Source organism: Psychrobacter sp. LFX-11D (assembly GCF_904846475.1).
Lineage (GTDB): Bacteria > Pseudomonadota > Gammaproteobacteria > Pseudomonadales > Moraxellaceae > Psychrobacter > Psychrobacter cryohalolentis.
Genome location: NZ_CAJHAV010000003.1, coordinates 115,343 through 230,685 on the forward strand (window position 1 = coordinate 115,343; position 115,343 = coordinate 230,685).

104 protein-coding genes and 1 tRNA gene (1 of these 105 cut by a window edge) are annotated in these 115,343 nt (G+C 42.2%); 41 read left to right on the forward strand and 64 right to left on the reverse strand.

Annotated elements, in window-relative coordinates:
• Nucleotides 1–545 carry the 5' portion of a hypothetical protein gene (locus JMX75_RS03440; RefSeq protein ID WP_201531036.1) on the reverse strand. It extends 388 nt beyond the left edge of the window, so the window shows 545 of its 933 coding nt (coding positions 1–545); its start codon is at nt 543–545; its stop codon lies beyond the left edge, outside the window.
• Between the two features lie 99 nt (nt 546–644).
• Here JMX75_RS03440 and JMX75_RS03445 point away from each other — a divergent pair, with 99 nt between their 5' ends.
• A complete protein-coding gene (locus tag JMX75_RS03445) occupies nt 645–1,937 on the forward strand; it encodes a PD-(D/E)XK nuclease family protein (protein ID WP_201531038.1) in 1,293 nt (430 codons plus the stop codon).
• A gap of 232 nt (nt 1,938–2,169) precedes the next feature.
• On the opposite strand, the gene JMX75_RS03450 is transcribed toward JMX75_RS03445, so the two are convergent.
• A complete protein-coding gene (locus tag JMX75_RS03450) occupies nt 2,170–2,451 on the reverse strand; it encodes a DUF503 domain-containing protein (RefSeq protein ID WP_201531040.1) in 282 nt (93 codons plus the stop codon).
• Between the two features lie 163 nt (nt 2,452–2,614).
• On the opposite strand from JMX75_RS03450, the gene JMX75_RS03455 reads away from it, so the two are divergent.
• The 3 genes from JMX75_RS03455 to gorA all read left to right on the forward strand — a co-directional run bounded on the left by JMX75_RS03455 (nt 2,615) and on the right by gorA (nt 5,313).
• The gene (locus tag JMX75_RS03455; protein WP_201531042.1) at nt 2,615–3,421 is read left to right on the forward strand and encodes a threonine/serine ThrE exporter family protein; all 807 of its coding nucleotides are present in this window, start codon (nt 2,615–2,617) and stop codon (nt 3,419–3,421) included.
• A 1-nt stretch (nt 3,422) separates the two neighbouring features.
• Nucleotides 3,423–3,875: a threonine/serine exporter family protein gene (locus tag JMX75_RS03460; RefSeq protein WP_201531044.1), complete on the forward strand. Its 453-nt coding sequence runs from the start codon at nt 3,423–3,425 to the stop codon at nt 3,873–3,875.
• Between the two features lie 82 nt (nt 3,876–3,957).
• Nucleotides 3,958–5,313 carry a glutathione-disulfide reductase gene (gene gorA / locus JMX75_RS03465; RefSeq protein ID WP_201531046.1) on the forward strand — a complete coding sequence of 452 codons (1,356 nt, stop codon included), beginning with the start codon at nt 3,958–3,960 and terminating at the stop codon, nt 5,311–5,313.
• 135 nt (nt 5,314–5,448) lie between these two features.
• Here the strand turns inward: gorA and JMX75_RS03470 are convergent, their stop codons facing one another.
• Nucleotides 5,449–5,817, reverse strand: coding sequence for a hypothetical protein (locus JMX75_RS03470; protein ID WP_227673078.1), 369 nt, complete (start codon nt 5,815–5,817; stop codon nt 5,449–5,451).
• Nucleotides 5,818–5,921: 104 nt separating this feature from the next.
• Between JMX75_RS03470 and JMX75_RS03475 the strand changes: the two genes are divergently transcribed.
• Nucleotides 5,922–6,131, forward strand: a complete 210-nt coding sequence (locus JMX75_RS03475) for a hypothetical protein (RefSeq protein WP_149409416.1) — start codon at nt 5,922–5,924, stop codon at nt 6,129–6,131.
• 20 nt (nt 6,132–6,151) lie between these two features.
• Here the strand turns inward: JMX75_RS03475 and JMX75_RS03480 are convergent, their stop codons facing one another.
• A complete protein-coding gene (locus tag JMX75_RS03480; RefSeq protein ID WP_201531048.1) occupies nt 6,152–6,790 on the reverse strand; it encodes a GNAT family N-acetyltransferase in 639 nt (212 codons plus the stop codon).
• A 233-nt stretch (nt 6,791–7,023) separates the two neighbouring features.
• Nucleotides 7,024–8,664 (reverse strand): FAD-dependent oxidoreductase, encoded by a 1,641-nt coding sequence (locus JMX75_RS03485; protein ID WP_201531050.1) that lies wholly within the window; start codon nt 8,662–8,664, stop codon nt 7,024–7,026.
• A 171-nt stretch (nt 8,665–8,835) separates the two neighbouring features.
• Between JMX75_RS03485 and truD the strand changes: the two genes are divergently transcribed.
• Entirely contained in the window at nt 8,836–10,005 is a 1,170-nt protein-coding gene (truD, locus tag JMX75_RS03490; RefSeq protein ID WP_201531052.1) for a tRNA pseudouridine(13) synthase TruD, read from the forward strand.
• A 51-nt stretch (nt 10,006–10,056) separates the two neighbouring features.
• Here truD and JMX75_RS03495 read toward each other — a convergent pair whose 3' ends face one another.
• A complete protein-coding gene (locus JMX75_RS03495; protein ID WP_181209734.1) occupies nt 10,057–11,577 on the reverse strand; it encodes a sensor domain-containing diguanylate cyclase in 1,521 nt (506 codons plus the stop codon).
• Nucleotides 11,578–11,743: 166 nt separating this feature from the next.
• A complete protein-coding gene (locus JMX75_RS03500; protein ID WP_049751816.1) occupies nt 11,744–12,625 on the reverse strand; it encodes a PHP domain-containing protein in 882 nt (293 codons plus the stop codon).
• 154 nt (nt 12,626–12,779) lie between these two features.
• Between JMX75_RS03500 and ispZ the strand changes: the two genes are divergently transcribed.
• From ispZ to JMX75_RS03525, 5 genes are all read left to right on the forward strand, one after another.
• Nucleotides 12,780–13,331: a septation protein IspZ gene (gene ispZ, locus JMX75_RS03505; RefSeq protein WP_011514294.1), complete on the forward strand. Its 552-nt coding sequence runs from the start codon at nt 12,780–12,782 to the stop codon at nt 13,329–13,331.
• 156 nt (nt 13,332–13,487) lie between these two features.
• Entirely contained in the window at nt 13,488–13,817 is a 330-nt protein-coding gene (locus JMX75_RS03510; RefSeq protein ID WP_201531054.1) for a YciI family protein, read from the forward strand.
• Complete coding sequence (locus tag JMX75_RS03515; protein ID WP_201531055.1) at nt 13,814–14,308, forward strand: hypothetical protein; 495 nt, start codon at nt 13,814–13,816, stop codon at nt 14,306–14,308. The genes JMX75_RS03510 and JMX75_RS03515 overlap by 4 nt, the downstream gene beginning before the upstream one ends.
• 99 nt (nt 14,309–14,407) lie before the next feature.
• On the forward strand, nt 14,408–16,501 hold the full coding sequence (mnmC, locus tag JMX75_RS03520; protein WP_201531057.1) for an FAD-dependent 5-carboxymethylaminomethyl-2-thiouridine(34) oxidoreductase MnmC: 2,094 nt from the start codon (nt 14,408–14,410) through the stop codon (nt 16,499–16,501).
• A gap of 59 nt (nt 16,502–16,560) precedes the next feature.
• A complete protein-coding gene (locus tag JMX75_RS03525; RefSeq protein WP_227673080.1) occupies nt 16,561–17,181 on the forward strand; it encodes a hypothetical protein in 621 nt (206 codons plus the stop codon).
• A 116-nt stretch (nt 17,182–17,297) separates the two neighbouring features.
• Here JMX75_RS03525 and JMX75_RS03530 read toward each other — a convergent pair whose 3' ends face one another.
• The 7 genes from JMX75_RS03530 to ffh all read right to left on the reverse strand — a co-directional run bounded on the left by JMX75_RS03530 (nt 17,298) and on the right by ffh (nt 23,776).
• Nucleotides 17,298–17,915 (reverse strand): DUF4112 domain-containing protein, encoded by a 618-nt coding sequence (locus tag JMX75_RS03530; RefSeq protein WP_227673081.1) that lies wholly within the window; start codon nt 17,913–17,915, stop codon nt 17,298–17,300.
• Between the two features lie 49 nt (nt 17,916–17,964).
• Complete coding sequence (ubiA, locus tag JMX75_RS03535) at nt 17,965–18,888, reverse strand: 4-hydroxybenzoate octaprenyltransferase (protein ID WP_201531062.1); 924 nt, start codon at nt 18,886–18,888, stop codon at nt 17,965–17,967.
• A 253-nt stretch (nt 18,889–19,141) separates the two neighbouring features.
• A complete protein-coding gene (locus JMX75_RS03540) occupies nt 19,142–19,381 on the reverse strand; it encodes a hypothetical protein (RefSeq protein ID WP_011514301.1) in 240 nt (79 codons plus the stop codon).
• A gap of 40 nt (nt 19,382–19,421) precedes the next feature.
• Entirely contained in the window at nt 19,422–20,312 is an 891-nt protein-coding gene (locus tag JMX75_RS03545) for a class I SAM-dependent methyltransferase (RefSeq protein ID WP_201531064.1), read from the reverse strand.
• A 65-nt stretch (nt 20,313–20,377) separates the two neighbouring features.
• Nucleotides 20,378–21,220 carry an undecaprenyl-diphosphate phosphatase gene (locus JMX75_RS03550; RefSeq protein ID WP_133105143.1) on the reverse strand — a complete coding sequence of 281 codons (843 nt, stop codon included), beginning with the start codon at nt 21,218–21,220 and terminating at the stop codon, nt 20,378–20,380.
• A gap of 126 nt (nt 21,221–21,346) precedes the next feature.
• Nucleotides 21,347–22,030 carry a tRNA (adenosine(37)-N6)-threonylcarbamoyltransferase complex dimerization subunit type 1 TsaB gene (tsaB, locus tag JMX75_RS03555; protein ID WP_133105159.1) on the reverse strand — a complete coding sequence of 228 codons (684 nt, stop codon included), beginning with the start codon at nt 22,028–22,030 and terminating at the stop codon, nt 21,347–21,349.
• Nucleotides 22,031–22,228: 198 nt separating this feature from the next.
• Nucleotides 22,229–23,776, reverse strand: coding sequence for a signal recognition particle protein (ffh, locus tag JMX75_RS03560; RefSeq protein ID WP_011514305.1), 1,548 nt, complete (start codon nt 23,774–23,776; stop codon nt 22,229–22,231).
• A 233-nt stretch (nt 23,777–24,009) separates the two neighbouring features.
• Here ffh and JMX75_RS03565 point away from each other — a divergent pair, with 233 nt between their 5' ends.
• On the forward strand, nt 24,010–24,816 hold the full coding sequence (locus JMX75_RS03565) for an inner membrane protein YpjD (RefSeq protein WP_201531066.1): 807 nt from the start codon (nt 24,010–24,012) through the stop codon (nt 24,814–24,816).
• A gap of 122 nt (nt 24,817–24,938) precedes the next feature.
• Here JMX75_RS03565 and purU read toward each other — a convergent pair whose 3' ends face one another.
• Together purU and JMX75_RS03575 are read right to left on the reverse strand one after the other, a co-directional pair.
• Nucleotides 24,939–25,817: a formyltetrahydrofolate deformylase gene (gene purU, locus JMX75_RS03570; RefSeq protein WP_413786623.1), complete on the reverse strand. Its 879-nt coding sequence runs from the start codon at nt 25,815–25,817 to the stop codon at nt 24,939–24,941.
• Nucleotides 25,818–26,060: 243 nt separating this feature from the next.
• On the reverse strand, nt 26,061–31,784 hold the full coding sequence (locus JMX75_RS03575) for an Ig-like domain-containing protein (protein WP_201531068.1): 5,724 nt from the start codon (nt 31,782–31,784) through the stop codon (nt 26,061–26,063).
• Nucleotides 31,785–32,268: 484 nt separating this feature from the next.
• Between JMX75_RS03575 and rpmB the strand changes: the two genes are divergently transcribed.
• Nucleotides 32,269–32,505 carry a 50S ribosomal protein L28 gene (gene rpmB / locus JMX75_RS03580; protein ID WP_011280972.1) on the forward strand — a complete coding sequence of 79 codons (237 nt, stop codon included), beginning with the start codon at nt 32,269–32,271 and terminating at the stop codon, nt 32,503–32,505.
• A 165-nt stretch (nt 32,506–32,670) separates the two neighbouring features.
• Nucleotides 32,671–32,826, forward strand: coding sequence for a 50S ribosomal protein L33 (gene rpmG / locus JMX75_RS03585; RefSeq protein ID WP_010201403.1), 156 nt, complete (start codon nt 32,671–32,673; stop codon nt 32,824–32,826).
• A 122-nt stretch (nt 32,827–32,948) separates the two neighbouring features.
• Here the strand turns inward: rpmG and JMX75_RS03590 are convergent, their stop codons facing one another.
• The 12 genes from JMX75_RS03590 to ispH all read right to left on the reverse strand — a co-directional run bounded on the left by JMX75_RS03590 (nt 32,949) and on the right by ispH (nt 44,794).
• Nucleotides 32,949–33,260, reverse strand: a complete 312-nt coding sequence (locus JMX75_RS03590; RefSeq protein ID WP_011514309.1) for a hypothetical protein — start codon at nt 33,258–33,260, stop codon at nt 32,949–32,951.
• A 201-nt stretch (nt 33,261–33,461) separates the two neighbouring features.
• Nucleotides 33,462–33,773 carry a hypothetical protein gene (locus tag JMX75_RS03595; RefSeq protein WP_201531070.1) on the reverse strand — a complete coding sequence of 104 codons (312 nt, stop codon included), beginning with the start codon at nt 33,771–33,773 and terminating at the stop codon, nt 33,462–33,464.
• Nucleotides 33,774–33,894: 121 nt separating this feature from the next.
• Nucleotides 33,895–34,239, reverse strand: coding sequence for a hypothetical protein (locus JMX75_RS03600; protein ID WP_011514311.1), 345 nt, complete (start codon nt 34,237–34,239; stop codon nt 33,895–33,897).
• Between the two features lie 105 nt (nt 34,240–34,344).
• On the reverse strand, nt 34,345–35,034 hold the full coding sequence (gene rpe, locus JMX75_RS03605) for a ribulose-phosphate 3-epimerase (RefSeq protein ID WP_011514312.1): 690 nt from the start codon (nt 35,032–35,034) through the stop codon (nt 34,345–34,347).
• A gap of 162 nt (nt 35,035–35,196) precedes the next feature.
• Nucleotides 35,197–35,457 (reverse strand): TIGR03643 family protein, encoded by a 261-nt coding sequence (locus JMX75_RS13005; RefSeq protein ID WP_201531179.1) that lies wholly within the window; start codon nt 35,455–35,457, stop codon nt 35,197–35,199.
• Between the two features lie 275 nt (nt 35,458–35,732).
• Complete coding sequence (fghA, locus tag JMX75_RS03615; protein ID WP_201531071.1) at nt 35,733–36,623, reverse strand: S-formylglutathione hydrolase; 891 nt, start codon at nt 36,621–36,623, stop codon at nt 35,733–35,735.
• Nucleotides 36,624–36,707: 84 nt separating this feature from the next.
• Nucleotides 36,708–38,189, reverse strand: a complete 1,482-nt coding sequence (locus JMX75_RS03620) for a C13 family peptidase (protein ID WP_201531073.1) — start codon at nt 38,187–38,189, stop codon at nt 36,708–36,710.
• A 335-nt stretch (nt 38,190–38,524) separates the two neighbouring features.
• Nucleotides 38,525–40,567: a molecular chaperone HtpG gene (gene htpG / locus JMX75_RS03625; RefSeq protein WP_227673133.1), complete on the reverse strand. Its 2,043-nt coding sequence runs from the start codon at nt 40,565–40,567 to the stop codon at nt 38,525–38,527.
• 245 nt (nt 40,568–40,812) lie between these two features.
• Nucleotides 40,813–42,357, reverse strand: a complete 1,545-nt coding sequence (locus JMX75_RS03630) for a catalase (RefSeq protein WP_201531075.1) — start codon at nt 42,355–42,357, stop codon at nt 40,813–40,815.
• A 311-nt stretch (nt 42,358–42,668) separates the two neighbouring features.
• Nucleotides 42,669–43,484 (reverse strand): thioesterase family protein, encoded by an 816-nt coding sequence (locus tag JMX75_RS03635; protein WP_201531077.1) that lies wholly within the window; start codon nt 43,482–43,484, stop codon nt 42,669–42,671.
• 65 nt (nt 43,485–43,549) lie between these two features.
• Entirely contained in the window at nt 43,550–43,795 is a 246-nt protein-coding gene (locus JMX75_RS03640) for a hypothetical protein (protein ID WP_201531079.1), read from the reverse strand.
• A gap of 42 nt (nt 43,796–43,837) precedes the next feature.
• Nucleotides 43,838–44,794: a 4-hydroxy-3-methylbut-2-enyl diphosphate reductase gene (gene ispH / locus JMX75_RS03645; RefSeq protein ID WP_201531081.1), complete on the reverse strand. Its 957-nt coding sequence runs from the start codon at nt 44,792–44,794 to the stop codon at nt 43,838–43,840.
• 254 nt (nt 44,795–45,048) lie between these two features.
• Here ispH and gmk point away from each other — a divergent pair, with 254 nt between their 5' ends.
• The 6 genes from gmk to JMX75_RS03675 all read left to right on the forward strand — a co-directional run bounded on the left by gmk (nt 45,049) and on the right by JMX75_RS03675 (nt 53,033).
• On the forward strand, nt 45,049–45,675 hold the full coding sequence (gene gmk, locus JMX75_RS03650) for a guanylate kinase (protein WP_201531083.1): 627 nt from the start codon (nt 45,049–45,051) through the stop codon (nt 45,673–45,675).
• 186 nt (nt 45,676–45,861) lie between these two features.
• Nucleotides 45,862–46,122: a DNA-directed RNA polymerase subunit omega gene (rpoZ, locus tag JMX75_RS03655; RefSeq protein ID WP_011280985.1), complete on the forward strand. Its 261-nt coding sequence runs from the start codon at nt 45,862–45,864 to the stop codon at nt 46,120–46,122.
• Nucleotides 46,123–46,467: 345 nt separating this feature from the next.
• A complete protein-coding gene (locus JMX75_RS03660; protein ID WP_011514322.1) occupies nt 46,468–48,654 on the forward strand; it encodes a RelA/SpoT family protein in 2,187 nt (728 codons plus the stop codon).
• A 166-nt stretch (nt 48,655–48,820) separates the two neighbouring features.
• A complete protein-coding gene (locus JMX75_RS03665; RefSeq protein ID WP_011514323.1) occupies nt 48,821–49,201 on the forward strand; it encodes a RidA family protein in 381 nt (126 codons plus the stop codon).
• Between the two features lie 135 nt (nt 49,202–49,336).
• The gene (locus tag JMX75_RS03670; RefSeq protein WP_227673134.1) at nt 49,337–51,646 is read left to right on the forward strand and encodes a primosomal protein N'; all 2,310 of its coding nucleotides are present in this window, start codon (nt 49,337–49,339) and stop codon (nt 51,644–51,646) included.
• Nucleotides 51,647–51,842: 196 nt separating this feature from the next.
• Nucleotides 51,843–53,033, forward strand: coding sequence for a cation diffusion facilitator family transporter (locus JMX75_RS03675; RefSeq protein ID WP_133104703.1), 1,191 nt, complete (start codon nt 51,843–51,845; stop codon nt 53,031–53,033).
• A gap of 83 nt (nt 53,034–53,116) precedes the next feature.
• On the opposite strand, the gene JMX75_RS03680 is transcribed toward JMX75_RS03675, so the two are convergent.
• Nucleotides 53,117–53,413 (reverse strand): hypothetical protein, encoded by a 297-nt coding sequence (locus JMX75_RS03680; protein ID WP_149492070.1) that lies wholly within the window; start codon nt 53,411–53,413, stop codon nt 53,117–53,119.
• Between the two features lie 245 nt (nt 53,414–53,658).
• Between JMX75_RS03680 and JMX75_RS03685 the strand changes: the two genes are divergently transcribed.
• Together JMX75_RS03685 and JMX75_RS03690 are read left to right on the forward strand one after the other, a co-directional pair.
• A complete protein-coding gene (locus tag JMX75_RS03685) occupies nt 53,659–54,363 on the forward strand; it encodes a hypothetical protein (protein WP_133104705.1) in 705 nt (234 codons plus the stop codon).
• Between the two features lie 74 nt (nt 54,364–54,437).
• Nucleotides 54,438–56,324 (forward strand): monovalent cation:proton antiporter-2 (CPA2) family protein, encoded by a 1,887-nt coding sequence (locus JMX75_RS03690; protein ID WP_201531085.1) that lies wholly within the window; start codon nt 54,438–54,440, stop codon nt 56,322–56,324.
• Between the two features lie 54 nt (nt 56,325–56,378).
• Here the strand turns inward: JMX75_RS03690 and JMX75_RS03695 are convergent, their stop codons facing one another.
• Complete coding sequence (locus JMX75_RS03695; protein WP_201531087.1) at nt 56,379–57,308, reverse strand: DUF2628 domain-containing protein; 930 nt, start codon at nt 57,306–57,308, stop codon at nt 56,379–56,381.
• Nucleotides 57,309–57,527: 219 nt separating this feature from the next.
• On the opposite strand from JMX75_RS03695, the gene trmB reads away from it, so the two are divergent.
• The 3 genes from trmB (at nt 57,528) to JMX75_RS03710 (ending at nt 61,591) form a co-directional block, all read left to right on the forward strand.
• Entirely contained in the window at nt 57,528–58,349 is an 822-nt protein-coding gene (trmB, locus tag JMX75_RS03700) for a tRNA (guanosine(46)-N7)-methyltransferase TrmB (protein ID WP_201531089.1), read from the forward strand.
• A 1,021-nt stretch (nt 58,350–59,370) separates the two neighbouring features.
• The gene (recA, locus tag JMX75_RS03705; protein WP_201531091.1) at nt 59,371–60,429 is read left to right on the forward strand and encodes a recombinase RecA; all 1,059 of its coding nucleotides are present in this window, start codon (nt 59,371–59,373) and stop codon (nt 60,427–60,429) included.
• A gap of 40 nt (nt 60,430–60,469) precedes the next feature.
• Complete coding sequence (locus tag JMX75_RS03710; protein WP_201531092.1) at nt 60,470–61,591, forward strand: regulatory protein RecX; 1,122 nt, start codon at nt 60,470–60,472, stop codon at nt 61,589–61,591.
• 118 nt (nt 61,592–61,709) lie between these two features.
• Here JMX75_RS03710 and JMX75_RS03715 read toward each other — a convergent pair whose 3' ends face one another.
• The 6 genes from JMX75_RS03715 to JMX75_RS03740 form a co-directional block, all read right to left on the reverse strand.
• Entirely contained in the window at nt 61,710–62,426 is a 717-nt protein-coding gene (locus JMX75_RS03715) for a YidB family protein (RefSeq protein WP_201531094.1), read from the reverse strand.
• Nucleotides 62,427–62,649: 223 nt separating this feature from the next.
• Nucleotides 62,650–63,108, reverse strand: a complete 459-nt coding sequence (locus JMX75_RS03720; protein ID WP_201531095.1) for a hypothetical protein — start codon at nt 63,106–63,108, stop codon at nt 62,650–62,652.
• 87 nt (nt 63,109–63,195) lie between these two features.
• Nucleotides 63,196–63,477, reverse strand: a complete 282-nt coding sequence (locus tag JMX75_RS03725) for a succinate dehydrogenase assembly factor 2 (RefSeq protein ID WP_201531096.1) — start codon at nt 63,475–63,477, stop codon at nt 63,196–63,198.
• 107 nt (nt 63,478–63,584) lie between these two features.
• Nucleotides 63,585–64,508 (reverse strand): dihydropteroate synthase, encoded by a 924-nt coding sequence (gene folP, locus JMX75_RS03730; protein ID WP_201531097.1) that lies wholly within the window; start codon nt 64,506–64,508, stop codon nt 63,585–63,587.
• 154 nt (nt 64,509–64,662) lie between these two features.
• On the reverse strand, nt 64,663–66,558 hold the full coding sequence (ftsH, locus tag JMX75_RS03735; RefSeq protein WP_020444182.1) for an ATP-dependent zinc metalloprotease FtsH: 1,896 nt from the start codon (nt 66,556–66,558) through the stop codon (nt 64,663–64,665).
• Nucleotides 66,559–66,960: 402 nt separating this feature from the next.
• Nucleotides 66,961–67,593 carry an RlmE family RNA methyltransferase gene (locus JMX75_RS03740; protein ID WP_201531098.1) on the reverse strand — a complete coding sequence of 211 codons (633 nt, stop codon included), beginning with the start codon at nt 67,591–67,593 and terminating at the stop codon, nt 66,961–66,963.
• Between the two features lie 370 nt (nt 67,594–67,963).
• Between JMX75_RS03740 and JMX75_RS03745 the strand changes: the two genes are divergently transcribed.
• Nucleotides 67,964–68,272, forward strand: a complete 309-nt coding sequence (locus JMX75_RS03745) for a YhbY family RNA-binding protein (RefSeq protein ID WP_011514339.1) — start codon at nt 67,964–67,966, stop codon at nt 68,270–68,272.
• Nucleotides 68,273–68,494: 222 nt separating this feature from the next.
• Nucleotides 68,495–69,247, forward strand: a complete 753-nt coding sequence (locus tag JMX75_RS03750; RefSeq protein WP_201531099.1) for a DOMON-like domain-containing protein — start codon at nt 68,495–68,497, stop codon at nt 69,245–69,247.
• A 98-nt stretch (nt 69,248–69,345) separates the two neighbouring features.
• Here JMX75_RS03750 and JMX75_RS03755 read toward each other — a convergent pair whose 3' ends face one another.
• On the reverse strand, nt 69,346–70,074 hold the full coding sequence (locus tag JMX75_RS03755; protein WP_011514341.1) for a CHAP domain-containing protein: 729 nt from the start codon (nt 70,072–70,074) through the stop codon (nt 69,346–69,348).
• 267 nt (nt 70,075–70,341) lie between these two features.
• Between JMX75_RS03755 and JMX75_RS03760 the strand changes: the two genes are divergently transcribed.
• Nucleotides 70,342–70,857: a DciA family protein gene (locus JMX75_RS03760; RefSeq protein WP_201531100.1), complete on the forward strand. Its 516-nt coding sequence runs from the start codon at nt 70,342–70,344 to the stop codon at nt 70,855–70,857.
• 298 nt (nt 70,858–71,155) lie between these two features.
• Here the strand turns inward: JMX75_RS03760 and lpxC are convergent, their stop codons facing one another.
• From lpxC to JMX75_RS03820, 12 genes are all read right to left on the reverse strand, one after another.
• Nucleotides 71,156–72,073, reverse strand: coding sequence for a UDP-3-O-acyl-N-acetylglucosamine deacetylase (lpxC, locus tag JMX75_RS03765; protein WP_181209702.1), 918 nt, complete (start codon nt 72,071–72,073; stop codon nt 71,156–71,158).
• Nucleotides 72,074–72,431: 358 nt separating this feature from the next.
• Nucleotides 72,432–73,628, reverse strand: coding sequence for a cell division protein FtsZ (gene ftsZ / locus JMX75_RS03770; protein WP_011514344.1), 1,197 nt, complete (start codon nt 73,626–73,628; stop codon nt 72,432–72,434).
• 244 nt (nt 73,629–73,872) lie between these two features.
• Nucleotides 73,873–75,165, reverse strand: coding sequence for a cell division protein FtsA (gene ftsA, locus JMX75_RS03775; protein WP_201531102.1), 1,293 nt, complete (start codon nt 75,163–75,165; stop codon nt 73,873–73,875).
• A 152-nt stretch (nt 75,166–75,317) separates the two neighbouring features.
• Nucleotides 75,318–76,145: a cell division protein FtsQ/DivIB gene (locus tag JMX75_RS03780; RefSeq protein WP_133104713.1), complete on the reverse strand. Its 828-nt coding sequence runs from the start codon at nt 76,143–76,145 to the stop codon at nt 75,318–75,320.
• 508 nt (nt 76,146–76,653) lie between these two features.
• The gene (locus JMX75_RS03785) at nt 76,654–77,799 is read right to left on the reverse strand and encodes a D-alanine--D-alanine ligase (protein WP_320157700.1); all 1,146 of its coding nucleotides are present in this window, start codon (nt 77,797–77,799) and stop codon (nt 76,654–76,656) included.
• Nucleotides 77,800–77,849: 50 nt separating this feature from the next.
• On the reverse strand, nt 77,850–79,289 hold the full coding sequence (gene murC, locus JMX75_RS03790; protein ID WP_011514348.1) for a UDP-N-acetylmuramate--L-alanine ligase: 1,440 nt from the start codon (nt 79,287–79,289) through the stop codon (nt 77,850–77,852).
• Between the two features lie 69 nt (nt 79,290–79,358).
• Nucleotides 79,359–80,444, reverse strand: coding sequence for an undecaprenyldiphospho-muramoylpentapeptide beta-N-acetylglucosaminyltransferase (gene murG, locus JMX75_RS03795; RefSeq protein ID WP_201531104.1), 1,086 nt, complete (start codon nt 80,442–80,444; stop codon nt 79,359–79,361).
• A gap of 338 nt (nt 80,445–80,782) precedes the next feature.
• Nucleotides 80,783–81,754, reverse strand: coding sequence for a glutathione synthase (gshB, locus tag JMX75_RS03800; protein ID WP_201531106.1), 972 nt, complete (start codon nt 81,752–81,754; stop codon nt 80,783–80,785).
• A gap of 102 nt (nt 81,755–81,856) precedes the next feature.
• Entirely contained in the window at nt 81,857–82,561 is a 705-nt protein-coding gene (pyrE, locus tag JMX75_RS03805; protein ID WP_201531108.1) for an orotate phosphoribosyltransferase, read from the reverse strand.
• A gap of 71 nt (nt 82,562–82,632) precedes the next feature.
• Nucleotides 82,633–83,628 (reverse strand): hypothetical protein, encoded by a 996-nt coding sequence (locus tag JMX75_RS03810; protein WP_201531110.1) that lies wholly within the window; start codon nt 83,626–83,628, stop codon nt 82,633–82,635.
• 81 nt (nt 83,629–83,709) lie between these two features.
• On the reverse strand, nt 83,710–84,552 hold the full coding sequence (locus JMX75_RS03815) for an SDR family oxidoreductase (RefSeq protein ID WP_201531112.1): 843 nt from the start codon (nt 84,550–84,552) through the stop codon (nt 83,710–83,712).
• Between the two features lie 49 nt (nt 84,553–84,601).
• Nucleotides 84,602–86,701, reverse strand: a complete 2,100-nt coding sequence (locus tag JMX75_RS03820; RefSeq protein WP_227673135.1) for a DUF4105 domain-containing protein — start codon at nt 86,699–86,701, stop codon at nt 84,602–84,604.
• 209 nt (nt 86,702–86,910) lie between these two features.
• Between JMX75_RS03820 and ampD the strand changes: the two genes are divergently transcribed.
• The 3 genes from ampD to JMX75_RS03835 all read left to right on the forward strand — a co-directional run bounded on the left by ampD (nt 86,911) and on the right by JMX75_RS03835 (nt 89,950).
• Nucleotides 86,911–87,501 carry a 1,6-anhydro-N-acetylmuramyl-L-alanine amidase AmpD gene (ampD, locus tag JMX75_RS03825; protein WP_201531116.1) on the forward strand — a complete coding sequence of 197 codons (591 nt, stop codon included), beginning with the start codon at nt 86,911–86,913 and terminating at the stop codon, nt 87,499–87,501.
• 161 nt (nt 87,502–87,662) lie between these two features.
• Complete coding sequence (murJ, locus tag JMX75_RS03830) at nt 87,663–89,213, forward strand: murein biosynthesis integral membrane protein MurJ (RefSeq protein ID WP_201531118.1); 1,551 nt, start codon at nt 87,663–87,665, stop codon at nt 89,211–89,213.
• A gap of 122 nt (nt 89,214–89,335) precedes the next feature.
• Entirely contained in the window at nt 89,336–89,950 is a 615-nt protein-coding gene (locus JMX75_RS03835) for a hypothetical protein (RefSeq protein ID WP_133104722.1), read from the forward strand.
• 39 nt (nt 89,951–89,989) lie between these two features.
• Here JMX75_RS03835 and JMX75_RS03840 read toward each other — a convergent pair whose 3' ends face one another.
• Nucleotides 89,990–90,625 carry a GNAT family N-acetyltransferase gene (locus JMX75_RS03840; protein ID WP_133104723.1) on the reverse strand — a complete coding sequence of 212 codons (636 nt, stop codon included), beginning with the start codon at nt 90,623–90,625 and terminating at the stop codon, nt 89,990–89,992.
• 255 nt (nt 90,626–90,880) lie between these two features.
• Here JMX75_RS03840 and ribF point away from each other — a divergent pair, with 255 nt between their 5' ends.
• Entirely contained in the window at nt 90,881–91,924 is a 1,044-nt protein-coding gene (ribF, locus tag JMX75_RS03845) for a bifunctional riboflavin kinase/FAD synthetase (RefSeq protein ID WP_227673040.1), read from the forward strand.
• Nucleotides 91,925–92,038: 114 nt separating this feature from the next.
• On the opposite strand, the gene JMX75_RS03850 is transcribed toward ribF, so the two are convergent.
• The 4 genes from JMX75_RS03850 to JMX75_RS03865 form a co-directional block, all read right to left on the reverse strand.
• Entirely contained in the window at nt 92,039–92,278 is a 240-nt protein-coding gene (locus tag JMX75_RS03850) for a DUF2789 domain-containing protein (protein ID WP_201531119.1), read from the reverse strand.
• 293 nt (nt 92,279–92,571) lie between these two features.
• A complete protein-coding gene (locus JMX75_RS03855) occupies nt 92,572–93,555 on the reverse strand; it encodes a malate dehydrogenase (RefSeq protein WP_041753599.1) in 984 nt (327 codons plus the stop codon).
• A 297-nt stretch (nt 93,556–93,852) separates the two neighbouring features.
• Nucleotides 93,853–94,512, reverse strand: coding sequence for a ribonuclease T2 (locus JMX75_RS03860; RefSeq protein WP_133104726.1), 660 nt, complete (start codon nt 94,510–94,512; stop codon nt 93,853–93,855).
• A gap of 458 nt (nt 94,513–94,970) precedes the next feature.
• Nucleotides 94,971–97,193 (reverse strand): lytic transglycosylase domain-containing protein, encoded by a 2,223-nt coding sequence (locus JMX75_RS03865; RefSeq protein ID WP_201531121.1) that lies wholly within the window; start codon nt 97,191–97,193, stop codon nt 94,971–94,973.
• A gap of 475 nt (nt 97,194–97,668) precedes the next feature.
• On the opposite strand from JMX75_RS03865, the gene miaB reads away from it, so the two are divergent.
• On the forward strand, nt 97,669–99,162 hold the full coding sequence (gene miaB, locus JMX75_RS03870) for a tRNA (N6-isopentenyl adenosine(37)-C2)-methylthiotransferase MiaB (RefSeq protein ID WP_201531122.1): 1,494 nt from the start codon (nt 97,669–97,671) through the stop codon (nt 99,160–99,162).
• 248 nt (nt 99,163–99,410) lie between these two features.
• On the opposite strand, the gene JMX75_RS03875 is transcribed toward miaB, so the two are convergent.
• From JMX75_RS03875 to JMX75_RS03890, 4 genes are all read right to left on the reverse strand, one after another.
• Nucleotides 99,411–100,160 (reverse strand): LysE family translocator, encoded by a 750-nt coding sequence (locus JMX75_RS03875; RefSeq protein WP_201531123.1) that lies wholly within the window; start codon nt 100,158–100,160, stop codon nt 99,411–99,413.
• Nucleotides 100,161–100,262: 102 nt separating this feature from the next.
• The gene (argE, locus tag JMX75_RS03880; protein ID WP_201531124.1) at nt 100,263–101,513 is read right to left on the reverse strand and encodes an acetylornithine deacetylase; all 1,251 of its coding nucleotides are present in this window, start codon (nt 101,511–101,513) and stop codon (nt 100,263–100,265) included.
• Nucleotides 101,514–101,547: 34 nt separating this feature from the next.
• Nucleotides 101,548–102,045, reverse strand: coding sequence for a nucleoside deaminase (locus tag JMX75_RS03885; protein ID WP_201531125.1), 498 nt, complete (start codon nt 102,043–102,045; stop codon nt 101,548–101,550).
• A 96-nt stretch (nt 102,046–102,141) separates the two neighbouring features.
• A complete protein-coding gene (locus JMX75_RS03890) occupies nt 102,142–102,807 on the reverse strand; it encodes a UPF0149 family protein (protein ID WP_133104731.1) in 666 nt (221 codons plus the stop codon).
• 214 nt (nt 102,808–103,021) lie between these two features.
• On the opposite strand from JMX75_RS03890, the gene JMX75_RS03895 reads away from it, so the two are divergent.
• Nucleotides 103,022–103,465, forward strand: coding sequence for a hypothetical protein (locus JMX75_RS03895; RefSeq protein ID WP_011514369.1), 444 nt, complete (start codon nt 103,022–103,024; stop codon nt 103,463–103,465).
• Between the two features lie 107 nt (nt 103,466–103,572).
• Nucleotides 103,573–104,031 (forward strand): cell division protein ZapA, encoded by a 459-nt coding sequence (locus JMX75_RS03900; protein WP_201531126.1) that lies wholly within the window; start codon nt 103,573–103,575, stop codon nt 104,029–104,031.
• A 94-nt stretch (nt 104,032–104,125) separates the two neighbouring features.
• On the opposite strand, the gene JMX75_RS03905 is transcribed toward JMX75_RS03900, so the two are convergent.
• The 4 genes from JMX75_RS03905 to JMX75_RS03920 all read right to left on the reverse strand — a co-directional run bounded on the left by JMX75_RS03905 (nt 104,126) and on the right by JMX75_RS03920 (nt 108,342).
• Complete coding sequence (locus JMX75_RS03905; RefSeq protein ID WP_413786622.1) at nt 104,126–104,452, reverse strand: hypothetical protein; 327 nt, start codon at nt 104,450–104,452, stop codon at nt 104,126–104,128.
• 146 nt (nt 104,453–104,598) lie between these two features.
• Nucleotides 104,599–106,692, reverse strand: a complete 2,094-nt coding sequence (gene glyS, locus JMX75_RS03910) for a glycine--tRNA ligase subunit beta (protein WP_201531127.1) — start codon at nt 106,690–106,692, stop codon at nt 104,599–104,601.
• Nucleotides 106,693–106,701: 9 nt separating this feature from the next.
• The gene (gene glyQ / locus JMX75_RS03915) at nt 106,702–107,676 is read right to left on the reverse strand and encodes a glycine--tRNA ligase subunit alpha (RefSeq protein ID WP_201531186.1); all 975 of its coding nucleotides are present in this window, start codon (nt 107,674–107,676) and stop codon (nt 106,702–106,704) included.
• 453 nt (nt 107,677–108,129) lie between these two features.
• Nucleotides 108,130–108,342: a PspC domain-containing protein gene (locus JMX75_RS03920; protein WP_133104735.1), complete on the reverse strand. Its 213-nt coding sequence runs from the start codon at nt 108,340–108,342 to the stop codon at nt 108,130–108,132.
• Between the two features lie 556 nt (nt 108,343–108,898).
• On the opposite strand from JMX75_RS03920, the gene nadR reads away from it, so the two are divergent.
• From nadR to JMX75_RS03935, 3 genes are all read left to right on the forward strand, one after another.
• Nucleotides 108,899–109,945: a multifunctional transcriptional regulator/nicotinamide-nucleotide adenylyltransferase/ribosylnicotinamide kinase NadR gene (gene nadR / locus JMX75_RS03925; RefSeq protein WP_201531129.1), complete on the forward strand. Its 1,047-nt coding sequence runs from the start codon at nt 108,899–108,901 to the stop codon at nt 109,943–109,945.
• Nucleotides 109,946–110,006: 61 nt separating this feature from the next.
• Nucleotides 110,007–110,768 carry a nicotinamide riboside transporter PnuC gene (gene pnuC / locus JMX75_RS03930; RefSeq protein ID WP_201531131.1) on the forward strand — a complete coding sequence of 254 codons (762 nt, stop codon included), beginning with the start codon at nt 110,007–110,009 and terminating at the stop codon, nt 110,766–110,768.
• A gap of 194 nt (nt 110,769–110,962) precedes the next feature.
• A complete protein-coding gene (locus JMX75_RS03935; RefSeq protein WP_201531133.1) occupies nt 110,963–111,418 on the forward strand; it encodes a DUF962 domain-containing protein in 456 nt (151 codons plus the stop codon).
• A gap of 254 nt (nt 111,419–111,672) precedes the next feature.
• On the opposite strand, the gene JMX75_RS03940 is transcribed toward JMX75_RS03935, so the two are convergent.
• Both JMX75_RS03940 and JMX75_RS03945 read right to left on the reverse strand, forming a co-directional pair.
• Nucleotides 111,673–112,464, reverse strand: a complete 792-nt coding sequence (locus tag JMX75_RS03940) for an SDR family oxidoreductase (RefSeq protein ID WP_201531135.1) — start codon at nt 112,462–112,464, stop codon at nt 111,673–111,675.
• A gap of 375 nt (nt 112,465–112,839) precedes the next feature.
• Nucleotides 112,840–112,914: transfer RNA gene (locus JMX75_RS03945), tRNA-Gly, on the reverse strand.
• Between the two features lie 564 nt (nt 112,915–113,478).
• On the opposite strand from JMX75_RS03945, the gene JMX75_RS03950 reads away from it, so the two are divergent.
• The 3 genes from JMX75_RS03950 to JMX75_RS03960 all read left to right on the forward strand — a co-directional run bounded on the left by JMX75_RS03950 (nt 113,479) and on the right by JMX75_RS03960 (nt 115,278).
• Nucleotides 113,479–114,291, forward strand: a complete 813-nt coding sequence (locus JMX75_RS03950) for a M48 family metallopeptidase (RefSeq protein ID WP_011514379.1) — start codon at nt 113,479–113,481, stop codon at nt 114,289–114,291.
• Nucleotides 114,292–114,499: 208 nt separating this feature from the next.
• Nucleotides 114,500–114,844: a BolA family protein gene (locus tag JMX75_RS03955; RefSeq protein ID WP_011514380.1), complete on the forward strand. Its 345-nt coding sequence runs from the start codon at nt 114,500–114,502 to the stop codon at nt 114,842–114,844.
• Nucleotides 114,845–114,918: 74 nt separating this feature from the next.
• Nucleotides 114,919–115,278 (forward strand): SirB2 family protein, encoded by a 360-nt coding sequence (locus JMX75_RS03960; protein ID WP_011514381.1) that lies wholly within the window; start codon nt 114,919–114,921, stop codon nt 115,276–115,278.
• Nucleotides 115,279–115,343: the final 65 nt, after the last annotated feature.

A 115,343-nucleotide genomic window follows, 5' to 3' on the forward strand; every position in this document is an offset into this window, starting at 1 on the left:
GTAGTTACAATTGAATCTATAAAGGAATAATAAAAGTTATAACTCTCAATGCTCATATCGTTTACAAAATCATTTTTTGCTTGTGATGTGATGAAAGGTATAGCAAAAGTAGGAATAGATGACAGTGTGCTCACCTTATCTGTTAAAGCATTTTCGGGTTTGGTCTTGAAACTACTTATTTCATCTATGGTTGAAGGAAAGACTGCAAAAGTCAGTGCTGATATAGTAGCTATTTCTTCTTGAAAGACACGTAAACCATCAAAGCCAGCCTCCTTTTCAACTAAAAAAACTATGACTTTCTGACTTTTGAGTTGCTGATCTCTATCGACTTCGGTCATATTCTTTAAATCATCTAAACTAACTATTTTAAAATCTGAATCATGGATACCGAGTTTTAAATATCTATTAGAGGCTTTATTGAACCTATCTTTACCAATATTTTGCGCTACCTTCTTAGTTATTTGACCTGTTGTGACGAGCATAAATCCTTCAGGTTCTTTGTAAGTAGGAATATCACTCATTGTATATTTAGAAGTACTGCTCATAGTAACGAACTCTTTTCATGTTTTGGAAAGTATGGATATATGTGTTAGTTTGATAAACTTAATTTGAGAATTTAAATTAAAATCACTAGGAAAATGGTTATGCTCAACAATAATTTTAAACAAAATTTTTCAAATTTACAGAATAAGGAACAAGCCTCTCTAAAGAATCACAATGATACAAAACAAGATTTTAATATATTTACAATCTTGCGTAAGACAGGCGAAGAAGTTGGTTTGCACTCTCGTTTCCTTGCCGAATTACTCAATAGAAATGCTAGTCATAAAATAGCAGACTTTCAACAATTATTCATTGAAACCGTATTAAATAATGCCATAGCAACACAAGAATGGAATCGAGAAAAATTAAGCCCTAAAGATGACTACAGTTGTGAAATTGAATATAGTTTTCGTAATTCAGATCATGGTAGAGCGGATATCATTCTCAAAAACAAAAACAACGTTATTGTTATCGAAAACAAGATTTATGCTTTTGATCAAAAAGGTCAACTGGCTAAATATTATAAAGCTTGCCAAGAATTGGGCTATGACTATAAAAATATTTACATAGTATATTTAAATCGTTTTGGGGATGATGTGTCGCCCTATGGACAGGGAGATATTAGTAATGAAGACTATGGCGTGATTAGCTATAAAGAAGATGTTTTTAACTTTTTAAAACTCTGTAAGGCAAAGGTAGTAGATTATCCGCATATAGAACAGACTATTGAGCAGTACATCAATACCGTTGCTAGAATTACAGGTCAAACAAGGAATGCAAAAATGAAACAAGAGTATGTAGACTTTCTGGCAAATGACAATAACTTTAAAACAGCTCACAACCTTAGCCAGAACTTTGAAACGTTTCAACAGCATATTCAGAATGAGATCTGGAATAGTTTATTGGCTTATTTTAGCGAGAAAAATATAGAGTTTACTTTTTGTGATAATCAGCTTTTACCTTATAGCCAAGAAAAAGCAGTAAAGCAGTACTTCTCAGGTGGTGGTACGAAAGGCAAAGCTAAGACGTACGGACTTTGCTATAGAATAACCGAAAAAGATAACGTAGGAGTTTATTGTTATATTGAGTTAAATCACCGTTTATATTACAGCATTACGCTAACAAATGAAGAGGATGCACGTCTGCCAAAGTGTCCGATCAGTATGAAAAACTTTAAAATAAGGGTTGAAGCATTGCGTGGGAACTGGAAATATCCTGATAAAACGAAAAATTTAGGTGGGCAACTTTACCCGCAACGCCCAGTCAATTTCAAAAACCCCAACGATAATTTTTTCGATATTATCAATGAGAAGAGTCGCGAAGAGTGGGTGGCCGAAACAGCTGATGATATTATTCAGCTAATCAATGATGTGAAGAATATCGATGTCCAGTAAGTGTGACGCTGTCTTGTTAAACATTATCGTGTTTAATTATAAATAGTCGCCTTGAGGCGCTGTTTAGCCCCGATTGTAGCGGTTATCCTTGGTTGACCACTAGATAGCGGTGACTTAGCTAGGAGTGGTATCGAGGCAACAGGCACGCTACTGGCTATTAGTCACTGCTCTAGTGGGCAACCAAGATATGAGCGGAAAGCGGGATTGGCTCCCAGTAATAAAAGAGCTCTAACTAAACAAACTCCCTCTCAACATTCATCACTCTTGCATCTACTGTCCGCTCTAGCTTCTCCTCAATTTGACTGCATTGCGACTCAACCTCACGTTTAGACAGCCCGACTATCACAAACGTCCACTCGCTGGCATCATGCCGATCACGCTCGCCGCTCTCACATACCGCGACGCTTGGCGTACTGCCAAAGCGCGCATGCAATCCGCCCATGCGTTGGCGTTTTTCTTTTAACGAGCTACAGCCGGGTAGCGCAAAAGTCAGGGTTAAGATAGCGATATGCATTTTATTCTCCTTGCGACAGTGGTTTACGCTTTATAATAGTAGCAAATAAGCACGGCAAGTTATGCTATCGTTACCTTGCCGTATCGATAGCCTATAACCGCTCACACTATTTATAGTTATAGCATTCATAAAAATCATAATAGCCAATATGCGTATCTAATCAATGACCTCTATCAGCTACGTACAGCAACAGCACATTACTCGACTATGCGTGCGCTGCGGACTACTCCTTATGCAATATGGTGCTGAGTCTGCCGTGGTGGTGGACTTATCCAAACGCTTAGGGCTTGCCTTGGGCATGAACAGTGTAGAATGTTCGCTGAATTTTAATGCCATTACCTTGACCACTATCTGCGATGAGCGCTGTATCACCACCACCAGAGATACAATCAATCAGAGCATTAATGTCAATTTATTGGTACAAATCCAGCAAATTGTCAATAAAACCGAAGCCGCCACAGATAATGATAATGACAAACTGAAGCCTGCGCTGACTGAACGCGCCACCCTTGCCTTTGATGAATTAGATAAGACCGTTTACCCGACGTGGCTAGTGGCTGTGTTTGTTGGCGCATCTTGTGCTGCATTTGCTTATCTAAACGGCGGCAGTTGGTCAATTACCGCCGTAACCTTTATCGCGGGTATGGTGGCGATGCTCACTCGTATCTACCTGTCCAAGCACCATTTTAATCCCTTTATAGCGGTCATCGTGACCGCTTTTATTGCCTCTTTAATTGGGTCGACTACCTATTACTTTGATATTGGTAATAATGCCGATATTGCCGTTGCCTCAAGCGTGCTCTTACTGGTGCCAAGCTTCCCGTTAATCAATTCTTTCTCAGATATCCTAAAAGGCTATGTCAATATTGGGATTGGACGTGCCGTTTTTACCTATATGCTGACTTTGTCCGCGTGCGTTGGTATCGTAATGGCGCTGGGCTTACTTCGCATACAGCACTGGGGGTTTTGACATGTGGTTCATTGAAACCGTGGTGCTGTCGTGTATCATCACCCTTGGTTGGACGCTGATGTTTAGCGTTCCCAAACGTTATATTTTGCCTTGTTTGCTGATGACCGCGTTTGGATTCGGGCTAAAGACGGCTCTCGTTTATGAACATGTACATATCGTGGTTGCCAGCTTTTTTGGGGCGATGCTTGCCAGCTTTTTGGGGGTGTATTTTTCTAAAAAGTACACCCTACCGCCCAAAGCATTAATTTCGCCAAGTGTCATCTGTATGATGCCAGGTATCGCTGCTTATAAAGCAATGGTCAGTATGGTACAGATTGGCTATTTTGGCTTTTCCGACGAGTTATTTAGCCAAATGATGGTGTATTTGTTTGAAGCGTTATTTGTAACTTCAGGATTGGTGCTGGGCTTGTCCATTCCTGGACTATTATTCTATAGACGTCGTCCCATCGTATAGATGGTGGACTGTTTTTAGCTAGGCACTGTTTTCAATTAACGTGCCAAATTACATTAATAACCCCTTAATAAAGAGACTCAATATGACCAAACACTATGACTATATCGCCATTGGTGGCGGTAGCGGCGGTATTGCCTCAATCAACCGCGCAGCAAGCTATGGTAAAAAATGCGCCATTATCGAAGCCAACCAATTGGGCGGCACCTGCGTGAACTTGGGCTGCGTACCCAAAAAAGTGATGTGGTATGGCGCACAAGTTGCTGGAGCCATTCATAAGTATGCGCCAGATTATGGCTTTGACGTTGAGCTAAAAGGCTTTGACTTTCAAAAACTGGTACAGAGCCGTCAACAATATATTCAAAACATTCATCGCGCTTATGACAATAACTTGGCAAAAAACGGTGTTGAAGTGATAAAAGGCTTTGCCAAATTTGTTGATAATCATACCGTAGAAGTGAATGGCGAGCTTATTACCGCTGACCATATGTTGATTGCTACAGGCGGTCATCCTATCAAGCCAAATATCAAAGGCGCAAAACATGGCATCGATTCTGATGGTTTTTTTGCCTTGAATCATTTGCCAAAACGGGTCGCTATCGTTGGAGCGGGATATATCGCCGTTGAGATCGCTGGTGTGATGAATAGTCTCGGCGCTGAGGTACACTTGTATGTCCGTCAGCACTCGCCGCTGCGCTCGTTTGATCACACCATTGTGGAGACTTTGCTGATAGAGATGGAGCAAGACGGCATTCAATTGCATACTAATACCACGCTCACCGAAGTTGTTAAAAATGACGATGGTAGCCTGACTTTGTGTACCACAGATGGTGCTCTTGATACCGTAGACTGCTTGATTTGGGCGATCGGTCGCGCGCCTTCTACTGACGGTATTAATTTACAAGTGACGGGCGTTGCGACTACCGATAGCGGCAAAATTAAAGTCGATAAGTTCCAAAACACTAATGTCGACGGTATCTATGCGGTAGGCGATATTATCGAAAACAGTGTTGATTTGACACCAGTGGCTATCGCAGCAGGTCGTCGCTTGTCAGAGCGCTTATTTAATAACAAACCTGATGAGCATCTAAACTATGAGCTGATACCGACAGTTATCTTTACCCACCCTCCTATTGGCACCATTGGTTTGTCTGAAATCGATGCCGTAAATCAATTTGGTAAAGACAATATCAAATGCTATACCTCCACCTTTACGGATATGTATAGTGCGGTGACTCAGCATCGCCAAAAGTCTACGATGAAGCTGATATGTTTAGGCGAGGAAGAAAAAGTCATTGGCTTGCACGGTATCGGCTTTGGCGTGGATGAGATGATTCAAGGCTTTGCGGTAGCGATCAAAATGGGCGCAACCAAAGCTGACTTTGATAATACCGTTGCCATTCATCCAACTGGCTCAGAAGAGTTTGTGACGATGCGTTAGCAATGGACTAGGTAATATTAGTAATAGTCTTATCTATTATATAAAAAGGATACCGTTTGGGTATCCTTTTTATTATCAGCAACCAATAGAAGTGCTTATTTATTAGCCCTTATTTATTAAAAAGTATCAAAGCCTCTAATTACCCAATACCCACTTATCATTGACTAGATAAACTTTAAATCCCGTCTTGTTGGTTTGGCTATTACCCGCTATCGTTTGGGTGACATCAGCGCTACAGAGATAGGCATTTTCACCATCAATGGCATCGCAGTCGATATTCTCAATGCGCTCAAGCTTTGGCATCATGGTCTCCATCATGCCGCTCATGGCTTTTGCCATCTTATCATTGCCTGCGTTAGCCTTTGCGTCCTCTACTATCTTGGTAGTTTGCTCATATTGCGCTTCGATCAGCCCTTCAACCGTATTTTCAGGAGGCGCATTAGAACACGCGGTAAAAAACGGCGTGAATACCATAATGAATACCGATTTTTTGAAATTTCTCACGTCGTCGTCCTGATATGTTTATAAAATTTAAGGTGCGGATAAGTCAGACAGTACAATCGGGATGCTGCTATGATGTGCTTAATAATGATGGTTGCGAGATACTCATGTGGCAGGCGTATTTTTTTATATTACCGATTGGGCTTGGCATTTTAACCTTGGTTGTCAGTTTGATATTTTTATTTGCCTATATCACCTCTAATGACAATGCCACACGCTTACCAGCATTTAACTGGTTTAAGCGCTTAATTGTGGTGGCATTTTTACTGCTGAGTATAGGACTGTTTATGACTTTCAAATACTTTTGGGGTCGATAATATTAGCCTTTACATATTTTTTAACTGACTGGTTTTTCTAATTCTAATAATTCCAAATCCTGACGCTTTGGCTCGCCATTATTACCATCATTTGGAAACGGCATTTTATTGCCATTTAGCTGATAACCGCGGCGCTGATAATAAGACAATAGCTCAGGACGATGGCTTAAAATAGACATGGTCAAACGAGCCTGTTTTTTATCAGAAGCTTGCTCACCTGGTTGTAGATGACGACCTGCAAATGTCTCAGCTGCTTGCAAAATCACATTACCAACGCCCTGCCCTTGTAGCTCAGGATGGACGGCAAACATGCCGATATAGGCTTTTTTATCACCAGCAGCATTAACTTGCATATCTACTCCGATACATCCTAACAGCTCACCCGTTTCTTCTCCATCACGCTCACCTGTTATGGTTTTTGGATAAACGAAAAGATAATGTTTTGGATTGGCGATGGTACTAGCCAGCTCATCTTGAGTGATACGAATACCACCGATTAAGTCTGCTTCGTTGGTCCAGCCTTCTGTCTGCCGATAACAACGATTCAATAGCTGCTCAAGTGCGTCGATATCACTAGCTTCTGCTTGACGTAAGAAAACGCTGTCTTTATTGGCATTGTCGTTATTAATATTGTCGTTATTAGTTTGGTTTTCATTCATATTATTTTGTCCTTTTATTATCCGTATATTCAGTTCATTACAAAAAGCTCATAAAGAAGCTGATAGAAATTTTTGCCGCCTCTGTCTGCGGAGGCACAGCACGCAAGAAAATTTCTATCTGCCTCATGTATTGATAAAATACGTGAGATTTTTATGTGATATCTATCCTAGATTAAAAAGCTGACCTAAATAAATAGCTCAGCTTTAATAGTAATATTTATCCGTTTTCATTACTAGCGCGATAACGCCTGCGCTTGCTCGATGATATCAAACCCTGCGTTAATCTGTGCCCGCGTTGGTGCATGACCTTGGCGTAATAACTCAGAGAATGCTACCAGCTCTTTATCACGTCCAAGCGAGCTTGCTGCACTGGCACGCGTGTTTTCATCCTCGTCATCGAAGTAGTATTCTATATAGTTAAAACTATCTGCTGAACCCATTAGAATGCCATGATCTGGCGTCGCAGCATGTCCACTATAACGCAAACTTTTGCCATATTGCATCGTCCAAAAGAAAGGGATACGCTCCTGAAGCGATTTGACGTTATCGTCCTTTAATATCGCGGCTGCCGTCACCATGCCATGTTGCAATGCAACCCGCCAGTGCTCAATACGCATACGCCCCAGTTGACTGGGCGCTTTGGCAATATCCCCCAACGCATAGACGTCATCGCGCAGTTGTAAATGCTCATCGACTTGTACGCCATCTGGATGATTTGTATTCTGTAATAACTCGATACGCGGTGCGACACCTGTTCCTAAAATGACGATATCAGCATCGATTTGCTCACCATTGGCTAATTTGACGCCAGACACTTGTGAGAAGTTATCTTCGTTATTGTCAGTAGTATTTTTCGCTGCAGTGATTTCAGAGACACTGGCATCAAACACGAATTCAACACCATTTTCTTTGTGCAATTTAATCAGCGCATTGCTAACCGTTTCGGAGACGATATTGCCCATCACGCGATGGTCTTGACCGATAACAGTAATAGAAGCAGTAGTACCCGATTGCGCCAATGCTGACGCAACTTCCATACCGATAAAGCCCGTACCGACGATGACTACACGCTGATCATGACTGGCGGCTTTGATTAATTTGGCATCATCCATACTACGCAAGGTATAGACACCATCAAGCGTTGCCCCTTTAATAGGTGGAATCTTGGGCTCAGCGCCAGTTGCCACAACTAAAAATTCCGCTGTTAGCTTGTTGCTATCACCCTTTTCATCTGTCATTACAATGCTACGCTCATTGAGCAACACTTCACTGACCGTTTGGTTTAAGCGCAGTTCAATATCATGTTTACTCGCCCAATCTGTACCGCCCAGTAATAGCTTTTCTTCTGGCATATTACTGGCCAAAAAAGCCTTGGATAATAAAGGACGATTATAAGGGGCTTTGTCCTCGGCACTCACCAAGGTAATCTTGCCGCCGTAGCCAGTATTGCGCAACTGATGGGCAGTCATAAAACCTGCACCGCCGCCGCCAACGATAATAGTATGAGTATCAGTCAGCTTATCATTTTCAACCTGCTTATCTATCTTGGCTGAGGTATCAACCGTTAGGCTGTCGCCATTATCTATGATTTGATATTGAGTCAAGCCTGTTGTCGCGATTGGCTCCAGTAATGCGCCGTCGCTGCTATCAAAAGTTGCATGATGCCAAGGACAAATCACGCGATTACCACAACGCAAACCTGTACCCAAATCTGCTCCAGCATGCGGACATTTGCCATCAAAAGCACGAAACGTGCTGTCGTCACGGGTAATTAAAATGATACTATCGTCATCTTGCTTATACGATTTCATGCCGCCGCTGACAATATCAGCTTTGTTTATAGTGACTGTATTTATAGTAGCTGCCTTACTCATAAGTCATCCTTAACGGTTATAATGGTTCCTGTTTAAAGCGTGTCGAGAATTATCGATAGTAGCAAGCCTCCTTCACTTATGCTGTTCTTTTGTATATTGACCACGTTGCAAAACGTAATGACTGCTTTTTTAATCCCTATTAATGTTCTATAAAACGTAAAAGACTATCTTATGACTGTTCAAGACCATGATATTACCGCTGCTACTGATACTGCCAATTTACCGCAGCCGATACAGCCGCTGTTAAAGCATGCTACTTACAAGGCTCATACCACGGATTTTATTGTTAACGAGTTGCTACCATTAGAGTTCACCGGTGAGGGTGAGCATCTCTGGCTACATATCCAAAAGTCAGGGATGAACACGGCGTATCTTGCCAAATTATTGTCTGAATGGGCGGAGATTCCATTACGGGATGTTGGTTTCTCAGGACTGAAAGACCGTCATGCGCTAACAACGCAGTGGTTTAGCTTGCGCATACCAAAGAAGCAATTACCAGACTCTGAGTTTGCGCCCGTAGATATCGGTGCTAATGAGTCAATCACCATCCTTGAGCAGCAGTGGCACAATAAAAAGCTCAATCGCGGCACGCACCGCGCCAATCAATTTATTATTACCTTGCGTGATATTGAATTTGTAGGCTTTGATACACCATCACCTGAACAGCTATTGTCTGCCAAGCAAGCCGTCGAGCAGCACTTAGTGATTATTAGTCAAAGTGGCGTGCCCAATTATTTTGGGCCGCAGCGCTTTGGTCGCAGTGGCAACAATATTAGAGAGGCATTGTCATTGTTTGCGCGTCCTGTACCTGAGGCCTGTCCGCCGTCTAATAAAGGCAAACGTAAACGCGTGCCTCGTGAGCAAAATACCATGGAGCTGTCGGCGGCACGCAGTTTGATATTTAATGAGATATTGGCAGCACGTGTCCGTGATGGCAGTTGGAACCACGGACTTGCAGGCGAAGTATTTAATCTAGATGGCTCAGGCTCGATATTCGCAAGCGACGAGATAGACGATACCTTACGAGCCCGTCTTGAATCAGGCGATATCCATCCGACCGCCGTGCTGTGGGGCACAGGTAATGAGAAGGTCAGCGGCAAAGCGGCAGCCATGGAAACTGATATCGTAGCGCATAGTCCATTGTTAACACAGCTAGCCACAGGTCTAGAGCAGCGTGATATCAAGGCGCAAAGGCGAGCACTGCGATTACCTATTGAAGCATTAAGTTGGGAATGGCAGGATACAGAAGGTGGTCAGATAATGATCTTAAACTTTACTTTGACGACCGGTAGCTTTGCGACCAGCGTATTAGCAAGTTTGGTACAAGCATTAAATACCTAGATATTATCTATGTCATAACCGGTTAAGGACCTAAAAGGTTAAAGTACTGATTTATTTGCTAGCGGTATAAAATGAGATAACCGTGCTATTTTCTGCTGCTAGTACTTCGTTGGCACTAACGACTTGATTACGTCCGCGATCCTTGGCTTCGTATAGTGCTTTATCAGCGATACAAATCAAGCGCTGGCAAATGTCGATGGGTAATTGCGCCTTCGCGATTTCTGTGGCGACTCGTTTTCTTCTGTGAGCAATTCTTCGTTGCGAGCTGTTTTGTATTGGGCTACTTTTTTGCAACCCTTTAACAGATGAACGATCTTTTTTTGAATTATTTGGCGACTGTACATTCTCTTTTGCCTCATCAGCCCTATATTCACTTTGAATATGAATACGCTCAGCATGCGTCAAGGTATAAACCCCTAAACTTGCCGTAACATTAAAATCTGTATGGTTGTCGCCACTGATGACTTGCTCAGCAATATCTCGTCGCAGCTGTTTAGCAATCGTCATGACGCTATCATGCGAGGTATCTGGGAGCACGATTAAAAACTCTTCTCCACCATACCGACTCACAATCGCCTCTTCTGTCAATGAATTCAATAAGGTTTGTGCAACCTCAGACAATACTTGATCGCCAACATCATGACCATAATTGTCATTAATGTTTTTGAACCAATCTAAGTCTAATAATATAATACTGAAATCCTGCTGATCTCCCATTGCCAAAAGCGCCTGCTGCATTTGCGTTAAGCCATAACGGCGACTTTTCAGCTGAGTCAATTCGTCATGATTGGCATATTGCATAATCTCAGCTTTACTGTTATCCAATATCAACAACAGCGTACGAAACATATAGATGATAAAAATCGCTTTTGGCAGCGACATATAAATATGCGTGCTGCGCCAAAAAAACGCGGAAGAAAAACGCAGTTGATTAAACGTATCCCAGCTAAGTGTCCCATTTTGAAATATGGACGCAGAGATGGCATTTTCGATAGCCGTGGTCTCGCTATAGGTCAAATAGTTATAGCTATCCAAGGGAAAAGAGGTCGCTGTCATTTGTTGTAGGTTAGGAATCGTAAAGCCGAAATAGGGAATTAATGTAGCCGAAAAAATCAGCATACTATGAGCCAAAAAAGCCTTCCATACATAACGTCGCCGTATAAGCATCATACCCAGCATCGCCCCGCCCACCAGCGACACCCCAGCCACCAAGCTGCTATGCCCCATTACCAAAATAACCACCGCAATATAAGTACTATAAAGCGTGGTTAATACCGCTTGCCACGTATGTAGCGAGCCGTGACCGGTTTTGATAGGCGATGAGCGACTGATCATCCATAAAAAGAAGAGTCCGAGCAGCGTAATGCCAATCCATAAAGGATACAACAGCGCCATGTCAACATAGGAGCCATAGGTCTCTCTACGAGACCAAACATACAAGCACCAGATCCAATGTAAGGTAATTTCCATCAACACAAACAATGCTAGCAGCAACGCTCTATCAGCAGCCTGCCACTCAAAAATGACTCGCGAGAGTTTTCTATAGCCTAGATGAGATATCGAAAAAGCCATAATGGGCTACCGAAAACAATGAAAGTGATTGAGTTAAAACCAGAGCAATCCATCCGGTGTCATGATTGATACTAAATCTGAACTTATCATTGAGTGTGGCAATTTTTGATCTATTTATCAATCCGTTTAATTGATTCATCGGTCAATAAGTGCAGCTGTTTTCTATTTAAGATAAAGCCGCAAAAGATTGCCAGATACCTTGCTGTTCGGGATGCATGTTGGGGACATCGCCCAAGCGTCGCCATGGCATATTGCTCCCATGAAAGTCACTACCTATCGATGCAGCAAGCTTGTGCTCAGCAATACTACGGTCAACCATTTTACGCGTACTGACAGGCTCGCTATTGGCAGGTAACTCACAAGCATCACCACCAAGCTGCGCAAATTCTTCGATAAGCTTACGGACGCGCGTCGCTGACAGCTGATACCTCGTTGGATGTGCCAACACCGCTTTGCCACCACATTCCTGTATCAGCTCAATGCCGCGCTGCATTGTCAGCGCCTCGATCGCCACATAAGCAGGTTTATTGTCTGCCAAATACTTATCAAAGGCTTTTTGTACCGTCTTTACTTCACCACGTTCAAATAACACTTGTCCGATATGGGCGCGCCCAACTGCTTGCGGGTTGCCACTAGCTTTAGCAAGAACAGCTTGCCACAGCTCATCATAATCGATACCAAGCAGCTTACTGAGTTTTTCTGTAATACGTTGACCACGAGTCGCGCGGCTGTCTTGCAACTGTTGTAGGGTGGCGTGCATTTTCTCGCGGTCGGTAAAATCAAGACCAAGTACATGAATAATTTTATTGGTAGATTTATTTTTACCGTAGCCGCCGCTCAAAGTATGCTCACAGCTGATTTCTACGCCATTGATTAGTTGTATATTGCAAGCTTCCGCCGCGGCGCGTGCCTCATCGATACCTAGCAAGGTATCATGATCGGTTAAGGCCAATACATTAATGCCAGCCGTATGGGCGCGCTGTACCACTTCTGCCGGCGCATAAGTGCCATCAGAGCAGGTACTATGACAATGTAAATCGATTTTCATAAAGCAAGCCTTAGAGTTTTGAATATTCTTGAGTAAAATAAGGTTAAAATTGTCAAAGCAGCTCATATCAGAGGATTATAGTGTTGATTGCTTTTTTTTGACGCAGTAGACGTGTAAACTAGCGCATACGTTTTAGTTGGACATTTTATTTGCTATGAAAGCCTTATTAGACTTCATTCCTTTGATCGCGTTTTTTATTGCTGCTCGTTACAATGGTATTTTGGCAGCAGCTGGCGCATTGCTCGTTGCTACTATCATCGTCTATGCGATTCACTTTGTGCGTCAAAAGGGCAAGTTCGACAAACAGCAATGGGTCGTCTTATTGTTAACTATCGTTTTTTGCGGTGGTACCCTGCTGTTGCGTGACGATATTTACTTGCGCTGGAAATCACCGATTATTAACGGTATTTTTGCGCTAACGCTGTTGGTCAGTGCCGCAATCAATAAACCTTTGATGCAATTGGCAATGAAAGATGTTTTTTCGCTCACGATGAGTGGTTGGAAAAAACTGACCATTGCTTGGGCATTGTTTTTTGCGATGATGGCTGTCCTACATTATATCACGGCATTTACCATGTCAGATGAAGCTTGGATTAACTTTAAAACTTATGGCTGGATTCCGCTGATGCTGGTATTCGTAGTTGCTCAGTTTTTGTTATTGAAAAAGCATCTAAACCCTGCATTGACGGATAAGTCTGCTAAATAAAAAGTTAAATAGCAGCTGATAACTTAATAGTAGATATTTTTTTATCTCTGAATGCCAATGATAACTATCATGCTTTACAAAGTCTGATAAGACAAAATGACGCATGATAGTTATTGATTCTAACGCTCTATTTTTATTATTAATTGGGGAAGCAACATGTCTTTATTCGCCATTATCGGTCATGACGTAGCAGGCAGTAGCGCGCAACGTCAGCTGACACGCCCAGAGCACGTTGAGCGCTTACAAGTATTGAATCGTGAGCAGCGCTTGATTATCGCAGGACCAACCCCTATCGAGCACGGGAAAAGCGAGATGTCAGGCAGCCTGATTATCGCGGATTTTGACTCGCTTGAGGCGGCTCAAAAATGGGCAAGCACTGAGCCGTATTTGCGTGACGGTGTTTACAGTCATGTCGACATCAAGCCATTTATTCAAGCGTTACCAGCAGTGAATGTCAGCACAACAAATGAGGTAGCATCATCGTGATTCAGCGGTTACTCTCATTAAAAAGATGTAAAACTGGTCTTGCAAGTACTGTTTTTGCGGGCATAGTATCCATTACTTCCCTGTCAATATCAGTACATGCAGCGCCAACACTGACTACTCAAACCGAGCCCGCAGCAGGGATTGTGCCAGCACTGATTGCAGCTAACAACGCTCCTCAATCGAGCGACCTTCAAACAACTGCTCCGGTCATAGAAATGGCTACCGCAGCAAAGCCTGCTACCGATATTAACGATACCTTGGCGGCACAGCTGCAACCATCAAATAAAGCTTTATCGGCTGCCAACCAAGAATTACTAAGCCGTAATGCCCAGCTGCAACGCCAAGTCAATGATTTGCAGACGCAAGCAAACGTCTTGGTTTATGAAAGTCAAGGTCAATTATTTTTATATGGTGCACTTACTGTTTTGCTTAGCCTATTGGTCGGTATTTTCATCTCATGGCTGGTATTTGTTCGCCGTGAACGCTGGTAGTTGCATTTTTATCGATTGAAATCATCTATTGGATTGATGTCTACCGATTTGATGCGCCACTTCCTACTTGCTTGACCACTGTGGGGTTGATAAATAATTATGCCCAAACCAGCTTCTATGGCTATTAATACAACCAAAAGCACGACACCGGCACATGTTATCTCTCCAGCCAACATTGAGTGGCAAACTGATGACGCTGGTAATGAAGTGCCAGTATCAGGTGAGTTTGGCGATGCCTATTTTTCGCAAGCAGATGGTTTAGCAGAATCTCACCATGTGTTTTTGGCACATAATCAGCTGCCCACGCGATTGGCAAACCTTATTCCTAAGCAATGCTTTACGATCTACGAACTAGGTTTTGGTACAGGACTTAATTTACTCGCGACTTGGCAGTTGTGGCGACAGCTTCGATTAACACATCCGCACTTAGCAAGCGCCCGTTTGCACTTTATTACTACCGAAAAACATCCCGTCCCCTTTAATGACTTAGCAAAGATACTTGCCCCACTGGGACAACGTACACCTGAACTGGCACTGTTGATTGAGCAACTTTTAACCAGTTATCCTCCTCTTATCGCTGGTTGTCATCGGCTAGATTTTATTGATGATAATTTAACCCTTGATATTTGGCTAGGTGATGCTAGTGATAGCTTAGCAAGTTTAGATAGTACAGTAGCTACTCAGCGTCCGTACATCAATGCCTGGTTTCTAGATGGGTTTGCGCCTTCTTGCAATGAGATCTTATGGACAGAGCGTATCTTTAGCCACATGCAACGCTTATCACGTGCTGGCACGACTGCTGCTACCTATAGCTTTGCAGGTATCATCAAACGTGGATTACAGTCGCAGGGTTTTGTCATTAAAAAGAGCAAAGTGCTTGGGTCTAAGCGTGAGATGCTCACGGCCGTTATGAGCGAGATGTCATCTTTAGATAAGCCTATTTCAACCTTATCTAATAAGGTGCCTTTGTCCAACTATCCTAATAATGCAGTCGTTATCGGTGCTGGTGTGGCAGGACTACTGACTGCATGGTCACTTGCCAATCGTGGTATAAGCGTGACAGTGCTCGATAAAGACGCACCGCTGGCTGGTGCATCTGGTAATCCGCGCGCCTTACTTGCCCCGAATATGACGCCTATTCATCATGTTTATGAGCATCTGCATTCTATTGGCTATTTATACAGTGGTCGATTATATCGATACTTTAATCAGCAGGCCGCTATCCAAAAATCGCCGCTGATACTTGAGCAGACCGGCACATTAGACTTATTGGTGAAAACTAATATTGGTACGGAGCAGATTTCAGATTATCCAGATGCTATGGCAACCACTGTTAGCCCCGAAAAAGCACAAGATATCATTGGTTTAAAAGATAAAGACTTAGCTCATAACTTGTATCTGCCACAGTCCGGTTTGGTCAATCCACAAGCCTTGAAAACTGTTATTCTTGCGCACCCCAATATCACCTATCAGCAGCTCAATATTATTAATATTAAGGAAACCGAGAACAGTATCATTTTGATAGGTTCTAAAGAGGATAAAAATGCGAGCCAAGCCTCTTTGACTATCACAGCTGACCATGTTGTGATTTGCGCGGCTTATGAAAGCCATCAATTGGATAAACGTATCGTTAAGTGCCGTACGATTCGCGGGCAACTGTCTTGGTTTACGCCAACTGCGCAGCAACTGACTCAATTGCCTAAATTGCCGCTCAAATACAGTGGCTACTGTGCGCCATTTATTGGACAGAGTGGTGATGCGGAACTGAACCATATTAGCAAAAATCAGCCACAGTTTTTACTTGGTGCAAGCTTTATCGATGGTGATACCAATATCGATGTCCGAGATGAAGAAAATCAGCAAAATTATGACAAGTTGATTGAAGATATGCCTGAATTAAGCAGCGTCTTGCCAAATGATATCAGTACATGGCATGCGCGTGCTGGCATTCGTACTCAAACGATGGATTATCATCCATTGGTCGGATTACTTGCACAGAGTCAGCGTTTATGGAGCATGTCAGCAATGGGTGCAAAAGGTTATGCGATTGCACCTATATGTGCCGAAGCCTTAGCAGATATGATGTTAGGTTGTTTTACACCTTTATCTGCCGCTATGTTGGCGCGCCTATCGCCCAATCGGGCGCGGCTACATAAAGCGCATAAGCATAAAACACGTCAATCATTAATTTAGGTTCAGTACCTTAGCTATATGCCTAATTATGACCCTCACTAATGGATAGCTGTCTTATTATGAAAACTCTTCCCTCTACCTTTATAAAATCAAAACCATATTTTCAGGCTGTATCTGCCATTTTTTTAAGCTTATCACTGTTGATTGCCTGCAAAAAAACACCAGAGCCTGAGACCACTAATGAAACAGCCACAGAACTGGCAGTTCAAACGACACCTGTGACTTCCAACATTAATGTACCCCATGTTGCTGATGATATTAATGCCAACGCGTCTGCTGTGAATCCAGAACAAGATGTGAACTTAACGGAGCTAGAGGATCATCTTGGCACAACGGATACCTCAGTCATTGACCCTGCTCCAGTGCCCAATCCAGAGCAAGCCATTAAAGGCGCGCAAATCACTGACGTTAAATATCGAAGTGCCTCGGGCGAATCATTATCAGTCGTTTTTGAGACTTCAGCAGCGGGCATGCTTAATGCCATCATCACCTTACCGAACAAACCTAAAATGACCTTGAGCGCGCCTGAGGGTCAAGGTAATAATCCTACCTATCGCTCAAGCGATGGCAATGTTCAGCTAGTTAGTCATGCTGGCGGTGGTACAGTAGATTTTATTCAAAATAATAAAATGACAAGCTTTGATGCCATTAGTGCCGATGCAGAAGTGATTACTGAGTAAGCTTTATAAGTATAAAAATATGTCGTAAAGTTAGTGGAAATGGCAATAAAAAAGGCTGCAAACGTTGATATCGTTGCTGCCTTTTTTATTGCCTAACTGACCTATTTTTCTATTATTTAACCAAATCCAGTAGTTTTACCAAACAGACTCACTAGCCAGCTCATCAATGACCACAAACCCCAACCGATAATGACAATGACAATGAGCCCCAACATATCAGGAATATGCAGATACAGCCAAGCAACTATTGGATTGCGCCAAAAAGCGCCAAAACGACTTTGCTGCTTATCTTCAAGTGATTGATGCAAAAACGGTCGATCCATATGGATGGTTTCGGTGATGCCATACTCGTTTTGTAGATGCTCATGCACGATGCCCAAGGTCTTACGACTAGGACGAATAAAGATGTCAAGCAGCGTCCCGATACCCGGTACGATACCAACCACCATATCAATCAGTGCCAATCTGACAGCGGGCGTCATTTTATGTGCGGGTACACCGAGCTGACGACCCAATATAAATGCATAACTTGTTAATGCCAGACCTGCTAAATCTCCTGCCAGCGGAATGGTCGAAAGCGCAGCATCTGCGCCCATACCTTGCTTGGTAAAAGGCACACGTACGAGCGAATCCATGGTGTTGGCAAACTTTGCCAATTTACGCTCCGTCTCGATGACCTGCTGGCGTGTTAGTCCATGTTCAGCCAATCTTGCCTCATAATCACTCTTAGGCATATTATGCGCAGATGATTTCTTAGCCTTTAGTCTCGAAAATTTATTGAGCTTATCCATTAAAAGTCGTCCAGATACAAGCGATGGCTATAAGAACAAAAACGTAACGTCCTACCCATATATTGGCTAAAAATGCTTTAAAACAAGCTAAAGCATTACGACTGGCACACGCACTATTTTGCTTAGCAAACATCATCGCGACTAACGCCAAGCCAAAGACTGGTGTAATACCTAAACTGGTCGGCGCAAAATAACGCCACATGACTGCGCCCATGATAACTAAAAACAACATCTGTAGTAACGAGATGATAATCACATCATAACGACCAAATAATATCGCGGTTGATTTAACCCCTATCTTTATATCATCCTCTCGGTCAGCCATTGCATATTGAGTATCATAAGCAACTGTCCAACACATATAAGCAAGGAATAACAACCAACACCAGATATCAGGCGCGCCTTGTATCGCGACATATGCCATCGGTATCGCCCAGCCGAAAGCCGCCGCCAAAAATACTTGCGGCAAATGCGTATAACGTTTCATAAATGGATAAATAAACGCCAATATGACGGCACCAAACGACCAATAGAATACTTGAATGGGTAAAAACAGTAATAGACTGGCACTCAATAATACTAATACTAAAAAAACTGCAATTGCCTCTTTAGCAGACAGACGTCCATCAGCTAACGGACGACCTTTAGTACGGCTTACGTGACCATCGACTTTACGGTCGGCAAAATCATTAATCGCACAGCCTGCTGCCCGCATCAATATCGCTCCAAGGGCAAAAATCACAAAGAGTCTGAAACTGGGTAGTCCTGCCGTAATGCCTGCGCCTTGTTGCTGCGCCTGCCCCATCGCAGCGAATAATACACCCCATAATGTTGGCCATAGTAGCAGTTCAATACCTACTGGCTTATCAAAACGTGTCAGCTGGATATAAGCTTGTAGCTTGTCGTTAAATGTCATGGCGTTTTAATTATCATGGATAGAAAATAGTAAATAATGATTTGAGTACATAGCAATTTAGTACATAGAACTTGGCGTACGCTATAGTGAGTTCAATATAAAAGAGTTACGTTTAAAATAGCATTATGCTGGGATAAATTTCTCTCGGTTGTCGTGCGCTTCGCACTCCAGAGGCTTCGTAAAATTTATCCCAGCAGTACTGTGTTCTTTTTAAATTGAATCGACTATACTTTTTTTGATACTAATAATGCCACTAGACTTGTTGCCACATCTTATTGGCTTCAATGAGTGATAGCTCGGGATATTGCTTGCGTAAGGCTTTAATCGCAGCAACTTTCTCTTTTTGTGCAGCTTGCTGGCGTAAAAATGCCAATTGCTCTTTAGGATTACTTAACTCTTTTAGACGTGCTTCAAGGCGCAAGATTCTGGTACGCAGCATAATATTGATTAACAATAGCGCCGCACCCATCACCCAAATGATTAATACAGACATTCCCTGCTCCTAAATTTATAAGCTGTCTTATTTGATATTATTAAACGAAATAACCGTCAAAACGTACTGCTTCATTATTCCAGCTTTCACTTGGCTGTTGATGAGCAAGTAACGGCGCAAATTGTGGACGCTTAACGATGACGCGACCTTGTTTTTGACTGTTTTGACTAATAGCGGCTTGTGCAGATTGTAGTAATTGCTGTTCTTCATCTAACGTTGGCGGATGCGCTAATTGATGCAACGCTTGCATATGCTTACCGACTTTCGCGCCCTTCCCCGTCTTGCTATCTTGATAACTGTCTTCTGGAAACATAGGGTCAAGATATATCACATCAATGGCTTGCTCGTTATCAGCCCCTAGATAGTTATTAAACCTTGCAAAATAAGTGAGCGCATCGGTATTAATAATCTGCAAACGTGACATCAGCTTTTGCCAATTTGGCAGCGTACTCATACGCAGCTGCTCTACAAGTAACAATAACGCCATCAATGGCTGCTGCTCAAGCATGGTAACTTGGGCACCAGTACTCGCCAGTATCAGACTATCATGACCAAAACCAGCAGTTGCATCTATGACCTGACTATCTGCGGTCAATCTCGCTGCCTGCAATAAAAGCTCCGACTTACGCCCTGCACTGACTACGCGCCGCTGCAGTTTATCCCATTCGGGGGCAACGCTTAACCCCTCACTCAACCATGAAAGTTTATCTTTTTCATCTAACAGCAATATAGGTTGGGTAACTATCTGACTTAACTGCTGGCGACGTTTTTGATTTAATTTCTCTGTCACCAGTTCAGCATTCAAAATAATGGGTAGCTTATGCTCAGCTATGAGTGCCTGCAAGCTCTCGACTTGACTTGCCTGCGTTTCATTAACATAAAATAGTTGGCAGCTCATTTCAGCAGTCAGCACTTGCTTCAAATTGGTCATGACTGCCATTCCTTTCTAGTATTTACAAGCGCATGAATTACCATCAAAACATTCCACCAACAAACTTAGCCTGCCATTTGATAACCAAAACCCCAAGCGGCTATTAAAACCAACACACCAGTGATAATACGCAACCATGCAAAGATTTTAAAGTCACGGCGACTGACCCAAGCGACCAATAAGCGAATACAAAGCAAGGCAACGATAAACGATACGACAGTACCAATGCCTAGCACTAACCAATCTTCGCTACTGGTCAAAACGTCACGATGCTTAATAAAATCTAATAGAGCCGCACCAATAATGACCGGAATACCCAAAAAGAAAGAAAATTCAGCGGAGGCTTTACGTGAGACGCCAAGCCACAGTGCACCAATAATCGTCGCACCTGAGCGTGATGTACCGGGTATCAATGCCAAACATTGCAGCAAACCTATCATCAAAGCTGTTCTTAGGCTAACGTCTTCTGCTTCTTCTGCAATAATGGCTTTCGGGCGATTTTCAACATAAAAGATCAGCAAACCACCGATAATCAGCATAATTGCAACGACAATAGGATTAAATAAATAGGCTTTAATCTCATCAGCAAAAGTAAAACCAACAATCATCACTGGAATAGTAGCGACAATTAGGCTAAGTCCCAGCTGACGAGGATTACTCATGCCTTCTGCTTTACCCGTCAGCAAACCCATCAGTGCCTGCCAGAGTCTGCCCCAATAGTCATATATGACCGCCAAAATAGCGCCAAACTGCACCACCACCACAAACAAATCGACTTTTTCTTTGGTCCAAAAACCCATCAAATCAGCGGATAAAATTAAATATCCCGTGCTAGAGATGGGTAAAAATTCAGTGATACCTTCAACGATACCCATGATGACAGCTTGAATTAATAAAATAATATCCACAAAATTATTCCTAAGAAATCCCGAAAACAATAAAGGCGTTTGTTTTATATTGTTATATTCATAATACTGTTATTGTCGCGTGCGACACTTGAAAGCTTTATAAGCACTGAATATAGAAAGGGTACACTAAGCCTTACCTTGCTCCTTGAGCGTTTTCCACGCTTGATTGCGTAAGTATTTGGGTAAAGCTTGCGCCGCTTCTGTTCCGCCATTGACCATAAACTGAGCCATACCCAGTTGTCCTATCACGGTCGCATCAGGATGGATATCAGCATAAATAATCTGACCGTCATGCAAAGTTAATAAACCGGCACCATTGCCAACGATAGGAATATCTAGCGCTGTCTGGCTATCATAATCTAGCAACTGCTCAGTATCTTCGCCATTGTCTTGATTAACGGGCTGCATGATATTATCTATTACCACATAATGCCCAAAATATACCTGCTGCATACGCGCATCAAGCGCACTGTATACTTCGCTTAAACTCCGTTGCTGATACGCCGCTTGCGCAATCGCTTGCAGGCTTGAGATACCCACACAAGGAGTATCGTGCGCGACAGATAGCGCTTGTACCACTGCCGTATTGATTCGTATACCACTAAAGGCACCAGGACCACGATTAAAGATAAGCGCTTGTATGTCAGCCAGTTTTAGCTGCGCCTCAGATAATGCCGCTTCAATCATCGGTAAGATTTGCTGCGTCTGCTGGCGCTTACCTGTCTCGGTATGACTCGATAACACTTGACCGCTGGCATCTAAAATGGCGATCGAACACTGATCGAACACGGTATCCATTGCTAAAAACATCATAACCTCGGCTAATTCTCTTGACATCGTAAAACAGCGCCTATCATAGCATTTAGGACAGATTAATTGACTCACTTTCTATATTTTTCATGCATTCTTTGTGAGAATTCACTCAAATATTCAAAATATGAAAAAACCTCAAAGCTCATTTAGCTTTGAGGTTTTTATCATCAATATTTCCCAGTAGCACTAAATCATTTAAAAACGTGTTTTAAACTTCTTCGGCGCTTGGTTTTGTAGCTCTTGCATCTGTTTTTGCATCTCTTCAGTGCTAGGCATGTTATTTGGGTCAAGTCCCATCTGCTTTGCCATTTGCTGTGGGTTCACATCTTTAACACCACCTTGCTGACCGCCACCGCCGAATAATGGACCACCGCCGCCTGCTCCACCGCCGCCGCCCATCAACCCTTGCATCGATTTCATCATTTTACTGATGCCTTCTGGCTTAGAAATCATTTTCATCATTTTTGCCATTTGCTTATGCTGCTTGAGCAAACGATTGACGTCTTGAATCTCACGACCTGAGCCTGCAGCAATACGGCGCTTACGACTTGGATTGATTTTATCAGGATTTTTGCGCTCAAATGGCGTCATCGAATTAATCAACGCTTCCATCTCACGCACTTTTTCTTCTGGCTTGGCATCTTCAACGGCTTTTTGCATATCAGAGCCGCCCATACCTGGCATCTTATCTAAGAAGCCCGCCATACCGCCCATACTTTTCATTTGCTGAAACTGGGTCAATAGATCTTCAAGGTCGAACTCGCCGCCCTTTTGCATCTTTTTCGCCATTTTTTCGGCTTTATCACGGTCAATCTTTTGCTCAACTTCTTCAACCAGACTTAAGACGTCACCCATACCAAGAATACGCTGGGCAATACGTTCAGGATGGAATAGCTCTAGCGCATCTAGTTTCTCGCCGCGACCCAAGAATTTAATTGGCTTACCTGTGATGGCGCGTACAGAAAGCGCCGCACCGCCACGAGCATCGCCGTCAGTCTTGGTCAAAATAACGCCCGTTAATGGCAGCGCATCGTTAAAGGCTTTGGCGGTATTTGCCGCATCCTGACCGGTCATCGCATCAACAACAAACAGTGTCTCAGAAGGATTGACCGCAGCGGTTAACGCCTTGATTTCATCCATCATGGTTTCATCGATGGCCAAACGACCAGCTGTATCAATAATCAAGATATCTTGATATTGGATTTTAGCTTCTTCGATAGCACGCAAGGCGATATCAATCGGGTTTTCGTCGCTACTTGAGTTGACGAACTTGGCATTTACTTGTCCAGCGACTTGCTCAAGCTGGGCAATCGCTGCGGGACGGTAAACGTCAGCAGATACCAGCATGACTTTTTTCTTATGGCGCTCTTGTAAGAACTTGGCCAATTTACCGGCAGTGGTAGTTTTACCAGCACCTTGCAGACCCGCTAGCAGATAAATAACCGGCGGCTTACCTGTCATCTCAAGCTGCTGATTGGCACTGCCCATCATTTCAGTCAGCTCGTCATGGACGATTTTGACAAATGCCTGTCCTGGTGCTAACTCTTTAAGCACTTCAGCGCCAAGCGCTTGCTCTTTGACACGCTTCACAAAATCACGAGTGACTGGTAATGCCACATCGGCTTCTAACAGCGCCATACGTACTTCGCGTAAAGTGTCTTTGATATTGTCTTCGGTCAATTGCCCCGTGCCTGCGATATTGCGCAGACTAGACGACAATCGTTCTGTTAAGGTATCAAACATAAATAACTCTCAGTTAAAATAATTCTGGATTAAGCTTAACTCTTCATAAATAAAAGAGTTGGTAAATACTATTAGGGTATGCGATCGCAGGTATTCAAGCTCAATTGCTAAGCATTTATCAGGAATACATAAGACGGTGCTCAATTGAGTGCCATTTTATGATAAATTGGGTAATTATTCTAATAATACCACTTTAGCATGAAATTAAGCGCGTATTTTGCGCGCATTATGAGATGAGGTTTTATATCTTGCAACTTGCATTTTTACTTGCTTCGATGGCTTACTTCTTAGTCAGCATCTATATTGGTTGGGCGCTGATTCAAGATAGACCTGTCCATAAAGGCCCAAGCTTAGGCTTATTATTTGTGGGCATGTTGGCACACGCAGCGCTACTTTATCCACACATAGTCACACTCTATGGGCTAAATTTCAATCTGTTTAATATCATCAGCTTGATCAGCTTATTCTTTTTGTTTTTTTACGTCATGTTTTCTCTGTATCGACCTATTGTCAGTCTGGGTATCCTCGCGGCACCGACTGCTCTTGTAGGTATGCTAATCGGTCATATTGGACGCGCGCCTTATCGTCCGATTACGGATATTAGCATTGGGCTTGAGTCTCATATCTTGCTGTCGCTTGCCGCATATTGTGTGCTGCTGATGGCAGCGGTACAAGCGCTATTTTTGCGACTACAAATACGTGAGCTTAAGCATCAATCGATTCACCGCTTTTGGGTCAACAAGCTGCCGTCTCTTCAAAGCATGGAGAGCCTATTATTCGATATGCTATTGGTCGGCTTTGTCCTGCTGAGCGTTGCACTCGGAATTGGCTTTATTTACGTAGATGACTTGATGGCGCAGCATCTTGTGCACAAAACAGCCTTTAGCCTGATGTCTTGGCTGCTGTTTGGCGCATTACTTATCGGTAATTGGCGTGCTGGATGGCGCGGAAAACGTGCCGCTAATATGACTATCTATGCTTTTATTTTATTAGCGATTGGCTTTGTCGGTAGCAAGTTTGTATTAGAGATGCTGTTATAGAACCAGTTCCACAGTAGTAATATAGTAAAAAAGCTGCGAGTATTAAATAATAATACTCGCAGCTTTTTTATTAAGTATCTTTTAATACTCTGTTCTAAATTTCAAACCACTCTAATGAAAACCTAATTAAATACTACCGTCTTATTCCCTGCGACAATCACTCGATTTTGTACATGCCAATTGACTGCGCGAGCCAATACATTACGCTCGATATCGCGACCAATAGCGCGCAGTTCAGTGACGCCTTGACGATGTGTCACACGGTGCACGTCTTGCTCAATGATAGGTCCTTGATCGAGCTCAGCAGTCACATAATGGGCGGTTGCGCCAATCAACTTCACCCCTTTATCGTAAGCTTGACGATAAGGATCCGCGCCGACGAACGCTGGCAAAAATGAATGATGAATATTGATAATCTGCATTGGCCAGCGCTTCACAAAATCTGACGACAATATCTGCATATAGCGCGCTAGCACCAATAAATCATTACCCGCCATCAATGTATGGATCTTCTCTTCTGCTTCTACTTTATTATCTTTGGTCACTGGAACGTGATGAAAAGCAATACCAAAGTTTTCGACGGATTGGCGTAAAGCAATATGATTACTTACCACGCAGGTAATCTCGCAATCGAGCAAGCCGCGCTGATGACGCCATAGTAAGTCTAATAAGGCATGATCAAATTTAGATACCAAGATACCAACTTTGGTCTTAATCGCATTGTCATGTAAGCGCCATTCCATATTGTGGCGTTTGGCAACGGTATGCGCAAAGCTGGCTTCAAAGTTATCGATAATCTCGCTCAATCCCGCTAAGGCAAACTCTAAACGCATAAAGTATTGACCGCCTTCATGGGCCGTTGAGTACTGATCTAACGTAATGATATTGCCGCCATAGCGATGAATAAACTCAGATACGGCTTGTACGATACCGGCTTGGTCACGGCATTTAATCAATAGGGTGGCTGTAGCAGTAATAGTAGGAATCTCTTTAGGTGTCATTTGAAGTGACGTTTTTGGTGAAGCAATCGTTGCGGTGTCTGACATAGTACGCTCAATTAAAAATGAAACGTGCTGCTTACTTTGAATATGTATAGCAGCATAGGAAACCGACTATTCTAATCGCTTTTGCAGAACTTTGCTGATTGAGTTGCTTGTATTTAATTATTGAGATTACAAATACAAAAACCCCCAACGCGGGGGTTGGGGGTTTTGTAAAATGCTAATTAAAAAATTACTGCGCTTTTATTCAACTTTTAGGGTTTTAGAAAAACCGAATCCATTGTTACTTACATCAACAGTTGAACCTAGTTCAAATGCTTTACCAAAATCTATAATATAAGAATTAAAGCCTGCAGTTGGTGCGTTGGCTGAAGTCTCACCATTGATAGAAACACTGTAATTTGGTGAATAAGGTGATAAGGCAACCTTAGTACGCGATGTATTCTCATTAATAGTTACACTCATACTATTGGTACAAGTCGCTCCACCATCACCAAATGGGCTAGTATTATTAATCCAAGGAGTTATCAGAGTTGACCCATTTACTGATAAATCATCTACTGAAGTTGGTAACTGATAATTAATACTTTGGGTGTTCTCACTACCATTTAAGAAAGTAGAAGCGTCAAAGCGCACTTTTACCCAGTTCGAATAGCGCAATGGATAGCGAATCTCAAAATCAGCACGACCTTCATTATTAGTAACGAAGGTATAACTGTCATCCGATACTGTTCCACCACTAATAGCGACTGGGTTAATCGCTTCCAGTGTACCATTAGCATTTTTATCTTCATTCAGGATAATGTCAGTATCTTTATCTAGAGTATAATTATAGTTTGCATCTTCTGTAGGATACCATCCAGACTTTAGAGGTACTGGAGTCTTCTCAGAGAAAGATCTTGGTTCAGGCGTTGTCACACTAATGAGCTTACCATTCTCATCAAACTCCTTAATATCAGCCGCTTGATAAGTTACGGTACTATCTAATAAACAATATTTTCCTTGTGCGTATTCAGTAGCATAAGACTTAACCGAAACTTCCTGATTCGGTACAGCACGTCCTGAGCCATCCATGACAGATATTGAGCCACGTATCGTATAATAGATATCATCAGATGATAATTTATTACTGAATGCTAAAGTAGTATATACCGCTTCTTCTGAGACGGTGATATTAGCAGTCTTGATACCAATACCTGCATTGTCTTCTAATAAACGTGCATTAATAATCACGCCACCAATAGGAGAGCTAGCATTAGCCTGATAAATAACACGTGCCTCACCTCTACTGTTTGTTACTGCTGTGGCAGCAGATAAGCGACCTGCCGATGAGTCTGAGGCGCGACTAAATACCACCGTTTGCCCTTCTACTGGTACATCATTTTTATCTTTGACCGTAGCAATAACTTCAGTGCTACCACCTGAAGTAATAACAGATCTGACTGCTTGGAATAGCATTCTAGCAGGTGTGGTAGCTCGGAATCGCGTATCAACAGTAGCTCTATAACGTGGTTCACCATTTTGCAATGTATCGCCCAATATAGTCGCTTGTAAAGCAGTAATGCCAGCAAGCTGCGATGTTAAAGTAACTGGTATCGTAATAATATTGCCATTTATATTAGCGGCGTCAATGGTTTTTGTAACAATAACTTTGTTGCTAGCAGCACTACCATCTGCAAATTCACCAAGCGTCGTTTGCACTTCGACTTGCTTACCAATCAGACCTTCCGCTTGTACCGCTGTATCACGACGTATCTGGATATTTATGGTTTGTGGGGTGTTTACATCATAAACGTTTTTAACATCAATAAAGCTGATACCTGCTTGTGAGACTTTGACCAAATCAATACTGCTTAAGCTACGTTGATTATTTATCTTATTTTCACCGAAAGCACGGGCATACACACGTAGGTTACCATTACTATCAAACGATAAGGCATCCTCACTGATATTAAAACTCGCTTTACCATCCGCATCGGTAATCGCCGTAGCAGTAGCAGTAGCAGTAGCTATAATATTACCGTCTTCACCTATCAACTCCATACCAGCATTGGCAATAGCACGTCCAGCGCCATCTACCAGAGTGGTACTAATAGTAGTTATTTCCCCATCTTTCAGCTTAGTCTCTGTAGCAGCAAGGGTAATTTCAGTACCTACTGCTGACAAGCTAAGAGATTTTTCTTCACGTACTTGCATACTGACTTTACCATCTGCACCGTACTGTGGCGTAACGATTTTAGCATTAATCACTACACTATGATTTAGACGGGCATTGACCGTATTGGCGGCTAAGATAACACCAACATCGATCTGACCATTAGCATCCGTCGTTACCGTACTTGGAGTCGTTAAAGCTGCGCCGCTTGCTTCTAGATTCTCAATACTAAACTGTACAGGCACCCCTGCTAGAACACCACCACTACTGTCAGTCACACGGAATATCGCATTCGTTTGGTCACCACCAGTATTTAATGTGGATTTATCAGAGGATGCTATGAGCTGATAACTATCGACTGTTGCGTTATCTACAGCAACGATATAGTTTTGCTCTAATTTAACGTTTTCTACGGTCGTCGTAGTTGCTGTTAAACGAATACCTGCTTGTAATATAGCTTGGTTGACATTCGCACCTGCTTCAAGCTTAAGGTCAAAAGTTGCTACGCCATCGCTATTAGTGTTAATAGTACCGTTAGAAACGCTAACCCCAGTTTTTATAGGATCGTCTACATTTAAACGAACAGCACGATTAGCAATAGCACCATCTTTATTTTCTAAACGAACGAATACCTTAAATGTATCACCTTTGGTATTAACAACTTTATTTGCCCCAATACTAAGACTTTCCTTGGTACCACTTGGATCTGGGGTAACTGTAGTCACTGAACTGGCTTGGGTTACTATATTACCATTAGCATCAGCTGCTGATAATCCAATAGAAAAGCTGTTGGCGTTTTTCGCAATCTCTGCTTTCTGTGCATCAGTTAAGTTATTAGGTACAGCGACAGTAAAGACAGCTTTACCCGAATTATCAGTAGTTTGACTATTACCTGATACTAGTGTAACGCCTTGGCTGGCAATAGCTGCTGGCAGCGCCAAGAATACTTTTTGGCCCGCAACAACTTTTGGCTCTACTGACTTGTCTGCAACAGTCACTTCAATTTGAGTTTCTCCACCATTTAGATTCAGTGGGTTTGTCTGTTTAGCAATCAAAGAGATTGCAGCAGTCATAGACTGTACTTTGATTTTAACTTGCTGCTGCTTGCCTGTTAGCGTCTCTGTCAATGTGGCGGTTAATACCTCTTTGCTAAGCGCCTCTTTTTCCGCATCAGTTAAACTGCCTGGGACCACAACATTAAAGTTAACTAAGCCATTTTCATCTGTAGTAGCAATGATATTTGACGAACCATTTTGCGCATTTACTATTAGAAGACTTGCTAGTGATTTGTTTTCAAATATTAATTTGACTGGCTGGCTAGTTATTTGTTCATCAGTTGACTGGTTGTTAAGCTGGGCTTGTATCGTAACATTACTACCTACATTGTTAAGAATGTAGCCAGCTTGATTGTCAATGTTATTAGTTGCATTAAGAATACTTAAGTCAACTTTAGGAGTCGTGATATTAACTTGACTGATTTCAGAGTAGGTAATGCCTTTTTCGACATAGGACAGCTGATAGTTAATACCAGTAAGCTTAAGCTTAGCTCGCTCTTCTGCTGTTAAGGTGTTGGGTATACTAACTATAAAGGTTGTCTCGCCATTAAAATCAGTTATTGCCGATTCTGTATTGATGGTAACGCCATAGTCAATCGCTACTTTACCCAACTGAATAGCAACTGCTTGTCCTGTAACAGGTAATTGCTTATCTTTGGTTGATAGCTTGACACTAATGGTGCCTTTACCACCAAGCTCGCTAATAGTTGGTGTTTCGATAGATGCAAATTGGATGGCGCTTAACGGTTGCTCCACCTGAATAGTTTGAATAATTTTAGACTGAGTACCATCTTGATCAGTTACGATAGCAGTATAACCAATGCCTGTCTTGATAAGTTGAGCACGTTGGGCTTGGGTTAGACTTTGGCTAATACCAATATTAAATTCTGCTATACCACTACCGTTAGTAGTTTGCTGATTACCTTGAATAGTAACACCTGTACTCGAACCTTCATTAAGAACTAGTTTTACGGTTCTGCCATCTGCAGCGCTACCATTTTTACGTTTGGCTGCAATTTGCAATTTAAATTGATTTTCTAAGATATTCACGGTAGTAGGAATACTTTGGGCAGTTAACGTGATATCACTTTGACCAATCTCTGAACCAATAACAATTGGGCTGCTACTCGCCATACTACTAGCACCAGAAGCTTCAACTGCTTTTACAGCTAATACAAAATTACTAGCCTGTTCTAATGCTGCTTTCTGTGCTTCACTTAGTCCTGCAGGCACACGTACTACATAGCTTACAACACCTTTGTCATTAGTAGTCTGTTCAGTACTCCCATCAATAGTTAGTAAGCCTTTACTTGTCAAGGCAGTTGGTAGAGTTGCTGAAACTAATTGATTGGCTACTGCTCCACCATTTTGGTTATTTACCCTAAAGCTAATAACTGCACTACCACCAGAGCTTGAGATTTGTTTCTTATCACTCCCTTCGAAACTAACAATATTCTGTGCGAGCGGTATTTCAACTGAGCTTTCAAATGTTTTGGCTGTCACAGAATGATTAGGTTCTGACAGAGTAGCAGTATAGCTAATGCCGTTTTCTGCAAGCTCCTTTCGCACAACGTCACTTAATCCTGGTGCTAGAGACAAAGTAACAACTGCTTGACCTTTACCATCTAGAGTCAACTGATTACTTGCTAAGCTTACGCCCGTAGGAGCATTATTCAGTTTAAAAGCGACTTTAGCGCCTTCAATTTTGGTAGGAACAGCTGCACTAATAGCAGCAGCCGTGATCGTAAGACTTTGTTTATCACCATAAGCACTAAGTTTATTTGAATTTCCTGTAACCTTTAAATTATAGTCAGAAACAGGCAACCCTACTTTTAAGCTATTAGTGACGCTTTTGCTTGCCCCACTCTTTTCTCGAATATTAAGAGTATAAGTAATACCTTTTAACAGGTTTTCGCGTGCAGTTTCTGATAGATTCTCATCTATTTTGATATTGAAATTTACAATACCTTTACTATCAGTTACTTGATTAGAAGGACTAATAGATACGCCTTCTAAAGGTATAATCCCTAAACCTACTGTTACATCAGGAGTCAAAGTACCTTTTTCATCTTGGACTTCAACACTAAATGAGCCTGTATCACCAAAAGGATTTAAAATACCATTAGAGACAGAGCTCGTCTTGATGTTAGTCTTCACACTAAGCTTGCTCACTATTACCTGCGTGCCATCACCGCTGCCTTTTCTATTTACTGAAACTTTTAGTTCTTGCGGTGCGATAGCAGTACCATCAGCTTTCTTAGCACTTGCTACTAATGTAAAGCCACTTTCAATCAGGGCAGTCTTATCAGTAACTGCATTTGGATTTAACTTAAGCTTATAAACAGCATTACCATCATTATCGGTAGTTTGTACACTTTGACCTTCGATCGTAATACCATTGGTTTCAGAGTTTTTTACTTGTAAGCTGACTGCTTTACCAGCCATTGCCCCACCAGAGCCCACTTCAGCAGCTTTGACAGTAACTGTAAAGATAGCTTCTTCATCTGATAACTCAATAATGGTAGGTGCTGTGCTAAGTTTTTGGATAAAAAAATCCGGTTCAATAACTGGAGGCTGTACCCCGCCATTACCACCGCCATTATTACCACCACCAGTATCTGGCTTAACACCTAAATCAGGTGCAGGCGCAATTATGTCTGTGCCATCACCGCCACCACAACCTGCTAATGCCAAGGCGCCAGTTAAAGTAGTGAGCTGAAATAACTTAAAAGTGAATGGTAATGAGCTGTATGACATATTTGGAACTCCGCAGCGGCAATCATTTATGTAAGTAAACAGGCAAAATCATTACACGGAATCCTAATAGATTGGCAATGATACATACATTTACAATAATGCCAGTAGTATTAACAGATTGTATTAAATATATAACTGAGACTTTACTGACTTTTGTCATAACTTACAACTAAAAAGTGAATCCTTATTATTAAATAATCAATAACATAGGGCGCTCATTTCAGGGTATAATAGCTACCCTTTAAACCAACAACTATCACAAAAATATTTGAGTATTCATTACTTTTATGGTATAAATGTCGGCTTTAAAATTTTCTGATTTGGTTTGCCTGTTATTTGCCTTTAGATGACAGTAAATCAGCTCAACCTTCATATAGTTTTGTTTGGTGCAAAGCTGCCGCTTGCTGTGTCCATGCCGCAAATACGTGCAACTTGCCCAGACTGGTATGAGAAAAACTCATACCTCATAGATTAGGAGTTCGCCATGTCTAGAGTTTGCCAAGTGACTGGAAAGCGCCCTATGGTGGGTAATAATGTTTCGCACGCAAACAACAAAACCCGTCGTCGCTTTCTACCAAACCTTCACAACCATCGTTTTTGGGTAGAGTCTGAAAATCGTTTTGTACGTCTACGTGTGTCTACCAAAGGTATGCGCATCATTGACAAATTGGGTATCGATAAAGTGCTAGTAGATCTACGCGCACAAGGTCAAAAAGTTTAAGTAAATATTGGCAGTCTAATTTATCGATGAATGTCGCTATTTAGGCTGCTGTTATGCTGAAGATTTACCAGCTCATATATTTATGACTGGATACTATCTACAGCAACTTAATACTTTAGACCCATACCTATCGATTGAAGACCGCTCATTTACAGGAAAGCCATCATGAGAGATAAAATTAAATTAGTATCAACTGCTGGTACTGGGTATTACTACACCACTACCAAAAACAAGCGCACTATGCCTGGCAAAATGGAAATCAAAAAATTTGATCCAAAAGTACGCCAGCATGTGATCTTTAAAGAAGCAAAAATCAAATAATATCCATTTTCATAAATGGTTTTATTTGAACAAAAAAAGGGTTTATCAATTGATAAACCCTTTTTTATTGTCGTTATTTAGACTGACTACTATTTATCTATTTGCTATTGATTTATACATCATTAACTATAGTGCGTTGGCTCTTTGTCATAGACATGCGCATGCCATTGACTCATCTGCTTTTGCATAATCACTTGGATTGCAGCATGAATCATATGCTGACCTATCGCTTGGGTATCACTGCCCAATATCTCTTTTAACTTATCAGAAAAATCAATGGTCATTAGCGGCGCATCATCTTGTTCAGCATCACGTAAGAGCAATTTGCCATCGTCTGCTTCTACCAGCTCAAGGGTCGTCTCTTTAGCAAACCCTGCAAACTGATCGGTACTGTCATTATCTACTTCAATCTCATTATCGATATCGTATGGCATTCATTGTATCCTTATTATCCCGATTTATACCTGTAAAAAACGCGCTGATTCCACTTACTAAAGCTACTGTCTTACAGTCATGCGGGCAAAACTATCTTATTCATACAATGGACGCTTTGGCGCTATAATTCAAGGGCTATCCTATAAGTCTTTTGCACAACCTACGTTCGATGGTCTTAGTTTTATAGAAATTACCAGCGTTTAACGCCAGTAACGCAGTTTTGCTAGGGTAAATAAGAAAGCAACAAACATACCCAGATAGTACATGAGCTTTAACTCTAATGTTGGATCGCGATATTTGAACGGTAACGCTACTGTCGCAGTCGCGGTTGGCAGTATCAATAACATGAGCAGCCAGTTTTCAAAGACGTGTAGCCAACCTTGTAAATCAGTTCCATGACTAAGCGAAGACAGACCTAGCAGCAGACAGGCAATAATTAAGCTGGTAAATAAACCGTTTGGTAAGTCTTTTGGATAAATAATATTGGCAATACTGGTCGGTATGATTCTCATGTAGAATTCCAGTCAAGCTTATAGAGCATGACTTAACGGTGAAAAAGTGTATCAAAAAACAACTTATAAAAATATTACAATGTTATCTTTATTAAAGAGTTTTATCTCTACTAATAAAAATTTAACTATAAGTACCCATTAACCACAGCATTGAGATACAAGAGGTCAAATACCCCAAACTAATGGCATTCCAGCTCTCTATATGCATATCTTTAACCTTGTTAAGTAGGCGTGAACCTAGCCAAAATAAAAGGGGAATGCCTAGCATAAACGCTGGTACGATCACCGCCGCGTGGCGTAATACTTCACCGGCATCTTCACCAACCATTAAGCGAAAGCCATAACCTGCTAGACTCAGAACAAGGGCGAACATGGCTAAGCCAATAGTAATACCTTTTGGCACTAAGCTACGTGATTGCAAGTCTTGCTGGGACTCGGCTCGATGTTTTGCATTTTGCATATTCATATTTTACCTTTAGCTGACATGTCGCTTAATATACTCAGTCATACAGCGGCTATTAATAATAGGTAACTTTACTATTTAATAGTATATAACTTACTATATGGGGCGTTACTCCCCATTTGCCAAGGCAAGCTCTGCACGCATGGCATCGATTGCTGCTTTATAATCTTCTTGATTAAATATCGCAGAGCCTGCGACAAACATATCAGCACCTGCTTCGGCAATGGCGCGGATATTACTGGCTTTGATACCGCCATCTACTTCTAATCTAATATCACGACCGCTAGTAATGATACGCTGACGTACTTGGCGAACCTTTTCTAGCGTCCCTTCAATAAATGACTGACCACCGTAGCCAGGATTGACACTCATCAGTAGGACCTGATCCACTTTATCCATGACATAGTCTAAATAATGCAATGGTGTTGCTGGATTCAATACCAAACCACACTCAGCGCCGCCATCTTTAATCAACTGCAAAGAACGATCGATATGCGAGCTTGCTTCCGGATGAAATGTGATGATGCTGGCACCTGCCTCTAAGAACTGCTCAATCATACTATCAACAGGGCTAACCATTAGATGCACGTCAATTGGTGCATCAATCCCATAATCACGCAGCGCCTTACAAATCATGCTACCAAACGTCAAATTGGGTACATAATGGTTGTCCATCACATCAAAATGGATGACATCAGCACCAGACGCCAATACACGTTCTACCTCTTCACCTAATTTGGCAAAGTCAGCAGATAATATGGAAGGGGCGATTAGATACGGCTTAGAGGGACTGATCATAATTGAGCTACCTAATTGGGATTTGACCAAGGATTTAATGTATAGATGTGTGCATAGCACGAATAATACGTATGTCTATTATAACGGATAATCAGGGTCTATAATGGCTACTGAGTATCGATATTATAGCTGCACTCAGCAGATACAGACATATGCAGACAATTAGCGCGGTTTATATTGGGTTTTGCAATAAGCATGACCTACCGTAAAACCTCGTATCGCTTCATGCTTGGTAGCGCGACTGCTCACACGTTGACGCCATAAGCGAAACGAGGACGGTTTTAGCGCCTGACGCATAAGTGTAATAACACCAGACTCATTGAGACCATAGCTATACTCTATCGCCTCAAACGGTGTCCTGTCCTCCCACGCCATCTCTATCACGCGCGACACTTGTGACTCTTCAAGGGCGTGAGTAGTCATATCATTGATGGAAGCGGCGATAACTGCGATAGCTGGGCTTGATTTGACTGCATGAGTTTGAGGATTATTTAAATTGGTACTGGTATGGTCGCGCTGTTTATTCTTTAAAGCAGCATCCATATCTGCTTGCATGGTGGCAAGCGTGGCTTTAGTAGCAACAGAATTAACATCTGCTGACTGGGTATCAGCAGTAACGGTACTTAAATCTTGATAACTTGCCATAGACCTAACCTTTTAAATCTGAAACACTATAACGAACAATATGAGAGCAAATTTTAGCTAAGCTGTGCCATACGCCAGTGATGTTCAATATGGTCATTGATCACTGTTTGAATAAAATAATAGCTATGGTCGTGACCGGCTTGATAGCGCAATGTTAATGGCTGCTTGGCATTTGTACAGGCTTGTTGTAATTTTGACGCTTGCAACTGACCATCGGCTAAAAACTCATCAGCCGCGCCTTGGTCAACCAAGATGCTTGAGTATTGCTGACCGACTTGTTCAATGACTTGCGATGCGTCTGCTTGCGCCCACAAGCTCTTGTCATCGCCGAAATACTCTGTATAAGCTGCTTGACCCCATGCCGACTCACTAGCGGCGCACACAGGTGATAAAGCTGACACACTCACAAACTTGCCTGGGAATTTAAAACCCAATAATAATGCGCCGTGACCACCCATCGAGTGACCCGTGATGCCGATACTATGAATCGGAAACTCTGAGCGTAATAAATCATATAGCTCATCAACGATGTAACTTTGCATATTAAAATGCTCAGCCCATGGTGCTTGCGTCGCATCGACATAGTAGCTTGCACCTTGACCAACAAAATAACGCTCATCATTTGCTACGTCATTGCCTTCACTACTTCTAGGAGAGGTATCTGGCGCGATAAATATCATACCAAGCTCACTACATTTTTGTTGAAAATGCGCTTTGTGCGTCACGTTATCAGCATTACAAGTGAGACCTGATAAATACAAAATCGCCGGACAACGCTGCCCTGCTAGTGCCTCATCAGGCAGATAAATACTAAAGGTCATCGGCGTCTTGGTGACCGCTGATTGATGACTGTAATAACGCTGCTCACCATCAAAACAGCGATTGACACTTTTTTGCGTAAGTTGGGTGCTGGCTGAGAGACTGTGATTATAAGAATTATTCATAAGCATTATCCTTTTTAGCTAAGATAAAATAGTTGAAAACAGATGCTTATTTAAAAAAGCATCTGATTAAAAATGGGATAAAAATCAGTTCGCTGTGTTCTTATCATCTACAACTGTATCTGCGCCCGTATCCGGTGAAATATTGATAGTCGTTGTCGCATTCGAAGTATCTATAATGCTAGCAAGCGGCGGTCGTGTTTTATCAAATAACACTTGCTCAAATGCTGGCAACGCCGTTTCCATCAAACTACCGATCACCATTTGCGGCTCTGATGGCTCAAAACCCATATAAAGCTCACGCTCTTTTACTCGATAAGCGGCGTCTTTAAAGGCAGCAGAAAAACTGGTGTTTTCTCTTAAGCTTTCCGCAAAAAATGCTTGCCCAAAATAGGTCATCTCAGCACTATTGGTACAGCCAAATGACATCTTGTCTGTTGCCGAAGCGGTAATCACCACTGTCGTCGGCGACGCTAATTCATCAACAAACGAACCTGAATAACAAGCCGATACCACGATAACACGCCAGCGAATACCTGAGGCATCTAACGACTCTCGCAGCCATGTTGCATCCAGATTATCCATCGCAAGCGGTGGATTAGATAAATGGATAAAATCCTGATCGCCATGCGACGATAGTGTCATAAATAACACGTCTTCATCAGCGTTCATCTGCTGACCAATTCTTTTTAAGCCGCGTAAAATACTGGTTTTGGTGGCAATTGGCTCATCTAGCCAAGTGTAGTTATTATTAATCAGTGCCAATGAATGCCCGCTAGTACCAAAACGCACATCAAACAGCTCACGTACTTTATTAATCTCCGAGCGGAAGACGTTTTGATCAGAGAATCCCGCCACACCCATAAAGTACCAATCACTTTTGCCCGGTATACTAGGATCTATACGAGCCAGCGCCTCTTGTAATAAACGCGGCTGCTCATATAAGGCGGCTTCTTCTAATACTGGCTCTACGGGTATCTGCTTAAATATGGGCTGGTCAGCGACGTTACGCTGCCATATCGTCAATAGTGCAACAGCACCGATGATGATGATGATACGCTCCCACCACGGTATACGCAGGCGGCGAGAAAATATCCATAACAATGCCAACGTCTGCCATAAAAACAGCACCAAAAATAGCGTTGGTAAAAACGAATAACTCCAATCAGGCAACCAGCTATAGCTGCCTAAAAATTGTACTAAGCTTTGTAATAGAGCAGATAAAGTATCAGCAACCAACCACAGCACGACAGGCACAAAAACCAGTGCTTGATTGCCTGCGCGCCGTGCCAGAATAATGCCCCCAAGTAGAATAATCATCGGCCATATGAGATAGCTTACCAATCCTTGCTCATTGAAAATACTGCCGTCTGGAGCGGCTAACCAAGAAAATAGGACGTTACTACCCAAAGCCAATAGCGCGAATACAGCGAACTGAACAAAGGTAGGTTTAACCCAAGAGAATGCCCGTGTTGAACCTACTAGCATCCACAAGGTTGCAATAATATTGGCAGCGAAATTGAGCGAAAAGCGCTGCAGTGAGACGGTTTTTAACGACGCAAGTGACAAAGACTTAGACCTCTAGCCAGTCGAGAGAAATAAAACAAATCAATGATAAAATATTTTGATATCCATGCCATTTACTGTCTTTCAATTAACTCTTTTGCAAGGCACACGAATGTCAATTTTATATTTAATTCACTATGAAATGGATATAAGAGACGGATAGCGCACATCAATATTATTGACTAATATTTTAGCTCGCTAATCTATCGCGATTGTAACGGATTGTCGGTCAAGAGCATAAGGCTGAATTGTAAAATTCGCTTAAAAACCCATCAAAAAAGGAGGTCTTAAACTTAAGACCTCCTTTTTTATCAAAACCTTCTATCAAACCTTGAACATTATCTCATTAATAACTCATTAACACGTCTGAGATAAGCGGCTGGATCATCTAACTGACCGCCGTCTGCCAATAATGCTTGATCAAAAATAACTTGTGCCAATTTGTCAAAATCTTCGGCTGACTGCTCGCTACTTTCAAGCTTTTTAATGAGTGGATGATCAGGATTTACCTCAAGCGTCGGCTTGCTTTCTGGCACATCTTGACCCATTTGCTTCAGCATCTGAATCATTTGTGGTGATAACTCACCTTCACCAACGACCAAGCAGGCAGGACTATCAACCAAACGCGTCGATACTTTAACGTCTTTGGCACGTTCGCCTAACGCCGTTTTTAGCTTATCAACGACAGGCTTCATGGTTTCTTGCGCTTTTTCAGCTTCAGCTTTTTCGGCTTCGTCTTGCAAGTCGCCCAAATCAACGGCACCTTTAGCGATGTTTTGTAGCGGTGTCTCATCAAATGAGGTCAAGAAGTTCATCGCCCACTCATCAACACGGCTAGTCATCAAGATAACTTCGATGCCTTTTTTCTTAAATAGCTCAAGTTGTGGGCTATTTTTAGCAGCCGCTAGATTGTCAGCCGTGAGATAATAGATGGCTTTTTGACCGTCTTTCATACGTGCTTTATAGTCTTCAAAGCTGGTCGTCACACTATCCTGAGTACTGGTTGCATAACGCAGCAATTTGGCAATACGTTCTTGATTGCCCATGTCTTCGCCCACACCTTCTTTGATAACATCACCAAATTCAGCGTAGAACTGCGCGAACTTTTCTTGCTTATCACTGTCTTCACTGTTGGCTAGACTGACCAGCAAAGTCAAAATACGACGCGCGTTACCATCGCGGATTGATTTTACATCACGCGACTCTTGTAATAGCTCGCGGCTGACGTTCAATGGCAAGTCGGCTGAATCGATGACCCCTTTAACGAAACGCAGGTACATTGGCAACAGCTGCTCTGCCTCGTCCATAATAAAGACGCGCTTAACATAAAGCTTTAGACCATGCTGCTGCTCACGAGTGTACAAATCTACAGGGGCTTTTTTAGGAATATACAATAGCTGCGTATACTGAACACGACCTTCGACACGGTTATGGGTCCATGCTAGTGGCGCGTCCATGTCATAGGTGATATTTTTATAAAAATCGATATACTCTTCATCTTCAATCTCAGAGGCTGAACGTGTCCATAAGGCACTGGCTTTATTAATGGTTTCCCATTCGTCTGTTAAGACCATTTGACCATTGGCAGGCGTGTCACTTCCTTCTTCAACCTCATCTTCTTGCCAGACTTCTTTACGCATCTGAATCGGTAAGCTGATATGGTCAGAGTATTTATTAACCAACTGCTTAATTTTTCCCCGGTCTAAATAGCTGTCTTCGCCCTCACTATATTGCTCTTTTAAATGCAAAGTAATGGCGGTACCACGCGTCGCTTTCGTGATCGGCTCAACAGTAAAGCTACCCGTACCATCTGATACCCAGCGTACGCCTTTATCCGCAGGTTCGGCAGCTTTGCGGGTTTCAACACTGATCGTATCGGCAACGATAAAGCCCGAATAAAAACCAACCCCAAACTGTCCGATTAATTGACCATCTTGCTTTTGTGATTCAGACAGCTTGTCTAAAAATGCTTTAGTACCGGACTTGGCAATCGTACCTAAGTTTTCGATGGCATCGGCTTCATTCATCCCAATACCATTATCGGTAAAGGTGATGGTTTTGGCGTCTTCATCGACAGCAATGCGAATTTTTAGCTCACCATCGTCTTCATAAAGACTGTCATCATTGGTCGCTTCAAAACGCAATTTATCACAGGCATCAGAGGCGTTTGAAACCAGCTCACGCACAAAGATATCAGAATTAGAGTAAAGCGAGTGCGTCACTAAATGCAATAATTGAGCTACTTCCGCCTCAAAGGTATGTTTTTTTAATTCAGGGCTGCTTTCATTAGCGGCACTGTCATTAGCAGTGTCTTTATTAACATTAATATCGTAAACAATGTCATCAACATTTTTATTGTCTGTTGGGTTCTGTTCACTCATAAAAAACTCCTTCAATTTATGTTAAAAACTTATTATAAGATAGCAGTACTCAAACGAAACTTACTCAATGAATATTAGAGAGCTTACGTTTTGAATACCGCTAAGCTGTTTATACTAATAGGGGCGCGGGAGAAAATTTCAAGCGTAAAAACTTGATTCAATAAAAAACACCGCCCTAGTTTCCTGAGGCGGTGTCATTGTAATGATATTTAGCCGATTAACTGCTTATGTATAAATTTTATTCATTATAAGCAGCTAGGCAAGTGACGAGCAGGATCCGAATCACGGGCTGCCATTGCATCTTCAACACTTAATCCTAATGCTTTGGCAACGCCTTCGCCATAAGCGGCATCACACCAGTTACAGTTGCGAATGTGGCGATACTGAATAAAGTCCGGCACACCCGCCATATTGTTCGCTGTATTTTCAAATAGCACTTGTTGTTGCTCAGCACTCATCAAATTAAACAACGCTCTCGGTTGACTGAAATAATCGCTATCGTCTTCACGGAAATCATAATGCGCCGCATAGCCGTCAATTTTTAATGGTGGCTCAGCATAATCAGGCTGCTCTTGCCACTGACTAAAGCTGTTTGGTTCATAGTGTGGGCGGCTGCCATAGTTATCATCGACACGTCCTTGACCATCACGATGATTGCTCATCACAGGGCAACGCGGCTTATTCACCGGAATTTGCTGATGATTGACACCAACACGATAACGCTGAGCATCGGCATAGTTAACCAAGCGATTTTGTAGCATTTTATCCGGTGAAACGCTGATACCCGGTACTAAATTACTTGGGGCAAATGCTGCTTGTTCCACATCGACAAAGTAGTTGTCAGAGTTTTTATTTAATTCAAACTCACCCACTTCAATCAGTGGATAATCCCCTTTTGGCCATACTTTGGTCAAGTCAAACGGATGATAAGGAACGGTATCAGACTCAGCTTCTGGCATGATTTGCACATACATTTTCCACTTTGGAAAGTCACCATTTTCGATGGCATCGTACAAGTCTTTTTGATGACTTTCACGATCCGAACCAACCACCTCTGCCGCTTCTGCATCGGTCAAGTTCTTGATGCCTTGTTGCGTGCGGAAATGGAATTTGACCCAGAAACGTTCTTTGGCTTCATTCCAAAAACTATACGTGTGCGAGCCAAAACCATGCATATTTCTGTACGAGGCTGGCAGACCGCGATCACTCATAACGATGGTAACTTGATGTAATGCTTCAGGTAATAAAGTCCAAAAGTCCCAATTGTTGGTCGCCGAACGCATATTGGTACGTGGATCACGTTTGACGGCTTTGTTTAAATCTGGGAATTTGCGCGGATCACGTAAGAAGAACACAGGCGTATTATTACCCACCATGTCCCAATTACCTTCTTCGGTGTAGAATTTCAAAGCAAAGCCACGAATATCACGTTCGGCATCAGCCGCGCCGCGCTCACCTGCGACGGTACTAAAGCGCGCAAACATTTCCGTTTGCTTACCCACTTCGCTAAAAATATCCGCACGGGTATATTTAGTGATGTCATTGGTCACGGTAAAAGTACCAAATGCGCCTGAGCCTTTAGCGTGCATGCGGCGCTCTGGAATCACTTCACGGGCAAAGTTGCCTAGCTTTTCATTTAGCCAGATATCTTGTGCTAATAATGGACCACGCTTGCCTGCAGTGAGACTGTTTTGATTGTCTGCAACTGGTGCGCCGTTGCTCATCGTCAATTGGGTCGGGGCGTAAGGACATTTTTTATCGCTGCCATTATTACTGTTGTTGTCGCTCATAATCATATTCCTTTGGGTAGCAAATGGATGAAAGTACAAAATCTATTCTGAATAAGCCTCTAATAACATATCCAGAATAGTTGTAAATGTTTCTGAAAAACGGCTATTTTTATTCATAGTAACCTGTAAACACAGTAATCTTGCCTCGTTAGACACCATTACAACCGATTAGCATTGATTTGTATAATTAATTAATTACATGCTTTCGTTTTGTTTTTCAGAATTACTCAAAATATTGTCTAACTCATCCAAATGCTTTTCATTCATAGAGCGATCTCAAACAATGACTACCTATTGGATACATCTTTGCACTAGCGCGGCATCGGACGAATCGTCAGAATTTGCTCACTACGACCAAAAGGTCCTTGCGTATCATGTAATATCGCGCTGCTAATCCCTATGCCATCAGCACCGTATTGCTGCACGGCTTCGATTCCAAGCCAGCGACCTTGCGGCGCGCGGTGCATATGAATTTGCAAATCAGTATTGGGGAACATCCATTCCAATTTTGCCATCCCCAGTCCAAGCCTTGGTACAACCCCATTGGCAGTATCCGCCATGCCCAACAAATGCACCATGTCATGGGTAGGCATACCCTCTACCATGTCAATATCATTGGTCATCCATACCATACCTTTACCAGGACGGCGATTAGGTTCAGCCACTAAACGTACGCTTTCAATGAAACCGCCGGGCCAGCCTTTCATACCATCCCAAGCGGGTAACGATTCAGGCTTATGTATGGATTTTTGATCTTCAAGCCCTGCAATGACACTGGTATCTTGAGTAATCAAGCGCCATGCACGCGCAATGATGGCATCGCGACCACGACTGCTCATCACTGCTTCGATAAGCTCAATGGTCCTACCCGGACGGATACAGCGCGTGGTGACGGTAAAGTCATCAAGCGGTATCAGCCCTAAAATATCTAAGCTGATACGAGCAATGCGCATATTTTCTTGTGGTATAAAACTTTGTAATTCAGCAGTGAGCAAGCCGGTGGCTGGCGCCATATGTTGCTCATGCTCGTTCCAAGCGCCTTGCGCATGCTTCGTTGGCTGATAATAAGCAACACTACTACCATCTGCTTGCTGCTCACGTTTTATAAAAGTGTAATAAGCTGACATGAATGTCCTCGAATTCTTTTCAAAATAGATTGATTAGGTATAAAAGAAAGGTAGGCTTTCTTTGTTTAGCGCATAAGGGCTTGTTTTTGCACCGTCAGCAGCGTGCGACTTTTAGCCATTACAAATAGAAAGAAAGCCATGATGGCAATAAGCGCGCCATATAACAGACTGTAATCTCTCATAAACTGGGTTGTATTTAACATCAGCATCCCTATCAGGATGACAATCGTAAACGTATTAATTTTTAATTGTTTATTTATCTCATCAAGGCTAGCTTCTGCCAAGACAAATCTTTTTTTCTGCTGTTTCATTTTATGTTACCTATCTGGCGCTATATACAAAGCCTGCTTATTTTATTTGCCAACTTGCGTCATTGGAATTCGTAAAGCTTTTGGCAAGCTAAAGGTGACATTTTCTTCAATACCCAACAGCTCACTTGGCAAATCGCCGCCCCAATCTTGCAGCTGCTGTAGTACCTCTTGAATCAATACTTCAGGCGCTGAAGCACCCGCAGTCACGCCCACACTTTGTATCCCATCGAACCAGCTCTTATTCATTTCAGTGGCATTATCAATCAAATACGCGCGGCAATTCATGCGCTCTGCCAATTCACGTAAACGATTTGAGTTTGATGAGTTTGGTGAGCCAACGACCAAGACCACCTCACAGCGACCCGCTAAATCCTTGACCGCATCTTGACGATTTTGAGTGGCATAACAGATATCGTCTTTACGTGGACCTTGAATGCTTGGGAATTTTTCACGTAGCGCATCAATAACGCGCGCGGTATCATCCATCGATAAGGTCGTTTGGGTCACAAATGCTAAGCGCTCAGCATTCTTTACACTCAAAGCTTCAACATCGCTCTCGTTTTCAACCAGATGAATCTGTCCGCCATGACGATGGTTAAAGCGTCCCATAGTGCCTTCTACTTCAGGATGTCCCGCATGTCCAATCAATACCGCATCCATACCATCCTGCGCAAATTTAGCGACTTCGATATGTACTTTGGTAACTAAAGGACAAGTGGCATCAAATACCGTCAAATCACGACGTTCTGCTTCATCTTCTACAGCTTTTGAAACCCCGTGAGCTGAAAAAATAACAATAGAGCCGTCTGGCACTTCATGTAGCTCTTCCACAAAAACAGCACCGCGATTGGCCAAGTCGGATACCACGAACTTGTTATGTACCACTTCATGACGAACATAAATGGGTGGCTCAAAACGTAACAGTGCTTCGTTGACAATCGCAATCGCGCGATCCACACCAGCACAAAATCCACGTGGATTGGCAAGATAAATTTGCATAAGAAGACCTATCATTAGATAATTTATATAAAAGCCTAGGCTTAAAGCTTAAGCCACCGAAACTTTTATTCAAAAGTTGGGATAAAAACGATACCCTACTTTAGCATAATTTGCTTTTAAAGCAGTTTATAATGAGGCATCGATTAATACTTTTGTCACCATACATGATGGTGTTTTTTATTTTTACCAGCCTTTTATATTAATTCGAATACTTTTATTTATTTATCAAAATACAATTCACTAGGACACACTGTATGACAGGTTCATTATTTATTATCACTGCCGCTTCTGGCACAGGCAAGACCTCCTTGGTTAAGCAGCTACTTGCCACCACAAATGACTTAACTGTCAGTGTTTCACACACCACTCGTGAGCCGCGCCCAGGCGAGATTGACGGTCATCATTATCATTTTACTGACGTTGATAAGTTCGTGACTGCCATCAGTGAAAGTCAGTTTTTAGAACATGCCGAAGTGTTTGGCAATTATTATGGCACCTCAGAGCAAAGTGTACGCGCGCAACTGGACGCTGGTGTCGATGTAATTTTGGAGATTGATTGGCAAGGCGCGCTGCAAGTCAAAAAAATCTTTACCGATGCCATCATGATTTTTATTTTACCGCCAAGTATCGCCACTTTACGTCAACGCTTATCAACGCGTGGACAGGACAGTATGGAGGTGATCGAGCAGCGTTTGGCTGGTGCTGTTAATGAGATGGCGCAGTACGCCAATTTTGACTATGTCATTATTAATGACAGTTTTGAGGTTGCTTTAACTGAGCTTAAAGCAATTATCGTTGCCGATAGACAGACGCTAAAGCGTCAACAGCAGCGTTATCAGCGCACGATTACCAATCTACTTAGCAATACAGTAGACGAGTAAATAAAGCGTTGATATGTCTTAATGCTTCATCTTGAAAATAGTTATCAGCAGACAAGCAAAAAGCAATTACGCCTGCAAGCAAAAAATGCTATAATGTCTAGCTATCCCCTTTTATATTTTTGATATTATTTTTATTGAGTGGCGTGCCATGCTCGCAACCAGTAAAAACAACCGAGGTAGCTATTTATGGCACGAGTGACGATTGAAGATTGTTTGGATAATGTTGATAATCGCTTTGAGCTAGTTCTGGTCGCAAGCAAGCGCGCACGTCAGTTGGCTAAAGGCATTGCAGAGCCGTTGGTTGATGTTGATAACGACAAGCCAACAGTATTGGCATTACGTGAAATCGCTGCTGGTAAAATTACCCGTGATATTTTAAATCAGCCAGAGCATAACTTTGCTACTAGCTCGTTAGATTTAGCATTGTCAGGCGATCATAGCTTCTAATAAATTACCGTAGAAAGTATGAATTTAGCAAGCATACGAGTACTGACTGACGATAGAGACCACAGCATAGGCTGTGGTTTTTTGGTTGTAATGATACTGGCTTTACTGTTTTAGTAACCGTTTGGTGCTTAAAGCCTAACCTTAAGTAAGAATTCTCCAGTTTTTACACTAGCTTATTGCTTAGCGGTTGACATTGGCGGCGATTTACGATTAATTAGAGGGTAGTCTGCCCAATTTTCAGCTTTATTCTTAAGCTCTATATCAATAGCTCAGCATTTATTCAGCCATTCTTTACCTTGCTAAATCATCATTTAAGCAGGTAAAAGAACATAGGATCGTGACTTTATGATTCAAAACTTGCCCAAACTCAGTCATCCGTTAGTTGATGACGCTCAATATAATCTGCTGCGTTCAGTAGGTTACCTCACGGGCGCTGAACGCCGTGATATTGTTGATGCCTGTGAGTTCGGTGATGTTGCGCATATTAAAGACAAGCGCAAGTCAGGAGAGCCTTATATCACGCATCCGATTGCGGTCGCTGAGATACTAGCCGGCTTTCGCTTAGATCGAGATACCATCATTGCGGCAATTTTGCATGATACGGTTGAAGATACGGAAGTGAGCGATGAGCAGATAGAGCAGCGTTATGGCAAAGTGGTTTCTAGGCTGGTCGATGGTGTGACCAAATTAAAATCATCGACGCATAATAAACAAGAAAATAAAGCGGCGACCTTTCATAAAATCCTGACGGCTACCCTCGCAGACCCACGTGTATTGATTATCAAGCTTGCTGACCGTTTGCACAATATGTCGACCCTAGATGCGGTACGTCCTGAAAAACAACGTACCACCGCGCAAGAAACTTTAGACTTTTATGTGCCCTTTGCACGGCTCATGGGTCTCAACGATATTGCTGATTATATTGAGGTACTTTGTTATCGCAATCTTAACTCTGAGATGTATAACAAGATCTCTGATAAATTGCTACAACATGGGCTTGGGCGCAATTTTCAGAGAGAAGCCATTCATCGTTATTTAAGTATTGTCCTCAATAATCTTGATCTTGATGGCATGGTTAAAGTCTTAGACAATCGCGTGGTTATCTTCCGGCAATTTTTCCGTAATCGCGGCGAGATTAATGCACTGCTACGCCATTACGCGTTTGAGATTGTGCTAGATAATATCGAAGCTTGTGACAAACTTGCCTACTATCTCATTAAAAAATATCAAATTGCGGACAGTCATATTGCGGACAATATCCGCAGACCTTTACCTGGCGGCAATCAATCGCTGACGCTTATCTACGAGCGCGACAATGATTTTGTTAAAGTAACGATTTTGACTAAGCAGATGCAAAGTGCCGCAAGGCTTGGTGTCATTGGTGCAGAGCATGCCTCTGATGTCAGTCAATCAGTCATTCAGGCGTCATTACGCAATATGAAAGATTTGGTCGATGAGGACTGTTTAAACGAAGGCAATCCTGATTTTGCCACCGCGGTATCAACCATTAATGAGCTGATGGATTACCTGCATTCTAGCAAAATTATCTGTTATAGCCCGCAAGGTCGCGCTTATGAGTTGCCACAAGGTGCGACTGCGCTAGACTTTGCTTATGCCGTTGGTCCGATGGTTGGCAATGTCGCGGTTGGCGCTAATATTGATAAAAAACATGCCAAGCTTGGGACGGTAGTCAAAAATGGACAGTTAGTAGAAATCGAGGTTAATAGCCATTCTGAGCCAAAAGCAGAATGGCTTGGGTTTGTGGTTACTAATAAAGCCCGTGTAGAGATTTTGCGTTGGTTCAAAGATTTATCGGCGGCTGATAAGCAGCACCATGGTAGGCAAGCACTAGATCGCGCGCTAAAAACCTATCAAAAAAGCTTGGATGACCTAACTGATAGTGACTGGAAGAATCTAACAGAATGGCGTGGACTGACTGAGAAATCAGCGCTATTTGAGCAAATAAGCTCCGGTACGTTGTTACCGCAACTCGTGGTCACGCGTTTGTTTAGCGATGAAGTCTGTGATATCCAATCGCAAGAACGTATCGATGACATGACCCAACCACAGCAACTGATCGTCAATGCTTCAGGCGTTGAGCTTGATTTTGCCAATTGTTGCCATCCGATTTATGGTGATCCTATCGTTGGACATTTATCCCGTCATGGTCTGGTCGTGCATCGACACAAGTGCTTTTCACTAGACGATATTCGTAAAGACAATCCCTATCAAGTCATCCAATTACGTTGGCGCAATGATAAGGCGATCAAGCAAAGTGACTCAGAAGATCACGATAATAAAATTCGTTTTCCTGCTTATTTAAAACTGTCTATAGCACTGAGCGACGAGCAAATCAGTAAAGTTATTTATAATCTGCGGCAGTTAAATATAGGGGTTGAAAAGGTCGACGTACGTAGCAATGATACTATCATTCATATTGTTGTTCGTAGTCGCAATCACTTAGCCCAAGGTATTCGTGAACTACGCTCCTTACTTGGTTTCCCCAATATTATGCGTTTATATCAACTATAAATACTTTTATCATCATAACTGTTAAAATATATGCCTTTTAAATTATCTCTTAACACATAGATGATTTTGAAATGTGTAAAACTTTTAATCGTGCTAAACACTTCTACTAACTTTTAGAAAATAGCTTTAGCACATCAAACACAAAAAAATATGATAAGGATATATCATGACACGTCAAACCATCCAAACGGATAAAGCACCTGCAGCCGTTGGCACTTACTCACAAGCGGTAAAAGTTGGCAATACTGTTTATATTTCAGGTCAGCTAGGTTTTGACCCTATCACCATGGAACTAAAAGAAGGGTTTGATGCACAAGCGAAGCAAGTATTTGAAAACATCAAAGCCATCTGTGAAGCTGCTGGTGGCAGCTTAAATGACGTGGTCAAATTCAATGTATCGTTAACTGATTTAAATGATTTTGCAGCATTAAACGAAGTATTTATGGCTAATTTGACTGAACCTTATCCTGCCCGCGCAGCGGTGCAAGTAGCGGCATTGCCTAAAGGTGGCGTGGTCGAAATTGAGTCTATTCTCTATATTGAATAAGTTAGATATTCAATACTGCTTGAATAACAATATTTCATATTGAATCACCATAAGCTTAGCCTCATGCTAAGCTTATTCATCTCTCCCTCTTTATTTTTATTTCATATTGACTTAATCAAACTGCGAAGCCTTTTTATGTTGGTACAAGTTGCTCTGCCCGTGCCCCTTTATCGGGTATTTGACTATAGCCTACCGTCCGATATAAGTGCTTTGCCAAATGCTTCGCCAAACAATAGCTCAATACAACTGCCGAAAATTGGCAGTCGTGTTGAGGTGTCTTTTGGTCGTCAGACTTTAATCGGAATCGTGGTTGCTCATATTGCTCAAGCGGATACCAGCGTACCACTCAATAAGCTGAAACCCATTAATAAGTGTTTAGATGCTGAGTCTATTTTAGATAACAGTATGCTAAAGCTCGCCTATTGGCTTGCGCGTTATTATCATTATCCGCTTGGTGAGGTGTTAGCGGTCATCTTGCCCACCTTGGTTCGTCAAGGTAAACCACTAGATTTACTCATTACCCATTGGCGAATTCTGCCACATATCACTGATGACGACTTTCGTACTAACGCCAAAAAGCAAAAGCAGCAGTTTGATATGCTAAAGCTACATGGTCAACATGGTGCAAGTGAAGATGTACTACTATTAGAAGGTATGGCGCGTGCTTTTTTAAAAACACTAGAAGATAAGGGTTTGATTGAACGCTATATTCAACCAAAACAAGCACCTACTCCTGTCAAATTGGCAAAAATGCCCCTTGATCTTAATGATGAGCAACAGCTTGCCGTTGCAGCGATTGTTGCTGCACATGAATCCAAATGCTACACGGGCTTTTTATTAAATGGCATTACCGGTAGTGGCAAGACTGAAGTCTATCTACAAGCCATGCAAGCAGTATTGGAGGCTGGCAAGCAAGTGCTTATTTTAGTGCCTGAGATTGGGTTAACGCCACAGACGCGTGCGCGTTTTGCCAGTCGCTTCGCTGCGCGTATCGTCTTGCTACATTCTGGTATGAACAATACTCATCGATTGCAAGGTTGGCAAGACTGCCGTACGGGTCACGCACAAATCATTATCGGTACGCGTTCGGCAGTACTATATCCGTTTACAGATTTGGGCTTAATTGTCGTTGATGAAGCGCATGATGGCTCCTATAAACAGCAGGATACCTTGCGCTATCATGCTGCTGATGTCGCACTTTATCGAGGATTCCAAGCCAAAATACCGGTCGTCCTTGGTACGGCTACCCCTTCTCTTGAACATTTAAAATTAGTCGATGAGGGCAAGCTAGTAGAGTGTCAATTATCGACGCGCCCTGGTAATGCTAAACCTGCGCCCATGCAGCTGATTGATGCGCGCTTGCAAAGTACTCATCAGCAAACGCAAGATGATGGCGCGCGCTATGATACCGGACTGACGGATGCGCTTATCGGCGCCATAAGGCAAACCCTAGAAGCTGGCGATCAAGTTTTGATATTTTTAAACCGTCGCGGCTATGCGCCTGTTTTATTATGCGAGGCGTGTGGTTGGCAGGCAGATTGTCCGCGCTGCGACGCGCATTTAACCGTTCATTATAATAATCAAGCCCAGCGCAGCAATTATTCAAGCAACTCTTATTTAAAATGCCATCATTGTGATTGGCAAGCCTATATTCCGACTGTATGCCTTGATTGTGGCAGTCAAAATCTAGATGCCAAAGGGATGGGAACAACAAGGCTAAGCGAAAATTTACACGCTATCTTTGCCAATCCGCAAACCAGTAAAGCGCTTTATCCCATTATTCAAATTGATCGTGATACCACTAGGCGTAAAGACAGCTGGGAAAATATCTATCAGCGTATTAATGAAGGCCATCCTGCCATATTGGTCGGTACGCAAATGGTTGCCAAAGGTCATCATTTTCCCAATGTCACGCTCGTTTGCTTACCCAACGCTGATCGTGGCTTTTTGTCTGCAGACTTTCGCTCGCCAGAGCATACTGCCCAATTGATGATCCAAGTAGCGGGGCGTGCAGGACGCGGGGATAAATCAGGACGGGTATTGATTCAAACGCTGCAACCGGACAATGCGTTATTATTAAAATTGGTGAAAGATGGTTATTTGTCTTTTGCTCGTGAGCTGTTGCAAGAGCGTAAAATGATGGGACTGCCCCCTCATAGTCATGCTGCGCTGATACGCTGCGAAGGTAAAACCCTTGCTGCCACCACACAAGCACTCAAAGATGCCATTGCCGTTCTGCCAACAGGGCACAATCTAGCCGTTCTTGGTCCTATCGATGCGCCCATGAGTAAAAAGAACAGTCGCTATCATGCCCAGCTTTTGCTATTGGCCAAGGATCGTCAGCAACTGCATCATGTTTTAAATCATTGGTGGCAACCCGTCCTTACCCTACCGAGCGCTAGATATCTTAAGCTTACTTTAGATATTGATCCTGTCGGCTGGTAATGGAAATTTGCGAGTTATTGCTAGCATAATCATTTGTCACATTACTCCTTTATCTTTACTTCGTCAGTACAGTTTCTAATATTTGACTATGATAAATTTACAATAACAAGTTGATCATTGTTATCAAAAACCATCCTACCTTATGTAGAGTAGATATTGATCATCAAATCCATTATCAGCAAAATTGAGTGTTGTTATGAATCCAGACCATCCAAACTCTAAAAAAAACGACCATGCTCATCAGAGTATATCGGCTGATACGCATGGACACATTGAGGAAGGTGAGGAAAGTGGTGGAAAAAGTAATAATGCTTATAAGAATCAAGACAGCCACGATCATGATGAACATCTAGAGCAAACAGTCGCCACGCGAGATACCAAAGGCTATCAGCGCACTTTACTGATAAGTTTTTTGATTATTACAGGCTACATGTTTGTAGAGGCAATCGGCGGTTGGCTCACTGGCAGTTTGGCATTATTGTCCGATGCCGGTCACATGCTGAGTGACGCGATAGCACTTGGCGCTACCTTAATGGCATTTAAAATTGGGGAAAAAGCAGCTACTCATCAGAAAACGTTCGGTTATAAACGCTTTGAGATTTTAGTTGCCTCTGTGAATGGGGCGACACTTGTCATTATTGCGCTAATGATTTTTTATGAGGCCATTAAACGCTTTAATTCGCCACCTGAAATTGCGACCCAAGGCATGCTTCTCGTCGCCACTATCGGTATGCTGATCAATATTTTGGTTGCGTGGCTTATGCACCGAGGTAACCGTAGTGGTGATACTCACGGTCATGATCATGGAGCCAATGAAGGCACAGTAACGGTCAAAACATCGGATGACAAAGAGCCGGTCAATCTCAATATGCAAAGTGCTTATTTGCACGTATTAAGTGATTTAATGGGTTCAGTGGCTGCCATTATCGCCGCATTATTAATGATGAGTTTTGGCTGGGTATGGGCAGATGCGGTAGCGTCCGTAATTGTAGCAATACTTATTTTATTTAGTGGCTACCGTGTCGTACGGGATTCTGTACATATTTTAATGGAAGGGACGCCAGAAGGTATCTCTCTAGTGAATGTCGAAGAAAAACTCCTTGCTCATCCGCAGGTGCAAAAAGTGCATGACCTACACGTTTGGAGTATTACCAGCGGTTTAAACGCCTTATCTTGTCATGTGGTCGTCGATGGTGAAATGAGTATTCATGAGTCCAGTATATTGATTGGCAGTCTAGAACGAAGCCTGCTTGAGCTCGGCATCCATCACGCTACTATTCAGGTAGAAAGTGCGGCACACCCACAAACGAGTACCCATAGCGATGCCCTAGTCTGCAATATCTCAGAGCGACCAGCAGAGAATAACCATATCGGGCACAATCATTAAAATAGTTTGTCATTGAAAAAGTCTGGTTTAAAAAAAGCTGCCAGTCATCTAGACGTCATTAATTATTTAAGTATCATCAATTGTTAATGACGTCTAATGAAATCATAAAAACAACACAGTATAAGCCACAATAACCATACGGCAATGCTTATCCAAACACCCAATCCCACTCCTAGCAAAGTCATGCGAATCCAAAAATCCAAGTCACCATTCATGATATGAGGCAAATAAGCGGGTCCCATATTCGATGCCATTATTAGCCAAAGTCCAATTATAAGTGCCAATCCTGCACCTATAATTCTTAATATTATCTTTCCAATATTTTTTAATAAGCTAAGGCGATTAAGTATAGCAAGCTTATTTTCTAGAGTATTATTCATAAGTCTTCTCTTTCTATTTTTTCATTTAAGCCATATTTAATGCCCTATCTTGCGATTAATAGTAATCAAATATAGCAAAATGAAATATCTCCATACCGCATATACCAATATCACACTGACTTTTATCAATGTAATCACATGTTAAAAATGATGAGAAATTTAGCCTCACTGTCATATTTTTAATATAAATTCTGTATACTGAAAATTGAAACGCCACATTTGCCACCAATGGATGACCTTCTGCTATGTCTAGACGCTCAGCGCCATTCGTCGCCCCAAGTTATATCGATGACTCGATTTCAAAGGATGGCAAAAAACACGCCAAAGTTTTATTATCGACGCTGCAAGAAGACATTGCTCGCTTTCGAGGCGCACAGTTTCCACCTGATATCTTACGTCAAATTCGTGACATGCCTATCTATGAAGGTAACTTAGCAGAAGTCCAAGCCTATCAGCAACGTTGGCACAATTTGCTTGAACGCGCCATGGCGTTTTATCCTGCTGCCAATCTGCCGCCTGACTATTTGCCACTGCCTGCCAGCCTTGAGATACCGCAGTTTATATATCATGTGCAGCGCCTACATCTGACCAAAACCCATGCAAAAGAATCCAAGAGTTTCGGCTCGGTCGGGGCGCTTACGGATAAATGCGGCGATTATAGTGCTGATGACATTGCACGTATGATTGCTGCGTTTGATAAGGATGATGAGACGCGTTTGGTCGCGCACCGTGAGTTTATTGATTTGCGTGCTTATGTATTTTGCCGAGATAATAAGGGTGAGATGCTAGAGCCTGAACGGGTACGGTTTTATCGAACTGGACTTATTGTCCATGTCCTACCCGATTTTAAAATCGTAGACAGTCGACAGACACCGCGTAAGCGCCGTAACGATGCCTATAACAATCCGCTGGCAGATAATGGCATATGGAAGATTTATCGTAAAAAATAATCGTTATAAAATTGCTTTTTATTTCTAATACTGCTGTTGTACTGCCCATTTATCGTCATTGCTAAGGATTCCAGATGTTCGCTGCCGCCGCCAGCTCACCAAATTTGATGTTACAAGCGACAATTTTCTTGGGAGCAGCCCTGCTCTTTGTACCCCTTGGTAAACGTTTTGGTATTGCGACGGTTTTAGGTTATCTGATCACAGGATTGATATTAGGTCCAAGTGTACTGGACGTCGCAGGTGACGCTGAGAGCTTATTGCATTTCTCTGAGTTTGGCGTGGTGATGCTGCTGTTCATCATTGGGCTTGAGCTGCAGCCATCAAGGCTCTGGGCACTCAGGCGCTCAATATTCGTCCTTGGCGGTTTGCAAGTTGGTTTGACTGGTGTCTTATTGATGGGGCTGTTACATCAGATTTTTGGCTTGCAGCTCGATACTGCTTTTATCGTTGGCTTCGGGCTTGCGCTCTCATCTACCGCCTTTGTCCTACAAATTCTGACTGAAAAACAGCAGCTATCGAGCACTCATGGCCGTGAAGCCTTTACGATTTTATTATTCCAAGACATTGCGGTTATCCCTTTATTAGCGGTCATTCCTTTCTTATCAGGGGTGCGTGAACAAAGCTATGATTTGATTTATTTTGGTAAAGTTTTTGCGGTTTTTGCTGGACTTATTTTTGCCAGTCGCTACGTCGTTCGTCCATTTTTTAAATTTGTTGCCTCAAGTGGTGCGTCAGAATTACTAACGGCGGTCGCGCTATTTATCGTAATGGGTGTGTCAATTTTGATGGGTCAAATCGGGCTCTCAATGGCGTTGGGCGCATTTTTAACTGGTGTATTGTTGGCGGATTCTGAATACCGCCATGAGCTTGAAGCCAGTATCGAGCCTTTTAAAGGATTGTTATTAGGTCTGTTCTTTATGTCAGTCGGTATGTTGACCGATGTGAAATTGATATTAGCAAAACCCATTTTTATCATCGGCTGTGCGATGGCATTGATGTTTATCAAGTTCGGAGTGATTACAGCGATTGCAAAAATTTCAGGTAATCGCTGGCCAACCAGTATTCGACTGGGGGTTACACTGGCTCAAGGTGGTGAATTTGCTTTTGTCTTGTTCAGTGTTGCAAGTGCCCAAAACGTCTTACAACCTGAACTTGCCAATACGTTAAACCTGATCGTAACCATCTCTATGGCACTCACTCCTTTGGCATTCTTGTTATTAGAAAAAGTCGGCGAGCCATTATTTGCCAAAAGCAAACCAAGCCGCGAATACGACACGATTCCAGATCATGAGCATCAGGTGATTATTGCTGGCTTTGGGCGAGTCGGTCAGATTATCGGTCGTGTGCTACGTATGCACAATATTGAGTTTACCGCGATTGAGCGCTCGGCAAACCGCGTCGATTTTGTCCGTAAATTCGGTAACCAAGTCTATTATGGTGATCCAAAAAACCCTGAAATCCTACGTGCAGCAGGTATCAAAAAAGCACGTGTCTTTATCCTTGCCATCGATGATTTAGAGCGTTCTATCACCACCGCCCAATATTTACGTAAAAACTATCCAGATTTAATTATCTTAGCACGGGCACGTGACCGCCAGCATTACTACCGATTACGTGAGGTTGGGGTTCGTCATATCTGGCGTGAGACATATTTGTCCTCGCTAGATATGTCGCGTGAGTCGTTACAACTGCTTGGCATCTCACCAGAAAAAGCGCGTGAGACAGTGCAAACTTTCCGTGATTACGATGATGATCTGATTGAACGTCAACAAGCTATTTATGATGATGAGGCCAGTATGATTGAGTCGGCTCAATCATCGATGGCGGAGCTTGAAAGCTTATTTGATGAAGATATTGGCAAAGCCCGTAAGATGGACTTGAGCGATTTTTATGAAGCGCTAAAAAGCCAAGCCATATCAGTCGATGATGAAAATAATCATACGACTGAATCTAAGCATTAATTTTTTCAACTATAGAAATTGTTGTCAAAAATAATTCTCAGTCTTTGTAGCCACCTAATCAGGGCTACAATTTTCCGGCGCTTGTTTCTTATTCAATGAGCTGATGCATTCCCAATCATCACTGTTTGGCAGATGATAAAAGACCAGTGTTTGATCATTGAGATAACGTATAGGGAGTTTTACATTTTGAATGGTCGCAATCACTACACAATCAGTTTCTGCAACACCAGCTGCGCTACGATCGATCTCAATATGCACCTTCTCAGTACCGCTATCGATAGGCAGATCCAGCGGACATTGTCCTGTTTGCCGATACGCTAGCGCCACATGATTTTGCGTGGTTTTAACGGTATCATACGCATCAAACAGCACTTCGTTTTCTTTTGGTTTGGCGATAATGGGTAAGAACTGCACTTTAATGACCATTAATATAAAGGCAAAAAATCCAAAACCCCATCCTAGCCCAAATAAGCTCACCCCGCCCTCTTGGCTTAGATGGGCTTTTTGCAAGCGCTCATCTTGTGGATAGTCATTAATCGCGTCGGCAATCTCACGCCGTGCCATCCGGTAATAGTAAGCATCCGTCCAGCGTGCCACCATAAACGACCAAAACAGCCAAATTAGCGCGGCAATACTAACGCGTATCGTCATCTGATAAGCATCAGTAATATAAGGCATTACTAAGAACTCAACCGCTACCAAAACTAGCGCGATATTAAGCTGAATAAACGACCATCCTGCCACGCTGTAGACGAGTGCATCCATATAACGCTTACGATAGAGTAACCATGGAAAGGTCACAAAAAATGCTGCCCAATGCCATTTTGGCGACAGATAGCCTTGTTCATCAAACTGCTCAAAGCGTTTTAGATAATAGCGTTGGCTACGATGTCCGATAAACCATTTATCCAGTTGTGTGCGTCTGGCAGGAGGCAATTTTTCTTGGTAAAAAGGGGGCGGCGAATCCGTCTCAATAAATAACATAGTGACAAGCCTTACAGGCGATTAAAAAGACATTTAACTTAACTGTTGAGATTATATGATAACGTTAATAGCATTGCATGGACCAGAGAAACACTAGATAAATAATGTACCTAAATTATAAAACGCGCTAACATTATTAAAAAAGTATTGTTCATTCACAGCCGTACAGATTTCACTTATAATGAGCGCACTACCCATTTATTAAGCCTTGTTAATCCTATGAGTCAACATCCTGATATTAATACCAACATCGACGCCACCAACCTTACCGATGATCAAAAATCTTTAGACACTAATGCTACTAGTGGCAATGAGGTCGCACCTGACGGCAGTAAGCATATTCGTATCGTCAACACCTTTATGAAACGCCGTACGCACATGAATAAAAATGCCGAGCTGGCATTGACGGCGCCTGAATTTGCACATTACTTGGTTAATAACAGCTTTGGTGATGGTAACCTTGAAGGTATTGACGATTTGCGTGCGCTATTTGCTGAATTGCCAAACGGCAGTGAGGCACCCTTGACCCTTGAGATTGGTTTTGGACTTGGAGATTCGTTCATTGAAATGGCAGCAGCCGAGCCAAGTCGTAATTTTGTTGGCATTGAAGTCCATGAGCCGGGTATCGGCAAATGCGCTTATATGGCTGGTACTCAAAATTTGAGTAATGTCAGAATCATCAATGGTGATGCCATTCAACTACTCAAACAGTTACCAGAAAACCATATCGATCGCATTCAGCTCTACTTTCCTGACCCATGGCAAAAAAAGCGCCATCATAAACGCCGCTTTGTTAGCCCTGAGCGTATGGCGATTGTCACCCGCAGCCTAAAGCAAGGTGGCTGGTTCCATACCGCCACTGACTGGGAACATTATGCCTTTTGGATGGTAGAAGTTTTGGATGGTTTTGCAGGCTTAAGCAATCAAGCAGGCGCAGGAAATTTCACTGACCGTCCTGACTTTCGTCCAATGACAAAGTTTGAGCGCCGCGGTCTAGCAAGCGGACATGGGGTTTGGGATTTAATCTATTTAAAAGACTAATCCCAAACGCATTACGTCGGCTTCCTTTAAAGCGGCTAAGATATTTATCAGTATCTTAGCCGCTTTTTTATATCTATCAGTCTTTAAACCTTTTACTCATAAGGGTTAAAGACTGATATAACTGACTATAAATATGTTTGATGAGTATCAACAGCTTTCAATTCGAAAAAAAATTATCAGCACAGATGTGAAACATAGGCATTGCCCATACTAAAATCCTGCTAAATTTAAACTTGTAAAATCAGAAATAGCCAAGTTTTGTAAATTAAATGATAACTCTTGTCTGCGCAATCATTGATACCGTAAGGGCTTGGTGAGTTCTCCCCATAAGCTGTGGATAACCCTGTGCATAAGTCGCTACTTGACAAGCATTTGCCTAGATAGCTTAAAGGCTTAGGTAAAATCGTTCATTTTTTGTACGATTTAAAAATTTATTAAAATCAATAGGTTAACGATAATTTAAAAGCAAAATAATTTATTTATAAAATTTTTAATATTAATTTTATCCTATGATATGTTTCACACTGGCTAAATAAAATTTATTTATTTATTGTGGATAACTTCCAAAACTATTGACAAATAGCATGCTCATCAGGTTCAAATATGAACAGCAATTTTTAGCATTATATACAAATATTTTTGTTTTCTCATACGACATCTATTGTCGCCTAGTATTCAGTTATGCTCAATATATACCTTGGATTTTGTTATAATTACCCTATCTAATAAACAATGATATAAAGTTAGAGGAAGACATAATCTGGTGATATAAGTTGCAAGCACTATGAGCCTCATTAAAATCTCTAAACTTTTTTTCGCTTTTATCAGCATCTAATTTTACTGTATAGTAGCGTGATGTATAACTAACATCGCGATCTACAAGACTCATCTCATTGCCTACTCTAAGCTTAGTTCAAAATGCTATCAGCGATAGTTTACATTGCCATTGATAGCATTGAACAAGCCGTTTTGATATTAATACAACTTATCCTTATAAATGATTGATAACAAGGAGTCCTACATGGACGACAATAAAGCCAAAGCACTTAAAGCTGCACTAGCTCAAATCGAAAAGCAGTTTGGTAAAAATACCATCATGCATTTGGGTGACAACTCAGCAACGCTTGATGTCGACGTGGTATCGACTGGTTCATTAGGTTTAGATATCGCACTCGGGATTGGCGGTTTGCCAAAAGGTCGTATCGTTGAAATTTATGGCCCTGAAAGCTCAGGTAAAACGACTATGACATTGCAGGCAATTGCAGCGTGCCAGAAACAGGGCGGCGTTTGTGCCTTTATCGATGCTGAGCATGCCTTAGACCCTGTATATGCTCGCAAGCTTGGTGTGAATACGGATGACTTGCTACTTTCACAGCCTGATAATGGTGAACAAGCACTTGAAATTACTGATATGTTAGTACGCTCAGGTGCAATCGATATGATCGTTATTGACTCAGTCGCAGCCTTGACGCCGCGGGCCGAAATTGAAGGCGAGATGGGCGATTCACACATGGGTCTGCAAGCCCGTTTGATGAGCCAAGCTTTACGTAAAATCACTGGTAACGCCAAACGTTCAAACTGTATGGTATTATTTATTAACCAGATTCGTATGAAAATCGGCGTGATGTTTGGTAGTCCTGAAACCACAACTGGTGGTAATGCACTTAAGTTCTATGCCTCGGTACGTATGGATATTCGCCGTATTGGCGCGGTCAAAAATGGTGATGAAATCATCGGTAACCAAACTCGCGTTAAAGTCATCAAAAACAAAATGGCACCGCCATTTCGCCAGGCCGAATTTGAGATTACTTACGGTGAAGGCACCAATCACTTAGCCGAAGTGATTGATTTGGGTGTTGAGATTGGTGCAGTTGGTAAAGCGGGCTCTTGGTACAGCTATGGCGATGAGAAAATCGGTCAAGGTAAAGCCAATTCTGTCCTGTTCTTAAAAGAGAATCCTGCTATTGCTGAAGAGATAGAAGCCAAAATCCGTGCTGAAAAACTTGGCGTAAAGGATGACAACAAAGCAGCGGTCGTGGCTGAGACTAACGAAGAACTAGCCTCTGAACCTGTACAATAACGGTATATTTTCAGACCGTTATCAGCAACTATGATGTCTTATGAAAATTAAAACGTTAGCTGAAATACTCGCTGAGTCGGATACCGATTCAGCGAGTTCTACGCATGAAAACAAGAAATCCATTGAACAACATTCATCTACTAGGTGCTCATATAAAGACAAGCCTAAAAGTACCAGTAAAACTGGCAAGCGCTCTCAGCATCTAAATACATATGATTTAGATGAGAAGTGCACAGTAGATAACCATACTAACTTTACAGCAGATTCGACTGGCGCCTCTTCCTCTTTAAAAATTTCATCCAAATCCAAAAAACGTAAAAAACACTTTCATCCAGCTGCTACTTTCTACGCTGAGCCTAACAGCGTACCTGCTTATCAGCCACCTGCTGCGCAAAGTATCAAAGAGATGCTGGCTGAAGTTAAACATGCGGTTCATGACAATAAAGAAGATAGTGTCTCTATTAATGAGACTGGCGTTGATACAGCTTTGATGAACTCAGAACCAGCATTTGAATCGGTAGCTGCTCATGATATTCAGGGAGGCGACCAAAACAGCCAAATCGACAACCTACCAGCTGCTCTAAAGGCATATTTGCGCACGCCTGAGCAGCGCCAAGCGGAAATGGATGCCATCAAAGCAGAAAGTCGCTTACGTTGGTTGGCGTTTTATTATTTGTCACGCCGCGAATACGGTAAGGCTGAGCTTAAGCAAAAATTGCTAGATAAAGAGCAAGAAGCGGCTAAAATTGATGCCCTACTCGATGAGTTCGAAGAAAAAGGCTATCAAAGTGATTACCGCACTACTCTAATGTTGATTCGTGAAAATATCAGAAAAGGACGCGGCAGAGGTCGTATCAAGCAAGAATTCCATCGTAAAAAGATGACGATGCCCGATAATATCGATGAACTTATCGATATGGCAAATGCAGAATCTGATGAGTTTAGTGAATTTATAGATGACAGCGCAGATAATTTGGTCGAAGGTATAGACTGGCTCAAACTGGCAGTCACAGCGCGTATCAAAAAATATGGTGATGATATACCCACTGAACAAAAAGACAAAGCAAGGCAGCTGCGCTTTTTACAGTATCGTGGCTTTAATAGTGATATTTGCTTTGCGGCATTAAACTATACGTTAGATACTTTAGATGAACGTTTTTAGCAATTTTTAATGCAACAATTTTAACCTTTGTCGTTCGCTATTATATTTTAAATATAAAAAAGCGCACCTAATCAGGTGCGCTTTTTTATCGTTTTAAATGCTATAAATAATAACCTAATTATTTTAGTGCCCCTAGACGACTTGATAGTTGACTAATAATTTGATCAATTTCTTCATTGGCTTCAGGTTCGTTATCTAAATTACCGTTTGGCGTCAATTGGTTCATGACTTCAGGTAATAGCTCAGCCAACCCTTGACGCACCTCTATCTCGTTAGCGCCTGTATGAGCAGCGACTTGCTGTATTTCACTATCATCGAACAATCGATTGATATCGTTAGGATCAAGATTGTCGTTAAGCTCATTAGTACTCAACCAAGAACGCGCTTGTTTTTCATAGCCCATACCGGTAATTTTCGAGAGAGCACCACTTAATCCACCATTGCGCTTTATCCAGCTCAGTATCATAGGCATAAGGGCAGCAATAAGCATACCTTTACCACCGAAGCCACCTCTCGTCGTTTGACCAACAAGTACACTACCTAGAATATCACCAAGTCCACCAGTACCTGAACTCATGCCACCGCGCTGTTTGCCACCTGTTAACCCGCCGATAATATCGTCTAACCCAAAACCATTGTCTGCTGAGCGGCGCTCGTACTGTTGTGGATTATAACCCGCTGACTGATTGCTACCGCCAAGCACACTCCCCAATATATCACCAAGACCGCCGGTACGACGCGGATTGATACGTTGATTAACTGGATTACGCTGTGCGTCCTTTGGATCCATGGCACTACGTGCTACTTGACTCACTAAATTCCCTAGCAAACTCATAACTTTATCCTTTTTATTATAATAAAATTCGTCGATACAGGTTTTGGTATAGCAAAGTAACGACTGCTACCATCACCTACTATTTAAACCGACCTATAAATATAAATTCCAATATAGCAAATCTATTTGCCTCTCTAGATAGGCATTTTGTTATGAGATGTAGTAGATAATTTAGTACGGTAAGATAAGGCAGGTAAGCATCTACAATTAAAACTAAGTTCAATTAAACGGTTTTGTTTGCAATCATATTTGACAAGATAGTCAACTCGCGCCATTGCTCAGGGCTAACCTGATCACGGAATATAGCCACAGAAAATCGGCGTTGATAAGACTCTACGATATTAAAATCAAAACAGATAACCCAATGAGAATGACTGACCGTATCGAGCTTTGCTTGCCACAAGGCATCCCCACGACTCGTACGTATTAATAACTGCCAATCTTGATAAACACTTTTATCAAGTGGCGGCTGGCTTAGATGCAATAGTATGGGTCGTGATAATGCTAAATAGCCAATGACTGCAGCGCTGATGAGGAGTATAACGACATATTGCCATAAAGCTAATGAAGCAAGCGCCGCCAATACCATGACGATACTGGATAATGCCATATAAAATAGCAGATATAAGTAGCTTATAGGTTTAATAGCAGTATCGATACGTAGCGAGGTTAATGCTGTCATAGTGAGCTACCAAAGAATATTTCTGATTAATAGAAAAGACTCAATACTACTTTAACAATCAAAAAATAAAACTAACCGTTTAAACAATTAACTCAGACTTTTACTGTGACGCCACGTTTTAATCTTATTAACCAACTCCCATATCGCCTCATCTTCTGGTCGGTTTTGATTGGTAAAATAATCTAATAAATCAGGGTCTTCATGAGTCAGCATTTGCGCAAAGCTTTCTTGTTCGGCAGCTTCTGCCGTTAAATAAAGCTCTTTAATATAGGGTTCAAAATAAAAATCCAACTCTTTGAGACCACGGCGGGCTTGATAAATAATACGGCGTTGCTCATTGGTGGGCTCTGGCTGGTTATTAATGGTCATAAAAGTATTCTCATCCGTTTAAAAGGGCTTTAAATAAATATTAAAGTGCCAAAACTCTATTATTCGCAATTGTTATCATCGATAAATCTATTTTTGATCATAATCACTTAATTGCAGCCATCTAGTGATAGCGATTGGTGTTTATCATATGCAGATAGCTGACTCCATAACGCTATGGCTTGCTGCATCATAGCGACATTATGAGTACGAATGATACTTGCCCCCTGCTGCAATGCAAAAAGACCTGCAGCAGTACCCACGTTATCACGCTCAAGCGGTTGGGTGGTAGCAAGCGCTTCTAGACCTGTTTTGGTCAGCACTTCTGCTAAAAATCGCTTGCGTGAAATACCAAACATCATTGGCATTTTGAGTGTTTGTAAGCGCTTAAGCTCACTCAATAATGCACAGTGATGCTGATAGTTTTTAGCAAAGCCAAAACCGGGGTCAATAATAATATTTTCGCGCATGACGCCAATGCTTGTTACTTCATCAATACGCACCTCTAGCTCTGTCATTACTTCCCTAACCACATCATCATACTCTGCCAGATTATTCATCGTAGTTGGCTCACCGCGCATATGCATTAGCATAACAGGAATGTTAAGCTTAGCTGCCATCACCGCAGCGCCCTCACGCTTGAGTGCCCGTACATCATTCCAAATATCCGCGCCTGCTTCAAACGCTGCGTGCATAACCTCAGGACTACTGGTATCAATGGATAGCCATATGTCATTGCCTAGCTGCTGCCTAATCGCTGTCACGACTGGGACCACACGCTGTAGCTCATCAGAAGTCGCCACCACTTCAGCATTTGGACGGGTAGACTCGCCGCCAATATCGATGATGGTAGCACCTGCATCGATCATCTCTTTACCTCGTGCTACTGCCTTATCAACTGCATTAAACTGCCCACCATCTGAGAACGAATCTGGCGTGACATTTAAGATGCCCATGATATGAGGCTGTGATAAATCTAAAACCTTATCACGACTGGTCACAGTATAAGCAGTTAAAGGTTGGAATAGTGACATAACTTATCCATGATAATTTGAATTCGTAAAATTGATTTTAGCTCTAACTTATAATGCTTATGATACCAGTAAATCTGATGTCATTCTAAATTGGTAATAAAGAAAAAGCCCTTTGTCAAAAGGGCTTTTTTTATTCAAAACTTAAGAGTAACTTTTACATCGCTGGTAATGGCGGAGGGGTCATTCCGGTTGTTTTCACATCATTTTTTGATAAGTTCACTTCATGATGCTGATAGACTCTTGGTGGACGAGGTTGTTCGCCCGCTAAGATATCTTGCAGCTGATCGCGGTCAATGGTTTCCCATTTCATCAAGGCATCAACCATAGCATGCATCTTTTCTTGATTGCCTTCAATCAATTCACGAGCGATATCATATTGCTCCTCTAGCATACGGCGTACTTCTTCATCAACCTTTTGCTGAGTGGCTTCTGAAATCGTACGACCACCGCCACCGAAGTAACCTTGTGAGCTGTCATCATCTTCATAGACCATGATACCAAGCGCGTCAGACATGCCGTATTTGGTTACCATTGCTCGTGCCATTTTGGTCGCACGTTCAAAGTCATTTGAGGCACCCGTCGACATCTGATCGATAAATACTTCTTCAGCGATACGACCACCAAATAAAATCGCAATATCACTCAGCATTTTTGATTTATACATACTGGTTTGGTCGTGCTCAGGCAACTGCCACGTAACACCAAGCGCAAATCCACGCGGCATAATAGTGACTTTATGCACAGGATCGGTACCCGGTAGCAGCTCGGCGACTAGCGCATGACCTGCTTCATGATAAGCAGTAGCACGGCGCTCTTCTTCACGTATGACCATTGATTTACGCTCAGGACCCATATACAGCTTGTCTTTCGCATCTTCGAAGTCATTCATATCAACGCTGCGCTTGTTACGACGCGCAGCAAACAAAGCTGCTTCGTTGACAAGATTCGCCAACTGCGCGCCACTGAATCCTGGCGTACCACGGGCTAAAGCATGAGCGTCAACACCAATAGTATTAGGCAGCTTCTTCAAATGCACTTTAAGAATTTGCTCACGACCTTTGATATCTGGCAGCCCTACTTGCACCTGACGGTCAAAACGACCCGGACGCAATAGTGCTTTATCAAGAACATCTGCACGGTTAGTAGCAGCAATGACGATAACACCTTCGTTGCCTTCAAATCCATCCATCTCAACCAATAATTGGTTCAATGTCTGCTCACGCTCATCATTACCGCCGCCCATACCGGAACCACGATGACGACCGACAGCATCAATCTCATCAATAAAGATAATACATGGCGCGCTTTTCTTCGCCTGCTCAAACATATCACGGACACGTGACGCACCAACACCGACGAACATCTCAACGAAGTCAGAACCTGAAATCGAGAAGAAAGGTACTTTAGCTTCACCAGCAATAGCTCTTGCTAATAGCGTTTTACCCGTACCTGGAGGACCTACCATCAAGATACCGCGTGGAATCGTCGCCCCAAGCTTGGTAAATTTATCAGGGTCTCGTAGGAACTCGACGACTTCCACGACTTCTTCTTTGGCTTCTTCACAACCAGCAACGTCTTCAAAATTCACTTTGATTTGGTCTTCGGTTAGCATTTTGGCTTTTGATTTACCAAAGCTCATCGGTCCACCGCCTTTACCGCCAGCGCCGCCTTGCATATTACGCATAAAGAATAAAAACAGACCAATAATCAGCAAAATTGGGAAACTGGCTATCAGCAATTGCATCAATACGCTTTGGCGCTTCGGTGCAGTGCCTTGGACTTCAACTTTATTTTCACGCAGCAATGGCATCAGCTCGTCATCCATCACAGCTGGACGAATGGTTTCAAATTCAGAACCATTTTTCTTCTCGCCGGTGATTTGCTCGCCATCGATCTCAACACTGGCTACTTGATTTTCTGACACAGCGGTCACAAATTCAGAGTAGTTAAGGTTATCGGGCTCAGATGATTTATCAAAGCCACTAAACACCAGCACTAAAACGCCGATTACCACCAGCCACAATAAGGTATTTTTTACCATGTCGCTCACTAGTTATTCCCATCCCATACTTATTGGTGTGTTTACTAAACACGTGACGTCTATATATAAACGTATGTCTCGCTATTCAAGGTCTATTGGCGAATTATCATTTCTCATTGCAAATCTAAGGTATAAAACAACCTTATTTTTTTATTAGAGAAATAAGCCGCGCAATAACGATAAATAACTGAGTTTATAAGGCGCTTACTGTCAGACGACTTTGCTAAAAATATCATATAAGCACTTAGAAAAATGCTTAAGAGTTGATTTCAAACAAAGTTAATATATCATGATATGTGGTATTAACCTGAATAATTCAAGCAGCATTCCCATTTATTCAGTTAACGATTGTAGCCGTTTTCATTCAATGATTTTAACTGGCTAATTTTGAGGTGAGAGTTTCATTTCATATTACTTAATTGCGATCCAAAATATCTCTTTTGAGCGCGGTCTAGAAGCACCAGGCTTAATACTACGGATTTTACTAAAATCCGCCTGCATCTGCTTGCGTAATTCTTGTGTACCCTCGCCTTGAAACACTTTCATAATAAGCGCGCCACCTTCTGGTAAGGTTGCCAGCGCGAAATCGACCGCCAGCTCACATAAGTACATCATACGCGGCTGGTCAATGGCACTATTACCTGCTGTATTGGGCGCCATATCAGACAGCACCACATCAACTTGTTTATCACCAACCTCAGCCATGATACGGTCAAACACTTCTGGCTCGCGAAAGTCACCTTGGATAAAGGTAACCTCCGGCAAGGTATCCATCGGCAAAATATCAGAGGCAATCAAGATACCTTTTTCCCCAACCAAGTGACCAGCCACTTGAGACCAGCTGCCAGGGGCACTACCCAAATCAACAACGGTCATACCTTTTTTGATCAGATTGGTTTTTTCATTTATTTCTAATAATTTATAAGCAGCACGAGCACGGTAGCCATCTTTTTGGGCCTTTTGCACATAGTGATCATCAATGTGCTCTTTCATCCAAGCACTACTGCTCTTTGACAATTTTTTGTTTTCAATACGTGTGGCCAAAATTCCTGCTCCTATAACGTGCTTTTCTATATGCGCATATGTATTTATTAACTAATGTCTTAATATACTTTTTGCTTTATATTACTTTCTACAACCATGCAATCAAAAACACTATTAACTATGATTTTCAATACTATCAAGCTATTTATTAGCTTCAAAAGGCTAAACCGTTAATTTTTCTTAGTGAAAACACTGCTTTATAAGAGCGTAGCGTTTATAATGTACCCATAATGGCAGTTTAACATTTTCATCACGTAAAATCGTGCAAAATCCTGCTGATCTCATGCAAGATGATCATAGATTAATTATAATGGTCATGAATTGCTCTAAATTTTATTATATTTTGTTTTTACCAACCCCTAGGAATTCTATGCAACTTGATAACGCAACCATCAAACGCTTAAAAGGCATTGGTCATGATTTGAAACCGATTGTCATGATTGGCAATAAAGGTGTTACGCCAAGCATTACTGAAGAGATTGATCGCGCCTTATCAGATCATGAACTGATTAAAGTAAAATTGCCTGCTGGTACCAAGGAAGAGCGTGATGTCATCGGCGCTGAGCTTGCTGCTACTGCAAAGGCAACTTTGATTCACTCAATTGGTCGTATGGCGCTATTGCTACGCAAAAACCCAAATGCCAATCCTAAGCTTTCAAATCTTGCTCGTAATGTGTAATGCCTCATTACTTGCTAAGTTTATATCGTCTGTTGTATATAAAGTGGTTTAAAATAGCCTGCTGATTTATTTTTAGACAGATGATGACGGTGAATAATAAAAGCCGCGATGCAACTTTGCTCGCGGCTTTTATGTCATTTATAGTTCACTATTTAACATGCGATATTCGTTAGCAGCTATATCATGTTTTATGATGCTAATACTTTTTGAGATAATAAGATAATGAGCCATAGTTTTGATTTATATCTAGCAACTGAAACCTTAGCAGAAGATGCGCAGCAACTTGGCGTGACGCCAGAAGCTTTACAGCAAATTAGCGTACAGGTAAGCGCAACGCTTGTAGCGCAGCCAGAAGCTTATTTGCAGCTAGAATATCGTATGACGTTGCCCACTGAATCTTTAGCTGCTCTATTAGCTTGGCCAAAGTGGCAAGCAGATAAAGTAGGCTTTAAGGATTATCTGTGGGAACAAACCTGCCTTGAGTGCTTTTTAGCAGGTTCTTTAATAAGTAGCCGTTCAGAAGATAGTGATAAGTCCTCCAAAACCAATATGACAATGTCCTATATTGAAATCAATGCCAGTCCTGAAGGTCCGTATGCGCTTTATCAGTTTGACAGCTATCGTTCTCCTACAACACTACCGCCAAGACCTCTTATATACGCTGACGGACAGACACGTGCTGCTATCGATTGGATAGACGGTAACAACCCGAAACTGCTAATAGACTACCCAATATCAACGCATGAACCTTATCACTACCAACGCAGCTTTAGAATGCCACTAGATTCATCGACGTCATTGAATCGTAAGTCAGATTACAGTAATGATGCCCTTATCAAATACATACATCCTTGTGTTATTTTATCCTTTGGCGCTACGATTCTATACTTTGCACCCAAACATGCCTCGCCACCCGACTTTCATAATCGTCAGTATTGGACACCATTTGATAGGCTATTCGCCCTTGCCAAGTAAAAATATCAACTTAATAGCAAGCCTTATTTGAGACATAAAAAAACTCAGTAATGTCATAAAGAGCATTACTGAGTCCGGAGAGAGCGCTTAACTGATACTTATTTGTCAGCCATAGCTAGGTAGATACCACGATCTGAAGCATCATCGACGTATCTAGCATCGCGCCACGTCGTATAGTTGTAATGACCGCTATATGGGCTGATGCTGTTTTGACGGAAGTCAGACACCCAGTCATTACCATCAAATATTTGAATATGGCCATGAGGACGACTTGAGGTACGGTCATAAACAACCACATCACCAACCTGTGGTTCCATGTTATTACTGATTTTAGTAAAACCCGCTTGTGACAGTGTGCCGCGAGACGCATATTGATACGCTGAAGGATTAGGCGTGAATTCGTAGCCCGCTGATTGTAACGCTTTACGGACATAACGAGCGCAATAGCCTGTGCTACTAGATAAAGCGACTCGTGAAGCATTCGCTGCTGCAATAGCAGGCGCCGAATAACGATCTGGCACTGAACTTACTTTCTGCTGACGTTGCTCATAAGACAAACGATTGGTTAGCGAAGCAAGCTGATATTCTTTTTGTTTTGCATGCGCGCTTAAATTATCAATTGCTTGGCTGATTTCATCGTTGCTAGAAACATATGCACCGCTGTTGGTGCTGTAGATGTTACGACTAGAACCGTAGTTCGCAGAAGTAGTGATATTGGTGATGGTATGACTCAAGGTATTATTTGATTGAAAGGTTGTTTCGGCAGCACCACTTGTCTGTGCTACGCCCATTCCCAATACTGATAAAATTAATAAAGCTTGTTTCATAAATTTACTACCTATTGTGAAAACAGAATTGCTCGTCATCCGTGACAAAGCATGAATTAGTTTAGAGAATATAATCATGAAATAAACATGATAAAATATTTAGTACAATCGCTCTTTTACTTCTTAAGTAGCTGATGCTGATATCATTAGCAGCTTAATCATCTACTACATAAATCGTTTGCTACGTCATACCTTGCTTTAAAAATGAGCGTTTAGAGCATGTTTATTATGAGTATCGATTTTTCACCTATTAGATGAGTCATTACGATGTCCAAAAAAAACCCTAACCGCCTTGCCACTCTTATCGATCATCAAGCTTTTGCTGGTAGTGCGCTACCTCAAAGCCTATCTGATAGTATGCGTTTATATGTGCAAGCGACCACTGAAATAAAAGCGCTTTTGGTAGATTGTCTACCTGAGGAAATCCTCAATAACTGCTGGGTCGTAGGCTTAACGTCTGAGCAATTGACACTCAGTGTCGAATCAGTCACTGCTGCCAATCATATTCGCTATTTGCAGAGCGCATATTTGCAAGTGTTAAAAGAGCAGTCAATTACATTTAAACAACTCAAGCAAATTCGCGTCGTCATAGCCAATAAATCTACCAATAATAATTATTCTAAATCATCATCAGGCTTGTCAGCATCACGCTCAATGTCCGTTAAAGCCCATGAAAATCAGGCTCTTAGCCAAAACACAAAGCGGACTATATCACAGGCAGCAGAGCATGTCACCACTGATGAAAACCTCAAAAAAGCACTATTACGCCTTATAAATCCGTAAAAAACCCCTGCAGATAATGTAAAGTTATGTAAACTAATCTGGTAAATGATACGATTCAGGCTGGGTTTTTGTAATTTCAAAAACAAAAAAAATCATCTGTCAGTGGCATTCACATTGTGAACCTCACTGACAAATGATTTTGCTATTCGCTACAGCTTTTATCTCATCTACTATACAGGCAAGTTATCATAAAATAAAGAAATATATATCCACTTAAATGAATATTATTTCACTCTACTTATAACCATTTTATGTAATATTGCGTAAATGTTTCGATACTTCGTGTATATTCCTGTATTCATCCTTCGACAGTTATACCGTTCAAAGGTAAATATTCGATAGGACATGTTACATTGTCATCAAAAGTTACAATTTCAAAGTTATTATGGTCAGATAAAATCTCACGTACCAATAAGTTATTTAAAGCATGACCGGATTTATAAGCATTAAAACGACCCAAAATCGGATATCCAATCAGATATAAATCACCAAGTGCATCTAGAATTTTATGACGAACAAATTCGTCATTAAAACGCAGACCTTCTTCGTTCAAAATATTACTTTCATCGATAACAATCGCATTGTCCATGCTACCGCCTAATGCCAGATTGTTCTGACGCATGGCTTCGATATCACGTAAAAAACCAAAAGTGCGTGCTGAACTCAGCTGCTCAATGAAGTTTTGGGTTGAAAACTGCAATTGGGCATGCTGAAAGTTTTTATCAATCGCAGGATGATCAAAATCAATCTCGAAATTAAGCTCAAATCCATTATAAGGACGTAGCTCTGCCCATTTATCGTCAACTTTGACACGTACAGTACGTACAATCCTGATAAATTTCTTTGAAGCATCCTGTTCGCAAAAACCAGCTTGCAATAACAGTCCTACAAAAGGCGCAGCACTGCCATCCATAATAGGTATCTCTGATGCCGATACACGAATTAATAGATTATCAACGCCAAGTCCCGCTATCGCGCTCAGCAAGTGCTCAACCGTGCCGACACGTGTACCACCAAACACCAGATTAGATGACATCATGGTATCTTGTACCAAAAAGGCACTGGCAGGAATTGGCGTGCTGCCAGTAATATCAGAACGCTCAAAGACGATTCCAGTATCGATTGGTTGCGGATGAAATTCTAAATCAACAGGTTGACCACTATGAAGACCAGTACCTGTAACAGCAATTGCTGTTTTTATGGTTCGTTGATTCATGGCTGTCTTCTCACATATTTTGTTACAATTGCCATAGTGTATCATTACCCGAACCCTGTTCGCTAGCGATAAAAAGCGTTAATTTACCTATCTCTTTGATTGATAACACTTATCGAAGCATTATTATCGGTGACTGTTTAGTCGCAATCACCAACCGACGGCTATGAAATATCGGGCTTTGAAAGGCTTCATCTCTTGAAAATACTGCCTAAATTATTAGGCTGAGGTAGTATCTTCTTATAAATAGGAATAACCAATATATAAGTAGTTGGTAAATAGCAGAAATTATGAATAGGCACAAAAAAGCCAGCGTTTGAACACTGGCTTTTTTAGAGAGCAATATTTATACGAATGATATCTATTTGTTCTGCTGACGCTTTAGATAGTCTTGAATGCTATTGGTCTTAGTTTTAGTCTGTTCAGGCACAGTATTAGAGCGAATTGGGTTTTCTTGATATTGAGCTTGAGACTGTTTTTGACTGTTCAAGGCACTGGTATGCAAGTTTGGATCAACAGGTTGCGTACTATTTACAGAAGGCACAGGCTGCTCAACCACTTCAGGCTCTTCACCAGCGTTTTCATCTAAGGTTAAACCAGTTGCAATAACCGTCACATGCAAGTCGTCGCCCATTTTTTCATCAATCACTGAGCCATAGAAGATATGCGCTTCATCGATATCAGTAATTTCTTCGACAATCACACTGATCTTGCTCATCTCATCTAGAGATAAGGATTCAGATGAAATCACGTTGACGAGTAAGCCTTTGGCATTCTCTAGGCGCAAATCATCAAGTAATGGCGATCTGATGGCTTTTTCAGTCGCTTGACGCGCACGATCATCACCGCTGGCACGACCGATACCCATCATCGCATGGCCCTTAGCGGTCATTGCGGTACGGATATCGTTAAAGTCAATGTTGATCATACCTTCGCTAGCGATGGTCTCTGCAATACCTTGGACTGCATGCAATAGCACATCATCTGCTTTTTTAAACGCATCTTGCATAGAGATGTTGCCGTAGACACTCATCAACTTATCATTTGGAATTGTAATGATAGAATCTACAAAGTTAGTCAGCTGCTCGATACCCGCTTTGGCAGCCTTGATACGTTTGCCGCCTTCAAATTTGAACGGCGTGGTGACTACAGCAACGGTCAATACTTCCATTTCTTTGGCAATACGCGCTACGACTGGTGCAGCACCAGTGCCCGTACCACCACCCATTCCAGCGGTGATAAAGACCATATCTGAATGCTCAAGCAGTGCACGAATTGCTTCTTCGTCACTTTCTGCTGCTTCACGACCCACTTCTGGATTCGCTCCTGCACCAAGACCACGGTTGGTTTTTGCGCCAAGTTGTAACTTATGCGGTGCGGTCAAACGATCAAGCGCCTGTTTGTCCGTATTGGCACAGACGAATGTTACACCTCTAATCCCTTGCTGTACCATATGTTCAACTGCATTACCGCCGCCGCCGCCTACACCGAATACAGTGAAGCTTGCTTGGCCATTATTTTGAAGCTGATTATCATCTGGCATGGTGTATTTTGACATAAAAAAGTTTCTCCAGTTGCAGATAGCGTGATGGTCGATACGTGGTAACACACGCATATGGCGCGCTATCGACTTACTATATATAAATGTATTTGATTAAAACAGGGCCATGGCTTAAATAGTAATGCTTAACCAAGATATGCCGTTATTATACAGGGTATTGCTTTTAATATGCTTGTTTGGTCTAGTTGACAAACCGCTTATCTAATTGGGTAAATAGATTTTCAGCAAGATTACAGGACAATTATAATATCTTTTTCAGTACACTGGCAAAACGTTGACCAGCACTTTGAAAAACACCCGTCACACGATTTTTTTGAATCGCTTCAGGCTCGCTTTTTTCACTGCGCCGAAACTGCTCGCTTTGGCTATATAATAGTGTACCAAATGCCGTTTGATAAGCCCGATCATTAACCTGAAGATTCAGCTGCTTAAAGGATTCATCATTATCAAAATGATTATAAGCACTAATCGCAGGATGCGTATTGGTTAATACCACTGGCATTTTTAATAATTTTTTCGCAAACGGTATCATGCCTTTAATCGCACTACCGCCGCCTGTGAGCACAATGCCCTTATCAATATAGCCTAATAAATCCGCTTCATGTAACTGGCGTATTACTTCAGTGAAAATCTGCACGTAACGGGCTTCGATAATACGCGCAAGGTTGTAGATACCAATGTTGATTTCATCACCTGACCCTTGCGGTTTAAATAGGAAAAATGAGCTTGGATCTACGCTGTTCACATCCACTGTACCATGCGATTTTTTCAGCTTTTCAGCCTCTATCATCGAAATACCAACGTCTGCTGAAATATCCATCGTCACTTCATGACTACCCGTTGCGATACAATGGGTAAAAATCAGCTTATTTTCCTTATAAACGCAAATACTTGTGGTGCTGGCACCTATATCTACCAAGCAAACGCCTTGTTGGCGCTCTTCGCTCATCAAGCTATATTCGGCACTCGTTACCGCATCGAAGACAATATGATCAATGCCCACATCACAGCTTTGCAATAGTTTTTGGATATTTTGACGACCAGCAACTGGCATCATCATCATGTGATACATCACAGCTATATTGTGCGCCACCATATCAATGGCATCATCAACCATAAACTCTTGGTTATCGATATAAATACCTTGCTGACAACAATGCATCAAATAATAGTCAGATGACAAATCTTGCGATTTGGCATTTGAGAGTGCTTGCACCATATCTTTAGCGCGAACGAATTCATCTTCTACTCTAACATCGCCCGCACTATTTTTGCTCAATAGCTCAGGAGTTGCCAGCGTAAGCCAGACACTATGCACACGGCAATTAGCGGTATCTTCCGCTTCTTGAATAGCCTGTTTGATAGCGCCTTGCAAGCGTTCACGATGCTTGATTTGACCTTGATAAAAGTCGCTATTCTTAACTTGTCCCACACCCATAATACGGATGTCTTTTGCAGACACAACACTACCAATGACGACATAAACTGCCGTGGCACTTAAATGGACAACAACCAAATTTTCAGTATTTTTCATGGTACCAGACAAATTATCGCTAAACAGGAGAACAAATGATGTCTCCATTAAATCATTAAAATAAGTCTATTATCAGCTGATAATAACGTATGTATACTCTGTATAAAAAATAAAGCAGACAAGTTTAGCGTGTTGGCTACTTTATATATTACTTATAGAGGTGCTTCAGTTGTTGGTTTTTCGTTTACGGGTGTATCATTATCTTTTGGCACTGCTATATTCCATGCAATCGTAAATCCATTTTTGTAACGAAGATCTACTGATTGTATCTCATCACGGCGGTTTTTTAATTGATTACCCAGCAGCTGGCTTAAGTTCAGTAGCTTTTGTGCTGTATTCTCATTATCAACGATAATACGTAACCCATTATCAAAACGAATCAGCCAAGTCATTCTTGGCGACAAAATAATATCTTCAACTTGTAAGCCAAGCGGAGCATACCAGTCATTGACTTGCTGCATCTGTTGCATAATAACCGGCGCTTGAGTCATATTGCCTTGCAAAGTTGCAAAGTTCTCTTGCGTTAAATCTCTACTATCAGCAGGGACAAACACATTCCCTGTTGCATCCACTAGACGCTCAGTACCAAAATTTGCCACTGCTTGCTTAGGCAATACGGTAACCACAATACCTTTTTGCCAGTCACGACTGATACTGACCTGATCAACCCAAGCCAAACCAGTGGTAATATCTCTCAGCGCTTGCAAATCAGAGGTGAAAAAGCTGCTCACACTTTGCTGATTCATAACATGCTGTAGCGCCCGATATTCGGCAACCGTCAATCCTTGATGATCGACATGAATAGCTGCTGGAGGTGCGTCACGTAAAGCCTTACCGCCCATTATCAATATCAGCACTAATAACCCAAGCACCAATACGGTAAAAAAGTATCTAACTGCAGTGGGTACTTGAAAGTTTGATTTTGGGTGACGGGTTTTATCACTCATCAAGTCAGCGACGTCATTGACAGTTTGAGCCATATTAAACTTCGTCCCTATATTTAATCAAAATAATCTGTATATTTCATACATTCGATTCATATTTACGTAGATCGATGATCTTTTTTATTTATGCAAAAGCGCTTATCACCATTATGCAGGTGTAAAATCTACTTAATAGATATGCTATCAATTCGTAACTTTAAATGGCAATATAAAGTGTGCTTATCGGCCTTTAAATGTAACATTTCTCTTATTTAATGAAGGACTTACCAAAGCGTTGCATAACTATCACCAAAACCACTAGATAGTTACAATATTAACGCATTTTACCTTCAAACAATAGCCTAACCCCTACTACTACTAACGAATTTACACAAGTTTACACGAAGCTGTGGTATAGCAGCTATAGCGATACATTACGAATAATGAGAAGCTACTATTTAACAATGATAAATAGTTTAAATACCTCATTTATTGAAATACTCACTCTTGTATAATTACTAAGAACAGCTTGTTTTATATAGGCAGTGACTTACTTAATAAAGTGTTACACCGTTTGCGCCAAAATATGCCAGCACAAGCTCTCGAAATCCATACCACGAGCTTTGGCTGCCATTGGCACCAAACTATGACTGGTCATTCCCGGTACGGTATTAATCTCAAGTAGCCAAAAGTTGCCCGCTTCGTCTTGCATCGCATCGATACGTCCCCAGCCTTTTGCATCAACGGCACGAAACGCTGATAAACTTAGATCTTGCAAATGCTTTTCATCCGCCGCACTTAAACCACAAGGGATATAGTAGCTGGTATCGTTACGATTATACTTGGCTTCGAAATCATAAAAATTGGTGATATCCGCAGGCTCTAGGCGAATGACAGGATAAGCTTCATCATCAATGATAACGATAGTAAACTCGCGACCAGTTATCCAGCGCTCCGCCATCACTACATCGCCACATTGTACGGCGGTTACATAGGCAGCAGGAAGCTCATCAAGGTTATTAACCTTAGTCATACCAATGCTTGAGCCTTCATGAACAGGCTTGATAATCAGGGGTAGTCCTAACATATTAACCACCTGCTGCCAGTCGGTATCAGCGGTTAGCAGTGAAAACGGTGCAGTCGATAATCCGCAGCCTTGCCACAGCTGTTTGGTACGTACTTTATCCATACCAAGTGCTGACGCTAAAATACCTGAGCCGGTTTGAGGAATATCAAACCACTGTAGCACGCCTTGCAGCAGACCATCTTCGCCACCCCGACCATGTAAGACATTAAATACACGATCATACTGACGTAGTTCAGTAATGTCTTGATGCTTAGGATCAAAATGCGTGGCATCAACCCCTTGGTTTTGTAGTGCTTGCAATACAGCTGCACCGCTGTCTAAAGACACGCTACGCTCATTACTATTACCACCGTAAATGACAGCAACTCTACCAAACTCACTCGCCTCTTTTACTTTACTTTCTTTAATAGCGGGTAACGTATTAGCGCTTTGGCTATTGTTAGCTACTTTATCCTGCTCTGCTTGTGCAGCAGCTGCTAAAGCTGTTTCTGGATTGATAATAGGGGCAGCGTTATTTTGAACATTGCCTTTAATGTTGTTGTTACTGTTATCTGTAGCGTTTTGCTCAACATTAACGCCATCTTCATCAATATTATTATTTTCTTCAGTATTATTCATGGTCATCGTTAGTGCTCCTAATATTTTTAAAGCAATGCTTCTAATGCTTCTAAGGCTTATTTGATATAAAGATTATTGGCGGCGAGATCGATAGCTATTTGCCCGACATTACCCGCACCTTGGGTGATCAGCATATCACCTGCTTTCAATAATCGCTGCATGACAGGGGCAATATTGTCTTTATCCACTATCGTTGGCTCGACGGCACCGCGCAAACGTATACTACGTGCTAAGGCTTTGGTGTCCGCACCAGCGATAGGGCTTTCACCAGCAGAGTAGACATCCAACAATAATAACTCATCAACACTTGAGAGTACTTCGACAAAATCATCGAAGCAGTCACGGGTACGGCTGTAACGATGAGGCTGGAACATCATCACTAAACGGCGCTCAGGAAAGCTTTGACGCGCCGCTTTGATGGTGGCATCAACTTCTTTTGGATGATGACCATAATCATCAATCAGCAGCACATTACCATCATCTATCTCCACAGAGGCATGTTGCTCAAAACGACGACCAACCCCTTCAAACTTCTGTAGCGCACGGGTGATTGCAGCATCATCGACGCCTTCATCAGTCGCCATAGTAATGGCTGCAAGCGCATTGTAGACATTATGCACGCCCGGAATATTCAGTGTCAGACGCAATGGCTCATGATCACGGCGTAGTACTGTAAAATGGGTTTTTGTACCTTCGGTGACCAAATCAACGGCTTGTACATCATTAAATGGCTCAAGACCAAAGGTCAATACTGGACGCCCAATATCATCAATCATCGCGTACAGCTCAGGATCATCACCGCAGACCACTGCCAAACCATAAAACGGCATGTTTTGTAAAAACTGGATATAAGCTGCCTTTAATTTATCAAAACTATTGCCATAAGTTTCCATATGATCTTGATCAATATTGGTGACAATCGCCGCCATCGGATGCAATGACAAGAATGAGGCGTCAGACTCATCAGCCTCGGCAATTAGAAAACGACTGCTACCAAGCGCGGCATTTTTGCCCGAAGCATTAAGCTTACCGCCAATCACATAAGTAGGATCTAAATTGCCTTCTGCCATCATAGTGGTCAGCAAACTGGTCGTGGTGGTTTTACCATGCGCCCCAGCAATAGCAATACCGTGACGATAACGCATCAATTCACCAAGCATATCGGCACGGCGCACTACCGGAAGACGTGCTTCGAGTGCTGCTTTTACTTCGGGATTGCTACGATCAATGGCAGACGATACAACAATGACATCGGCATTGGCAATGTTTTTGGAATCATGACCGATAGCAATATCAATACCAATCTGCGCCAAACGTTTGGTCACTAAGCTCTCAGTAATATCAGAACCACTCACTTGATAGCCTTGATTATTCATAACCTCAGCAATACCACACATCCCCGAACCACCAATACCAATAAAATGTAGATGCTGAATACGGCGCATTTCTGGTATTTCAATCAAACGTTTGGTTAAGGCTTTAGCAGAGGTTGGCATAAGGGTTTCTCTTTTTATAAGACGGATAAAATATAATAAGGCAAAAATATCGGGTGTTTATTTGTTTATCTACAAAGCTTGCCAGATAATATTGGCAACGTGCTGGCAGGCTTGACGATTGGCAAGCGCATGACCTTTTTTTGCCATCTCTAAGCAAGCAGGTCGATCAAGGGCTGCAAGCTCTTCACTCAAGCGTTTGGGCGTCAATTCATTTTGCGGTAATAGAATCGCCGCTTTATGTAATGTCAACGTCCGCGCATTTGCCGTTTGATGGTCATCAACCGCACTTGGTAATGGTACAAAAATCGCGGCAATACCCACATTTTGGATTTCAGTAACGGTCAACGCACCAGCACGGCAAACAATAATATCTGCCCAGTTATAAGCCGCTGCCATATCATCGATAAATGGCTGTACGGTAAACTTGTGCATACTTAAATCTTGCTCATCGTAAGCTGCTTGTGTGGCAGCTTCATTATTGCGTCCACATTGGTGACGTACCTCAAACGGACGTTCTATTAACGCCAGTGCTTTTGGCACGGTCTCATTTAGCACTTGTGCACCCAGTGAGCCGCCAACCACTAGCAGTTTTAATGCTGAGCGGTCATTTATATCATAACGCGCTATAGGTTCGGCGACACCAGTAATCGCGTTACGTACTGGATTACCAACTGTTTCAAGTTTTGCATCAAGCTGACTATTACCAAAGGTATTTTCAAACGCTTGCAAGACTTTGGTCGCCATCTTTGCCAAGTAGCGATTACTCATGCCAGCAATGGCATTTTGCTCATGGATAATAAGCGGTGTCTTAGTCAAAAGGGCTGCTATGCCGCCGGGTGCGCTGACATAACCACCAAAGCCAACCACTACATCAATATTATTACCACGAATGATTTTGATAACCGCCATAGTCGCAGACAGCAAGGTCACGGGCATTTTAAGCAAACGCCCAATCCCTTTACCGCGTAAGCCTTGCATCTCAATCGCATGAAAAGGATAACCGGTTGGCGCCACCAAACCATTCTCCATGCCGTTTGGTGTGCCTAACCAATGAATCACCGCACCGCGCTTAGTCAGTTCTTCACTAACCGCAAGTGCTGGAAATACATGCCCGCCAGTACCAGCAGCCATCATTAATATGTGCGGTGTCTTCATGAAACGCCTGCCTATCTTTTTTGTATTGATATGAAGGACTTATTGTCCTATAGCCATCTTACTCATCGGGTCATTAGAGCTGTTTAAAAGCCCGCATAGTATAGTGTAAATCGTGGTCTGATATATAGTCATTTCTGCCCGACCAATAACAAAAATCCAAGCCGTGAATAATCGCGACTTGGCTTTGGTAAATACCGCGAAATCGTTATCAAAACACTAGTTCCCTGACGTTTTAACGATCTATGTTAGCACAACTATTTTTACTCATTGTGCCAGTAGATGAGCATTACATTACTCTATCCTTACAGCTTATTTAACTAACAAACTTTAGCAGCTTATCAGATTGCCAGTCTTCGCTCTATTGCGATGATAAAGTCGGTCGCAATATCTGTACCGCATTGGTCGTCAATCTCACGCACACAGGTTGGACTGGTGACATTAATTTCCGTAATGCGTCCGCCAATTAAGTCTAAACCAACGAACATTAAACCTTTTGCTTTGACAATAGGCGCGACCACTTCTGCGACTTGGCGTTCGATATCGGTCAGCGGCATGGCTACACCGCTACCACCAGCGGCAAGATTGCCACGCGTCTCACCCTTTGTTGGAATACGAGCCAAGGTATAGTCAACCACAGTGCCATCGACAATAAGTACGCGCTTATCACCTTCTTTAATCTCTGGTAGATAACGCTGCGCCATAATCGGTAGCGTTTCAAGCTCAGTCAACATCTCAAGCGTCACGCCAATATTTGGGCTATCAGCAGTCAAACGGAATATACCCGTACCGCCCATACCATCTAATGGCTTGACAATAACGTCTTGCTGCTCAGCGATAAATTTGCGAATGTGAGCCTGTTTACTGGTCACAATCGTTGGGCTCATATAGTCACTAAACCAAGTGGCAAACAATTTCTCATTACAATCACGAATGGCTTGTGGGTCATTGACGACCAGTACACCTGCGGCTTTGGCATGATCAAGCATGTAAGTTGCATAAATAAAGCGCATATCAAACGGTGGATCTTTACGCATCAAAATCACATCATAATCGCTGACCGAACCTGTCGTCTTATCCCCTAACGTATAAAAATCCTCAGGATCACGCTTGACAGTGACTGACTGCGTATCGACCATCAACTGCCCACGATCAAGCCATAAATCATGAATCTGACAGTAACCCAGACGATGACCGCGATCTTGGGCCGACCACATCATAGCCAGACTGGTGTCTTTTTTATAATTAACTTGCTCGATGGGATCCATAATCACAAGTATGTTCAAAGATTTTTTTGGCTGTTCTAGGCTCATAAGAATACTCATTTACAGGATGTTATTAATAGATAAAATACATACAAATCACATATCAGCATGCCCATATAGGCAAATATAGTTAGCAAAGATTTCGATTAACTATACGCCATATTGAGCACGGTAATGCTGCATTTTTGCAAGTTGGGTTGCATTTTGATTCGAATGACCACCCTCTGCCAGATAGCTGATTAAGTCGTCAATATCGACAAGGGCGCGCACTGGAACGTTTAACGTTGCCGCCAGTTCCTGAATTGCCGAGCGCTCTGCTAAGCCTTTTTCCTTACGGTCAAGCGCCACAATAATACCAGCAACATGTGCGCCAGCTTGTTCTAAAATCTCAACCACTTCACGCATCGCTGTACCAGCGGTAATGACATCATCCAATACCCAAACCGCCTTGCCACTGACGTCAGCGCCGACCAAATTACCACCTTCACCGTGTGTTTTGGCTTCTTTACGGTTGTAACCCCAGTTGGCATTGATACCATGATGTAGCCATAAAGCCTGTGCAGTTGCTGCCACAAACGGAATACCTTTATAAGCGGCACCAAAAATAACCAGTTCTTGTGCGCCTTTACCCTCATTTGTAGCAGCCATCTGTTCAGCTAAGGCATCTGCATAACCACGTGCTAATAGCGACAACATCTCACCTGATGCAAGCAAACCTGCATTAAAAAAATACGGGCTAATGCGACCAGACTTTAAGACAAACTCGCCAAACTTTAAGACTTGGTTGTCTAACGCCAGTTGAATAAAGGCATGAGATGAAAATGGGACATTGTTAGCGTATTGGGCATGGGGCATTAGAGAATTCCTATGAACAAAAAGAAAGGTTTAAAAATGATTACTATGACGCGCATTATAGGCGTTGGCGCTTAACTTGACCAACCATTGATATCATAATCTTGCATATTGGGATATCGGGTCAGAAGACCGCAACGTGAAGAGAGGTCAAAATAACAGTGACCATCACGACTCACTTGAATGTTCCAGCCCAAATGATGAGCGGCTATGATCACATGCCCTGCAAAAATTCGAATTTGGCGATAGGCATGCCGCTGAGCAGGCTCACAGATACTCTGACTGAGTAAGTAGCTGCGTATATGCTGGCAAATTTGCGCGGCACTATAACTCTGGTTGATACTTTTGCGACGGCTGCACTGCTTTAAAGCATGAACAGCAACGCTACACGCCATAATATCAGTCGCTAAGCTGCCTTCACCTAACTCGAACTGCTGCGGCTGCAGTATTACGTGCCAGTCATCAGCATACATACTATTTAAAAGTTCATCAGGGTTATAGCGTTTGGTCAGGGTGCGCAGAGATAGTGCAGCAGATACTTTGGTTTTAGCATTAATATCTTTATCACTCTCTTCGCTCTCTGTCTCTGAAAATCCATAACGATTCAATCTTGGATACGCCCGAATTGCTTGTTGAATATCTGACATATCTAGTAAAACCATCTCATTTAACGACGACATTAATGGCTGCTCGCTCTGATTGTGATAAAAACTATCAGGCAGCGCTATCAATTTAGCAGCGTTTAGTAATGATAAATGTTCTGCTAATGCCTCTGACGCAATAAGCGACCATTTTGACAAGCTGTCCTTATCAGGCTGATAAAAACGGGCAGCATTGCCATATAATCGGCGTAATTGCCCATTTAAGCGTCGCGCTGGTTCTGGAATATCTGTCAGCGGTCTTGCAGGATCTAATGGCACTTGCGTCGGATCAAAATTAGGATGGACAATCGCAGGCTGGTCACTACTGAATAAAACGGCTGATTGCGCCGCATTATTATTTGCAAACTGACCCTCTGCCACAAGATCAACACTGAATAAACCCTCATCAGAAGTAAAAGGCTGGGTCATGAAATCTCCCTAAGTGAGTGCTATTATAAAACAGCACTCATGAACAATATATTTGAAAACGTATTTAAGCGCTATAGCAACTTATGAGTCTTGATGACGCAAAATATCTTCATATCCCATTTGCCAATCAGGATACGTCAGCCACGCTAACGGAATATTGCTATGTAGGCGCTTTCCGGTCATGGCGCTATTCTTATCATCAAGTACTGGCAGTGCTTCACCCAGTCGCTCACATAGCCAAGTGGTCAGCGTAAAGGAAGTCACTGGCAAATAGTCGGTTGCAATATAAACAGGCTTTGGTACCTCTATCGTTAGTACTTTGGCGATAATATTGACCAAATCAGAGTCCATAATGCGATTGGTCCACACGCCAGCTGCTATCGGCTTTTTCTCTGACTCTTTAGCTTTACGCACACGCATTAAGCGCTCGCGCCCATAAATACCACTTGGGCGAATGATAATTGCTTTATCATCAAAACCTTGTTTCAGCATTTGCTCTGCTTGCAATATCACCTGTGATGCTTCGCGTTTAGGCAGCATCGGCACGGTATCTTTATCGATCCATTCACCGTTATCTTGCCCATAGATCCCAGTTGAAGAAATAAAAACAATACGCTGAAGATTGGATAGTTTGTCCGCAAGCAACGCTAAATGCTGGTTAATCGCCAAGTAGCTATTGTGATAACCATCGGTTGAGTACTCATCAGGGGTGACGATGATAGCAATATGAGTAAAGTCTTGCAGTTGCTCAGCGCTAAGCGTCAACGCATCTGCTTGCATAAATTTAGCTTTATCATCCAGCACGTAATGCTGTCGCTCGTTACGTGCCAGCCCTGTGACATTTAAGCCATCTTGCGCAAGCTTATTGGTCACTGGTAATCCAATGTCACCTTGACCGATAATTAATATATTATGCGTATTCATCATAATTCCTGCCTGCCTTTGAAGATGCTGCTAAAAATACTGGTGGCTGCTAAAAATAACGTCGATATGACAGCTGTATATCGTCATTGGCATCAATGCGATCTTGCCATTCATAATTGGCATTGATACGTAATGCTTGTTTTTTATCGATATCGTATTGCAGCCCTAAGCTTGATATCGGCTGCCAATAATGACCGCGCACATTAGAGTCGTCGCTGCTGCCATGATACCAATATGGCAATTGCAATTCAGCCTGCGCACGTAACTGATTGTTAATCTGATAACGACAGCCAGCGTTTACGCCTGCGCCGACACGAAAGCCTTTATTAATACCACGCCCCGTTTGCGCGGTACCTGCCAAAAAGGTATAACAAAGCTGCGGCGGCATCTCGCCTGTACCTGCACTAGGCGTACCAAATGCCCATGACCAACCAGACTCATAGCCCAAGCTACCAACTAAATGGTCGGTACCGGCTTGCTGCGAGCCATCGTTTACACGCGTGGCCTCTATACTCGCGCCCCAGGTTTTGCCCTTCTTAGCCGAATTGACAGGGTTAAAAGAACGCCCTTTAATCAAAGTCAAATTCTGTAACACCACACTTTTTGGCTGATTGGCTTTATCATTATCTGTGTCATACAAACGTAAAGTCGCAGAAGCACCTTCTAAATCAAAGAACTGCGGAAAACCAGACGGATGATCAAGGGTATCGTGATAGCCTGCGCGCGCCCCAAGATCGATGTAATTATTATCGCCGCGCTGACCGATGCCAATACTGCCCATTTGCAGCGAATGTCGATTGAGAGGATTGGTATCTGAGACCGCAATCTGGTGAGTGAGTAACGCCTGACCATCAGCTGACATGCTCGAAACTTTATTGAGCTGGGCCGACTTAATCTCATTAATCGTCTGTTTTGGGTTGTTATGGTAGCCGAGCTGCTCACGCTCCTGTTTGACTTTGTTCAATTGCGCTTGGCGTAAGGTACTATCAGCCGGCGTATAATTGGTGCTAGCAAGAAAACCTTCTTTGTTCAGCAGCTGTACCACATCTGATGGAATAACGGCATAAGGCAGCTGACTTAATAAGTGCTGCTCTGGACGTACCACATCTATCAGGCGCAAAATCTCAGAGGCGCAGTTGTCAGAGGTAAAGTAATAGGGCAATTTTAAATCTTTGGTTTCCCAAACGTGCAATATGATTTGCTGTACTTCCTCTGGGGTCAAATCCAATTGATATGTCCACGCATCACGCTCATCGTCTTGCAGATATTTAGCAAGCTTTTCTGGATAAGGGTCAATCTCGATCAGATTGTTATAGCCGCCCGTCATAGATTTGATGGCATACAATACAAAGTTATCTTTGGTATCGCCATCGACCGTATCATTTAGCGCATAAGCATGATGAATTTGGCTTAGATCAGCCACACTTGCTTTTGAATCGATACGCAACAAGGTATGCGCAAAAGCAGACAGAGGATTGTCTAAGTACTCTTGGGCAAACATAATAGACAGCTGCTCAGGGGCAAGCTTTTGCATCCATTCCGTCAGCTCTGGACAAGTTACCTGCATCGCTGACTTATCAATAGCCAAGGTATCACTTAGCCATTTTGCTCTTGCTGGGAAACGGCATAGCGCAGAGTTGCTATTACTAGCTTGGGCAGTATGATTAGTTTTAGAATTATTGGTTTTATTAGCCATTTCATCAGCAAAGGCAACAAGCATCGCATCAAGCTCAGCGCCTGAATCCTCACGCCCATTTGGGCTCAAAAAGAAGCGAGCGTCATCGACCGCACTGATATTTTTATTTTTGCCAAACAAGCCTTTTTTCTCATCAGAGAAATATAATAAGCGGCGCCATGTCGTATCTTGGGCAAGATTTTTTGTCTTAGCCTGCTCACGCCATAGATTTAGCAGCTGATTTGCATCTGTTTCGGCTTTAGCATTGTTATTATTGGTATTGGTATTGGTATTGGCATCGGTATTAAGCGCAAGCTCACCAGTCGTGACCAGTGATGCAGGCGTTGGTAAAAATGCTTGTGCTTGCGCAGTTAGCAGCAGTCCAGCTATCGCCAATGACAAACGTGCACGGCGGCTAAGCTGTATTGGCGTTCCATCTAGCGCAATACGATTTGAAACTGAGTGTATGGACATAAGTAAAATCTCGCACTGTAAAGGTGATACGCTTATCGCGTGATGGACGCTCATTAAAAATTTATGAGTAACAATAGACTTTTAGCAAAATATTATTGACGTCTCTCTTGTTTATACTGAAATGACGATATATTTGCTATTTATTTATACCAAATTTACGATAAAACGCATTCTTCTGCTGATTAATAACCACAATAAAAGAGAGCATTATGTCTATAGCATCATCAATGACTATCAACGAGGGTCAATTATCTGCCGCCACGTGGCTTGCATCGCCAAACACTAATAAAAGACCTGAACATATCCGCATTGATACAATTGTTATTCACAATATTAGCCTACCGCCTAACGAGTTTGGCGCGTGCGGTTCTGATGGCAACCACTACGTCAAAGCCTTGTTCACCAATCAGTTAGACTGGGACGCCCATCCTTATTTTCAGACGATAAAAGGTGCTGAAGTTTCCGCACATTTATTTATCGAGCGTGACGGTACGATGACGCAGTTTGTGAATTTTAACGAGCGTGCATGGCATGCTGGCAGGTCGAGCTATCTTGGTCGAGCTGAGTGTAATGATTATAGCATTGGCATTGAGCTTGAAGGGTCAGATTTTGTGCCCTTTAGCGCGGCGCAGTATGAAGCATTGGCAAACGCAATCGTCGCAATCTATGACGCGTATCCCAAAACCCGTCGGCATCTGACTGGTCATAGTGACATTGCACCTGGTCGCAAGACTGACCCCGGTGATTGTTTTGAATGGACAAGATTGCGTGAAATGGTAGCCCGCCTTCTTGAGGGCTAAACCTTACTTCAATGAGGATAAAATCTCAAGAAATAGAAGAATACATATTCCATATTCAATGCATTTACCTAGGTTATGAAAGTGCTATAATCTGACAGTTTTTTTGACTCTCGTAAATCAGCAAGCAACCATCACTAAACAAATTGGCATAATAGGTTCTCATGGCAAAAAGTCGGTTATTTCGTTCAACCATGGTAGTCAGTAGTATGACTATGCTGTCGCGTATTTTAGGTCTGGTACGCGATATTGTGTTATTAGGCGTCTTTGGCGCTGGCGGTCTGATGGACGCTTTCTTGGTCGCCTTTAAGATACCGAACTTTCTGCGACGCCTGTTTGCTGAAGGCGCATTTAGTCAGGCCTTTGTACCTGTTTTATCTGAATATAAAGAAAAATATAGTCTACGAGAAGTACAGATATTAGTCAGTCGCACGTCAGGCGCGCTGATGTTAATTTTATCGATGCTTACCGTAGTGGTTATTTTAATGGCACCGTGGGTCGTGACTTTATTTGCGCCCGGTTTTTCTGATCAACCTGATAAGTTTGCGATTACCGCTGAGCTGTTGCGCCTCACCTTCCCTTACTTATTATTTATTTCCATGACCGCTTTTGCCAGTGGCATTTTACAAAGTTACGGACGTTTTGCGGCACCAGCCTTTGCACCTGTATTGCTCAATCTGTGTATGATTGGTGGCGCGCTGGTTTTTGCACCTATGTTTGAGACGCCCATTATGGCGCTAGGTTATGCGGTCGCTATCGCTGGTTTATTACAGCTCCTACTGCAATTGCCACAGTTATCCCAACAAAAACTACTGGTGATGCCCAAAATCGACTTCCAGCATGAAGGCGTCAGACGCATATTAAAGCTGATGCTACCTGCTATCTTTGGGGTGTCGGTTACTCAAATTAATCTGCTATTAAATACTATCTTTGCCTCTTTGATGATTGGCGGCTCAGTCTCGTGGCTATATGCCGCTGAGCGTATGAGCGAGTTACCCCTTGGTTTAATTGGTGTGGCAATTGGTACAGTCATTTTGCCAAGCCTATCAAAAAGTGAAGCCCAAAAAGATGATGTCAGTTTTAAAAAGACCATCGATTGGGCAGCTCGCTTAATTATCTTAGTCGGTGTACCTGCATCGGCAGCACTGTTTATTCTGTCTGACGTGCTCATGCAAGCGCTATTTTTACGTGGCGAATTTACTTTACGTGATGCGCAAATGAGTTCGCTTGCGCTAAAAAGCATGGCGGGTGGCATCCTAGGCTTTATGTTAATAAAAGTCTTTGCCCCTGCGTTTTTTGCTCGTCAAGATATCCGTACGCCCGTCAGAATCGGTATTATTTCCGTTTTTGCTAATATGATCTTTAGTGTTATCTTCATTGGGATATTTTACTTCCTTGAGATTCCATTGCATGGCGGTCTGGCACTTGCGACGACTGGCGCATCATTTGTGAATGCAGGCTTACTGTATTACTTCTTGCATAAGCGTGATATTTTCCGTTTTGGCAGTCACTGGAAAAAACTGTTTGCGCAGTTTGCAATCTCTACCAGTGCTATGATCGCTGTGCTTTATGTCATGCTACCGTACTTTCCAACCGACAAGGCACAGTGGCAACGTTTGGTTGCGCTGCTGATTATGTGTGTGGTCGGTGCGCTGGTTTACGGCGGAGTATTATTAGCAACAGGCTTCCGTCCTCGCCAACTCAAACATGGTTAAAAGGGTGTGATAAATTATTGGTTTACCAAACCAAAACAAGCTCAATATGAGAATTGACAGTGCATACTGCTGATAGTTGCCATAATGGCTTATTGTTAAATTACTCAATATTAAGGTTTTATATGACTACTCAGCAGCTTGCAGCTCAACGCTTACCTATGATTTTTGCGACCGGTCTACTCAGTGCTGGACTATTAATAAGCGGTTGTAGCGATAATAACAAGGTAGAGACCCAGCCAGCAGACGAGACAACAGACGGCTCATCTGCCATAAATACTGTTAACAGCACGGATGATGTCGATAGTACTGCTGATGTTAATAAGACTGATAGCATAGCTAACAGTGATACGGCTAAGACAGATAACGACATCGTCAGTCAAGATATCAGCCCTATCGCAGCGGCTGTAAAAGAGCCAAGTATACTAACCAATCGAACCGAAGCAGGTACACCAGAAAATACGGTGAAACTAGCGCTTGATACCTTATATTATGGCGACGTTAAGAAAGCAGCGTCATACTATAAAGTCGATATGGAGAATTTCGCTGAAGAGTTAAAAAACACCCAGTTTGCCTTTAAGCAGACGGTTGAAGCGGTCACTATTATTGATACCAAGTACAATAGCGATAAAACAAAAGCCACGGTCACAGGTGAGCTAAGATTAAAAGGTCAAAGTGAGCCTGCGCCTTTGGCTTATGAGCTGCAAAAAATCAATGGTGAATGGAAAATATTGGGGTAAAAAATGCTTGTTTAAAGCAGGAATGTCACCATAGTTATCTTAGATATTATTGTCATTATCTATCACCCGTTTACCCAGCATCACCACATCAGCGATAAATCCATCCATATCACAGACTTGTGGCATCAACCCCCATTGCTCAAAGCCAAGCTTACGAAATAACCCCAAGCTTGGCTGGTTATGGGCAAAAATAAGCGCTGCAACATTACGAATACCGAGGCTTGGCGCTTGCTGCAACATCCAGCGAAGCAATAAACTGCCTAGACCTCGACTATGATAGTTGTTGTGAATATAAATGCTGATCTCGCTACTAATATGATAAGCCGGACGCGCATACAAATCACTAAAGCTGCCCCATGCGACAATTGACGGGCGTTTTTTATGCATATCGTCTTCCATAGCTATATCTATCATTCTAACGACATAGATAGGTCGTGTTGCACTCTCGATATGTTCTACAAACCAAGCTGCCCGCTCTTCATAAGTCACTGGTTCTAGATTGGCTGTTGCCTGCTTACCAGCAATACTTTGATTATAAATGGCTAAAACTTCAGATAAATCATTTGCAGTCGCATACTGCACCATAAATGTATCGCCAAACTTATTCGTCAATATAGGCAAATTAGTCCGATCAAAAATAGGTTTAGAATGTGGGTTAGCTGTTATTGCAGACATAGCACCTCCGTAATGGGTTATTCATCGTTAATAGTTTGATCACCCTATAAAGCGATCTCTAGGTAATCAAACAAGCTTCAGTCAGTAAAATAACTATGATATAAAACGGACAATATCGTTCTGCCATTATCAGCAGACTATAGGATGTTAGTCTGGCTATTTTACTTTATAATGGCTGATTTTAAACACATCGACTTTATATCCAAATGTGTTTTTCATTTTTTATCTGGTTTCATCTATCATAGCTGAACATTTATGAATACCTATTTTCTTGAGCAACTGCTGGCGTCTTCAGACGCTTCGCCTACCAATACCAACCCAGTAGCTTTAGCGCCCTGTGTGCTCACTATTGGCAATTTTGATGGCGTGCATTTGGGACATCAAGCGATGCTTACTCAAGTGCGCGAACTTGCAAAGGCGCGTAATCTTGGCTCTGCCGTGATGATATTTGAGCCACAGCCAAGAGAGTTCTTTGCCCCTGCTGCTGCCCCAGCCCGTTTAACCAATCTTGCTGAAAAGCAAGCGTTGCTAGCAGAATATGGCGTTGAAACCTTGATTGTGGCAGGCTTCGACAACGAATTTCGCTCATTATCAGCGCAGGCATTTGCAGATATTTTAGCACAGCGTTTAAATGTACAAGCCTTGGTATTGGGTGATGATTTTAAATTTGGGCATGATCGTACTGGTGACAGTCAGTTTTTACGCGATTATGGTTTGCATGTGACCAATCTAGATACGATTACTGACGATAATCATAAAGCAGCACGCATCAGCTCCACTCGTATTCGGGATCTCTTATTGGCAGGTGATATCAATGCGGCTAATGCATTACTTGGTCGAGATTACGCTATTACTGGCACGGTCGTTGGTGGTGATAAAATTGGTCGCACCATGGACTTCCCGACCGCTAATATTGACCTAAAACGTATCAAGCCTGCCTTACATGGTATTTTTGCGGTCGATGTGGTTAGCCTAGATAATGATGGCAATGTTATACCAAGCGATTTAGTCAAACGTGCAGATGAGGGTCATAAAGGCATAGCAGGTTTGCAGGCACACAGTTTGTTTGGTACTGCTAATATCGGCACTAGACCTTCCGTCGACAAAACCCATGATTGGCGTTTGGAAGTACACTTTCCACAACTACAAGCCGACTTATATGGTTTAACCTTGCAGGTGCGTTTTTTGCATTATTTGCATGGAGAACGTCATTACGAAAGTTTAGATGCGCTAAAACAAGGTATTCATCATGATGTACAAGAATTGATTGAATGGCGAGACAAGCAAACGGGTGGTTAAGTAGTGACCCTTTTAAGCAAATCATTGATAAATAAAAACCCACAACCTTTAAAGTTGTGGGTTTTTTAATGACTGGTTTATTATCAGGCTATTTTTTATTGCCTAGCTGATAACTTACGCCTGTGGGTGCAAACGGACATTCAATTCATCAATCACTTCTACCCACGCTGCATCTTTTTCCCATTCTTCTTGTAGGAACATACGTTGATTGTCATTCCAGATACTGGCTTCTGTCAATTTTTCTTCTTTTGCTAATTGATTGTTTTCAATAAAATGATCAATCGCCTCATCAGAGCTATCAAGACCCAACTGAGCGAATAACTCACTCATACTATATTCAGGTTCGCCTAACATACATTTTCTCCTTAAATGGCAAAATTTACTTATGCTTATTATTTAAATGAACCTGATTATTGTAGCAAGCTTTATAGTAATAGCTGTTAATCAACGTTTATCTAACGTTATCAATTGTATTAACCTTTAAGCATTATGCGGAAATAGGCATCATAAATAGGCTATTTATCGATACAACATAATTAATGCTGACGGCACGCTAAAATTCAAACAAAAAAAGCCCTCATGATAAATGAGGACCTTTTACTTAGTGCTGAATATAAACAGCCCTAATATGACAATAGCCTAAAAGCTTACGGTAATAAGTGTGCTACTGCATCACGCTCTTCGCTCAGCTCTTGCTCAGTGGCTGCCATTTTCTCTTTTGAGAAATCTGATGACACATCAACGCCATCTACGATAGACCAATCGCCGTTAGCACAAGTCACTGGGAATGAGTAAATCAAACCTTTAGCAATACCGTACTCACCGTTTGAATAGACACCCATAGATACCCAATCATTCTCATCAGTACCCATGACCCACGTACGCACGTGTGCGATAGCAGCATTGGCAGCAGAAGCGGCAGATGATGCACCACGTGCTTTGATGATTGCAGCGCCACGTTGTTGTACTTCTGGGATATAAGTACCTTCGTACCATGCGCGATCAACCAAGTCTAACGCCGGTTTGCCATTTACAGTGCTCGCCGTCAAATCAGGATACTGAGTTGATGAATGGTTGCCCCAGATGATCATTTTCTTCACGTCATTAACCGTGCTGTCAGTCTTGCCAGCTAACTGTGCCATTGCACGGTTATGATCTAGGCGAGTCATGGCAGTGAAGTTACGTGGATCTAAATCTGGTGCGTTACGCTGAGCGATGACAGCGTTGGTGTTAGCAGGATTACCTACTACTAATACTTTAACATCACGGCTTGCAACATCATTCAATGCTTTACCTTGCGCTGAGAAAATCGCAGCATTGGCTTCTAGCAAATCCTTACGTTCCATACCAGGACCACGAGGGCGTGAGCCTACGAGTAACGCATAATCGACATCTTTAAAAGCCACAGTCGCATCATCAGTTTGGACGACACCAGCCAATAATGGGAATGCACAGTCTTCTAATTCCATGACCACACCCTTTAGGGCATCAAGTGCTGGAGCGATTTCAAGTAATTGCAGAATCACTGGCTGATCTTTACCTAGCATCTCGCCAGAAGCAATACGAAATAACATAGCATAGCTGATATTACCAGCGGCACCAGTCACGGCAACGCGTACAGGCTGTTTCATTGACATTGAATACTCCCTAATTATTGATTAGATATTCACGATTCTAATTGGTGATTATCGATTTAGATAGCGATTTACTCGCTGAATGCTTACTCGATTAATATAGTAGTCATAAACCGAGAGCTAGTGTAGCACTTCAGTCTATTAAGCGTCTAGATAAAGCAAGAAACCTATCCTTAACTATATTGTTACATTTTATACGATGATATATTGGCAATTTATATAGCAGGATATAAATAGGTTAAACGTAGGGTGTACGATGTAAAAGGAGAGATAATCAAACCAGATAAAGACGGATTATTTACCGCCTGAAATAACGAATTTACTGCCACAATTGTCCACGACATTATGACAGTTGCCAAATTCACTGCCTTCATAACAGACATGTACATCCGTTAATATCATTTGACGTTGCGTACCTGACTGACAAATCAGATCGACACTAGCAGGAGTCATACCACTATTTAAGCTGGTCATTTGACCGATAAAGCGAGATTTTAATACCGTATAACTATTGCCCGTGTTTAGCTCATTTGGCAGCTTGAGAGCGCCCGCATAGTTAGTGATTTGGCGGAAGTAATTACTGGAGCTTAATGGACTACAAGCGCCATAACGTTGCCACGCTTGGGTACGCACTGTGGTATCGGGCATAATACGGTTGACGACTTTTAACTGTAGCGGTGTGATACGCGGTTCACTACCACGTCCGCAGCGTTCTCCATAACCCATGTCTAAACCTGACACAGTCAAGGAATAGCCTTCTAGACACTGACGCATACGCGAACGCGTTGGTTGCAAGTTACATAATGCTGGTGTCATCTCAATCATCAGCACGCGATGACCACTTTTACTCGCGTTAGCTGCTTGGGCAGACATAGCCATTGTCCCTTGCAACAGTAGCAAAGTGGCAATACTAAAAGCTGTCCAACCGCTATAGTTATACTGTTTACTTGTCATATTGTCACTTACGTACTCTGATATCACTGTTTTTTGGCATCAAGCCCAGTTTGGTTTAAAGAGTTCACCGATGCCTAATGTGAAACGATATAGGCAGATTGAGGTATTTTTTATTATATGAAGGTAAAGTATTGAGTAATGATAAAAATCAGCTTTTGCAAAATAGCTTCTAGATTCGGGTAGTATTACTCAAATTGGCTAATTAAGCTCAAAGCATCGATTGAGTACCTCAAAAACACCTTGTGAAAAAATCACTCATAATGACAGCAATGGTAGCAAAAACCCTCTTTTAATCTATAGCAAAAACGTAAACATGCATGATAGATGAATCATCTATGTTGACCATTGTCATTATTGAAAAAATTTGGTCGTCAAAATACGATTGCTAAGCTAACAAATTGCAGCTGTAAAAAAACCATTAACCTTTTATCGTTAATGGTTTTTTGCTATTACTCAAATTAAAATGCGGCAGGTACGGTACCCATACGCTGAGTGATTGGCTGACCATTACTCAATAAGCTGCTATAGATGGTGGCATTTTCCATCACATGTTTGACATAATTCCGTGTTTCAGGAAAAGCAATAGACTCAACGTACTGATCCGCTGCCAGTGAGCCATAGGTTGGCTGCCAACGCTTGGCATTGTTTGGACCAGCATTGTAGCCCGCCGTTGCCAATACAGGCTGACTGTTTAGCTTCCCAAAGATATCACCCATATACCATGTACCATAACGGATATTGGTATCACCGCTATTGGCACGACTTGCGCTATATGTCTCGCCCAAATTACGAGCAATATATTTTGCGGTATCTGGCATGACTTGCATAAGTCCACTTGCCCCGACATTTGAGCGCGCAGAGGCTACAAATCGGCTCTCTTGACGCATGATGCCATATGCCCAAGCGGGATCGATACCAGCCGACTGACTATAGCGTACTACAGCATCTTGGTGCGGCATCGGATGCGATATTGCAAGGCTATTGACGTTGTCAGTATTGTCAATGGCATATATCGCACGATCGAGCCAGCCCATATCATACGCTTGACGCGCTGCTGCAATGATTAATTTTTCATCACGGTTATCACGTGCTTTTTTGACCGCCCAGTTCCACTCACGATTGGCATAAGCTCGGCTGGCATCAGCGTTATATAACGCAAATGCACGGGCAAAATGTGGATTTTGCATGACGCGCGCACGATCCGCGCTACTGACATTAGGTAAATTACTACCACCCAAACGGCTGGCATCAAAACGTTGACCAACTTTTTCCTTTGCCATCAAACCATAATATTCGTTACTTTTAGCGAGATTTTGATACATTTTCTTAGCAGTATTGCGCTTGCTGCCATCATTTGACTGCTCATAAGCGCGTGCCAACCAATACTGCCATTGATTGGCTTTTTGGGTTTCGGCATCCATTCTTGAGATGGCTTCGACCACATCATCCCAGCGACTAAAACGAATCGCTGCCATGGCATAATATTCTGCTTCTTCAAAACTAAAGTCATTGTCTAAGCTGTTACGGAACCAGTCGACGGCTTCAACGTTAAAACCATCATCGGTATTGTGATTCATGCGTTGCACACCAAGAGTACGATAAGCTGCGCGGCGAGTATCATCGGTTAACAGTTTGGCTGAACGCTGATTGTCTTGCTTTATATCAAACTCTAACTGCAACGCCGCCTCACGATAAGACTTTTCGGCAACACGTCCCATCGCATAAAGGTACAAATATTGATTGGTTTGGCTGGCAGGTTCGCGGGCGAAACGACTAAAGAACGATGATGGATTAAGCTGGATGTCACTCAGTGATGCATAAGGAATGGGCATACCTAAGCGCGAAGATAACGCCATGATATCACCGGTTTTGCCTTTACGCAGCATACGTTTGAGGCGAGAAACTCTCTCTGGATTGCTAATTAAGGCGTTATTATTCATCTCAAGCGCTAGCTGATCACATAGAGCTGGCTGTTTTTTGGTGGTCAACCAGACATCAGACTTCGCTGCCATAGCACGCATGGTATCGCCGCCATTATTAAACCCAAGCGCAACCGCACACTTCTCACTGTCATCAGCATTGGTGATCAGATTTGCCACTTGGCGCACGGCAGCATAATCATTTGAACCCGCTTTGGTTTCAGCAAAATCAGCGGCCAGTTTTTCTGCCATGACCGTATCTGGATATTGACGCACAAACTGCGACACTGCCGCAGGGCTTTGCGAATTCAAATCTACATTCATCCGCCAGTAAGTAGGATACATGGCAAATAAGCCACCGCTCATAGCTTGCTCATAATTATAAAGCGCATTGACATCGCCGCGCTCTGCCGCAATGGCTGCTGCAGTGAATGAACCCACGCCATTGTCTGGTTGATAAGCATTGTTTTGTTGAAAAGTACTTTGTTGAAAAGTACTTTGTTGAGAAGTGTTTTGTTGACTGTTTGGTTGATAGCCATCAGGCTGATAGCGCTCTACTTGATATTTGCCTTGTTGCTCAGAACTGCCGCTCTCACCCCATGTCAATTCTGCACAGGCTACTTGCGAAAAGCCCAAAGCACCGACAGCCGCTGCCAAGCTCAGCGCGCTTTTTTTAAGCGTCATTTTTTTAGAACTCTTATGTGTGTCATTTTGATAGGTGTTTTTATCAATCATATCAGGAGCAACCTGCGGCTTTTTCATACTGACTCTCTTTTATAGTGGGTCTTATATAATTGGTATTAAATAATATTTTAAAAAGGCTTTTAAAAAAGTGACTCTAATCAAATGATTCTAAAATATAGGTTTAAAAAATACATTCCTAAATTGATATTTTAGACAGATAGAAATCAGGATTTATTCAATGACGCTAATAGGATGACATTCATCATACTATACTCGTTGCACTTTCAACTATAAGCTTTACTTTTCATTAATAAATTGGATAGCACCGCGTAACACGAAGGTGGTATTGCGTACAAATCGGCATCAATCATTATGTATCTTAGTTATAACCAAATAATCATCGATAAGCAATTGATACTATTATAAATAATCCAATCTACTTATAATAATGAGCAGACGCTAACTTTTCACATTAGCGCGGGGTTGTGATAAAATACGTCACCTGTTAATCGGCTAGCCCGCTATATTTTTGGTCAATCATGGACTTATCCTTATGAGTGTTACTGTATTCAATCCCCGCATCGATGACGCTGCTGCCTCTGACATTACCGCTGTCACGCCTGTGATCACCGCACTCAATGAACTAAGTTCAGCACAAGCTCCTGTCGAAAAAGCAGCTACCAAAAAGGTGTTTGTCACCACCCAAGGCTGTCAGATGAATGTCTATGACTCGGGCAAAATGCTTGATGTGCTTGGTGACTCACATGGCATGGAAGTGACGCATAATATCGACGAAGCCGATGTACTGCTGATGAATACTTGCTCCATTCGCGAAAAAGCCCAAGAAAAAGTCTTTTCAGAATTGGGTCGCTGGCGCAAATTGAAAGAAAAACGCCCTGATCTTGTTATTGGTGTTGGTGGTTGTGTGGCTTCGCAAGAAGGCGATAACATTCAAAAGCGCGCGCCTTATGTCGATATGGTATTCGGTCCGCAAACGTTGCACCGTTTGCCAGAGCTGTATGACCAATCGCACGAGCAACGTGAGATTGCGCCTAAGAACCGTATTGGTACGGTGGATGTATCTTTTCCAAGTATCGAAAAGTTTGATTTTTTACCAGAACCAAGAGTAGAAGGATTTAAAGCCTTTGTATCAATAATGGAAGGCTGCTCTAAGTATTGCTCATTCTGCGTCGTGCCTTATACACGTGGTGAAGAATTGTCACGTCCACTGGACGATGTATTGGCTGAAATTGACAGCTTAGCGGCACAAGGTGTACGTGAAATCAATCTACTCGGTCAAAACGTTAATGGCTATCGCGGCGAAAAAGACGATGGCAGTATTTGTCGTTTCGCAGAGCTCCTGCACTATGTGTCACACGTCGATGGTGTTGAGCGTATTCGCTATACAACCAGCCATCCACTAGAGTTCACTGATGATATCATTGACGCCTATGCGCAACTGCCAGAGCTAGTATCACACTTGCATCTGCCTGTACAAAGCGGCTCAAATGCTATCTTGGCGGCAATGAAGCGTAACCATACTATTGATGTTTATATCAATCAGATTAATAAGCTCAAAGCCATACGTCCTGATATTCACTTATCTAGCGACTTTATCATTGGCTTCCCAGGTGAAACAGAGCAAGACTTCCAAGATACTTTAAATCTAGCCAAAGAGTTAAACTTCGATCACTCTTATAGCTTTATCTATTCTAAGCGTCCAGGTACGCCAGCAGCAGAACTACCGGACGATGTGAGCTTCAAAACTAAGAAAGAGCGCTTGGCAGAATTCCAAAAAGTTATTATCGACTCAACGCTTGCTAAAACTCATGAGATGGTCGGCACCACGACTCGCGTCTTGGTCGAGCAAGTCGCCAATCGTCATCCTGATTGTCTAATTGGTACAGCAGACAATACCCGTACCGTAATGTTCCCTTATGCGATAGATAAAATGGATGAGATGTTGGGTAAAATTGTGAGCGTACGCATTACTGATTTTGTCAGTCCGCACATGGTAAAAGGCGAGATTGAAGCAGTTTTAGCTTAATCATTGTTGCAAATAAAATAGCCAAAAAAGCCGTTCACTATTCACTAGTAAGCGGCTTTTTTATGATTAAATATCAGCCTTTATATGACTATAGTCAAGCCACTATAAATCAAACACAGTGATACTGGGATAAGTTTTGCGCCGCCTCTGTCTGCGCAGGCACAGCAAGCAAGAAAAATTTATACCAGTAGCGCGTTATAATATTTGTACTTATTTTATTTAGGACTGAATATGATTAATAGCGACTTTTAAATCATAAAACTATTGAACACATCAGCCAATAAAGCGACTGCAATTAATATAAATATAATGCCGCAACCACGATTGAGCCAAGCTAAACGCTTACCAACATCTAACCACCCTGCCAGCTTTTTACCGCCTAATGTATATATTATCTGCCAAATCGTCTCACTGAGAAACAGTCCTAAGGTAAGCATAATATATTGCGGCCATAGTGGCGCACCAAAATTAATGAATTTAGGAAAGAAAGCTGCAAAAAATAAAATTGCTTTTGGGTTAGAAAGTGAGACCCACATCCCTGTGCGAAATAGCATAGCATTACTAGGTGCCATCTTGACCGCAGCACTAGAGAGCGAGCGCGGCTTGAGTGTCTCAGATTTATGAATGCTATCAGGGCGATTTGAGCTTGTTGTTAACTCTGCGCTAATTTCTTCGCTCATGGCATTGGCGTCATCCATTAAGCTACTATTGCTGCCACTATCACGCCATGAAGCAACACCTAAATAAATAAGGTAAATGGCACCGACTGTCTTAATGACCGTCAATAACCATGGCGACTGACGGCTAATGACATCCAAGCCTAGTAGCGTCGAGAGCAACAGGATAAAGAGCCCAAGGCTGAGACCTGCCAGCGTCCATAATGTCCGCTTGACCCCGTAATTAATCCCATACTGAAATGCCAGTAGCATATTCGGGCCCGGTGTCGCTGAGATAAAAAACGTACTTGCAAAAAATACCGCAAACAGATGCCAAGACATCAACCAACCCCTACTGTTTTATTTTAAACTGACTAAACGAAAAAATAAACACCGCCATAAAGACGGTGTTTATTATACCAACCACGACCTAAACCTTGCGGTTTATTTATCCATAGTACAACTTTCTAATAGACGCTGTAAGAAGCTATCACAGCGCTCAATCTCATTTAACTTAACATATTCATCGGCTTTATGCGCCTGCTCAATACTGCCGGGACCACAGATAATCGTTGGGATACCGCTATTAGTAAACTGTCCGCCTTCGGTAGCGTAAGCAACTTTATGGCGTTGAGTGTCACCTGTCAGTGCCGCTATCAGCGCTTGTAGCTCGGCACTGTCATTATCTGTCATTGCCGGTACGCTTTCTTCTTGCATCAGCTCAATGCCGGTATCGGCAGCGCGCATTTGCATCTGTGCACTTAGTTCTGCGACTTTTGCTTGGATCGGTAGCAGAATGTCGTCCTGTGTCATGTGTGGCAGGTTGCGATAATCAAAGGTGAACTCACACAGATTGGGCACAATATTGGTCGCTGTACCACCTTGTATGGTGCCCACAGACAATGTCGAATAAGGGACATCGAACAGTGCATCATTATCGTCACGATGGCTTATTTCTTCTGCCAAGGTATCAACATAGCCAATCAAACGACTGGCATAACTGATGGCGTTCACACCTGTTGCTGTCAATGATGAGTGCGCAGATTTACCGTGGACGCGGCAGCGATAAACAGCAATACCTTTATGCGCCACGACCATCGCCATATTGGTGGGCTCACCGACGATACAATAATCAGGAGTGATACCGCGAGCTTTTAAGTCTGCCAAAATTAATGGCGCACCTAGACAGCCAACCTCTTCATCAAATGACAATGCCAAATGAAGAGGACGACTCAGCTGACCACTATTCGATAACTCCACCGCTTTTGGTAATAAAGTTAGCGCACACGCAATAAAGCCTTTCATATCGCAAGCACCGCGTCCATATAGCTTGTCACCACGAATCGTCGCAATAAACGGCTCTGATGTCCATGCTTGACCATCAACTGGTACAACATCAGTATGCCCTGATAGCACCAAACCATGATTGATGATATCAGCACTGTTATTAGCATTGCCACCTGCTGCTACGGTGACAAATAAATTCGCTTTATTTTTGGCATCATTAAAGGTCAAATCTACGCTTAAGCCTAATTGCTCACAATAGCGTTGTACGTATTCAATCAATGCCAAATTTGAATGGCGACTGACCGTATCAAAAGCAATCAGCCTTGTAAGCCAGTCAATGCTATTCGATGGATAATCAGTATCCATTACAGCGTGAGATAAGCCATCAGTACGAGTTGATACAGTCATAAAAAATCCTTAATACGATAAAGATAAAAAGAGCTTAGCGTCTTTGGAATGCACGTTGTTGCAGCATTTTCACTTCTGCATCTAATCCAGCAATCGGACCTTCAACTGGCACATTTGGTGCTACCTCTTGAATACTTAATGAATTGATTGGTGATGAAGATTTTACACCCATCTCCTGCATCCATTCATCCAACTGTTTTGAGGAGCTAACATAAACAATGCGACCAAGCCCTGACCACGCATGAGCGGCGGAGCACATAGCACAATGCTCACCGGAAGTATAAACCACTGCTTGCGCACGCGCTTCAGCCGTCATATGCTTTGCTGCCCATTGGGCAACAGCAATCTCAGGGTGATAAGTAGCATCGACGCTATTGGCGCGATTACGGTCTTCGTGCAACACTTGACCATCACCAGCGACCAACACACTCCCAAATGGCTCATCACCTGCCTCTAAGGCTTCGGTAGCAAGCTCAATAGAGCGGCGCAAATGAATCATATCATCAGATTTATCATCATTATCAGTTATCATCTCAGTCTCCCTTTTATTACCTTATAGCAAATTACAGTCCTTTATTAGGTTTTATAGTACCCCATATCTTACCAAACCCTTTATGACGGATCTGACTTACGATGGATGATTCTGATTCATCACATCAATGACAGGTGGCATCGGTTTTGGCTTAGTATTAGAAGCCTTACCTTCTGATTGTAACTCTTTAGTGGTTTTGGCATCGATAGCAAGACCAGCAATTAGCGCAATGTCTTTCACAGGCTTACGCTGACGAGTGGCAAAGCTCACTGGTACCATACGGGCAAATTCATAAATGTACAAATAAGACTCTTCGCCGCCTTCGAAATCTTCATCGTCTTCTAAACGAATGCCACCAATTTTTGCCAAATCAGTAAGCATCTCGTTTTCTTCACTGCTCAGACGGCAATCAGTGATACCAAAACCTGTCATAAAACCATTTGCCCACTGTTTCAATGCCATTACGCGCTCGTATAGGTCATGTTCATCATCTGGCACAAGCGGCGTATAGGAATAAGCATCATCCTTGTCTTTTAGCTGAAATACGGTGTCTTCGGCTTCTTCAGTCAGCAAGGTCAACGCTTCGTCAGGTAATGGCGCAAAACTCAATTCTTCAAATACCTTGGCCCATACCTGTTCATCAGGCGCGTCGCAAGCAGTCATCAGCCCCGTCATTAGACCATGTACCTCACTGATAGACACATCAGTCCAGTCGTCAAAAGCCTTTAACCATGTATTCCAGCCAGAGATATTGTCATTCATAATAGATGTCCTAATAATTGATGGTTAATGATTGCTTATAAAATAAAATCAGTACAATGTTATCGATGAGGCAGTGATTCATAAAAAATAAAGAGATCGAGCCCAATGCTGGTAATTACTTTGTTGGTATAGATATTATGCGGTCACCTATGGCATTATTAAACGCAGACAACAACATTCATTTACGCTTATTTGTTAAGGATAAAAACTGACTATGTATGACCAACTTAGAATATTAGAAAAAATGATACTCGACATCAAAAAACAGTATCAGCTTGTCAGTGCTGAACTTAGCAGTCTCAAGCAACAACCATTAACCGACCCGAAAGAGCTTAGCGCCCTAAAAACTAAGTTAGATAGCAGCTATACAGAACGCGATGGTGCCAAAAAACAATTTAATGACCTTGATAAACGCTACCAAAGCTTGGCTGAAGCGCACCATATGATCGGTGAAGAGCAAGATAAACTTCATAAGCAGATTGAGCTGCTAGCACAACAAAACCATGACCTAAAACAGCATAATAATGAATTAAAGCAGCAGTATAGCGATATCAAGCAGCAAAACAGTGACTTAAAAAAGAAGAATGAATTGGCAGCGGAGCGTACACAAGTGGTATTGCAGCGCTTAACCCGTATTGATCAAACAGAAAGCCAGTAGTGTCTTATAGTCAAAAGCTATCACTATTTTCGTTAATGAAGCTCACAAACGCTCACGATGACAGCATCCCTCTTCCCCTCTATTGACCAGACATTGTAGGATTTATCATGACCGACAACCATAACAAAATCACTGAAAAACAGAAAAACAGCCCAGTAAAGAATGCTCAAGTAGAAACCAACCAAGTAAAAAATAGTCAGGCACAGAAAACTGTATCAACTAATGCAAATACGCAAAGCAGCCCCACTGCTAAAGTAAATAGCGCACCTGAGCCGCAAATCAAGAAAGTCGATATTGCGATTGCTGGCATTACTTATCCTATCTACTGCCCAGTACATGAACAAGAAGAATTGCGTTCAGCGGTATCTTATATCAACGATTTTGCTTTAAGTTTAAAAAGAGACGCACCAAGTCTTAGTCAAGAAAGCTTACTGGTATTATGCTGCCTAAATTTATATGAAAAAATCCAAACTCATGAAAGAGGTGAAGAAGATCGCGGGCAACAGGATAAGCAGTCTATGGCTTTGCTAAACAAAGTTATTCAAGATGCTCACTCTATTTTATAAGCCAATGCATTTCTTGATACTTATAAATATATCAAACGCTTAGTTTATGAAACTAAGCGTTTTTTATGGTCATTAGATAATGCTGTTTTTAGACTTATGGCTGATGAACCTTACCTGCATGAAAATCTGCTTGGTGCTCATAATTGCAAAAGAAAAGCTCACCAGATGTTGGTTCATCCGTAATCTCTGACGCCATGTTGGCATCAGCATCAACGCTGATATCAATCGTTTTAGCGTTAATATTGCTTTCAAGCACGCCACGATATTCAGCCAAGCTATTGCCACAAAAGTCACACTGACGCGGTGTAATAACATCGCCTTTTTTGGGCATCATGCTTTTGGGTGCACGCGGGTACATGAACTTATAAAATCCCCACATCGAAACCCAGATAATGATGATGATAATAATAACAGCTAACACGGCAGCGCTCCTTCAAATATGGCTGAATACATTATAAACGCAACGCTTCAGAATAATCATATAAAAAACTGGCTACAGTGAGCCAGTTTTTATTTTATAGAATACATTATTTGGCCGTCATAGTGACTAAGCTATCAGGGACCAAACTATAACTGTAGCTCACTGATATCAGCCACAGTTAAAAACAATGCGCGTACTTGCTTAAGCAACGCTAAGCGGTTGGCTTTAAGCGCCGTATCTTCACTGTTGACCATCACACTATCGAAGAATTGCGTCAATGGCTCATCTAAGCTAGCAAGCGTTTGCAATACTTGCGTATAGTCAGCCTGCTCAAGTAATGGTTGTACCACTGTCTGTGCTTGCTTCATACTCGCATATAAATTTTGCTCAGCAGGTTCAGATAGTAGAGCTTCATCAACAGTGTCAGCAACGCTCACTTCTGACTTGGCTAATATATTGGCAACGCGCTTGTTTGAATCAGCAAGCATCGACGCTTGAGGTAAGTCGCTAAACGTTTGAACGGCACGAATACGTTGATCAAAATCAAGCGGCATATGTGGATTAATCGCCTGTACTGCCTGAATCGTATCGACGCTAACGCCTTGCTCGGTATACATTGCCCGATAGCGCGAGTTCAAAAATGCCATCACTTGGGTAAATGTATCGCCCATCTTGGCAATCTTGCTACCTTCCGCGGTACTATAGCCCTTAATGGCTTGCTCAACGAGAGCAACTAGATTAATTGGCAGCTGCTTCTCAATCAAAATACGCAGAATACCAATAGCAGAACGACGTAGGCTGAACGGATCTTTTGATCCTGTCGGTGCTTGGTCAATGGCAAAAATACCGACGAGCGTGTCCAAACGATCTGCTAATGCTAAGCAAATACCAATTGGCGTCTGTGGTAATACGTCACCGCTGAACTTAGGCAAATATTGCTCTTCTAAACTTGCCGCGACTGCTTCTGGCTCATCATTCAAACGTGCATAATAAGTACCAGCGATACCTTGTAATTCAGGATATTCACCGACCAATGAGCTTGCCAAGTCTGCTTTGGACAAAATACCTGCACGCACTGTTTGATCGATATCAATCTGCTGACCTTGCTGTTGCATTAAGGCGGCAATAAAGGCGGCAAGCTTAGCAATGCGCTCAGATTTTTCCCAAATCGTACCCAGCTTGTCTTGGAAGACGCGAGTTTTTAGGCTTTCTGTCAGCGCAAATAATGGCTGCTTTTGGTCTTGTAAGAAGAAAAACTCTGCATCAGCCAAACGTGGACGCACGACTTTCTCATTACCTTCAATGATTTGGTTCGGGTCTTTTGACTCAATATTGGTAATAAAAATAAAGTATGGCTGCAATTTGCCTGCTTTATCGGTTAAGCAAAAATACTTTTGATCCGCTTGCATAGTAGAAATAAGCGCTTCTTGTGGCACTTGCAAAAAGCGCGCTTCAAAGCTTGCTCGTAAGGCAATCGGAAAATCAACCAATGCCGTAACTTCGTCTAGCAAGGCTTGCGGCACAATAGCATCAGAGTTAACTTCATCTGCCAATGCTTTGACTTGATTTTTAATCAGCATTTGACGCTTATCAAAATCAGCAACTACTTTTAAACCACCTAGTAATTCTTCATAGTCATTGGCGTGCGCAATGTTATGGTAATCAGGGCTATGGAAGCGATGACCACGAGTTTGCGTCCCTGTCTGATGACCTTGGATAGTGGCATCAATGACAGCATGATCTTGCATCAAGACTGCCCACTGTACGGGACGCACGAACTCATTGCGGCTCGCGCCTGAACGCATACGTTTAGCAATCGGCAAATTATCAAGTGCGGTTTGAAAAATAGCAGGTAGCAGCTCAGTGGTCGCTTGACCCTGAATCGTTTGCACATAACCGACGTAATCACCTTTATCGGTATTAATAGTGGTCAACTCGATGGCTTCAATACCCAAGCCTTTTGCAAAGCCCATCGCCGCACGGGTAGGATTACCATCAGCATCAAAGGCAGCTTTAATCGCAGGTCCACGTTTTTCCTCAGTACGATCCGGCTGTTTATCGCTAATGCCTTGAATCTGTATTGCTAAACGACGCGGTGCCGCAAAGGCTTTGATACTATCGAAGCTGATATTAGCGTCTGCTAATTGCTCGGTAACACTTTCTTGTAATGCGTCACGTAAAGGTTTTAGACTTTTTGGAGGCAGCTCTTCACACCCCAGTTCAAATAGAATAGTACTCATGGGATGCTCCTATTTATTGTTATTAGTAGTTTGGTTGTTATCTGTGTTTTCAGTTGCCACATCTTCTTTTGGCAAATACTTATCCAGTGCCGCTTGACGATGCGCCTCATCCGCCAACGGAAAGCCCAGCTTAGCGCGTGCTTCGACATAACCAATAGCAACCTTACGAGCAAGCGTACGTACTCGTAGGATAAAGCGCTGACGTTCGGTCACTGAAATCGCCCCACGAGCATCGAGCAAGTTAAAGGCATGTGACGCTTTTAGTACCATCTCATAGGCTGGTAGTGGCAAACCTTCAGCCACCAATTTATCCGCTTGCTGCTCATAAAAGTCGAACATCTGACCCATCATTGGCACATCGGCGTGTTCAAAGTTATAGGTAGATTGCTCAACTTCGTTTTGATGGAAAACATCACCATAAGTAACGCGACCAAACTCACCATCTGCCCACACCAAGTCATATACGCTATCGACGCCTTGTACGTACATTGCTAGACGCTCAAGACCATAGGTAATCTCGCCGGTCACAGGGAAACACTCAATACCGCCCACCTGCTGGAAATAAGTAAACTGTGTGACTTCCATACCGTTTAGCCAAATCTCCCAGCCAAGTCCCCATGCACCTAGCGTTGGCGATTCCCAGTTGTCTTCCACAAAACGCACATCATGCACCAATGGATCAATACCAATTGCCTCAAGTGAGCCTAAATACAGCTCTTGTATATTAGGCGGATTGGGCTTAAGCACCACTTGAAACTGATAATAATGTTGTAAACGATTTGGGTTGTCACCGTAGCGACCATCGGTTGGACGACGTGATGGCTGCACATAGGCCGCGTTCCAGCGCTCAGGACCTAATGAGCGCAAAAATGTTGCGGTATGAAACGTACCTGCGCCGACTTCCATATCATAAGGCTGTAAGATCACGCAGCCCTTATCCGCCCAATAATTCTGCAAGGTCATGATTAAATCTTGAAATGTCATCGGTTGAGAGTCTTTTTCTTGTGTCATCGAGGTTGTCGCTTGTGATGTCATAGTTTGGATTGTCATAGTTTGGGGCATCGTAATAAAGCCACTGTGGAATTAGTATTATGAAATAAAATATTGATAGCGCTCGTATCGCCTATATAGCAACGAGTCTATTTGACTGCTCACCTTACTAAAAATTGACTATTTTATCTATATTTACCTGAACTAAATTTACACCCTATGCCGAAATATTCAGTGTATAGATCATCAATAAGTAGATTTATGAGTGAATTCTAATTTTAAAAGCAATCAATGGTATGGATAAAAAAATACCCAAATGCGTGAGCATTTGGGCAGGAGGAAAGGTATGTCTTGGGCATCCTGATTGTTCAGGCTTTTTGTTTTTTGGGGTATTGCAATTTCTTGTTGAACTATTTTACTTTATCACTGCTCTTATAAATCAATGCTTTACTGATAAGACTGGCCATTTGCCTTCGGCATGATGATCCATAATATGATATAAATCAAAATACCAGGTACTGCGGCACTCAAAGTTGAGACGATAAAAAACAACAATCTCACCCAAGTTGGTGACCAACCGACATATTCTGCAATGCCACCCATCACGCCCGCTATCATGCGATTATTCTGTGAACGATGTAATTTTGCTAGCTTAGCCAAATCAAATACCTCTTTTTATTATTTATTTTAATATTACTCTTATGAACTGCTTTATGATTTTATTTTGAATACAGTAAAAACGCTTTACGTTTGTCTTTAAACTTATGAATAAGTATAACAATTATTTCTCTTCTATCTGTTGGCTGTGTAGACGTGCTTTGTGAATTTATGCTACTTAAGCTTACTCTAACCTCTCATTAGCACCCGTAAACCTCTGATTTTAAATAGTTATTTCAAATTGTTTCAGAGGTAGCTTTGTTTCTCGCATATTACACCTTTTGTTACATGTGCTATATTCTTTAATGAAACCAAATGCTTAGACCTTATTATTCTATCCTAAAAATAATAGCTTATTTATTAGAATTACAATCTAGTAAAACGAAAACGTAATAAGTAGATAAATCATTATTTTATTGATAAATACACCATAAAATAGGGACTATTTACAATAATCTACGGGTAAGTATTCACGAACCTTTATACCATGCTTATAAATACTAAAAACTTTAGACAACTAAAAATAAATTGCACTCAGTAAGTGTGAATAAGGACAGCTATGTACGAGTCAGGATTGATGATTGGACATTTTGAGCCGCTACATTTGGGGCAAATGCGCAGTATATTGGACGCAGCAGGACAAGCAAAAAACTTACATCTTGTCATTATGACGCATCCATCGCCGCATCCAGATTTTAACATCACGTTGCAAGATAAAGCGCGTTGGTTACAAATGGCTTGTGCTGATTTAGCTTTTATCCATATTCATACCACTGATGAGATTGAGCTGCCAGTACATGAAAGCTTTGCAGATGTGACGATTGATATCACTACCAGTAACGCTAAGCTGCAACATTTGATAGATGCGTTAAACTTGCCTACTGAAACTGTATTATTTGTCGCAGAGAATCACCCTTTAGCACAGTCTGATATTTGTAAGCAACTGATCATGCAGGTGGTCACAACACCGTTACAGCCTGACTTTGACTCTTATGCCATTGCACGAAATCCAGTCGCATATTGGTCAGCGCTACATCCGCAAGCACGCAGTAACTATACTAAGACGGTTGCTATTGTCGGCGGCGAAAGCTCAGGTAAGACCACATTGGTGCATAAGCTTGCCAATTATTATGGTGCTAGCTTTGCGCTTGAGATGGGACGGGTTTATGTCGGTACAGATTTGGGCGGCACCGAAATTGGACTACAATATAGCGATTATGGACCGATTGCCTTGCACCATGCACAAGCGATTCGTGATGCAACAAGCATAGCCACGGCGCCAGTGACGATAATTGATACCGATTTTGTCACGACCCAAGCTTTTTGTGAAGAGTACGAGGGTCGCACCCATCCTTTTGTGGCCGCTTGCATTGATGAGTTTCGCTTAGACCATACGATTATGCTCGATAACAATGTGCCTTGGATTGATGATGGTATGCGCTCTTTGGGTACGCCTGAGGCACGTGGTCGTTTTGAGGCGCGTCTATTGGATATTTTCGCCCGTCATGATATTAAGCCGCACATGATTGATCAACCAGATTATGAGGCGCGCTACCAGCAAGCATTGTTATTTATCGACCAGTATGTTTATGGTCAAAAGCCGTAAAAGATAACCCAAATTAAAAAAGCATCACTGACACTATTATTTATTTTAGGAATATAACGCCATGCGTATTCAGCTACTAGACAATATCACTGGGAAATGGGCCATACAATGGATTGTCATCTGGTTCATTTGCGGTGTGCTTTCCTTATCTACAGGGTTTTGGCTGACCACCGAACATACCATGCTCGATTGGTTTTACTTAGGTGTGTCTTTTATCGGACTGGTATGCGTGGTTTCATTATCCTTTCGTAAAAACATCTTAGGCAATGGCTTTGGTATGGGCGCGACAGCCGGTGAAGTGGTCGTACAAGCGACCTCTGGCGCTGTTGGTCTGATGCTTGCGCCTTTGTTCAACTTCTTTACCCACGTCTATGGTATTTTTTATTGGTCAAAGCATACTGATGCTGATGGTGATATGGTGCCCAAATCTGCGAGCAAATGGATTTGGCTACTGACCATTAGCTTTATGGTGATTGGACTTGCCTTATTCCCAACGGTAAATAATTTACTAGCAAGCTATGGTTATGCGGTCGTTGAAGATGATAATAGTAAATTTTTAGGCCTTATTTCTTTCTTTTGGATTAACGTCATCGCTTTTATACTGTCTATCACCGCGCAAGCAGCAATGATTCTGCGCTACTCGTTTAATTGGTGGTTATGGATTCTATCCAACTTCGTATGGTTGACCGTAAACCTTATGTCAGGTAATTACATTTTTGCCATTCAGACCATGGTCTATCAAGTAAACTCGTTTGTTGGGCTCTATGAGTGGTATCGCAGTGAGCAAGAATCGGTAGAGACACCAGTAACACACAAAAAATAGCGAATGATAAGCCAGTTTTATATGGAAAACAGGGCGGCATTTCAGCATTAGTAGATCAAAGGCTTAGAGTATTTGACTCTACGGTCTAACAGATAAAATGGCGGATTGCGCAAATTAGTGCTACAACTGGTCATTAACAGTAGATTACTTTTTTGTCTGCTATCAGTCGTTTATTTACTAACAAGGAGGTTGGTATGTCTATTACTCAGCAAAAGCGAATGTCCAAACGTACGCTTGAGCAGTGGCTCAGTGAGTACTCTGTCAGTCATCAAAATCTTATCAATAAGAAGATACATTGGCTTTGTGTGCCAACGATTTTTGTCAGTCTGCTTGGTATGGGGATGTCGCTATCCGTTTGGTTTACCTTAATCATGAGCGCCCTAGTCTTGTTATTTTACATGCGCTTATCGACGCCACTATTTATGGCAATGGGAATGTTTATTCTTATTTGCCTTTCAGTGATGGCCTTGTTACCTTGGGGCTTTAAAGTGTGGGCCGCCATCTTTGTGGTAGCATGGATTGGGCAGTTTATCGGTCATAAGATCGAAGGCAAAAAGCCCTCCTTTTTTGAAGATTTACAATTCTTGTTGATTGGTCCGGCATGGGTTGCAAATAGCTTAATGGGACGTAAGCGAGCTAGTAAATCATAGCTAAATCAGATAATGAGTCGATATTATTTTTAAATGGAAACGACTATACAATAAAGAAACGGCACCCAATCTCTTATTAAGTGCCGTTCCTATAGTCAGTCCTAAATAAAAGAAATACAAATTTTATAAAGCACTACTAGGGTTAATTTTTCTTGCTTGCTGTGCCTACGCAGACAGAGGCTGCGAATAATTAAACCCAGTAGTTTTGTACTCTTTTAAAAGTAGATTACCTATATCATAAAAGCTACTGTCTATTAATCCAAAGTCTGTACACCACCGCCATTCACAAATATGGTTTGACCACTGACCCAAGTCGATATTGGCGCAGCAAAATACAACATAGCACCAGCGATATCATCCGCCTCACCCAAACGCTTAATAGGCGTATTTGCTAGCATTTTCTTCTCAATCTCTGGCGTTAGTACCGTCTTCAAAGCATCGGTACGCGTAGCCCCTGGACCTACCGCATTGACGCGTACTTCAGGACCGAAATCATGCGCCAAGTTTGCTACCATGTGATTGACAGCCGCTTTTGAGCCTGCATAGCCGCTCATATTCGGGCTTTTATTAACACTTGACATCGAGGTGGTAAATACAATCGAGCCATATCCTGATTTTTTCATAAGCGGCATGCACAGTTGACTTAAGCGCCAGCCACTAAAGACGTTTAACTCAAAATCACGGCGAATGGCATCGATCGATGCTGTGGTTGGGTTTTCACGACCGCCACCACCGCCGCCCGCATTGTTGATTAAGACATTAACAGTCCCAAACTCAGCGACTACTGTATCGACCATAGTGACCAAATCATCATCTTTTAGAATATTACATTCTACGGCAAGTGCTTTTACCCCAAGCACCTCAATATCTTTTACTGCTGCCTGTGCATCTTCAAGTTTTAAATCAGCAATAGCAATGTTAGCACCCGCTTCTGCTAAGCGTAGCGCTGTGGCTTTACCAATACCATTTGCGCCGCCCGTCACAATGGCAACTTTACCTGACAAATCGAATAGTTCATTAAAGGCTTTATGTTGAAATTCTTGCATAATGATTTCTCAATATAGATGTGCTCAAATATAAATGTGCTCAGCTCGTTTACAGCACTATTAAATGCATAGCTATTGAAAGCGTACGGCTAATACCTGCATCAATCTTAAGAGTAAGCAGTTGCCAGTACGACTATTTCAACGCGATTGTAATCGAAGCGCTGACTAGAAATGATTATGCGTGGGATAGTTTGTACTAATGTGCTAAGTTCATGCAGTTTTTGTAATGATTTATATTTGACTGAGTATCATGCCACTATAGGCATTGCCATTGGCTGTGGATGCTGCTAACTGATGGCTAACTCAAATTTCAGGCATAAAAAAAGCCTCACTTCTTATAAGAAGTGAGGCTTTAGTGCTTTTACAAGCCATATTTGGAGCGGGAAAAGAGATTCGAACTCTCGACCCCAACCTTGGCAAGGTTATGCTCTACCACTGAGCTATTCCCGCTTAATATCAATCTATAGCGTTATTGCTAACAGCTACGTCTCGATAGGCTGGCTATTTTAGCAAATATTCTGAGCGTGTCAACAGGTTTTTTTAACTTTCTTATAGATATCACAACTTTTAGGTGTTTATTACGACGATAATTCTCATATACAATTGATTTTATGGTTTATTTTTCTAACCATCGATATCCAATTATTTTTATAAATAATTGCTCAAATGTTCTCTTTAACATATTTTTTGATTATTCAAGCAGATTTATCCGCAAGTTATACATGAATGCCACTTACAATCCTACCTTGTATTGTTACTTTTGCTCTATTGGTTTTTAATAGTTAACATAATTATACTTATGCACAAGGACGGTTCAGGTAGAATTTTACTGTTTTAGTAGATTGAGAGAAGGTAGTAGAACGTCAATAATAAGCTTCCCTTACCTCTACTGCATCAACTTTAGTAGATTGAGAGAAGGTAGTAGAACGTCAATAATAAGCTTCCCTTACCTCTACTGCATCAACATTGCTGTTATTTACTTTAATTTTCTTATTTATAGCGAGGACATTTACTATGAAAAAACTACTTACCACGACAGTTATGGCAGCTTCATTGTCAGCACTGGCATTAACAGGTTGTACTAGCACGACCAGTACGGGTGCCGTTGGCGTTGATCGTCAGCAGTTGCTACTCGTATCAAGTGAGCAAGTATTGCAACTATCCGCTCAGAGTTATAATAAAACGATACAAGAAGCACGATCGAAACGTTTGCTTGATACCAACACTGCCCAGCTAAATCGCTTGAAGAATATCTCTAATCGTTTGGTCAATCAAGTTGGCGTCTATCGCCCTGATGCGGCAAAATGGCCATGGGAAGTGCATACGATTAAATCTAACGACTTGAATGCTTTTGTGCTGCCGGGTGGTAAAATCATGTTCTACACAGGCATTATCGATCGTCTGAACTTAAGTGATGATGAAATCGCTGCTATTATGGGTCATGAGATGTCTCATGCCTTACGTGAGCATTCACGTGAGCGCCTATCGCGTCAATATGCAACTCAGACCGGTATCGGTGTCGCAGCCAGTATTTTTGGTCTATCACAAGGTCAAGCTCAGCTTGCAAACGTCGCTGGTGACCTAGGTTTGAGCCGTCCGCATAGTCGCACCCAAGAAGCTGAGGCGGATCAAATCGGTCTTGAGCTAATGGCACGTGCAGGCTACAACCCACAAGCCGCTATTACCTTGTGGCAAAAAATGCAGCGCGCCAGCCAAGGCGAGCCACCACAATTCTTAAGCACTCACCCAACTAGTAGCAATCGTATCGCTGAGTTGCAGTCACTGATGCCAAAAGTAATGCCGCTCTATCAAAGAGCACGTCGTTAATAGTACTTTTTAAGCAGAATTTTTAAAGTAGACACTCATAAGTCATGACAAGCAGAGCCCATATCATCATGTGGCGCTCTGCTTTTTTATACCTGTTACTCATAGAATGCATTCCATCAATACCATGCAGACTCGATATCAGCGTCTGCTATAATGGTGACGATATATTGTCTAACGACAATGAAGCTTAATAGAATAAAGGATTGTTATGACTACCATTACCTCTACCACCAGTAGCACCCCTACTGCCGACGCACTTAGTCAGCAGTTGCAAGAATTACAACCGCTGCATATGCAACTCGTTAACGAATCAATGAATCATGCCGGTTACTTTGACGGTAAAGAAAGTCATTTTAAACTTATTATGGTCAGCGAAGCGTTTACAGGCAAGCGCTTGGTTGCCCGTCACCAAATGGTTTATCATTTGGCAGATGCATTGTTAACCTCAAAAGGTGGTCAAATCCATGCCTTAGCGATTCATGCCTATACACCGACAGAGTGGCAAGGTCAAAACCCTGACAGCCCGTTATGTGCTGGACAAAATAAAGGCTAAATGATATTTATTTTTTGCAATAAATAATCAAATGCTATCGATGAAAAATATAATTTTAAAGGGAACCATATTTAATGAAACATTTACATATGCTCATGGCCGTGCTGTTGATTGTGCTGTTTTTATATCAAAGCTATCTGGTATTAAGCGCAAATAAGCAAGCACCGCGTGTGGTCAAGATATCGTCGCACATCCTCTACGCTGTTATGATTCTTTCAGGCGTTGGTATGCTGATGCAATTGATGAGCGCCAATGCACCTGTACAATGGGTATTTGCCAAAATCATCTTGCTTGTGGCTGCTATCAGCGCCAGTATAAAAGCCTTTAATAATACTGCAACACCGAGCCAAAGAAAAACCGGTATTCTCATTGCTGGGGCAGCATATGTGGGTATTGTGATACTTGCCTTTACCAAACCGGGTAACTTATTCTGATAAGCACTTAGATAAGCACAAATACTCCTGCAATGAAAATGACGAAATATTCTATGTATTTTCAA

Excerpts from the sequence above, each read along its gene's own strand:
- JMX75_RS03445 (WP_201531038.1), top strand. The coding sequence starts at position 645 with ATGCTCAACAATAATTTTAAACAAAATTTTTCAAATTTACAGAATAAG.
- JMX75_RS03450 (WP_201531040.1), bottom strand. The coding sequence starts at position 2,451 with ATGCATATCGCTATCTTAACCCTGACTTTTGCGCTACCCGGCTGTAGC.
- JMX75_RS03455 (WP_201531042.1), top strand. The coding sequence starts at position 2,615 with ATGACCTCTATCAGCTACGTACAGCAACAGCACATTACTCGACTATGC.
- JMX75_RS03460 (WP_201531044.1), top strand. The coding sequence starts at position 3,423 with ATGTGGTTCATTGAAACCGTGGTGCTGTCGTGTATCATCACCCTTGGT.
- gorA (WP_201531046.1), top strand. The coding sequence starts at position 3,958 with ATGACCAAACACTATGACTATATCGCCATTGGTGGCGGTAGCGGCGGT.
- JMX75_RS03475 (WP_149409416.1), top strand. The coding sequence starts at position 5,922 with ATGTGGCAGGCGTATTTTTTTATATTACCGATTGGGCTTGGCATTTTA.
- JMX75_RS03480 (WP_201531048.1), bottom strand. The coding sequence starts at position 6,790 with ATGAATGAAAACCAAACTAATAACGACAATATTAATAACGACAATGCC.
- JMX75_RS03485 (WP_201531050.1), bottom strand. The coding sequence starts at position 8,664 with ATGAGTAAGGCAGCTACTATAAATACAGTCACTATAAACAAAGCTGAT.
- truD (WP_201531052.1), top strand. The coding sequence starts at position 8,836 with ATGACTGTTCAAGACCATGATATTACCGCTGCTACTGATACTGCCAAT.
- JMX75_RS03495 (WP_181209734.1), bottom strand. The coding sequence starts at position 11,577 with ATGGCTTTTTCGATATCTCATCTAGGCTATAGAAAACTCTCGCGAGTC.
- JMX75_RS03500 (WP_049751816.1), bottom strand. The coding sequence starts at position 12,625 with ATGAAAATCGATTTACATTGTCATAGTACCTGCTCTGATGGCACTTAT.
- ispZ (WP_011514294.1), top strand. The coding sequence starts at position 12,780 with ATGAAAGCCTTATTAGACTTCATTCCTTTGATCGCGTTTTTTATTGCT.
- JMX75_RS03510 (WP_201531054.1), top strand. The coding sequence starts at position 13,488 with ATGTCTTTATTCGCCATTATCGGTCATGACGTAGCAGGCAGTAGCGCG.
- mnmC (WP_201531057.1), top strand. The coding sequence starts at position 14,408 with ATGCCCAAACCAGCTTCTATGGCTATTAATACAACCAAAAGCACGACA.
- JMX75_RS03525 (WP_227673080.1), top strand. The coding sequence starts at position 16,561 with ATGAAAACTCTTCCCTCTACCTTTATAAAATCAAAACCATATTTTCAG.
- JMX75_RS03530 (WP_227673081.1), bottom strand. The coding sequence starts at position 17,915 with ATGCCTAAGAGTGATTATGAGGCAAGATTGGCTGAACATGGACTAACA.
- ubiA (WP_201531062.1), bottom strand. The coding sequence starts at position 18,888 with ATGACATTTAACGACAAGCTACAAGCTTATATCCAGCTGACACGTTTT.
- JMX75_RS03540 (WP_011514301.1), bottom strand. The coding sequence starts at position 19,381 with ATGTCTGTATTAATCATTTGGGTGATGGGTGCGGCGCTATTGTTAATC.
- JMX75_RS03545 (WP_201531064.1), bottom strand. The coding sequence starts at position 20,312 with ATGACCAATTTGAAGCAAGTGCTGACTGCTGAAATGAGCTGCCAACTA.
- tsaB (WP_133105159.1), bottom strand. The coding sequence starts at position 22,030 with ATGTTTTTAGCAATGGATACCGTGTTCGATCAGTGTTCGATCGCCATT.
- ffh (WP_011514305.1), bottom strand. The coding sequence starts at position 23,776 with ATGTTTGATACCTTAACAGAACGATTGTCGTCTAGTCTGCGCAATATC.
- JMX75_RS03565 (WP_201531066.1), top strand. The coding sequence starts at position 24,010 with ATGAGGTTTTATATCTTGCAACTTGCATTTTTACTTGCTTCGATGGCT.
- purU (WP_413786623.1), bottom strand. The coding sequence starts at position 25,817 with ATGACACCTAAAGAGATTCCTACTATTACTGCTACAGCCACCCTATTG.
- JMX75_RS03575 (WP_201531068.1), bottom strand. The coding sequence starts at position 31,784 with ATGTCATACAGCTCATTACCATTCACTTTTAAGTTATTTCAGCTCACT.
- rpmB (WP_011280972.1), top strand. The coding sequence starts at position 32,269 with ATGTCTAGAGTTTGCCAAGTGACTGGAAAGCGCCCTATGGTGGGTAAT.
- rpmG (WP_010201403.1), top strand. The coding sequence starts at position 32,671 with ATGAGAGATAAAATTAAATTAGTATCAACTGCTGGTACTGGGTATTAC.
- JMX75_RS03590 (WP_011514309.1), bottom strand. The coding sequence starts at position 33,260 with ATGCCATACGATATCGATAATGAGATTGAAGTAGATAATGACAGTACC.
- JMX75_RS03595 (WP_201531070.1), bottom strand. The coding sequence starts at position 33,773 with ATGAGAATCATACCGACCAGTATTGCCAATATTATTTATCCAAAAGAC.
- JMX75_RS03600 (WP_011514311.1), bottom strand. The coding sequence starts at position 34,239 with ATGAATATGCAAAATGCAAAACATCGAGCCGAGTCCCAGCAAGACTTG.
- rpe (WP_011514312.1), bottom strand. The coding sequence starts at position 35,034 with ATGATCAGTCCCTCTAAGCCGTATCTAATCGCCCCTTCCATATTATCT.
- JMX75_RS13005 (WP_201531179.1), bottom strand. The coding sequence starts at position 35,457 with ATGACTACTCACGCCCTTGAAGAGTCACAAGTGTCGCGCGTGATAGAG.
- fghA (WP_201531071.1), bottom strand. The coding sequence starts at position 36,623 with ATGAATAATTCTTATAATCACAGTCTCTCAGCCAGCACCCAACTTACG.
- htpG (WP_227673133.1), bottom strand. The coding sequence starts at position 40,567 with ATGAGTGAACAGAACCCAACAGACAATAAAAATGTTGATGACATTGTT.
- JMX75_RS03630 (WP_201531075.1), bottom strand. The coding sequence starts at position 42,357 with ATGAGCGACAACAACAGTAATAATGGCAGCGATAAAAAATGTCCTTAC.
- JMX75_RS03635 (WP_201531077.1), bottom strand. The coding sequence starts at position 43,484 with ATGTCAGCTTATTACACTTTTATAAAACGTGAGCAGCAAGCAGATGGT.
- JMX75_RS03640 (WP_201531079.1), bottom strand. The coding sequence starts at position 43,795 with ATGAAACAGCAGAAAAAAAGATTTGTCTTGGCAGAAGCTAGCCTTGAT.
- ispH (WP_201531081.1), bottom strand. The coding sequence starts at position 44,794 with ATGCAAATTTATCTTGCCAATCCACGTGGATTTTGTGCTGGTGTGGAT.
- gmk (WP_201531083.1), top strand. The coding sequence starts at position 45,049 with ATGACAGGTTCATTATTTATTATCACTGCCGCTTCTGGCACAGGCAAG.
- rpoZ (WP_011280985.1), top strand. The coding sequence starts at position 45,862 with ATGGCACGAGTGACGATTGAAGATTGTTTGGATAATGTTGATAATCGC.
- JMX75_RS03660 (WP_011514322.1), top strand. The coding sequence starts at position 46,468 with ATGATTCAAAACTTGCCCAAACTCAGTCATCCGTTAGTTGATGACGCT.
- JMX75_RS03665 (WP_011514323.1), top strand. The coding sequence starts at position 48,821 with ATGACACGTCAAACCATCCAAACGGATAAAGCACCTGCAGCCGTTGGC.
- JMX75_RS03670 (WP_227673134.1), top strand. The coding sequence starts at position 49,337 with ATGTTGGTACAAGTTGCTCTGCCCGTGCCCCTTTATCGGGTATTTGAC.
- JMX75_RS03675 (WP_133104703.1), top strand. The coding sequence starts at position 51,843 with ATGAATCCAGACCATCCAAACTCTAAAAAAAACGACCATGCTCATCAG.
- JMX75_RS03680 (WP_149492070.1), bottom strand. The coding sequence starts at position 53,413 with ATGAATAATACTCTAGAAAATAAGCTTGCTATACTTAATCGCCTTAGC.
- JMX75_RS03685 (WP_133104705.1), top strand. The coding sequence starts at position 53,659 with ATGTCTAGACGCTCAGCGCCATTCGTCGCCCCAAGTTATATCGATGAC.
- JMX75_RS03690 (WP_201531085.1), top strand. The coding sequence starts at position 54,438 with ATGTTCGCTGCCGCCGCCAGCTCACCAAATTTGATGTTACAAGCGACA.
- JMX75_RS03695 (WP_201531087.1), bottom strand. The coding sequence starts at position 57,308 with ATGTTATTTATTGAGACGGATTCGCCGCCCCCTTTTTACCAAGAAAAA.
- trmB (WP_201531089.1), top strand. The coding sequence starts at position 57,528 with ATGAGTCAACATCCTGATATTAATACCAACATCGACGCCACCAACCTT.
- recA (WP_201531091.1), top strand. The coding sequence starts at position 59,371 with ATGGACGACAATAAAGCCAAAGCACTTAAAGCTGCACTAGCTCAAATC.
- JMX75_RS03710 (WP_201531092.1), top strand. The coding sequence starts at position 60,470 with ATGAAAATTAAAACGTTAGCTGAAATACTCGCTGAGTCGGATACCGAT.
- JMX75_RS03715 (WP_201531094.1), bottom strand. The coding sequence starts at position 62,426 with ATGAGTTTGCTAGGGAATTTAGTGAGTCAAGTAGCACGTAGTGCCATG.
- JMX75_RS03720 (WP_201531095.1), bottom strand. The coding sequence starts at position 63,108 with ATGACAGCATTAACCTCGCTACGTATCGATACTGCTATTAAACCTATA.
- JMX75_RS03725 (WP_201531096.1), bottom strand. The coding sequence starts at position 63,477 with ATGACCATTAATAACCAGCCAGAGCCCACCAATGAGCAACGCCGTATT.
- folP (WP_201531097.1), bottom strand. The coding sequence starts at position 64,508 with ATGTCACTATTCCAACCTTTAACTGCTTATACTGTGACCAGTCGTGAT.
- JMX75_RS03745 (WP_011514339.1), top strand. The coding sequence starts at position 67,964 with ATGCAACTTGATAACGCAACCATCAAACGCTTAAAAGGCATTGGTCAT.
- JMX75_RS03750 (WP_201531099.1), top strand. The coding sequence starts at position 68,495 with ATGAGCCATAGTTTTGATTTATATCTAGCAACTGAAACCTTAGCAGAA.
- JMX75_RS03755 (WP_011514341.1), bottom strand. The coding sequence starts at position 70,074 with ATGAAACAAGCTTTATTAATTTTATCAGTATTGGGAATGGGCGTAGCA.
- JMX75_RS03760 (WP_201531100.1), top strand. The coding sequence starts at position 70,342 with ATGTCCAAAAAAAACCCTAACCGCCTTGCCACTCTTATCGATCATCAA.
- lpxC (WP_181209702.1), bottom strand. The coding sequence starts at position 72,073 with ATGAATCAACGAACCATAAAAACAGCAATTGCTGTTACAGGTACTGGT.
- ftsZ (WP_011514344.1), bottom strand. The coding sequence starts at position 73,628 with ATGTCAAAATACACCATGCCAGATGATAATCAGCTTCAAAATAATGGC.
- ftsA (WP_201531102.1), bottom strand. The coding sequence starts at position 75,165 with ATGAAAAATACTGAAAATTTGGTTGTTGTCCATTTAAGTGCCACGGCA.
- JMX75_RS03780 (WP_133104713.1), bottom strand. The coding sequence starts at position 76,145 with ATGGCTCAAACTGTCAATGACGTCGCTGACTTGATGAGTGATAAAACC.
- JMX75_RS03785 (WP_320157700.1), bottom strand. The coding sequence starts at position 77,799 with ATGACCATGAATAATACTGAAGAAAATAATAATATTGATGAAGATGGC.
- murC (WP_011514348.1), bottom strand. The coding sequence starts at position 79,289 with ATGCCAACCTCTGCTAAAGCCTTAACCAAACGTTTGATTGAAATACCA.
- murG (WP_201531104.1), bottom strand. The coding sequence starts at position 80,444 with ATGAAGACACCGCACATATTAATGATGGCTGCTGGTACTGGCGGGCAT.
- gshB (WP_201531106.1), bottom strand. The coding sequence starts at position 81,754 with ATGAGCCTAGAACAGCCAAAAAAATCTTTGAACATACTTGTGATTATG.
- pyrE (WP_201531108.1), bottom strand. The coding sequence starts at position 82,561 with ATGCCCCATGCCCAATACGCTAACAATGTCCCATTTTCATCTCATGCC.
- JMX75_RS03810 (WP_201531110.1), bottom strand. The coding sequence starts at position 83,628 with ATGACCCAGCCTTTTACTTCTGATGAGGGTTTATTCAGTGTTGATCTT.
- JMX75_RS03815 (WP_201531112.1), bottom strand. The coding sequence starts at position 84,552 with ATGAATACGCATAATATATTAATTATCGGTCAAGGTGACATTGGATTA.
- JMX75_RS03820 (WP_227673135.1), bottom strand. The coding sequence starts at position 86,701 with ATGTCCATACACTCAGTTTCAAATCGTATTGCGCTAGATGGAACGCCA.
- ampD (WP_201531116.1), top strand. The coding sequence starts at position 86,911 with ATGTCTATAGCATCATCAATGACTATCAACGAGGGTCAATTATCTGCC.
- murJ (WP_201531118.1), top strand. The coding sequence starts at position 87,663 with ATGGCAAAAAGTCGGTTATTTCGTTCAACCATGGTAGTCAGTAGTATG.
- JMX75_RS03835 (WP_133104722.1), top strand. The coding sequence starts at position 89,336 with ATGACTACTCAGCAGCTTGCAGCTCAACGCTTACCTATGATTTTTGCG.
- JMX75_RS03840 (WP_133104723.1), bottom strand. The coding sequence starts at position 90,625 with ATGTCTGCAATAACAGCTAACCCACATTCTAAACCTATTTTTGATCGG.
- ribF (WP_227673040.1), top strand. The coding sequence starts at position 90,881 with ATGAATACCTATTTTCTTGAGCAACTGCTGGCGTCTTCAGACGCTTCG.
- JMX75_RS03850 (WP_201531119.1), bottom strand. The coding sequence starts at position 92,278 with ATGTTAGGCGAACCTGAATATAGTATGAGTGAGTTATTCGCTCAGTTG.
- JMX75_RS03855 (WP_041753599.1), bottom strand. The coding sequence starts at position 93,555 with ATGAAACAGCCTGTACGCGTTGCCGTGACTGGTGCCGCTGGTAATATC.
- JMX75_RS03860 (WP_133104726.1), bottom strand. The coding sequence starts at position 94,512 with ATGACAAGTAAACAGTATAACTATAGCGGTTGGACAGCTTTTAGTATT.
- JMX75_RS03865 (WP_201531121.1), bottom strand. The coding sequence starts at position 97,193 with ATGAAAAAGCCGCAGGTTGCTCCTGATATGATTGATAAAAACACCTAT.
- miaB (WP_201531122.1), top strand. The coding sequence starts at position 97,669 with ATGAGTGTTACTGTATTCAATCCCCGCATCGATGACGCTGCTGCCTCT.
- JMX75_RS03875 (WP_201531123.1), bottom strand. The coding sequence starts at position 100,160 with ATGTCTTGGCATCTGTTTGCGGTATTTTTTGCAAGTACGTTTTTTATC.
- argE (WP_201531124.1), bottom strand. The coding sequence starts at position 101,513 with ATGACTGTATCAACTCGTACTGATGGCTTATCTCACGCTGTAATGGAT.
- JMX75_RS03885 (WP_201531125.1), bottom strand. The coding sequence starts at position 102,045 with ATGATAACTGATAATGATGATAAATCTGATGATATGATTCATTTGCGC.
- JMX75_RS03890 (WP_133104731.1), bottom strand. The coding sequence starts at position 102,807 with ATGAATGACAATATCTCTGGCTGGAATACATGGTTAAAGGCTTTTGAC.
- JMX75_RS03895 (WP_011514369.1), top strand. The coding sequence starts at position 103,022 with ATGTATGACCAACTTAGAATATTAGAAAAAATGATACTCGACATCAAA.
- JMX75_RS03900 (WP_201531126.1), top strand. The coding sequence starts at position 103,573 with ATGACCGACAACCATAACAAAATCACTGAAAAACAGAAAAACAGCCCA.
- glyS (WP_201531127.1), bottom strand. The coding sequence starts at position 106,692 with ATGAGTACTATTCTATTTGAACTGGGGTGTGAAGAGCTGCCTCCAAAA.
- glyQ (WP_201531186.1), bottom strand. The coding sequence starts at position 107,676 with ATGACATTTCAAGATTTAATCATGACCTTGCAGAATTATTGGGCGGAT.
- nadR (WP_201531129.1), top strand. The coding sequence starts at position 108,899 with ATGTACGAGTCAGGATTGATGATTGGACATTTTGAGCCGCTACATTTG.
- pnuC (WP_201531131.1), top strand. The coding sequence starts at position 110,007 with ATGCGTATTCAGCTACTAGACAATATCACTGGGAAATGGGCCATACAA.
- JMX75_RS03935 (WP_201531133.1), top strand. The coding sequence starts at position 110,963 with ATGTCTATTACTCAGCAAAAGCGAATGTCCAAACGTACGCTTGAGCAG.
- JMX75_RS03940 (WP_201531135.1), bottom strand. The coding sequence starts at position 112,464 with ATGCAAGAATTTCAACATAAAGCCTTTAATGAACTATTCGATTTGTCA.
- JMX75_RS03950 (WP_011514379.1), top strand. The coding sequence starts at position 113,479 with ATGAAAAAACTACTTACCACGACAGTTATGGCAGCTTCATTGTCAGCA.
- JMX75_RS03955 (WP_011514380.1), top strand. The coding sequence starts at position 114,500 with ATGACTACCATTACCTCTACCACCAGTAGCACCCCTACTGCCGACGCA.
- JMX75_RS03960 (WP_011514381.1), top strand. The coding sequence starts at position 114,919 with ATGAAACATTTACATATGCTCATGGCCGTGCTGTTGATTGTGCTGTTT.